The sequence below is a fragment of the Candidatus Poseidonia alphae genome (genome assembly GCF_943787815.1).
GTDB lineage: Archaea > Thermoplasmatota > Poseidoniia > Poseidoniales > Poseidoniaceae > Poseidonia > Poseidonia alphae.
In genome coordinates, this window is sequence record NZ_CALSNW010000003.1 from 1 (window position 1) to 115343 (window position 115343).

Genomic DNA, 115343 nt, shown 5'->3' on the forward strand with positions numbered 1-115343 from the left:
ACGTACCAGGATTCGAACCCGGGTTTCCAGCTTAGAAGGCTAGAGTGATATCCAACTACACTATACGTCCATGTCGGGGGCAGCGACCACGCTACATGAAGATTAACACGGGCCTTACAACGGACGAGCGCACTTCAAACACCGACTTGGCCGGCGCACAGTGGTCCGTTTCCATGTGTATCCGCATCGCTTACACGACCATGATTGGACCTTCAGCCCCTCAAGTACCGAAGTTCGCATTTTCTGCAACAAGGCCGAATCTTTCATTGCGGGCGCCGGAGCGACTTGTTGGGTCAATTTCTCATGGGCATCAGAGTGCAAGGTCAAACCAGCAGCGTGAAACAATTCATGGGCGAAGGTGTGGCGGTAAAGGGCTTCATCTTCCAAGAGCGCAGGATGCAATCCAATGGTGACGTGGCCAGGGTCAATGCGCAGTTTTCGACGCCGAAGCAATTCTGCACTTCCTTCCTCAAAGCGAGTCATGCCCAAGCGGTCATCATCTACGGAAAGCCACTCGAGGGTGTATCGGTCTGCAATCCATGGAACAAAGACGGCGTCTACGTGCCCAGAAAGTGCAGATATTACCGCGTCGACCAGGTCTTCTGGGACGATTGGAGGTGATTTGGGGGCTGGAGTGTCGCTCAACGGCCCACTGTTTTTGCCCCCCATGAGTACCGGCAGTTGTTGGTCCTTCATGAGATTTCATGTGACGGTTGATGATTCTGTCACTCAAAAGCGGTGGATGAAAGTCGGGAATCCTTATGACTGCGAGGCCGGTCGGCGGAATGCGAAAGCACCCTTTTGGGCGTGTAGATCAGTTGGAAGATCGCTACCTTGGCATGGTAGAGGCCCCGAGTTCAAATCTCGGCACGTCCACCATTTGAGATGATTTTATTGAATCCATGTTGGACTTGGGCCATGAAAAGTACGTTTATTTTTGCTTTTTTCATTGGCTCGTCACGTCCACCAGAAATGATTCAAAGCAGTCTTGTTGGCCGTACGCATCAACAAAATCGATTCCGAACACCTTTGATTTGTACTGTGAATCATACGATTGGTGCAGTCATTTCCCATGTCGTGCTTGGCTTGTGCCAGTCACGAGCTTGGTCGGTTTCAAGTCGAATCTGCAAGCCTTCACCTTCGTCGAGTTCAATGTTCATCATCTCGAATGGAATGTTGAGTTCATTTTCCCTGAAGCGTTCATCAAAAATGGTTTCTTGTTCAATCACCGATCCGTCCAGTGTGTGCTCAATAATCACACGCACATGGCATTCTTGTAGCGGATTTCGAAGAGCACATGATTCACTGCTACCGTCGTGTTCAACGGTAACTATGCCGTCATAAGAAACGGTTCCTGCGAGGGGTATGAGGTTGACAATGGTTGCTTTTGCAGTCGGCGCACAGACGCATTCCATGTTGTCAGATTCGACCGTGGCAGTTCGTTCAACGGTAATTTCAACCGTTGCAGTTTGAATGGCATCAACTGAGGTTGAGGTGGCTGTGACCGTGTAAGTCCCAGGTAATTCGAAAGAGTGAACGGTTTCTACCCCGATGCCGGTTGTCCCGTCACCAAAGTCCCAATTGACGACATCTCCGCCGTTGATGGAATCAAATTGGAATTCATGAAGTCGCTCGGTGATGACGTCTTCTTCGTCGTTGTCTCCTTCGTCAACCTCCACGAGTATGTACTCGTTGATTCCGTAGGCGACCGGTGCGTCGATTGAAAACGACTCATCGGCGGAAGTATTGAGGGGGTCAAGAGCAGTAAATACTGCTCCTGTTGCCAGGCTTAGAGCAAGAATGAGTATCAAAGATGCTACGGATAAGGTGACTTTCATGATTGGACACTTACGAAGTTACTTTTGAACTCCTGTTTCAATAATTCAATCACAAGCCTCGCTCATGAGGTCCTAAACAGAGCAAATTGCAAGGCAGCGGTTGAGGGGTGATGCTCTTTGGCCAAGCAAGCAGTGAGGCCGACAATCGTTTAAACTCCGGCTCGGTGGGCGAAGCACAAGCGAGAGTAGTGTAGTGGTTATCACCGGGCGTTGCCAACGCCTGAACCCGGGTTCGAGTCCCGGCTCTCGCATGTTTTCCAAAAATCCTATATTTTTGGCTAAAACGCCTGTTTTCCATCACTCAAGTATTATGTGATGGGTCGGTTCCCAAAGACTTGGGAATACCATGTCAGACGAACGCAGAATTATCTTCATCGGAAAGAAACCATTGCACGCATATGTTCGTGCAGTTGTTATGGCAATGGAAGAAGGCGAGCGTTCCATTCAACTGGTTGCTCGTGGGGCTACAATCTCCCGAGCTGTGGACGTTGCAGAGGTCTGCCGACGCCGGAACGGTCACATTGCACAAGGCCTTCCAGAAACCGTCACCATCGAGAATTTGGAATGCGGTTCAGAAGAGCTGCCTACTGACGAGGGGAAAACACGGACAGTAAGCGTCCTGCGGATCAACATCGCCGGTGTCGGAGATGTGCCTCAGTCCGAAGAAGAGTGAACTTCAATCAACTTAAGACGGCGCTCAATTTCAGCCGCAGTGGCTTCGTACATTTCGTACAATCCTCCATACGGGTCCTCAAGTTCCCAGTCTTCATCGATTTTCATGACTGGGCAATGAACACCACAGCCCATTGAAATCACCATGTCGAAATCTTCAGCCTTGAATCCATCAACACTTTTTGGCACCATGCCTTCGGTGGAGATTCCTCTGCTCTCCAGGAGTGTAACTGCATGGGGGGCAATCTGGGGTCCAGGGTGTGTTCCAGCAGATGAGGCTTCATGGCCCATTGAGCGAGCCAATCCTTCGGCCATTTGAGAGCGGCATGAATTGCCGACGCACACGAAGAGGAGTTTCATGATAGATGCGAACAAGTGAGGGGATATGAACTCTATCTTCTTCCGGACACGTACCATGAATTGACATAGGTTGAGGAGGAGGAACCACTGTGAAACACGCTTCCATTGTCGCTAACATGGGGGTGTTCACCTTCCTTTTTGTTGGGCACATCATTGCGGCTGCAATGGATTTTGAGGTTTTATTCCGCATCATTGCGACATCAATAACGTTCCAAATCGTGTTTTTCGGTTCGGTCTCAATTCTTCTTGGAAAAGCCATGCCAAGAGTACATCGGCGCGAAACCAACCGATTTTCCTTTATCCTTGCCCTGCCGCTCTCCGTTGGACTTGGCTGGGCGTATGGAGGGATGGAATGGCAGTTCCTGCCGCTTGTTGTTGTGGTCGCTCCCACGCTCCTCAGCCATCTGGCCGTTGATGTTCTCTTGCGCCGATGACCGTGAATCGGCACGATGTTTCCTTGCTTAGTCGGTGGGTGGGTTGAAGTAGCCCAATTCATTGGTAAAACCATGGCCGATTCACCCGTGACCCTCAACTCTCCAAGTACCGGCGAGTCCACTCCAGCGCCCGCCCCATCGCCTCAAGAGCAAAAACAGATGGAACAAGCATATGCGCAGATGAAGCGCAAGATGTCGATGGAAGAAATTGGCCGCCAGATCAAACATAAGATCATGGTATTGTCCGGTAAAGGAGGCGTGGGCAAATCCACAGTAAGTACTGGCCTCGCGCTCTCACTCGCACAGCAAGGATTCCGTGTTGGAATTCTTGACATTGACATCACTGGGCCTAACGTTCCAAAAATGATGGGCCTTGATGGCCGCCGACTGCATGTGGAAAACAAGCGAATACATCCAGCTCAGGGCCACCTTGGCGTGAAAGTCATCAGCATGGCCTTCTTGCTAGAAGATGAAGATACCCCAGTCGTTTGGCGAGGGCCAATCAAGTTGGGCGCCATCCAGCAATTTATCGGGGACGTTGAATGGGGAGAACTTGACTATCTCGTCATTGATTTCCCCCCCGGCACCTCTGATGAGCCTCTTACCGTCGCTCAATCGCTACCAAACATCGACGGGATGGTCATCGTCACCACTCCTCAACAAGTCGCGCTGTTGGACAGCCGCAAATCAATCACCTTTTCCGAATCTCTCAAGGTTCCAGTTTTGGGTGTTGTTGAGAACATGAGCGGATATACCGTAGAAGGGACAGCAGAACCCGGAAGTACCTTCTCGGTCGCAGGCCCGGGAGGGAAAACAATTGATGCTACTGCCGATGAGGAAGGTCGCTTCCAATTCACATTGGATATTTTCAAAGAAGGCGGAGGAAAGTCAACCGCAGAAGAATTTGGAGTTCCCTTCCTTGGTGCGCTTCCGTTTGACCCCGGATTTGTTCGCGGTGGCGATGATGGTGTCCATCGAATCGTATCGGATCCTGAAGGAGCATCAGCAATTGCCTTCGCAAAAGTGGTCTCAGCGCTTCAAGACCAACTTGGAAACGGGGCAGATGACGGGCTTGAAATCATTTGAGGTGAATTCATGAGCACTGAACTCCCAACCCTCAAAAAACTTGAGCGGAAAACCACCGAAATGGTACTTTCCTACAACGATGATACAACGTATGTTGTCTCCTACGATGACCTTCGCCACGCTTGTCCCTGTGCCAAGTGTTCTCCAATGCGTAACGTCGACGAAACCAGCAAAACCCTCCGTCGCCAAGTCGAAGCACACCCTCCCGAGAAGCCACAAGTTCGAACCATTGGGAAATACGCTCTTGCTTTCGAGTGGCAGACCGGATGCTCAAGCGGTATTTTCCGCTATGAACGAATTTACGACCTCGCTCAACGAAAAGACCCCGACCGTGGCAAGCCCTATGTGCACGGAGCATGGTAACCGTTCCAAATTGGGTTCAATGAGACGACGCATTATTGAACAGGACTCACCGACCGTTGTTTGGAGTTGATGCTGAGTGCAGAGCGTGTACCTCACTTGGATGATCAGTGCACTTGCACTGGGCGTCATTCTTTTACCGGTATTCAAACCACCCTGGGCCAATGTTTCCCTACCCCCGTTCGTTGATTTCTTTCGCAGGTACTGGGTTCACATATTGATTGTCTTTCTCATCTACAATGCAAAGGACGGCCTTGACCAAATTGACCGTCTCTTAATGGCGAGTACCGGTCTAGACATGACGCCTTATATTTGGGCCATTGAAGGGAATCTTGTTCTCTGGGTCCAACAAACCTTCCAAAATCCCTCACTTACGACCTTCCTGACACACTTCTATGTGGCGGGATTCATGTTCATCTGCTATGTTTCCATCTTTTACTTTGCATATTTTGATGACCGCTGGCTTGCAGACCGAGTGACCCTTTCTATCGCTTGGGTTTACATTCTCGCCGTTCCATTCTACCTGTTTTTCAACGTCAGGGTAACCGGAGATACCATTCCGGGAATGGAAACTTTAGCCTACACTCTGACGCCGGAGATTGCTGATTGGTTCCGCCGTATTGACCCGTTTACAAACGGCATGCCTTCGCTTCACATCGGAATTCCATTTGCTGTTTGGTTGTGTCTGACACGTTTTGATGATGACCGGCGATGGAACCGTTACAGGCACACCGTTTTGCTCTATACTGCCGTTACAGCATTCACCATCATCTATCTTGGAATCCATTGGTTTTTGGACATCATCGGTGGTATGCTGATCGCTGGAGCAGCCGTCTCACTTGCAGACCGAACATCCAACACATGGTGGAAATTCTTTGACGAACGCACCATGAATGCCCGTATCGTAACCGTACTGACCAAACCGAGGGATGCTCTCGGTTTCGTCAAAGGAAGATTGCGATCAACTTTTCGCCGCTATCGCAATCCGACAAGCCGTGAAACAGGAAGGATCGCCTTTGTCATCCTCATCGTTGTTTCTTCAGTAATTACATGGGATTTGACTCACAGTGCACTGCCTGCTGGTGGCGTAGAGGCACCAGAAGGTGCAGCAGCAGTCGACGGATGGCTGTTCACTCTCGATAATCAAAGCGGCGAAGCGGTGATGTTGGTGCATAACCTCTCAGACAGTGGTTCTGAACCGTACGAACTCCTTTCTTTGGATTTGACCATCGACTCCCCTTATGCAGTATCGGGAACGACTTTGGTAGCTGCTAATTCGACACATCTATCGGTGGTTGACGTTGAACAAGACGATGGACTTCTCTTTTCCATCCAAATGGAGCGCCCTGACCGTTTGATGCTGGTGGATTACGGCGCTGAACTCGCTGTTGTTTATGTCCAAGACGGTGCTCTTCTCGCTATGAATTTGGATGGATCCCCGCTGTCCAACCCTCTCGAGCCGTTTGAATCCGTGGTTTACCTTGCAGGCTCAGGCTCAGAAGTAGCCTTTGTCACCTCAGATGATTTGACATCAATTCACGTGATTCAAATGGGGGTCAAGGGCATGACTGAATACCAGGTAAATGCAAGCGCCGCCGTAGAAGAGGATGAGATTCTTGCTGAATGGGGAACCCCGGTTGACATGGAAAATGCGTCCATCGTGGACATTGCTTTCAATCGGGAATATCTTGCTGTGACGGTCAATGTAAGTGCGACCGACCGACTTGTCGTTTACAACCGTTCAACGGCCATGCAATGGCTTGGAAGCAACGCGAAATACCATGTATCTGACCCTTCAATCGGAAACGGAATTCTTGCTTGGGCTGCTCGTGACCATTACAATCCCCTCACGCCTCGAGATGAATACCTCGACCGAGAAATACATTTCACTACCCTTGGTACAAATACGACTCAGGTTCTCACCGTGGATGAAAATGACCAGTGGGGGCCTCAAGTGCTTGAAAATCACTTGGTGTATTTCCAGTTGGAAGATGAAACCGTTTCTGTAGAGATTCATTCATGGGATCCTGAATTGCGTTTGTACTCCAGCATCGTTCTCCAACTTGGTGTTGTTTTAGCCATCATCATCGTGTTCTTCAACACGTGGCAGCGACAGGGAGAACGACGCAACGAGCGCTCCAGCGTCCTTCAACCGTGATAACGCACCCGCTGTCGAATCTCGTCCAGCCGAGTCAATACTTCGGCTGCTGTGGGCACCTTGCCGCCTTGAAGAACAGGGGCCGCTCCAAGTTCAGCATCCACTCCAGCATAACCCTCCAACACCCAGTTGATGGCCCCCTCCCATTGAGGATGGGATGCGCCAAGAATTTCATCCAGAACGTGGAGATCGATTCCGAATCGCTCGACCTCGTATTCAACAGCAGCCAATCCAAAGTCGATCAGGAACACTTCGGTCTCGTTGATGAGGACGTTATTGGTTGACAAATCACCGTGGGTCATCGCCTCCCTGTGCAAGTGACGTACCGCAGAACCTACGGATTTCAAAGCGAATTCAACGGTTTGAGGCTCGGTGTTTTCATCGTTGAGAACCTCAATGAGGGTTCGCCCGGGAAGCCATTCAAGGACCAACTGTCCCCCATCCAAGTCCAAGTCCCAAACAGCAGGAACAGGGAGTCCGCATTTGCGTAAACGAATCAACAAGCGAGCCTCGCTGGTCATGCGTCGAACCCCAAGGCGATGGTCGAGGTCAGCGTGGCGCCATGACCGGGGTCGCCGTTGTTTCCTGACGGCTTGTTTTCCAAACCATGTTCCCCTCCATACCTCCGCCTCCGCACCCAAATGGAGACGTCGGTCTTCGATGAAGGCCATGCCTCGCTCACACGGTCACGGTTTTCAAAGTTCACCCCAAACCACTGTTTCAAAAGGGGTGAGCGTTTACATCGTATGAGAGCCATGTCACTGACCCTCCCGATGTGTTCTGTTGATTTCATGGATGCCTCCTTGTCAACCGAAGAACAAGCCGTGAGTGATCGAATTCAGGAACTGAAGGATCAACTCGGGGACGACCTTCTCATCCTTGGCCACCATTACCAGCGTGACAGCATCGTGATGCATGCCGATTTTCTCGGGGATTCGTTTATGCTCAGTCAGCAGGCTGCTTCTTCAACAGCGAAACACATCGTGTTTTGTGGCGTCCATTTCATGGCTGAATCAGCAGATATTCTGACCACTGATGACCAAACGGTTGTCTTACCAAACATGCGTGCCGGGTGCTCGATGGCAGATATGGCCACCTTGGTTGAGGTCGAAGGTGCTTGGACGGAATTGCTTGCCGCATCTGGTTTGAACGATCCACTCAGCAGAGATGACCCTGAACAACCAGCGCCTCAGGGCAAAAGTTACCTCGTACCCGTGACCTACATGAATTCTAGCGCTGATTTGAAGGATTTTGTCGGCCGTCATGGTGGCGTTGTTTGCACTTCTTCAAATGCTCAAGGTGTTCTCAATTGGGCCTTTGAACGGGCTGGAGATGGTGGTGCAGTGTTGTTCTTTCCCGACCAACATCTCGGGCGAAACACCGGTATCGCCATGGGGATTGATACTGAGAAAATGCCGACCTGGACGCCTGGAATCGGCGCTATGGGTGAAATAAAAGACTCAAGGATTATCCTCTGGCATGGATTTTGTTCCGTACACAAGAGGTTCACACCGGACCAAATTCATACCTTTCGGGCTGAATACCCAGATGGAATTGTAGTGGTCCACCCGGAATGCCCTCGCGAAACCGTAGATTTGGCTGATGCCTACGGCTCCACACAATACATTCGGAACTTTGTTGAAGGCTTGCCAGCAGGCTCGTCGGTTGCTATTGGCACAGAAATCAACATGGTCGCACGTCTGGCTAGAGAACACCCCGACAAGCACATTGAATGTCTTGATGACGAGATTTGCCCATGTTCAACCATGTACATGATTCACCCTGCCTACCTTATGGATGTCCTCGAACGCTTGGTGAAGGGAGAAAAACCCAACCAAATCTCTGTCCCAAAGGACGTTCAAGAAGGGGCGCTTTTAGCCTTGAACAGGATGTTAAACATTCTCAAATAAGGTTAGTTCAACAATGCCTCAGTAGCTTTCCAGCCGAATAAGGCAAGAGCAGGTCCTGCTAAGGCCGTTGCAGAAATATAACCCGCTAATTCAGCCCATCGTTGCTCATTCCATAGATTGGCGCTTTCAATTGAAAAGGTGGAGAGGGTTGTAAATGCTCCAAGCAAACCGGTCCCAAAGAGGAGTGCCTGAGTTTCGCTCAAGGTGTTCACCGCAACAGCAGCGGTTACCACTCCGAGCAAAATTGAACCGACTAAATTTACGGTAAGCGTTCCCCATGGAAACGAATCCGAGGGCATGCTCTCACTGACCCAAAATCGGAGAAGGGCTCCCAAAGCCCCTCCTGCCGCCACTGCGATCCAATCAGAAACCATGTCCGTTGGTCATCCCTCCATGCTATCAATTTACCTTTGAAATAAAAGAGAAAGGAGTCATCGTCATAGGGTGTGACGGATTGGGAGGGTTGATGTCCACCGTGATTTGGTTCTTGACAGGCAACGAAGGAAAACTCGCCGAAGCGACCCATCATCTCTCGCCTTTGGGATTTGAAGTGCGTCAGTTGTTGCTGCCAGAAGGGACGATTGTTGAACCTCAACTTGAATCACTGGAAGATGTAGCCATCGCCAAACTTGAGCAAGCCAAGCAACATCTCCCGGAGGGTGAAACCCACGTGATGGTAGAAGACGCAGGTCTTTTCGTTGATCCCTTGGATGGATTCCCAGGAATTTATTCTTCATATGCATTCAAAACCATCGGTTTTCAAGGCCTGTTGCGACTTCTCAATCACCTGCAAAGTGAAGACCCTGTGCAGGCAGCCAGCCTTCGGAGTGCATCGTTTCAAGCCGTGGCTGCTCTTTGGGACGGGAACAACATTATTCTTGGAAAGGGGGCATGCCCCGGGTCAATCTCGACGACTTCAAAAGGAGAGGAAGGATTTGGGTTTGACCCAATTTTCATTCCTCGGGACCTTGATGATTTGGGCCAACCTCTCCCTTCTGGTAGCTACGGGGTCATGAGCACTCACGGTGCAACCTTCGGATCCATCTCACTGGAAATCAAGCAAAAATTCAGTCACCGAAGGCGTGCCCTCGACCACCTTGTGACTCAACTCTCAGGGGACAGTCAAGATTTGTGAAGGTGTTGGGATTCCATCACCGTCATAAAGAATCAATGTTTGGGGTGAACGAGGGACATGGGATTCGCAAGGACCGTCGTGGCTGTAATGTTCCTCTGTGTGTTGGGGTTCTATCTCTCATCTATTGGTGAATTAACCGACGAAGCCAAATGGGGTTCAGTGGCGCTCATGGGCATCCTTGCCTTTGGGTGGATCAATCTTGGAACAGCACCTCGAAAGCCTGTTGCGGCACCCCAACCCCACTCTGAAACACGTGTAGAGCCTCAAACTGAGGCCGAGGTAGAACTTGAAGAAGACGATGGAATTCCTGAACCTGTTAAGGCTGAATCGCTTGATGGGGCAACACTTCGAGAGCGTAAATTAGCAAAAATCGCTGCTGCGGCCTCCGCACAAGCAGAATCATCGGTTGATGATAACGAGGACAGTAACGAACTTGAAATCACAGTCGAACTGGATGATGTTCATACTGCGGGAGAATACGTTGTTGAGGTGAGTCCAGAGTCTGTAGAGGATGCTGACATTGAACTCACCGTTAGCGATCGCCGAAAGCGACATGAAGAAATTCGCCAACGTATCAAGCAGCGTCGCCGAGGGCAGATGGCCGATATTCGTGCATCTACTGCAAAGATGTGGGAAGACCATGCTGCTGGGGAAGATTTGGTAGCCTTGCTTCAAACACCCGGGCATGGCCACTCGGTTATGGTCCAACCAGAACACCCAGCGCCAGGTCATGTTTACGGGGCAACTTTTGTAAGAATTGATGAAGGCAGAATCCTCAAACTTCGCCTTCCCCTTGATGATGGTTTTGAATCGATCATTAAACCCAAACCGGAGCCACAAACAGAATTGCCTGAACTGATTGGTGCTGATGGTAAAATCCTCCCGCCCCTCATTGGGGCCGATGGTAACCCATTGCCTTTACCGCCTCTACCTGCATCGAGTAGCGCACTATCCGCCCTACGCGAAGAGATGAAAGAATAGACCCATTTCATCATCGTTCCAGTTGTAAAACTGGGCTATTTACAGTATATTTTTTATATACGGTCGTACAATATTATCTATGCACAATGTGCCAAAGGTGTTCCGAGTTGAGAAATTGATACCCCATTGCCCGAACTAAATCTGCCCACACGGCGGAGGCGCTCTTGAAGCCCTCTGCCAAGGTAAATCGGGGTGAAATCTAATGGGAAAAGCCAACAATAAAAAGAACACTGGAAGAAGAATCCACGGTCGAAAACTCAATCGTGAGAAGAACAAGGAGAACCGGGTCCGTCGAAACCGTACGGCCGTCAGTGGGGGTCTAAGCGATCCTCGTGAAGAGCAAGTGCGGAAGGACTACCTGGAACGACGTGACCAAAAGGTACGTCAGCGGAACGAACGAGCACGCGCCAATGGCCCTTGCTGCGCATCGCAGGAAGCGCTTGTCGCTCGTAACGTCCGTATGCACAAGGAACTTGTGAGTGCCGGTAGCCGTGCTTACAACACGACAACCGGAGCGCATGACATTCTCGTCATTGATGCGTGGTTCAGAAGAGCAAACAGTCGCCACATGGCGCATTTCCGTTTGTATCTTCGAGAGAACAACATTCGAACCGTAGGATGATTCTCCTGTGAATGGACGCGTTCGAGCGCAATCTCGGGTTGGAGAGGGGCAATGGCCCCTCTCCTTTTGTGCCGATAGGCTGTCGCTAACACGAGGGCGGGTCGTGACGGAAGGCGATGTTATTCTTTTGGACGGCGACTGCGGGCTTTGTACACGTCTCGCTGTGTTCATGACGCCAAGAATGTCATCGGGCGCTTCCCTTCGCTTCCTGGCCATCGAGAGTGAAGAAGGTCAAGCCATCATTTCGACCTTTCCGCAACACATTCAGGACGTCGACACCGTTTACCTCGTGCGTGATAATAAACCCTACATTCGGTCCTCAGCAGCGCTACGTTTTCTTTTCTACATGCGTTGGTATTACGCCATGTGGTATCCGATTGGTTGGATCATTCCGTTACCGATTCGCAATCTTGTCTACCGCTTTGTGGCTCGGTACCGTCACCGCATCTTTCGCAAGCCAGCATCCTGCGTCTTTCCGATGCCAAAGGCCGATCAGGGATGAGTCTACTTGTGCTTCCATTGCGCCGTTTCTCGGTTGATGAAGGCTTGAACACCAATTTCCTTATCTTCGCTATCGAACAATCCAGCGAATGCAGCAGCTTCAGTAGCAACTCCCTCGGTTAACGACTCATCAAGTGCACTGCGAACAACTTCCTTTCCAACACGCAGTGCGTGTGAAGATTTGGTTCCGATTCGGCGAGCCATGGAATAGACGGTATCCTTCAATTCTTCAGGGGCGACAACATGGTTGACGAGTCCAATGCGATGTGCTTCTTCTGCGGGAACCATGTCACCTGTCATGATCATCTCATGCGCTTTTCCATATCCTACAAGACGTTCCAAGCGTTGAGTGGCCCCGTATCCAGGGATCAATCCAAGGTTGATTTCGGGTGCACCGAACCGAGAACGGTCGGTAGCGATACGAATGTCACATGAACAAGCAACTTCACATCCACCTCCAAGAGCAACCCCATCGACCATTGCGATGGTCGGTTTTGATAAATTCCACAAGGCCTCGACAGCGTTATCTGTGAACTTGACGCGAATCACTTCACTTCCTGCGCCAGCAAATTCAGTGATGTCTGCTCCAGCAACAAAAGCATGTGGTTTGGCCCTTTTTCCTTCAGCAGGTGGATTGGGAGGTGCGCCCGTGACGATGAGCACACGTACATCATCACGTGCCTCTACCCACGCACAAACGGCCTTCAGTCCATCCATGACTTCAGCATTCAATGCGTTGAGTTTGTCGGGACGGTCAATGGTTAAACAAGCGATAAACCCAATGTCATGTTCATCATCAATCGGAAGGAGTTCAACCTTCAATACTTCACTCTCTGGAGCGTTCATGGTTCAACCCAAAGGGTTCCTGTTCATGATTTCATCGCACGGTTCCAAACGAGGTGAGAGGCAAGGTATGAAATCCTCCCCCCGTGTGTCGCAAGCATGGCTGAAGATGCCCGTCCTCTGGTAAGCGCAAAGGATATGGCGAAGAAATACGGGGACTTTATTGCTCTTCATCCCCTTAATGTGGAGGTTCATGCTGGTGAGTTTTTCGGCGTATTTGGTCCAAACGGCGCTGGCAAATCAACGTTCATAAAACTCCTCACCGGGCAACTGCGTCCAAGCAAAGGCCAGATCGAAGTCCTGGGCGTTGATGCGGTCCGAGACCCGCAGAAGGTCAAGGCCAACATCGGTATTGTGCCCGAATCTGAATCACCTCCGTCGTTTCTAACCCCTGCTGAATTTCTTGAGTTTGTAGCTCGTTTGCGCGGCGTTGACGATATGAAAGCGAAGGTTGAACACTGGCTTGATTGGTTTGGAATGCAAGAAAAGCGAGATACCATGTGCAAAGATTTGTCTAAGGGACAACGACAAAAAGTGATGCTGGCAAGTGCGTTCATTCATCGTCCCAAATTACTTTTTTTGGACGAACCTTTTGCAAATTTAGACCCGATTTATCAACGTAAATGCCGTCAGTGGTTGCTTGACCATGTGGCTGAGGGCGGGACCATTTTCCTTTGCTCTCACGTGTTGGAGATGGCGGAGCGAATGTGCAACCGAATGGCCATCATCAACGACGGTAAGGTGCTTGCAGCCGGTACCGTCACTGGATTGAAGAACTCACCAGATGAAACCCTTGAGGACGTCTTTATTCGTCTTGTTGGGCATTCTATTGAAGATGTTGAACGATTCACTGAGGAAGGGATTTCCGACTCGGAGGAATGAACTTGGATACCTCGTTCATTGAATCCCGAACTTGGGACGACGAGATTCCTGAACGCCTTCCTTCCCTCGGAACATCGGCTCACGGTGCGACCTTGACCGAACCGTTGCGTGGATGGAATGCATTTTCAGCGACCTTTAGGGTCATGTTTGTTGAAGAAGGAAGGAAGAGCGTTGAGTTTGCTAAGAAGCGACAAATGGTTCTTTTTCCATTGCTTCTGACGCTTGTGACTGCTATCTCAACCATTGGATTGCAGTTTCTTGTTGGAGATTCGGCAGCCCAAAGTTCCGACCTTGATAACAAGACATTCACCTGGCAGGAACTGCGTTTTGCGCTCCATCTTCCATTGTTCATGTTCTCTCTAGGGATGGGAACCTTTGCGTTCATTGGTCGAGATGCAATCATTCGGCGTACGGGGAGTAAAAATTTCCTTCTTGCGGCTCCAGCACTTCAGCCGCTACCCAACTCAATGGCTCACTTCGCATATTTTGTCAAGGATTTGGCGTTCTATGTTATGCTCATCCTTACTCCAATTATTGCTGGCATGGCCCTCGGGATTCTTCTCGACGGTGTGGCCGGCATTCGCACCCCGCTCCTCTGGACTTCGTTACCTTGGACGTGGCTTGCAATGGCAACTACTCTGGGTCAAGGACTGGCTCTTTCTTTTCTTGCATCCTCGCTCTGGTTGCGAGGGCGACCGTTTACCATCATTGGCCCAGTTGGGATCGTCTTCTTGGGCATCGGGGTTGGCTTAGGGTGGCTTCCAACCGAACTGTTGCTTTGGGGGCTTGTGGCCCAGTCCACACAGAACGGTCTGTTTATCATTGGAGGGTTGGTGTTTTCTGTTGGTTTAGGCTTCTTTGCATCCGTACTGATTCTCGACGACTTTGATGTGAGCGTCGTTGAACGAGGAGACCTTTTGGCTCCAATTTACGGACGACTGAGTTTCCTCGGGAACGGCGAGATTCGTCTTATTGTGGCGAAAGAGTTTGTTGATTTGTTCCGTTCTGGCGCAATAAAAAAGATGACTGTTTCCTATGCGATACCTCTTCTTGTGCTGCTTGGTATGGCATGGTTGGTTGATTTTGCCGATGCACCAATTCCAATTAATCTGCTCTCTTATGCACCGTTTTTAGGCTTCTTCGGGTTCAACTTTTACTCGTGGTTGACCATCCTTGATTCTCCGGACTTCATGAACGGCTTGCCGCTTAAGGTGCCGGATTTAATCCGGGCCAAAGTTGTGGTTTACTTTCTAGCAACCTCATGGATTTCACTGATTTTCATCGTGCTAATGGCGTGGCGATTGGATGAATGGGCGTCCCTCCCAACCAGCATTATCGTCATGTTTGCCAACTCAATTTACATCGTTGCCTTGACGGCCTTTTTGATGGGTCTACGGCCCAATAAGGCCATCTTTGATGCCTCGATTATGATCTGGTTTTGGATCGGGACGGTTCTGCCTTTGCTTGGCCTGTTTCTACTTTCTTTCACCCAAGGAGACGTCTCCCTTTATGGAAATTGGTGGGAGCGAGCTTCCCAAGACGGACTTGCAGCCACCGCTCAAATGTACGATGATTCCATGGTTCAGCAAGGTTACTTGGGGATGATTATCATCTCAATTCTTCTCTTGTTTGCCTCGGCCGTTCTTTGGAAGATGATGGACCGCCGATGGGGTCGGGCTGAGTTCTCAAACTAACCTCAAAAGCATCCTTTCGGGGGTATGTTCTTGAGCATCAGTCACGGGCCCTTCTTCATGGCTCGGGTCTATGCAGTCTGCGGAATGCCTGGCTCGGGCAAAGGTGAATTTGCCGCAGTACTCTCAAACGATGGGATCCCAGTCGTCTCAATGGGGGACATGGTTCGAGCAGAAGTTCGTTCGAGAAACCTCCCTGAAAACCCAAGCATCTTTGGAGAAATAGCCGCTGAGTTGCGTGCAGACTTCGGAGAAGATGTACTCGCAGTGCGTCTTGGCGACAAGGTTGACGAACTCCTTCAGGCCAATCCTATTGTACTCATCGAGGGCCTCAGGGGGATTGCAGAGCGCAGCGTCTTTTCCCAGAGATGGGGTGCCGTTTTTCGAACCGTGGCCATCGATACAAGCGAAGAACTGAGGTTCGAGCGAATTCAACAACGAGGGCGCTCTGAAGATGGTGACTGGGCTGCTTTTGAAACCCGAAACCTCAGGGAAATCGGCTGGGGCTTGGACGTCCTCATCGATGAAGCGGATGCTGTTATTTCCAACGACCTTGATTTGCATGCCTTTGTCGCTGCATGCGAGGAGTGGTTATATTCGGTAAAAACCGCCTAAAAAAAATTCCATTGCGGCTTTCGCTAAAATGTCCGCAGGGAGTCGTTTTGGAGTTCTTTTTCACCCAAGTGTTATAGTCGGGGATAGACTGTCTCCAAATGCGTTCGGCGAAGGTGATGACCATGGCAAGAAAAAAAGGTGGTGGAGAACGACGTCAGCGAGCCAAACAACGTCAACAGTACGACGAGTTGGACAAGTATCCAGTTTTGCCCCCTCATGCTTTTGCACGCATCGTTCGTGACCGCACAACGCTGAACATTATTTACCAAATCATCGAACCTCCGATGACGAAGAAAGAACAGGAGCAGCGGGATGAAATTATGGATATTTTTATCCGTTCCCTTACGGCAAATATTGAGGAAATCGACTCAAATCCCGAGGCTTATGTGCGTGCTGCTATGGATAAAGTCATCAAGGCTTACAGCATGAAAATCAACAAGAAGTCCAAATCAAAGATTTTCTATTACCTCCGCCGTGACCTGATCGGATACGGTCCGATGGACGTTTTGATGAACGACGTCAACGTTGAGGACGTCTCACTGGATGGGACAAACGTCCCGATTTTTGCTTACCATCGTAAGTTTGAATCTGTGGAAACCACCTGTGTTTGGGAAACCGACCACGCTTTGGAATCCTATGTCATCAAACTTGCTCAGCGATGTGGAAAGCACATTTCAGTCGCTTCACCACTGCTTGATGCTACGCTGATGGACGGGTCAAGAATTGTCATGAAATTGGGCCGTGAGGTTTCAACCCGAGGTTCAGCTTTCTGTATTCGCCGGTTTAAGGACGACCCGTTCTCTCCCGCTGACATCGTCGCATTCCGAACCATGTCTTCACTCATGACAGCATACCTCTGGATTGCGTTCCAGAATGAAGTGCCTATGCTCTTCGTCGGTGGTACGGCGTCTGGAAAGACCACCACCCTCAACGCGATGTGCATCTTTATTCCCTGGCAGATGAAGATCGTTTCAATCGAGTCCACGCGTGAAGTTAACATCCCACAACCCAACTGGGTTCCAGGGCTAACTCGACAAGGGTTTGGTGGAGAGTCTACAGACGGTGAGATCGGCGAGTTCGAGTTGCTCAAAGCAGCACTTCGTGAGCGGCCAGAATACATCATTGTCGGTGAGATTCGTGGTGCTGAAGCCTATGTTCTGTTCCAAGCCATGGCCACAGGTCACTGTGCATACTCAACGGTCCACGCCGATTCGGTACCATCCCTTGTTCACCGTTTGGAGAACAAACCAATTGACATCCCACGTGTTTTGCTTCCTGCGCTAGAGGCTTGCGTCATTCAAATCCAGACCCGTATCAATGGAAAGCGTGTTCGAAGAACCAAGCAAATTGTTGAGATTGTTGGTATTGATCCGAACTCTATGGAAGTAATCACCAATGAAGTGTTCCGCTGGGACGTGACGAGTGATGACTTTATCTTCAGTGGAAAATCGTATGTTCTTGAGAAAATCATGGTTAAAATCAATTACAGTCAAGAAGAGATGCGTCGTGAGTTGAGAACACGTAAGCGAATTTTGGAATGGATGGTTCTCAACGATATTCGAAAGGCAGATCAAGTCTCTCAAATCGTTACCGAATATTACGTGCGGCCCAATGAGATCATGGCCCGTGTTGACGGTTTGAAGTGAATAAAACGAGTATGGTGGTGATTGCATGGACCTAACGGCATGGCAGCGAATCTGTAACCGAATCCTCGGTGGCGTTGTTCGTAAGCGAGCCCGTGCCGACAAGGAATTGTCCAAAAACCTCGTCAAAGGGTCCATGCCGATGATGCCTGAGGTCTACCTCGCAACCGTCATTGTCACCACCATTGCTATTGCCTTGATTTCTTGGGGTGTTGTCGGAATTTTCTTCTTCCCCGAAATCGGAGTCATTGCATTTTACGAGGGAATACAAGCCGCCGCATCGGTAGGTCCTTGTTTCGAATGGGAATATTGGAATCCCGACTTGATCAATCCTGCTCTGCCAGGAAACGGATGCCCCGAATACAGCCTACAGGTCTTCCCTGCTTTTCTTAAAATCATCATCGTCCTCATCGGTGGCTTCCTCATCCCCTATGTAGCATACAAGTACAACAAGGGTGGCGCTGCACGAGAAGCAAAGCGACGAGGTGACATGATTGAGAAGTATCTTCCTTATGCTGCCTCATACACCGCTGCTATGTCCGCTGCTAATGCAACCCCGAGCAAAATTTTCCGCTCTCTAGCCATGAACAAGGACATTTACGGCGACGTCGCCGACGATGCTGCGATGGTTTATCGAGATGTTACTTTACTGGGGTACGACCTCATCACTGCGATGAAGATGAGTGTCGATCGCGCTGCTTCAGTTTGGCTGACAGAGTTTTTCCAGGGAATGGTCGGAACCTTGACCGCTGGTGGTCAACTCAAGTTGTACTTCCTCAACAGAGCAGAGCATTACATGCGTGAAAACAGAACTCGCCTGCAAATGTTCCTTGAATCCATTGCTTTACTTGCCGAATCCTACATTGTGGTTGCAGTTGCTATGCCGCTTTTCCTAATTGTTATGCTCGTCATTATGTTCTGGGTCTCGGGTTCAGGTGCGCAGATGAGTGAAGGAATGCTGTACGGAATCGTTCTTGGCTTCATTCCAATGATTCACATCGCTTACGCGATTTTGGTTTACACCAGCAGTAAGGAACAAGACATGTAGAGGGAGGTGAAATCGTGGCAAAGAAAAAAGATAAAATCACTGTTGACTTGGACTTGCCCAAGGACGATTCCACCATCACTCGCCTTTACATCATCCTCTTCTTTTCCATCATTTTTGGGATCGCTTCCGGTCTGTTTTGGATCGCCAACTCTGGATTTGTTCCAACTCAAAACGGTGAGCCAATGTTCACCAATTTGTATTGTGGGGCAACCGCGCAGGATGCCGTAGGAAATCCAACTGGGGAATATTTCCAAACCAATCAAAAACCAAATTACGAAGCGAATGAGACATGTTCAATTCTCCAAGATCGGCCTGACCGCGTTACTTGGGAAGGGGAAGAGTGGAGCCTCGTAACCAAGCGTGGGAAAAATTTCGACGTACCGGGTGTTCCGGATACGGCTACAGGTTCTGTTAATGTACTGCAGCCTTTATGGTTGAATTGTACCGTCGAAGCATCGACCAATGCAGATTACACGGTCGCCATTCGTTCATCGAGCGGTGAGATCGAAGATTGGTACAATGGAACCGCCAATAAGGGCAATTGCGGTATTGAACTCATCACTATCGCGCCAGGTGAACGGTACGAATTGATGTTCTTGGCTGCGGATGAGAACGAGTATCTGGATAAAGTAACGTTTGATATGACCGTCCATTATTTCGATGGAATTCCGGCTAACATGAACAATATGTCTCTTTGGCTTGGACCCGAAGTTGGAGTCGGCCCTGTCAAAATCCATCCAACAATTTTCCTAAATTTCTTTGGCCTGACCTTCTTCCTGTTCATCTTCCCAGCATCTTATTATTGGGAAAAGGTAGAAGCTAAGAAGAACGAAGTCGAAGAAAAATTCCCGGATTTCCTGCGTGACCTCGCTGAATACTGGAAGGGAGGGCTTTCGATGACCGTCGCGGTTCAAACCCTCGCCACATCTGAGTACGGTGCACTGAATGACGAAGTCAAAAAGATGTCAGACCAGCTCAGTTGGGGTGTCAAGTTCAGTGACGTCATTCTCCAATTTGCAGAACGAGTCGGAACCCCGCTTGTTCGCCGTGCTATTGCGCTGATCGCCGAAGCGGATCGCGCAGGCGGTAAGATTTCGGACATTCTGGTCACCGCAGCAAACGATTCGCGGGAATTGAAATTCCTAGAGGGTGAGCGAAAGCGCGCCATCGGTTCGTACATTGCGGTTATTTGGACATCATACTTCGTTTTCCTCGGAGTTATCGTAGTTCTCGCAAAGGTGTTTATTCCTGCTATTGCTGGCTCAAACTCAAGCGGCGATGACGGTGGAGACAGCGGTGGTCAAACCATTGGAAACATGACCATTCGTAACATTGACCCGTTGTTTTTCCTGACAATTTTCTATTACGGGGTGACCATGCAAGCCTTGGGTAACGGATCAATGGCAGGATTGATGGCCACTGGGCGATTTTCGACAGGATTCAAGCATTCTGGAATGATGATCGTCGTCGCACTGGTAATTTTCAACTTCGTCGCCTTCTCTCCAGACCTGATTGGGGTCACCGATATCCCAGGCCTTAACCCGTCACGAGGAACGTTCGTTCCTTCACCGTTGTTTTGGGGATGACGGAATGAAAGGCGATGACGAAGGCCAAATTCACATTCTTGAGATGTTGACACTGTTTTGGCTGTTTTTCATGTCAGCTACGTTTCTGATTCGTGTCCAAGTGCCCGATTCTCAATCTGTTGCCCTTGATGCGTCACTGGAGATGGCTGGTAGCGATGCTATTCGCTACGGTTTGGGGCTTGAGGCTGAAATTAACGGTGAAAATCGATTGGAAGAATTGCTGGCGAACGATGACAGAGAAGGGGCTTGTGACCTTCTGCAATCAGCGATAGCCCCCGGCAAAGAATCCAATTGTTGGCTTGCCAAAGACAGTTCTGTTTCTACTCCTCATGGGAGAGTTGGCACCCCCGCAGGCGGTACTGTTGCTGTTCATCACCTGGTCGTCGTCGGCTCTCATGCTTGGACGGTCACTCTCGACGTGTGGGCGCGAGGAGGTGGAGCTTGATGCTGAAGAATGATTTGAGTCAGCGAGATGGGGCGCAAATGCTCCTTGCAACCGGCGTCGTTTTGCTGATGTCGCTCCTCTCAATGGCAATTTTTGGAGTCAAAGTAGCCGGTTTAACCATCCCGCACGATGCTGCTTCCGACGATGTTATCGTCACCAGTGAAGATGTCATGGAGTCGCTCCAGCCCCTCTCCCAGGCTCGCACGGACATGTGGATCGAGGGTGGATTGGAAGGTGTTGAGGCAGCTGATTTGGCCTTAGGGACCGTCCATGATGACCTCTTGCATCACGGTGAACTGCGGGGTGTGGAAGTGAAATTAACCAACATCATCATTTCCGTAATCGACTCCAGTCAACTCAGTGTTACAGCGCAACTTGGTGTTTCAGACGGTGAAGCAATGCTCAGTGCTGATATTGCATTTGTCCTCAACGTTTAATCTGGACGCGCATGTTCATCGATTGCCCGATTAAGCAAGGTGAAAATCCGTTCGACATCATCCTCTACTCGGGTAGGATCTACCACTGGCCAATGAGCAATTTTTGCCCGTTCAATAAGCCCTTCTTGGATGTGGCGAATACGAGAAAAGCCTGCTAAGTAGCGGTCGGAGCGACGGTAGGATTGGGCGTCTCTTGACCTGAGCATGTCCTTGTGGACCCGCTCTTCATCCACCTTCATGACTACGCCGAGGGCGATTCCACCTGCATCTTCCCACGCTCGTAAGAGCCGAGCGCTAGGATTGATGTGAACCCCTTCAATCAGCAAATCAATTCCTTCGCGTCTTGCTCTGTTCACCGTTGCATGAATTCCTTCTTCAACCGCTAAGCAAGTTTCAGTCCAATCGATGACGGCTTCTCCGCTTGCCCCAATTGAAAATGAAGACCGGTGGAGGGCAGGATGATGGTGATCTGGGTCGCTCAACCGCATAATTTCTCGAATAGCATCGGTCGACATCATGCGCGTAAATCCCGCTCTTGATGCCAAACCTACAGCTGCCGTTGATTTTCCTACGCCGGTTGCTCCGGCAATGACCAGCAATCTTGGAGGACGGCTGACGAGTGCTTTTGCGGTTGCTTGCGCCAAACCAACTCTTCGGGTCATGCAATGTACGTGTCGGGATGAGCACATGAGGCTTCTGCCCTTCTTTGGGGTGTTTTGAACACATTGAACGGGTGATTGAGGTACCGATGTGCCTTTGAAGCGAGTCAACATGGACCGTACATGGGCGAAGAAACGATGTGGATTGGAGGAGAATGGGTGGCGTCAACTGACGGTGCAACAAGCGATGTGCTGAACCCAGCAACAGGTGAACTCATGGCCACGGTTCCACGCGCTACCGTTGAAGATGTCAACCGCAGTGTTTCAGCATCTCGTGCAGCCTTCAACAATTCCGATTGGAAGAACATGGACCCCGCACAACGGGGGAGAATACTCAACAAAATGGCTGCAGTTACCTATGCTAAGGCTAAGGAACTGGCCGTCATTGAATCCTCAAACAATGGAAAGACCTTCCGTGAAGCACTCTCTGAAATCCGTTATGGTGCTTGGACGTTGGAATACTTCGCAGGCCTTTCCGATAAAATCGAGGGAAAGACCATTCCAGTCCCGGGCCCCCGCCTCAATTACACACTCCGTCAACCCTTGGGCGTGACGGTGCATATTGTTCCGTGGAACTTCCCTCTGCAACTCGCCCTTCGTTCAATCGCACCTGCTCTTGCAGCGGGTTGTACGGTGATTGCTAAACCAGCTTCGTGGACGCCTCTGTCCCTTCTCGCATGGGCAAAAGCCGTTGATGAGGCCGAAACAGGTCTTCCTTCGAGCGTGCTTCAGGTTCTAACGGGTTCCGGTGCTCTTGCAGGAGATGCTCTTGCTGGCCACAGCGGTGTTGACGGTGTTGTCCTCACCGGTGGAGTTCCTACCGGAAAAACAGTCATGGCCAAGGCAAGCGAGCAATTGACTCCAGTCACATTGGAACTTGGTGGAAAAGGCGCTAACATTGTCTTTTCAGACGCCAACTTGCGCTATGCAGCCAAAGCCATTTGCTTTGGTATCTTCATGAATGCCGGGCAGATGTGTTGGGCTGGCTCCCGATTGCTTGTCCATGAAGACGTTCACGACGACCTGGTTAAGGCCGTGTGCGATGAGGTCTCCAAATGGCCTGTCGGCCCAGGTATGGAAGAGGGCGTACGCATGGGTTCACTTGTGCACTTGAATCACCGTGCGGAAGTATTGGAAAAACTCGAAAAAGGCCTTGCAGAAGGTGGAGAACTCGTTCTTGGGGGCAAAGCGCTTGACCGAGAGGGAGCCTTCATGGAAGCAACCGTTGTCACAGGCGTTGATCGAAGCCACCTTCTCTTCCAGGATGAGTTGTTTGGACCGGTATTGGCCGTGACTTCCTTCAGTACAGATGAAGAAGCTTTGGACCTCGCCAACGATACACCATTCGGTTTGTTAAACGGCGTTTGGACCAATGACCTCGGGCGCGGACATCGTATGGCTCGTGATTTGGAATGCGGTATGGTTTCCATCAACGAATATCCGATCACCTTCCCTCAAACCGCTTTTACCGGATGGAAGCATTCAGGAATTGGTATTGAGCAAAGTCAAGATGCCTTGCGATTTTACACGAAGGTCAAGAACGTTAACGTCAAATTGTGAAGTGATACCATGGCCATTCAGATTGAGACCAACGACGGTATTCGATTGATACGCATGGGAGGGCAAGCCTCTACCCAGTCGTTCTCTGAGGAATTTCTACCCCTGATTGCTGGAGCCATTGATGAGGCCCTCATTGATTCGGATGTCAAAGGGATCGTCCTCACTGGAGATGGACGCTTTTTCTCCGCAGGGGCAGACATCAACGCCTTTCAGCAATCCATTGATGATGACAGTGCGCCGGAACTGATTCGAAACCTCACTGGAATCCTTCACCCTCTTCTGATCCGGATGCGCACTTCTCCGACCGTTGTTATCGCTGCGTTAAACGGTGTTTCAGCAGGCGGTGGACTCGGTCTTGCCCTCGCATGCGATGCTCGTGTCGGCACCAAAGACGCCCGTATGGCGGCGTCGTATGCTGGAATGGGACTTTCACCCGATGGGGGGACTACCTGGCTTCTTCCACGGTTCGTTGGAGAGCGCGTTGCGCGTCGGTTTTTCTTTGAAAATCAGATTTGGTCTGGAGAAGAAGCCTGTTCCGCCGGTGCTATTGACCTCATCGTGGATCAAGATGCTTTACTCTCAACCGCTCACGAGTGGGCAGCCACTTGGTCATCATGGGGGATGCATACGAAAGAGGCTACGAAGCATTTGCTTCATGTTCAAGCCGATAACGACTTTGAGACTCATCTCAACCATGAGCGAACATTGATTGAAGCGGCAGGGACCACTCCTGCATTCAAAGAAGGCGTCAAAGCGTTTCTTGAGAAGCGTCGACCAACCTTTGATTGAACGGTTCATTGCATTTGATAGGCCACTTGAGGTTGTTTATCCTTACCAAAGCGCATCAACCCGATAACAAGGGCAACGGTTCCAATGCACATTGAACAGCATCCTGCAACGAACCCACCTCCGGCAGCAATTCCAAGGCCAATTGATTCTTCAAGAAGAGGCCCAAAAAGGTCGTCAATATCAAGGAGAAACATGGGTGCTGAGGCGGTGGTGGAGATCGTATAGGTTTCTCCAATGGAGCATTGTTGGTCAACCTCGAGGGTGGCACATACCGTGCCGACCTGTATCTTTCCGTCCAATCCAAAGTAGGTGGCTGAGTTGTTCTCTTCGTCGTAATCACAGGTCTTCGTGAATGCACGTTCAGTGACGTCGGTTCCATTGTTCATGACCGTAAGATCAAATTGTTCACAGGCGTCAACCATTCCATTCGAGTCACTGTCAACGTAATCTCCAGTGATGAAAATACCCCACCCGAGTTCTCCCTGACCGTCTTCATCAGTGTGAACCATTTCAGCACTGGTGCCGATGTCTTTCACGTAGTCTTCACCATCAAGGTTGGTCCAAATTTCGGCAAGCTGACTTCCTGAAAGAGAGGCTACAATAAGCCCAATGACGCCAAGAACTGCAAAAACTCCAGCGGTGATCAAGGGAACTTTGGGTTTCTTTTCAGGCCCTACGGTCACGGCTACTGGAGAAAACGAATTGGCCTCAACTCGCGCTCCAACGGGTTGTGCACCAGTAGGGTTTGCTCCTTCGGGTTCCGTTCCGTAAATACTGGATTCCATGATAATTGCTCAGTTCCCTTGTAATTGAATCTATGGGGATGTTCACTCAATTGAGGTCTCTTCTGGACTGCCGGTTGACCAATCGTAAATCCCCTTCCCACTTTTCTTTCCTAATCGGCCTTCTTCAACCAGTCGTTCAAGAAGTGGATGAGGCGCATATGACTCATCTCCAAATGAAGTTTGCAGATTTTTGAGAATGTCTCTGCGAACATCCAATCCGACCAAATCAGTGAGTGCAAGGGGTCCCATTGGGTGTTTGTAGCCCAATACCATGGCGGTATCAATGTCCTTTGCACTGGCCACACCATCAGCGAGCATTCGAATGGCTTCATTTCCAAGAACAACGCCAAGTCGACTTGTCGCAAAGCCAGGTATGTCTTTGACAAGAATGGTCGTTTTTCCCATAGCATCTCCAGCCGATTGAGCCAGAGCGATGGTAGCATCAGAGGTTGAATCATGACGAACCAGTTCAAGGAGTTTCATAATGGGGACCGGATTGAAGAAATGCATTCCAATCACTTGTTCTGGACGTCTCGTTGCATTGGCTATGTCAGCGATGGATAGCGATGATGTATTGGTGCCTAAGACTGCATGAGCAGGAGCATGCTTGTCAATTTCTTCAAACACTTTTTGCTTAAGGTCGGGCAGTTCAGGAACCGCTTCGATGACCAGGTCCGCATTTCCAACGGCTTGAGCCATGTCGCTAACGGCGTGGAGGTTTGTTTTCCATTCAGCCTTTTGCTCTGGAGAGGTTTTTCCCCGAGCGATTCCTTTGTCCCAAAAAGCATCAATGCGTTCCATTCCTCGTTGAAGCCCATCGGGAAATGCATCGTAGAGGGATGTATTCCATCCGGCTTGGGCACAAATTTGGGCAATGCCGGCACCCATGGTTCCTGCTCCGATGACGGCGACGTTACGAATGCTCATGGAGGTGGGAGAGCGCTCACCTTCATGATGCTTGCTTGTTTTCCACTTCTTGCTTTTGAGCAATGACCACTCCTGCAACAATGAGTGTGAAGGCGAGAATGAGCGTTGCTCCAAGTTGCTCACCAAGCAATAGCCAACCTCCGAGAATGCCAAATGGAGGGACGAGATAGACATAGAACGATGCCTTTCCGGCTCCAATGACAAGAATTCCGTCTGCAAACCACACGTAAGCCAACACCGTTGAGAATACCGCCAGGAAGATGATTCCAATCCATGCATTGAATGACGGCGAAGGCATACCCTCGCGTGCAACTTCAATTCCAGCCCACGGTGTGAGGAAAAGCAAGCCAACAAGTGAAGCCCAAATCGTTACCAGTATTGGGGTCAACGGTTGTTGAGCGTCTTCAGGAGTATCGCTCATGAGTTTCTTCATCAAAATACTGGATACGGCCCAAGCAAAGGCGGCACCAGCGATGAAGGCGTTGCCAAACCAACGGTCGAGTTCTGGTATGTCGGTATTGGGAGATGCGGTGAAAATCACAAGCATTCCTATCAAGGCCATCGCAAGTCCGATCACCAAGTTTCGAGTCAAACGCTCACCGAGAAATATAACGGCGAGAACGGCCGTAAAGAGTGGGTTGAAGGTGATCACTAAGGACGCATCCCCTGCAGCAGTGTACTTCATTCCATACATGAACATTGACTGGTAGAGGAAGGTGGAGAAGAAGGCAATGAATGCGATATTCTTCCACTGGGTTGGTGATGGATACGACCAACCCTCCGTCCGTTGCAAGTAAAACATGAAGAGACCGGCTACGATGACATAGCGAATCCATGCGGCAACAATTGGCGTGACGTCTGCAGCCACAACACGCCCAGCAGGCCAACCGAGTCCCCAAATTGCGGCAACAACGAGGAGTTTAGCATGGATTTGAGCATGTTTCATTCGAATCGCTCCAAACCAAGTTGTAACATGCGAGATCTCGGCAAACCGATTTCTGGCAGTCCCTTGGCTGGGGCGTGGAGCTTGAGGCCTTCAATTCTGCTGACATACAATCCATAACTTGCAATATCGTCAGGCCGGTACGGGGTTTCAAGCCCCATCTGAGTCAGGGTTTCACATGCTTTTTGCGAATATATTGGAAACGTATTGGTAGAAAAGTGCATCCACTCTGAAACGCGCTGAGCATCAACGCCGTCAAGCGTGAGCAAATGTTCCAGAAGAGACACATCCGGATATGCCACGGTCCGCAGCACCATTTCTACCTCGTTTACTACATCTTCTGGCCATGCATATGGGTCTCTCTGAGCCCATTCATCAGCCACTCGTATGTGTTCGACTGAGCGCTTTGAGGTGACGGAGTAGAGGGACTCAATGTACGAGCGGTCTTCGTAGGCATTGGATACCAATTGCGGCATTTCATCATAGAAGCGTTCACACTTGGCGACATCAAGGCCGTATAGGGCGACGGGGATCATTAGAATCACTCGCCGTTCAAGCTTGGGTTCCGATTCCGGAAGCGATTTGCTTAGCAGACATCGGCTTTTCAGCGACCCAATCGAGTTTGAAGAGTTCTTTGAGGTCCTCTTCATCCTGTGCAGTGGGGAGATGCTCGTGAAGATAGGTGCTCCATTCTTCATCGCTTCCTTCGAACTTTGTTCCTTCAACCGTGAATGGTTGGCGCTTGAATGCCCCGATTTCCCGATAGAAGTTTTCGTGAGGGACGTAGAGTTTCGCTGCACCTTCAGGCAAGTATCCGTTGAGTTTTTCAACCTCGAGAGCTATTTCATCGTGATAATGTCCTCGTGCCTCTTCGTTGAGCGTCTCTTTGATGACCGCATCTCCATTTTCGAGTTTCTTGCGCTCATCCCAGCGTCCTTTGATGCCCCATACATAGGACCAATGTGCGGATGAGGAGGCGTCGACGCCAAACAGGTCGTGTGCGGTGGAGACCCACTTGTTGATGTAGCGTTGTAACATATCACCTGGAATCACTCCAGCCTTGATGATGCGTCGCAGACCGTTCGAGCCGGTTCCGAGGTGGAACGATTCTTCCTTGAGCATTGGCCCCATGCTTGCCGCCAGTGGCTTGAATGCAGAGGTTGACAGCATTCCGAGTTGGAATTTACCGTCGCGGTCAACGAACATGGTGTAGCAAAAGAAATCGAGCCAATGAGGCATGGGTCGGTTGAATGCCCCTAGCAGTCGGTCGCCGTCTTGTGCATTGCGCTCGAGCAATTTTTGTGCCTCTCTTCGTCCTTGTTGTCCAAAGTAGGTCATTAAGAGGTAGGCCATTTGCCATCCGTGGCGTTGTTCTTCCGCCATGATGCGGGCGGCTGCATAACGGTCGTAATCGGTAGGTGCTGTGGCAAGCAGATGTCGTTGTTGCTCAACCGATGCAAACTCTGTGTCTCCCTGAACGGTGATCATGCTTACGAGAGCGTCTCGCATGCTTTGGTGAGGCACCTGGAGCGAACGTTCCCATTTGGCCCGTCCTTCGTAGTCTCCGAATTCGATAACGTCGCCTGCTCGTTCCCAATCGAATTGGATTGAGAGGTCGAAATCACCCATCCATTCTCGCTTGAATCCTACGTTGTCTTGCCACGTAGCAAAGTTGCTGATCCAGTCGTCCCATGTCTTCGGTAGGTTGTCCATGGTGGAGAGTATGGACGGGTCCGGTATATATCCTCTACGAACATATTCGCACGAACATGTTAGGGGCTTTGCCTGCGAATTTCATCAGTGAACGCATGAAACACTGCTGATTCAATGCGTTGAAGTTGGGTTGAGAGCGTGGATTTTGCTACGCCGAGAACCTTGGCCAATTCTGAGAGGTTGATCCGTCGAGGAACGTCCCAGAACCCCTCGCGAGTAGCGACTTCAAACACCTCTCGTTGCCGAGTGGTAAGGAGTCGTGAACGAGAATTCCGCGTAGAAAGCAGGCGGTGGGGCAGTTGGTCGGTTCGAAAGCGATGAATGAGTTCCCTCACCTCGTCGCGACGACCTTCAATGGTCCACTCCACCCATCCGTCTCTCACTTCGAACGGTGTTCTTGGAACGATTCCTATGTCGACAAGGGGGCGAACGAATCCGCCTCCCCCTGCAGAGATATTGACGCTGAAATGCCCGTCCTCTATGCCATTATAGTCATCAATTCCTTCGTGGGACACGAGATTGTTCTCGAGGGATTCGTCGCACCAACAGCGAGCAGTTCCTCTTCCTCTGCTCAACGGCATATGCTGTTCAATGCGAAGCGTTGCGGACGGATGCGCTCGCGTGACATCTCCTGCCCAATGTCCTTCAGGGAGACGGACATCAATTCGGATTTGTTGAAGCATTGCTGTTTACCCCTTCATGCAACGGTTCTTGGGCGGACGGTTTCATCTCTCGTGACCTTTGAGGTGCTAACGTCGATCAGTTCGCTAAAGGTCGTTGTCGTCGTTGCTTCAATGCGAACGCCAGGCAAGTAACCGTCACAGACGCCGGATGCTGCAAAGATAGCGTCTTCGCTCTTACAGAGGTCGTGCGCTTTCCAAAGACGGGTCAAATCGTCGCCAACCATCGTCTCTGCTCGGGCTTCTTCTTCATCGGAGCGGAAGACAAGGCGCCCTTCAAAAACGCCACCAAGTCCTCGGATTGCCGTTGCTGAAATAACGCCCTCGGGCGCAGCACCGATTCCCAAAAGTAAATCGTAAGGGCCATCAGGTTTAGCGGCCCAAATGGCTCCAGAAACATCACCGTCACCCATGAGGTCCAATTGCGCTCCAGTTGCATGAATTTCAGAAAACAACTGCTTGTGTCGTTCTCGGTCAAGGGCAACGATGCGAACGTCTTCCATTGCCTTGTCCAATACATGAGCTGCTTGTTCAATGTTGTATGCAACACTGCCTTCCAGAGAAACATGCCCGTTGAGGAGCGGTCCAGCGGCAATTTTATCCATGTAGCAATCGGGGGCATGGAGGAGTGTTCCTCGTGGCGCCGCAGCGAGAACCGCAATCGAATTGGGTGTATTGTCAGCGCAATTATTGGTGCATTCTAACGGGTCAACAGCGATGTCAATTTGAGGAGCGCCATCAACGCCGACCATGTTGCCCAGAGGCTCGCCTATGTAGAGCATAGGTGCCTCATCTCGTTCACCTTCACCAATGGCCACGCGGCCATCGAAGGGAACGTGGTCAAACGTGCGACGCATGGCCTCTACTGCTGCATCATCTGCGGCATTTTTATCGCCTTTTCCGCGCCATGCACCGCTTGCAATTGCTGCTTGGTCTACGGCTTCTAGAAAGTGAGGTGTGAGGTCCGACGTCATTCCCATGCCCCTAAGGGGGGCGCGGGTGAACCATCAATGAAGCGGTTCAGTTTCCTTTGAACTTCTCGACAACGGTAAGGTCGGAAATCGATGTTGAGGGGTATTGGCCTTCGTCGTTTTTCTCGAGAGATTTCACCATGTCAAAGGCGCACAGCAGGCCTGCGGCAACACCGGTTAACGCTTCCATTTCAATACCGGTTTTGTAGTGTGCAGACACATGCACTTCACACCACAAATCATTGCCCTCCCACGACCATGTGACTTTGGTCCCTTCCAGAGGAATCGGGTGGCAGTGAGGGATGATTCGAGGAGTTTCCTTGACCGCTTGGATGGCGGCAATGGTTGATGCTTCCAAGACATTGCCCTTTGAAATCGCTCCCCCGAGGATGGCTGCTTTGGTTTCTGATTTCAGGTTCAATCTGCCCCGAGCCGTTGCGTTGCGAGCAACAACGGGCTTTTGCCCAATCTCAACAATTCCTTGAATTTCTGTTGGTTCTTGACTCATCCCAAACCCTCCTTCCAGGTCTCCCCAGATGAGGTGACTTCTTTCTTCCATATGGGTGCTTGCTTCTTGAGTTCGTCGATGAGCCATGAGCAGGCCTCAAAGGCTTCCTTTCGATGTGGACTTGCGACATGAATCGCGACAATGGGTTCCTGTGGGCCAACTGCACCTGTGCGGTGAGATAGCGCCACGAACCGGACTCCAAACTTGACAATGGCTTCGTCTCCCAGACGGCTCAATACCGGCGTCAAACGGTCCTTCCACGCGTCAAATTCCAACCGAAGCACCGTTTCTGTCCCTTCAGTTTCCCTCGTGATGCCAACGAAGCTAACGACAGCGCCGCACCCATCTGTAGGCAATCGCCTCAAGAGTTCATCAGGTTGGAGTACATCTGGGGCTTCTTCAACCAGAACTCGGCCGGACATAGCCTCACGAATGAAACACATCATTCAAACCTCACCCCTCCATGGACAAACATGGCCGCCACAGCCGAGAATCACAAACCTGTCCACATTATGGGCGCAGGATTGTCAGGTTTGGCAGCGGCTACCGTCCTCGCAAAAGCGGGCAGAGAAGTCCATGTCCACGATATCCGAGACGACTCAGGTGCTCGTTTTGACGGAGATTTCCAAGCTTTGGAAAACTGGAGTATGAGTGTGGACTTTTTTGATCAACTGAAAGAGTGGGGCTTTGACCTTTCTACATTCAAGGCTACAGAGTTTAGCAGCGTAGATATCATCCATCCAGACGATGTCATATCCCAGGCGCAAACACCAAGCGTGGCATACAGAATCGTAGAGCGAGGCACATCAAGTCACACCATCGATCAGGGATTCAAACAGCAAGCTATGGATGCTGGGGCCCATATTCATTACAAATCCCGGGTCAAGGAAGAAGATTGTACCATCATCGCCTGTGGGCCAAAAGGAACATCAGCGGTAGCCTATGGAGAAATTTTCAAAACAGACCATCCGAACCATATCGGTTTTCAACTCAATGATAAGTTGGCACCTGGTTCCTATTCCTACCTCATTATCATCGATGGAGTGGGGCTCATTTGCACCTGTCTATGGAGGAAGCAAAAGAAAAGTGATCGTTTTCTCAACGAAACCATCGCCTGGTACGATGCCCATTATCCCGGCCTCAATCGTCAACCCATCAAGAGAGTAGGGGGGAAAGGAGATTTCACCATCAACCGTCATTACAAACAAAATGGTCGTTACTACGTTGGTGAATCCGGAGGTTTGCAGGATTTTATGTGGGGCTTTGGGATGAGGATGGCGGTCTGGTCAGGAGTATTGGCCGCTCGTGATATTCTCGGAGAAGGGGATTATGAGGCAGATGTTCGCCGTCATCTCATGCCGTACGTGCGCACCAGCGTCGCCAATCGGTGGTTGATGAACCGTGTTGGTGACCGGACGTTCAAACGAATGTGCAACGCTTGGATGAGGGACCAAAAGAAACGGGGAGACGGGCTTGTTTGGATTGGGAAGCTTTTCCGCCCGAGCCTCCTCAAATCCTTGTTGTACAGATGTGTGAGTCCGTTTATGTTGGTAAAAGACCCCAAGGCGATGGGGCGTGGAGTTCGGCGGATGCCGTTTAGGGCTGCATTGAAGCGAGATGCGTGGGAACCTTCGGAACAAGCCAATCAAATAAAGGCGCAGTGGGACGAAACTCGCCGTGGGGGTGGACACGTTTCCTTTTCTGAGGTCAGGGATTCTGAACCCTAAATGCAAGATTTGCATGCGATTTATTCATAATGCCCCCCCTTGTGGCTCTTGACATGAGCGACCTTTACGGATTGAAACTCGAGCCTATGCCCAACCGCCTTGTTAACTACGGCGTGACCGAAAACGGAATCGCAGTGATTGAACTTACATCCGATTCTGCTGGAGCTCCGCTCGAAGGCACGAACGACCGTTCGCCGAACACCTACACCCACGGCATGATGCGAGACATTGACGAAGCCGTTGTCCGTGCTCGATTTGATGACGACGTCACCTGTATCGTCTTGACTGGAAACGGGGCCTCCTTTTTCTCTGCAGGCGCATCCATTCAGATGTTGAACAGCGTCACACCCGGCTTTAAGTACAATTTTTGCCTTCACGCCAACGAAACACTTTCTCGCTTTGAGCAAACTTCCAAACTTGTTGTTTGCGCCATTAACGGCCACGCCGTTGGCGGTGGTCTTGAGATCGCTATGGCTGCAGATATCCGTATCGCACGAAAGAACTCTGGAAAGGTCGGCCTTCCTGAGATCAACCTTGGTGTTCTTGCAGGAACCGGTGGTACCGCCCGCCTGACTCGTCTAATCGGGAAAGCCAAGGCTCTCGAGATGATGGTTACCGGTGAATTGATGTCATTCGAGGATGCCCATTCCTGCAACCTCATCAACCACATTTGGGAAGGAGATGCAGATGATTTCCGCCGAGACGTTCTCGATTGGTGCAGCCAATTCACACTTCCAAACAAGGCTGTCAAGGCTGTTGGAAACATCAAGCGTTCATGCCAGACAGGGCCTGAAATTCCCTTTGAGTACCATCTCGCTCTTGAGCGAGAACTCCAAGCATCATTGTTCAACAGTACCGATGCTAAGGAAGGAATTGCAGCCTACGTCGAGAAGCGTGTTGCCAACTTCACCGGCCAGTGAACCCAACAATAGGAGTGTTACTTCATGACTGAATTTCATGTCCCAGCAGATGTTCCAAACGAATTGATGGAGACCTACATCGATAATTTGATGGCGGCTACAGCCGGTACCGGTATGATGAATTTGTTTGCATGCGACCAGAAAATTGAGCACCTCAACGACGACTTCTATGACGGAGGTGTCAAGGTCCCGCTCAGTTCAAATGACCCAGGTCACCTGTTTGAAATCGGGGCTCAAACACATTCGGAACAAACTCTTGGTGTTCTTGCAGGCCAACTCGGCCTCATTTCGCACTATGCAAGAGATTATCCGGACCTTCCTTATTTGGTCAAACTCAACTCCAAATCCCACATGGTGAAAACCTCTCAGCGAGACCCTATCTCACAAGCACTATGGGATATGGACGACGTCATGTCATTGGTCCACAACGGTGTAAACGTTGTAGGGATCGGATACACGGTTTACATTGGAAGTGAATACGAGCATGAGATGCTTACAGAAGCAGCACAGTTCATTCGTCAAGCCCATGAGCAAGGTATGATCTCGGTGGTTTGGATGTACCCTCGTGGAAAAGCTGTTGCAGATGAAAAAGACCCACAACTTATCGCAGGGGCAGCCGGAGTAGCAGGCTGTCTTGGTGCTGATTTCGCTAAGGTGAACTATCCCAAGGCTTGGGACGGGATGACACAAGCAGAATCGTTCAAAGTCGCGGTGGAGGCTGCAGGACGTACATCGATTATTTGTTCAGGTGGGGGTTCACTACCACCTCGAGATTTCTTGCAGCGTCTTCACGACCAAATCAACGTCTCCGGATGCCGTGGAGCTGCAACAGGGCGTAACATTCATCAGAAATCCACCGAAGAAGCAGTACGCATGACCGCTGCATGCCACGCGATCATCTGCGAAGGGGCTTCTGTTGACGTTGCTATGAAGATCTTTGAGGGTCAATAGGCCTCATTTGACTTCGTCTCGACAGATTGTCGAGTGATTTCGAATTCCTGTCAACGATGACTGAGTTCTGTAGCAAACGAACCTTGGCTTGTAACCGATTCAACAAGGTTGTTTTTTGTGAGTTATTTTGGCGGGTTTCACCGCCATGGGTTTTAACAAACGCGAGAATGAATTGAATTGTCGAGTCGTAAAACGTCTCAATTGATGACCGTTATGGGCAACTTGAGGGAGGGCGGTTTCACGCTTGAGAATACGGTCCAGTCCGAAGTTCACAACTTCTGGTTGCTGTTTGTGGTGAAGTTTCCTTCACTGTCGATGATGATTGGTGTTCCTTCAATCCACTCGGGGCAATTGTCGGAGACCCAGGTGCGTGTGGCCCACTCGCAAATGTCATATCCACCGGATAGAATTCCTGATCGCTTGATGTATCCAACCTTGACGATGTCTTTGTCCTTGGAGAGGACGTTACCGAGTTGTTGACTGGTCGTACCGTGTCGCATGGAGCCGTTGATGTATTCCAAAATTTCAGCTGTGTTTCGTGGGCGGTCACCTAGGAATTTCTTGATTTTTTCACGGATGCGGGTTGTTTTCATATTCATTTCCTCCTGGTCAATATAGGGCGGTCTTTCTTAGGTATCGCCACTGTTTCTTAGGAGCGAGGCCGCTGATATAATGCTTCCTCTCTGGAATGACGATTATGTTACACTTGGTGACCTATTGGTGGTGTTTTTTTTACATCTGGGCTCGGCCAAGTAAGTAAACGCACACCTTTCCAGTGGAAATAGATAACTAAATGTAACTAATTATAAGTTCTAAGGGTGAAGTTAATGAATGGCTGGCAACTACGGATGTTTGAGGTGAAGAAGGTTGTCCATCAGAAGGATTCGTTCAGTCGCCCACCGCAGAATTCTCCTATGGTTGAGTCAAGGTCCAAGTACGGTATCTGAAATTGCCCAACAATTTAGCATGCGAATGCCGCACGCCTCGCTTGCATGCCGTCAATTGCGGGCTAAGGGTGATGTTTATCGCGACGACGCAGGCGGGATCCGCAACGCCCTCCTCTACCTCACGCAAGCAGGGATTGAACGAATCGAAGAAGATGGATTGGCTAAGGTAAAACACCACATTGATACAATTCCTGTCGGAAAGGATGGAATCGTCTTGCAATCGGATGATCAACATGTCTTGGTTGGTTACCTGCAACCACCAAAATCTCCTTTGAATTTCATTCCAGATGCCGCAAATTCTCTTTCTGAATCTTCCAATGGAAATGAAGGGGGGGCGTGGGTTCTTTTCCAAATTCAGAACCTTCGGTGGTATGATTTAGCAACGCTCGTTCCTACCGAAGCGCCACAGTATGCTGCGAGTGGAACCCTTGATGATTTCAGCGCAGGTCCAACAAAAATTGGAATTGTTAGAGGGGCAGTAGTGGAACGTAAGGATGCATCAAGTGTGCTTGAAGGGCAATGGTTCTCTTCGCTCCAGTCAACATCACCACCTTCATCGCTGCTTCAAGGTAAGACAATACTTGGAACAGTGGAAGGTACAGACTACGGATACGCTCCTCCTCATGGAGCGCATGCTGATTTGCCTTCTTCCTTAGACCGAACATTGGTATTCAACGTGATGGGTCAAGGGTGCTTAATATTGAATGAGCAGAACAGTGATGCCCAGAGGGAATTGCCCCACGAAGTCCTTCGCTCGTGGTTACGTCTGCGCCATCCGAGAATGTCAACCATTAAGCTCAACGGTCGTTATGAGGAGATGAGGTCACAATTGGATTCTGGAATGAACCGTATGCCTTTGCCGTTGAGACGCGATCTGATTGCAGATTTCGGCACCGTACACTGGAGGGAGTTACATTTCGACGATGAAGCAGTGGATTTGTACGGCGTTTCTCCTCTTGGCCTTCAAGCCCTGTGTGAGCATGTTTTGAGCCATGTGCGTATACCTTTTGTAATGGAGTGGCCATTTCCCAACCCGGACCAGTCCCTGCTCGAACGAGTCCTAACTCACCCCATGTGCAAAATGCTGGTCACTCGGCACTTGGATGGCTTGATGCTTCCAAGCGCAACGGTTCACATCAAAGATTCACCCGTACTTGCACAACTGAGGGTGCATCTCAACAGGTCAACTGTTCTGCCGTTGGACCTCGAATCGAAAGCGGCAACTTCACAGCAACATCGGTTCCTTGAATTCTATCCTCTCCATGCAGAAGAATTGCTTGCAGCATGTGCAACAATTGAACTTGACCCGCTCCACTTCACGAGAGTTGTTTCTGATCCAAGGGAGGCCACAGCAATGATGAAAGCGCTCGATGTGTATCCCACAGGCAACGAAACGATGGCCAATGAATTGGAAACGAAGTGGCCCATTGCAGCCTGGATCGCTTCACCCCCTGGCGGGAGGGAAAGCCGTTGGATTCGACTTCAAGATCGGCTCCCTAGAGGTTGGGTAAACCTTCTCCCTCCACATCATGTTGATCTCCTGACCCTCGCACATTCCCTTCACAAAGGAATTGGTACATGGCGGGAGAAGGCATTTCGGCGGTTGACCTTAGAATTACGGTCATCTCCTGAAATTCTTCTCAGCCTTTCTACTTCTATGGACCATGAGGAAAAGGGCTCGTGGCTCGCTGCCGTTGTCCTTGGAGCATCATCGTCACTGGGCGGGGAATACAATGAATTGATGAAAAAGGGGAGTTTAGAATGGTTGAACCACCCTCATCTGCCGCATCTGGTTCTTCCGATGGTTTTCCCTTCAACCAGGGTCATTGATGCCGAGCGGCACCTGCTCTTGAACCAATGGCTAAAGGCTGCTCAGGTGCATCCCGAAACATCATTCATCAGTTTGTGGGCTAAGGCGATTCAAACAACACAACGCAACGAACCGTGGGTTTCTGAAGACACACGCTCGCTTATGCAGCACCTTCCTCAACTTTGGTGGGCACCGTATGCAAGTCAATGGCTCATTTCTCAACTCAACACTTCATCGGGTCGAAGTTGGTTGAAAGAACAATCGATTTCTTGGCCCGCTCTCCTCGCCCATCCCAAGGGACAACGGGGGGGATTCCCCGGCACCCATCACCAGCATCCCGGATACAATCTTTCTACGGAAGACCTCATGGGCATCAAATTACTTCAATCCGGACCAGGCACGCCTTCGTTAAATGACCTCTTTGAAATGACATATGCACTTGAACAAGGGTTGCCGGTTCCGACATTGCAAACGCACCCGGAGGCAGCTTGGCTGGTCCAGCCGATTGAGTCTTGGCCAAACTTCACTCCAGAAACCATTGAGGATGGAGATTCCTCAATCGGTCTCTTGCTCTATTCAAGGTCGTTTGCAGCCCGCCAACAAATGACGATGGATTGAAAAGGCAACGGTCTCAGCATCGTTTACCGTACCTGCAACATCGGGCTGAGCTACTGTGAAATTGCTATGACGTCTGACACCATGAGTACGGCCGCAATCGAAGACTGGGAGGACCCTTCGGGGAGTGAGTTCCGGTGCAAATGCGGTAAACCATCGGTAGGTTATGGGTCCTTGAATGACGACAGGATGACCTCAAGACAACCACCCTACTGGACAGCAAGCCCCGATACCGAGGGTCAGGCCTTTGAGTAACCGATGAAAAAGGCCGTTAGGTGTCGGGGCACAGCTGCTTGCTCAAATTCGCTTTATTCAGCCGAGAGGAGGCGATGACCTCAAAGGCTGTTTTCACTGTCACCTAGATATGGAACCACAACAACCCTTCTCATGTTGTTTGGTTGGTGGAACTTTTGATCGCTTCCATGCTGGGCATCGTTTGCTCCTTGATGCAGCTCAAAAATCTGCAAAAAGAATTGAAATTCACGTTACTTCGGACCCGATGGCTGATTCAAAATCATCATTCATTCAAGCCTTTGAAACGCGTAGAGAAATTCTCCTTCAATGGGCTGAATCACATGCCCCTGGACGAGTGACGATTCATATGCTCAATGATGCAATGGGACCTGCTCCTGTTCATCAGGATGCGGATTGTATCGTTGCAACCCCCGAAACCCGTGGACAATGCGAATCCATCAATGCTGTTCGGGCATCCAATGGATTGGCTCCCCTCAACATCATTGAAGTTGCTCACATGCAGGACATCGAAGGGGGCATCATCAGTTCTTCACGAATTCGCAACGGTCATATTGACCTGCAAGGCCATTCATGGATTGAGTCCCACTATCGTGAACAAACTCTTCTGATGCACCCTCGCCTTGATGAAGAACTCAAAACTCCAATGGGGGTCTTGTTTGAAGGCCCAGAGGATGCTCCTGAAGTTGCGATGTTTGCGGCTTTAGATGGGTTGGACCTCAGCACACGGGCTCTCGTTGCAGTTGGTGATGTTACGGTTGCCACCCTGCTCAATATGGACTATGTTCCTGACATTGCACTGATTGATGGTCAAACAAAACGCACGCCTTTGGCCAAAGAAGAGCAAGTGGACGGTTCTCGATTTCCATCCCATTTACGGGCCGTTAACCCTGCAGGACAACTTACGCCAAGTTTGCTTGCAGCCATTGAGCTGGCATGCAGGATGGAGATTCCTGCGCTTATTGACGTAGAGGGAGAGGAGGATCTCGCTCCACTCTACATCCATTTGGTTGCGCCAATCGGAACTCAGATCATCTATGGGCAACCGGGTAAAGGCGTTGTTCTTCAACAAACAACGCTCAAAACCAAAGAACGTTGCAGGCACCTGCTTGGATTTTTTGAGGTGGTTTGATGGAACCCTTCCTCGTCTCAATTACAGTTTGCGTGAGGGACGGATATGATTGGATTTCAGGCTGCTTAGAAGCACTGCAGTCACAGACCTACCCCTCGATTGAAATTCTCATCGTTAACGATGGGTCAAGTGACGATGCCGAATCCATCTTGGAACAATGGAATGACCCCCAAGGCCTCAACGGACACCCTATTCGCGTTCATCATCAAAGTCAGCTTGGTTTAGCCGCTGGCCGTCAATGGGCGCTCAATCATGCAATGGGTGAATGGGTGGCCATTACCGATATTGACGTTCGACCTGAACCGGATTGGATTTCCAACCTTGTCGCAGAAATACAACCGGTATCCGATGATGAGCGCGTTGTAGCAGTCACTGGCCGAACCGTTTTCGAGCGGGCTGAAGACCTCGTCAGCCGTTTTCGTTCGGTAGAAATCGCATCCAAATATCGCTCACGCCCTCGCAGAACCAGTCTTGCTAACGGTCCCTGTTCGATGTTCCATCGTCAATCGCTTCTCGATGTTGGCGGATTTGATCCCGAGTGGTACCATGCAGAGGACATGGAAGTGAGTTTGAGGTTGATTGAAGCAGGGGGAACCATTGTCTACGCTCCCGAAGCATTGGTACGTCACGTGCCTGAAACAGGAATTACTCGGTTCTTGAACAAGCGGAAAAGAGATGCGAGGGCTCACCTGCGTATCGTCCGCCATTATCCAAAGGGAAAGCGAACAGGACCAGGTTTTGATTTCTTAGGAAGTTCTGCGATGGTACTCATTCTGTTCCCGCTTTGGTTAGCAATTTTCATCTCGGGATTGCCGTTCCTCTACGAAATTAACCGCTTAGGAACTTTGGACTGGGAGCAAATCAGTGTTTTCTGGGAAACAAAAGTTCTCCTTGGTTCTTTCATTTTGCTGATCCTCCATGAAATCATTCTCTGGAGAGGGCCATTGGGTGTTGTCAACAGGACTGTACTTCGCTCTACAAAAGGCAGCAAAATCAAAGCGATGTTTGGTGTTCGCAGACTAACCATACTTTGGAGCCTTGCTCTCTGGCAGGGATTGATTCTTGGTTGCTTGGACGCAGTCTCGGGAAAGCACGGGCACAAACCCTTGATAAGGACCAAGAAGAATTGATTCAGTCCAAGTTTTCGTCGCCGGGTGGGACGCGACTGGCATGATTGAGAGCAAAGCCAGCTGCGACAAAAGCGATGGTGACGGAATAAACGCCAACATCCATCCATCCGCTGTGGTTGATTCCGAACCACAAGTAAAACACAAGTCCCAAAAGAAGACACCAAGCAGACATTGTTCGTTGTCCACCGCCAACCGATGGGTCAGCAAGGGCAGTCCAGGTATCGTTGACAATCAAGGAAGTAGCCCACTGGGAAACTCCCCTGGTCTCGTTAATGGTTTTCATTCCGAATCCAACCATTGCGAGGCAAGCTGCAATGAATATAGTGTCGCCAAGAACTTCATAGTGGAATCCATCTCTTGCGGTTCCAAATGCAGGGTTTGCGGCTTCAAAGGTCAACAAACCTCCCCAAGAAACGTGCTGGGCTGGGGTTGCTGCTGAGAACATGTTCAAAACAGCCAATAACAAGCCCCACAATCCGAGTGTTACTAAGAAATTTGCCCATACCGGAGAAGGTCCAGAGGCTGAAGTTTGTGCGGCCGCATCGGATGATTCGCCGTTGGTCATACCTACGCCGACCGGCGAGGCGGATATAAGAACACCGAAAAACAATCTACCTTGGTTTTTGATTCATACAGTCAATCTGATGAATGCTCAAAGAGCTGATTGATGACGATAGGATGCAGTAAATACCGCTCCCATTTCGGCTTCAGACTCGGTCATGATATGCGGTGCATCGATGTTCTTAGGAACGCAAGAAGTGATTTCCTTCGAACGGCCATAGCGTCCTTTACTAACGGTACGTGCTGTAATCAATCCGAGCATGTCGAGATTTGAAATCAGGCCGGAAATTCTTCGTTGCGTAAGAGCGTGCTGATTGATGTGCAAGCATGCTTGCCTGTAGATGTCGTAAACCTGTCCGGTCTGGACGTTTCGCAGACCGTTCTTTTCATTGATCAGTACGGCAGCCAAGACCAGTTTCTGTTGACTCGGCAGGGATGAGATGACCGGTGTGATTTGGTCGGCTTCAATCTGACTTTGAGCAGTTCTTACATGGCCTTGGGTAACGATTGATTCCCCGTCTTGCTCAGCCTTTTCAGTGGAGATTCTTAGCAGGTCAAGAGCACATCGAGCATCCCCGTGTTCCTGTGCTGCGAGTGCAGCGCAAAGCTCGATAACACCCGATTGAAGAACGCTCTCTTGAAGTCCTTCCTTGGAGCGTTGTCGGAGAATGTCCTGAAGCTGTTCTGCGTCGTAAGGCCGGAACAATACATCCAATTGCCCTAAGCGAGAGCGGACACGAGGGTCAAGGAAGTCTGTGAATTTCAAATCGTTTGAGATTCCAATAACACACGCTCGTGCCTTCTTGAGCGATGAATTCAAACTGGTAAGGTTGTACAACAAATCGTCCCCTACCTTTCGAACCAAGTGGTCGATTTCATCAAGGACGATGATAAATACGCCGCCACGAGCATCCATTCTGCGGACGAGTTCACTGAATACACGGTCTGTGGGCCAGCCTGTAAATGGAATTTCGTCTTGCTCATAATCCTCAAGAAGAGAATTACCAATGTGGCTCAAGACTCGGTATTGCGTGTCAATTTGTCGGCAGTTTACGATGACAGGGTGGACTTTTCTTCCAATGGTTTCTCCCTTTGCCTTGAGGTGATGGCAGACATAACTTGTAACAGCTGTTTTGCCAGCACCAGTCACGCCGTAAAGCGTCATGTTTGATGGAATGTGTCCCTTGAGGGCTTCCCAGAGGTTGTATGAAATCTTTTCAATTTCCTCGGTGCGGTGAGGCAGAAGACTGGGGCGGAAATCATGCCGAAGAATCTCTTTGTTTCGGAACAATGTTTTCCGGGACATGAACTTGTCGAAGATGTTCTTCTCCATTCAATTTCTCCCCCTATTTATAGCAACATGCAAGGAGTCCGTAAATGACTCCGTGCCGTATTCGCCATGAGTCCGAGTCCCCCTTATATGCCTGTCCACTCCAACCATTGGGGGACGCTAATTTTAGAACAAGACAACGGCGAAGTTTAGCATATAAAGATTCAATGTTTTCGTAAAAAAGAACAATTTTCTCCCAGAGAGAATTATGCATCGGCCAAACTGGAAATAACCCATTCGCCGTTCTCCCAACTTAGACGTGTTCCATCTGAAACGTGACTCACATGAGGAGGGTGTTTTGGAATGGAGTCACTGAGAATTTTCGGATGGTTCGTTGCATCATCAACAAAAGTGTGTGTAATGATGAGAGGGGTTGAGCATCGTTGCGCCAATGCTTCGATATCTTTGGGCTTGTGATGGTGTGTCGAAGGAACCCAATCCGGAAAACCCATCTCAAGGATGGCGATGCTTGACCGCTCGATGGCTTCGTAGAGGGTATCACACGGGCCAGAGTCACCGCTGTGTACAAAGTTCACACCTTCGGGGTTCTCAAAGCGATATCCATACGGGTCGACTGCGTCATCGTGGTGGACCTCAAATCGCTCCCAAGACCAGCCATCATCGGTTGTACCAACGGCGTCCTCAATCCATTCGACCGATTCAAGAATGCTGTCAAGCGATCCGGGGAATGCAAGGTGGCAGAGTTCGGTTAACCGTACTCGGGCCGTCGGTGAACCAATCACGCGCAGGGGTTGCGTTCCTTCACGGTCGGAAATATACTTCCTCTCAAGGAGTAGGAACGGAAAGCCGAAAACATGGTCTCCATGAATATGAGTAATGAACACGGATTCAATGTCAGAAACTGGAATCCCTGCTCGTCGCAGGCTGGCCAGCGCAGTTGGGGGAGCGTCGATGATGTGCTTTCCATCAAACACTGAAAACGAGTGATGTCGCCCGTTGGGGAGGAAGGCATTACCCGTCCCAAGAACATCAATACGGGGGGTCATATTCAACGCCATGCACTTTTCCTTCTTTTCCCCATCGGTTGGTTTCAGTGGATTTGAATCTGTGATGTGAGGTCACACGAATGATGATATAGCCCACATCAGTGGGAAATTCATCGGCCTCTTTAGGCTGAGGTGAGCGCATGGGTGAGAACTGGTCAGCGAAAAATCCGTACATGACAAAAATTACTGAGAATTACATTCTCAACGGGGAAGGCTCCCGGAAAGAAACCCGTCACGTTGTCTTCGAATTGGGCGACTCAGGTTTGGACTACAAAGTCGGGGACGCCTTGGGCGTTCTGGCTGAAAACCCGCCACATATCGTAAGCGAAATCATAGAAGCCCAAGGATGGGACCGAGACCATGCGGTGACCACACACAATGGAGAGCGCTCCCTCTACGACGCACTCAAGAAAGACTTTGAAGTCCATCTCGCCAATAAAAAGTTCGTACAGTCTTTGGCTGCAAAGGTGGTGTCAAGCGGTATGAACATTTCCATGAGCATCGTATCGCGAACCAGAAACCAATCCACTTGGACTTCGTCATCCGATGAACACCTCCCTCCTTCCCTGCAAGCCTCGGTTCCATCGGACGACCCCAGCGACCAAATCGCAGCAATTACCGTCGACCCAAAGGCCATCGAAGATTACCTGTGGACTCGAGATTATGTGGACATCATGAGAGAGTTTGATGTCAAGTACGCTCCAGAGGAGTTCTTGGACCTTGCTGATCGGCTGAAGCCACGCCTCTATTCCATCGCATCATCCCATGATGCTCATCCGGGTTATGTTGAGCTGACCGTCGGTATTGTTCGTTTTGAGTACAATAACCGCCCTCGTGGTGGATTGTGTACTCAATTCATGGCCGATGAAATCGATACCTCTGGGGCTCCTATCGGTGTATTCATGTCTCCAACAAAATCGTTCATTCTGCCCGATGACAAGGATGTAGACATCATTATGGTTGGGCCCGGAACTGGAATCGCCCCATTCCGTGCATTCATGGAGCAACGGGTCTTTGACGGTGGCAAGGGTAAGAACTGGCTGTTCTTTGGGGACCAATCTTCAAAGACAGAATTTTACTACAAGGACACGATTGAAACATGGATGGATGAAGGAGACCTCTACCGATTCACAACCGCCTGGTCCCGAGACCAAGAGGAAAAAATCTACGTCCAACATCGCCTAAAGGAATACGGTGCAGAAGTTTGGGAATGGTTTGAGCGTGGAGCATATTTCTACATCTGTGGCGATAAAAAATACATGGCAAAAGATGTCCATAAGGCTCTTATTGAGATTGCCATCGAACATGGCGGCATGTCGGAAGCGGATGCCACTCACTTTATCGAGAAAACCATGATGAAAGAACAGAAGCGATACCTTCGTGACGTCTACTGATTTCACTGCATCGGCAACGGGACACTTACGACAGGTACACCCGCGCCGTTCGCTATCGCTTCCATGTGCTTGGTCCAAACTGAATCAGGCCCAGGGAAGGCTAACATGTGCGTTGAGTGTTTAATCATTCGATGACCAAGGTCAGCAACCGCCTCTGGCCGGCCTGTGTCTTCAGCTTGCGAAGGGCGAGGGGCGTCCCATGCTTCGGTAAAAATTGCCAGAGGAATGTTGTTGTTATCAGCCCAGCGCTCGGCGAGATAGTCGACTCCGCTTGCGCCCCCTAGTATGACGACATCAGGATACCCATTGTAGCGCACCCAAGTGTCCAATTCATCTTCGAGAAATCCATAGTCATAGAATTTAGAATTCCCGCAGATCACCAAATTGATGACCTTTCCATCATTGTTCAAATCTTTCCCAGCGAGTTGTTGAATCACTTCGCTGCCGGTCATCGTTGTTCGGCTCATATCTACAAATGTGTGTAAGAGAATATGAATGTTCGCACGAAGAATTCTATTTTTACCGAATTTCGGGCAAAAACTTCCGGAAAACCATCACAAGGACGGCCTTATTCACCAAAACCGAATGAGACATCACCGGCTACACCTGGCATATTGTATCCCAAAAGATTTGCAACCATGTATAACGTTCCAATAAGTAGCGTCAGTCGAATGCTGTTTGTCATTTCAACTCCCTTTGATTGGAACGTCAAACAGACCAATCCTGCAACGATGAAACCGGGTGCTATATTCATCCAAAAAGTAGCCTTACCCTCATACGCTAGCATGAGAAAGTTGTGGTCCTCTACAGCGTCTTGATAATTTTGAAACCTCTCATTGTATCGGTCAATGGCGGCTTGATATGCCTCTTCTTCCGTAGTATTAAGTCCATTATTATCCGCATCAAAGTCAGATGATGATATTGTATCCGGGGCTTCAGGAGCTGCTGTATGGTTTGATGAGTAAGTGTATTGCTCGGACATGATCATCATCAGGAAGCCTAGTCCCATAATGAATGCAATTCCTGCACTGTATACTCTCTTGTTCAGATTCTTTTCACTCATATTTTTCACATCATTAACGCTGTTTTTCAAGTCCATCATCGGGGGTATGAATCGGGGGCCTGCGGCTGCATTCATCCCTTGCAAGCCGGGTTCATTCGGCATCCACTCCTCTTGGGTTTCGTCGTAAAACCACTTCCCGTCTTCGCTAAGCATTACGGATTTCCATAATCTGTCACCTACATATTCCTTCCGTCTAAGATAAGGAAACTGTTTCTGGCCTAAACCGAAAACCTTTGGAACATGCTAAATTACAATATTATCGTAAAAGACCAGTTGTTTTGACCGCTTTGCTCATAGGATACTTCGGTCGCCGTGTGTACATGGGATTCAAACGGGTCTTGATTGCAAATCGTGGGGAAATAGCCCTCCGCATCTTGAGAACCCTGCGCGACATGGGCATCGAAGCAGCCATTATTCATGGTAGAGAGGACCGTTTATCACTCCCCGTACGTATGGCGGACATTGCTTATCCAAACTACAGAACCAACCCTTTGGATTCGTATCTGGACATCGAATCTGTTATTCAAGCCGCAAAAGAATTGGAATGCGATGCAATCCATCCTGGATACGGCTTCCTTGCCGAGAACGCAAATTTTGTTGCTCGCCTCGAAGAGGAAGGGATCACTTTCATCGGTCCTTCTTCCGATGTCATCACCCTTCTGGGAGATAAAATTCAAGCAAGAGCGGCCATGGAAGAAGCAGGCCTTCCAACCGCAAAAGGCTCTTCGGAACCGATTGCGAGTGCTGATGTTGCGCGAGAACTCGCCAATGACATTGGATACCCTGTGATCATCAAAGCAGCAGCAGGAGGCGGTGGAATTGGAATGCAAATTGTCGAGCAAGCAGATGAGTTTGAAGGAGCCTTGAAGTTGTGCCAGTCACGGGCGCGTTCCGCTTTTGGAGACGACCGAGTCTTTGTGGAAAAATACATTCTTGGGGCCCAGCATGTTGAATTTCAAGTTTTGGCTGATGGGAAAAAAGCCATTCATTTCGGAGAGCGATTTTGTTCCATTCAACGCCGCCACCAAAAACTGGTCGAAGAAGGACCATGGCTTGATGATGCAAAGCGTTCTGAAATCGGAGAATTGGTTTGCCGGGGCGCAGAAGCAGTTGGCTACAAGGGACTCGCTACCTTTGAGTTCCTTCGTGATGCGAATGGAGACTTCTATTTCCTTGAGGTTAATCCTCGTGTCCAAGTTGAGCACACGGTGACTGAATTGCTTACAGGTTACAATTTGGTTGAACTGGGCATTCGCGTCGCTCAAGGAGAAGCATTACCGCTCTCTCAAGAAGACATTGCATGGAGAGGGCATGCTATCCAGTGCCGCTTAAATGCCGAAGATCCGCGTGAATTTATTCCAAGTCCCGGGCGATTGTGGGAATGCCATTTCCCGAGTGGGTTCGGTATACGATGCGATACTCATGCTCACGCTGGTTACGAAATGCCGGGTTGTTTTGACTCATTGCTCGCCAAACTCTTGGTATGGGGGCACGACCGAGACGATGCCGTTCGTCGGATGAGGACAGCACTTGACGAAACCGTCATCACAGGAGTTGAACATCTGATACCACTGCACCGTAGAATCATGGATGAACCGGACTTCATCAGCGGTAATATCACCATTCAATACATCGATATGCATCAAGAGCTGTTGGGTTGAACGGTCATCGGTAAAACCATCAATCACCTTCTCTTGGGCCGTCCATGAGCGTCCTCATCGTCGGTAGTCTAGCATACGATTCAGTCGAATCTCCGGAAGGGTCCGTTCGTGAAGCTCTTGGCGGTTCTGCGACGTATGCAGGTCTTGCTTGCCAGTTTCACTTGGACCGCATGCAACGTTCTTCTGCAGCCCTTGTTGGTGTTGTTGGTGAGGACTTTGACGAACAAGATCGCACCGTTCTAAGCGACGCAGGGCTGAATCTTACGGGAATTCAAGTTGCTCCGGGAAAGACGTTCAGATGGGAAGGAAGTTATCATGGCTCGATGGCTGAGGCGGTGACTAAAGCCACGTATCTCAATGTCTTTGAACATTTCAAGCCTGAGATCGCACCCCCACTCTCGTCACCGTCAATCGTCTTTTGTGCAAACTTGCATCCGGGGATTCAGGCCTCAGTCATGGATCAAACATCCCCACAAAGGTTGACCATGCTGGATTCGATGAATCTATGGATTGAGATTGCTCAACCGGATTTACTGAAAGTTATGCGCCGAGCTGATGTGGTTATCATCAACGATGGTGAGGTGAGAATGTTGGCGGGAGATGACAACATTGTACGAGCCATGAACACCTTGGCGAAGGAAACTTCAACGTCCACTTTGGTGGTCAAACGAGGCGAGCATGGTGTCATTGCTCTCCATAACGGTCAATGGATTGCGCTCCCTGCATATCCGACTGCTGATATTGCTGACCCTACCGGTTGCGGTGATAGTTTTGCAGGTTCGCTCGCAGCGCATTTCTCACTCAGTGAAGGCCCCGTTACCTTGCATGAACTCAAACAAGGACTTGCTGTTGCAACCGTTACAGCAAGTTTCACCCTGACGAGTTTTGGGACAGAGGCACTTTGCAAGTTGACGACCGAGCAATTTGAACAACGGCTGGCGGATTATGCCAGCATGATTGAATTCTCGTAACACTCAATCGTCCAACTGTCGAACTCGTCTATCGTCCTCAGGAACCGATGCTTTGAGGTCTGCGAAGGACACATCATCCAGATCGGGGGGTCGGCGCTCTGAATCCATTTCCCCAACTGTAGCCAGCATGGTTTCTACCTTCTCCTGAAGTCGCTCCATCTCATCTTGCCCAAACACACCACCGTTCTCACTTGAGAGATTACGCAGCACCTCTCCAGTTTGCTCATCATGCGCTTGTTGGGCCTGCTCACGTAGTGCTGAAGATGTGGTGCTTGTACCGTATGGAGAAGGTCTTGATGGGGCTTTTGTTCCTGAAAGAATCTCTGTGGCTACCTTGCGCAACTGGCTGAGGAATCCCCTGGGGCTGGCAGCCGTTCGAGGACGCGATTGCGGGCGGTGACGGGGCCGGAAGGAGGACCGGTCAGGGTCCCGTGGCTTGCGAGGTTGTAAGAGGGGTCTTTCACGTTCAAGGGTAATGTTTTGACGAGGCAGGGGGAGGGTCTCAACCTCGTCTCCGGCTGGAATTGTGTCGATGAAGGGAATCAGTTCAGCATCGAGGAGTATGGGTTCCTCCTCCTCTTCCAGTATCTCTTCAGTTCGTTGGGGGATGTGTACTTCATCTTGCCCAAAAAAAGACGGCAAGAAGGGTTGAGGTGCTCGGTATTCATGGGGCGGTCGGTCGGACTCTTGATGCATCAGCGGCCGTCGTTGTGGTTCCAACACCGGAAGATGAACGGGTACTGGATGATGGTCAGCAGGATAGGTCGCCCGTTCCGCTGCGGCCTGCTCAGAGTGCCAGGTGGAAAGGAAACTGGGGAGAATCGTAGGCTGGGAGGGTTCAGGCGAATGCGTAGGCATCCACTCGGGCTCCTGTTCTTGCACGAAGGGCACCGCTTCGTCCAACTCCCCTTCACCAAGTGATGAAAGAAACATATCGATCGGTAACGGTGTATTGATGACAACAGGCAGTTCGGGGGCAGGCATCAACCCCTCCTGCTCTTGATGCGTACGGTCAACGCTATTCCAGGCCAGTCGGGCGTAAGCCAAACTCTTGCCTTTCAACAATTTGTTAACCATGAAGGTGAGGTGTCTGAGAACATGTTCGTTGCCAAACAACACATGGGTGTCGTTTGATGCAGTTTGAATCGTTACCGTAGGTTGTCTGGTAAATATTCGTGCGAAAATTGCAGCTCCCCCAAGCAACATGAACGACCACTGGTACACGGGCGGGACCATATATCGCCATCCAACCCATATGGAGACAAAACCCATCATTAGCAACCAATTTGGGACCAGATTGGATGAATGATGTTGGACGCTATCGATTGCCCCCACACGCACGTTAATCGCAGAACTTCGTTTACCTTGGATGGTCAGCATGCGCTCATCCAAGCTGATAGTGGCCCGTTCCGACGGTTCCGCCAACCGCAGCGAAGTGAACATCTCTGTATCACTTTCACTCGTTGGTACAGATTCCTGCCCAATTTCGTGCATCCCATTCCGAGGAGCATCGGGGCGCGGTTATCAATCCACCGCAGAACGCAAGGAAAGTAGAGGCGAATCGTTCACCGCAATGCTTCCGCCGACAAGACGTTTAATCTTGTTTTTCAAGCTTGGCTGAACCCATGATTCTGGGTTTCGAATCCAGTTGAGCGATCAGCACTTGCGGCGGGTTTGTTTTACGAATGAAAAGCGGGCTTTCCCAGGTCACATTCAGTCTCGAACCATCACTGGAGGTAACTCGGCCCACAACAAATTGCAAGTCAACACTGGCGTGAATCACATCGCCAACCGCCAAAGAGCGCTTTTGGAACGGCGAAACCGACAATTCAACAGACGAATCGACATGTTGTTCAACCGCTAGCGGCACTGAGGTGTTGGTTCGCTTATCTTCAACCGCTGGATGAACGATGATTGTGCCTCCAGTAAGATGGTCTTCCTTTGCATTTCTAAGCGCAAGGCCGACTCGGTCTCCAGCAGACGCGCTGGGAACATCATCGTCCATTACTTGGAGCGATTTTGCGCTTCCTCCTCCGTTAGCAGGTAAGAGAATCAGTTCATCGTGAACGCTGACGGTCCCTGATTGCACATAGCCAATAGCAACCAAACCGATTCCCTTCACGTTGAAGTGTTGATCAACAGGGATGACAAGCGGTGCTTCTGCATTTGCAAGCAAATCAGGAATGCGTTGGTCCATCAGGGTGTACAGGCACTCCCGCAGGTGTGGTCCATCGTTCTTTTCAAAGGTCCAGTGAGCCAAACCAGCCTGTTTAAAGAGCATAGCGACTTGGTCTTGGTCAATCCAAGAACCGTCTGCAGGATTGAGGACAGCGACTCCGTTGGTGATGCCTGAACTGGCGAAAGCGACAAGAACTTCTCCGAGGGTAGCATTGACTTCTGTGACCTCAATGATTCCAACTTGAGCGGTTGAAAGGGCGTTGAGGAAGGGTGGCAGCCGTTCGGGGTATTTGGCTGGGCGAATCAGAGAGAGAATGCGTGCCCCGCCCCCGTCCATCTCCTTGTGGACATAGGTGTGCACGTCACGCTGGTCTGCGGCTTTTGCAATGCTTTTAGCCAGTTCATCCGATCCGATCATGGCGATGTTAAGTACGACCATATGACGCCCACCGGAGACTTCCTCATGAAGGTGGGGGTGGTTTCAAGACGACCGTTTGGCCTTTTGGGCCAGCATGTTCTCACGGATGGCTTTCGCTTTTGCCCATTCTTCTTTTTCATCGTCTGTCTCAGGAGTGTATTGTGGGATCGGAATCGGGCGCATCATCGAATCGATGGCCACAAAGAAAAAGTAGCCTTCGCAAATAATGTTCTTTTCCCATGTGGCCTTACTCATCGTATAGGCTGTGACTTTGGTACATGCTGTATGGCTGCTGGTGAAGACGACTTCTCCAGTGACTTCCAAAAGATCGCCCTGGCGTGCAGGTGCGATAAACGTCAAGGTGTCAATTGAAATCGTGACAAATTCACGGTGGGCGAATTTGGCACAAGCGATGCCTCCTGCTTTGTCCATCAGGGAAAGAAGTCGTCCTCCAAAGAGGGTATTGTATGCATTGGTATCCTGAGGAAAAACCTCCTCAATGAGGGTGACGGGTTCGGTTGAGTAAGGGTCCATGTTTCTCCCAAGGTGTTCTCCCTCATAACTCATGTTAACAACAACTTGTGAATTCATTGGTTTTTAAAAGACGTTGACAGGAGAGCGACGAGGTTTTATGTGGATGAATCCTCCGGGGAGTGTAGGTGACACCATGCCGAATGAAACACCCCGTAGAAGTACACCATTTTTCCTCGTATTTTTGATGCTCCTTGCCCCGTTCGCTGGCGCAAGTGTCACAACCTTCGCAGACGGTTCCTCAGAAGTTGATGTGGAGATACGAAACGGTGCAGCACTGACCAACATTGTCGACGGTGCCATCGACCTTCCCGTTGGAGAAACCGTGACCGGAGCTTCAATGACCATCTCCACAGAAATGGTGGAACATGCTGCTCATTCAAGGATTGACTTGGAAACCAGTGACCGAGTTTGGAATCCCGCCCATAACAATCAATTGACTGAGTTTTCAGATGAGACCATGTTCCAATACGAAGACAGTTCAGGAGATGCTACGCCGTTGTCGCTCAAGGCTGAAGGGTTCTTGACTGATTTTGAAGGAACGTTTGCTGGATTTATGGATTTCTCAAGTCCACCCCCTTCAAGTCAAGGTTGGGTCCATGGTGCTTTGTCTTCGACCGATGCGCCTGCAAATTGTGCCTCGGGTAACGATTGCTGGGGGACAAACCTTGGCGATAACAATTACACCGACGATAACGGAGAACTCCCGTACGAACTGTATATGAATTCTCCAGAGTTGTACGTTGACCCTACACTCAAGAGCAAGACGGCGACCTTTTCCTCCTGGCACAGTCTCGAAGCATATGCAGGCAGTGCACAAAATTCAATTCGTTACGCGGATTGTGCTTACATGCAAATCCGCTCCTCGCCTAATCCAGGCTTCCCCCCCGACTCAACAGGATTCCAGTTTCTCCCGATTGACATTGGAAACAGCACGGGAATCAGTTTCAACCAAGGTTATGCTCAACGGGCAAATGGATGGCAGTTGGACAACAAAGTGAACACCGGGTGCAGTGGACTAGACACCGCCTCGGGCCCGAAAAATCACGGACTTGCGGGATCCTCAACGTACGCTCAGAACCCCACTGGGTGGGCGACCCTTGCAGTTGACCTGAATGATTTCATCGGCGATTATGTTCAGATTCGTTTTATTTTGGAACACAACGGTGTCCAAGAAGTCGATATCCCTCTTGATAACAACATGTCCGGATGGCATATCGACAACTTCCGTCTCGGTGATGTACTTCCCCAAAATGCCAGCATGACCGTTCGGGGTATTTCTCCCTCGGTGTTCGGGGGTGAAAATCATCCGAACGGCTACGGTTTGTTGAGTATTGAAGCATCAACATCACTCAGCGCGCAACTTTCGGTCGATGTATTGGATGCGAACAACCGAGTCATCAACGATACCTCTGGTGTGCCGATGATCGGACTTTCTGGAGACATCATCGAACTTTGGGATATTGACACATCAAAGTATTTCTCAGTTAACCTTCGTTTCAATTTTGATTCAGGCCCAGACCGCCTCTCAACTGCAGTCATGCATGGATTTAGCATGGGTACGAGAGTCGGTACAGGATTCAACTCCACATCTTCTTCTATGGGTTCTGTTTCGAATGGAATTTGGTCAACGCCGGGGGCGGGAATGCCGATGATTTACACTCCAGAAGTGATTCAAGAATCGTTCTCAACGAGCTTTGAGCGAAGTAAATTCAGTTATCCAATCACTTCGGTAACGCCCTACATACAAGATGATTGCAGCGAATCTCCCGATGTGAGCATCATACCTCTCGGCCAATCCTCGAACGTCAATTTAACGGTGGACGTAAAGACCGATTTCGAGGCACCAATCTTTGGCTTCACTTCAATGACTTCCTACATGGGTTCATGTGAAGTGAGCGGTATTTGGTTTGATTTGGAATTTGGACACCACGCTGAAAACCTGCGAATTGACATTGCTGATGATGGCGACGTCGACTATGGGTTCACTGAACCTGCGTTTGGAATGTTTGGACGCCAGACGAACTTTATCCTCAACAAGGTGGACAACATCAACTACGCAGCAGACGATGCGAGCATGACGTTGAATGTTAACGGCGAGGCCGAAGGAGCCTTTTTCATGCTTCCTGCCGGAGCTGAAGTTTCATCGGCTGATGTTTCGTTTGATGACGTTACCATTCGCTCAAATTCAAATCCGTCCGAAGGGTTTGAGCTCTCCCTTATGGCGGGGTCACAAGCCGTGTCTTTGGGCGATATGCCGAACAGAAGCATCATTATTACCGATGCGCTTCAATCCCCACTGCTGCTGAAAGAGGCCATCAACAGCCTCCTGACCAATCCATCGGTCGCAGGAAACCATGAAGACGAATTCGGACGGTATTGGGTCACCTTCCGGTTCGCAGTCAATTCACCAAATGCCTCATCAGGGACCTCTCTGAATGTGGTTGGTCTTGATGTTGTTTACAACTATTCCACCACCATTAACGCTCTTGACGGGTTTGATATTGAACTCAACCAAGGAATTGCACTTTGGACTGGAGGGGGCGCCAATGCTCGTGTTCCGGTCGCCGTACATTCTGATTCCGGAGGCGGTGTGCAGTTGAGCGCATTGTCTGTGTCCTCAAGCACAGGATACGCCAACACGCTCTCGGTGACGAACAATCCAGCTGGACTCTATCCAAACGGAGAAATCTATGAAGTCATCACGACGCACGCTGTTGACCCATTGACGGGAACAGCACTGTCTGAAGCTTGGGTGACGTTAGAGACTCCAGCAGATTACATCAAACTCACATGGTCGGACTTCATGCAATTCTCTGAAGCCAGTGACGAACATGACCTCATCACGCTCGAATCCACGTCCTCAGTTTCGGAATTCACCAATGGAAAGCAAGTGACTTGGCATTTCCGTGTCAATTCAAACTGGGATGACACTGAAGCTGTCCGCATGTATGCAGGGCTTACAACAGCAAGCAACGTTAACGGCCTACCTGACGCTCTCTTGTTTGACCCAAGCGTTGGTAATGCCGTTGAAAACGATGCAGGGATTACAACCTTTGAGTTGCAAAACAGCATTGGAGTCGCACAATCTCTAACGAATGCAGAATCCGGTCAAGACATCAATCTCGTGGGTGAAGTCCGACTTGAAGACCTCCCATACTCTCCAGACCCTGCAGCCTACTTCCTTGTTCTAGAACTCAAGCATGTCAACAACACCGACGGAAACATCACCATTGAATGGGAAGAGGTCGCTAACCGCTCGGGGATCATTGGTGGCGACTTTAACTGGAATGTTGACCTTGGTTCAGCAGCAGGAGTTGAGACGTATCGATTCGCCTTACGCGGTTACGAAGGTGGCGATATTCTTTGCCCGCCTACCATGTACAATCCCGATGAGTCATGTGCCATTCCATTTGACATCACGATCGATACATATGAGCCAAATTTGCTGGATATTGAAGTATTGAGTCCTGGGACAGACGACGATTGGCGTCTCTTGCTTGACGATACATGGGTTGTTCCTCAAGAAACTCAAGAGATTCGAATGAGCAGTCAAGATCTGCCCAATCCACCAGCAACACTTGACTTGCATTACTGGGTGGAACACGATCACGACGCCAACAGCGATGGAATACCAGATGCTTCAGAGTACGCAACCATCACCCTCCAAGGGGACGGTGAGGCTCCAACCGCAAACTACTCCGGAGAATTCAACGACTATGCCAACGTCGGACAAGACCCCGCAGGAAAGGTATCGCTTTGGATTGAAGGCTACGATCTAGCAGGTAACCCAATTGATGGTGGCGCTCCTGGATTTGAGAACGACAAGGTAACCTACGTGTCCATGTCGTCCGAAAGTCCGGTAATACGCAACTTCTTCGTTGAAGATTCCCAGGAAAACAGTTTCCTCAACTCTGCTTCAATGCAATGGGAAGGAAAGTGGAACCAAACCATGTACGCTGGGAACACGTACCACCTTCTCGCAGAAGCAAACGACGATAACGGATGGCGGGATGTTGATTACTTCAAGATCGTTCTCGACAAAACTCGTGATGACATGACCGTTTGGTACTTCCCGCGCAATGATACTGCGTGGACCGACAGCCCTTACATTGAAATCGTTCAAGAAGACGATGATAACGAGGGGCCGACCCTTCGTGCAATGGATGGAACCGCTCTTATCGATCCGTTCGAATCTGACTTCATTCTAGACATTCCAGTTCGAATTGACTGGGGCGTTGTTGGTTTGACGGCAGAAAGTACGCCAGAGTTGTTTATGCAAGACTTGGACAACGCACTCTACCGAATGCTTCCATCTCCTGGCCGTTACATCCAGAAGTGGTACTACAGCGATGGAATTCGACTCGACGTTCGCACTGACCCTGTGAATGACTTGATGATCACGCCGTACTTTGAAGACATGAGCGCACCCTACACACAAGACATCCGTCAAGGATTCATTTACTCCGGGGACACCATCCAATTCTCGGGCCAATACGCTTACCAAGATGGCATCTTCAACAGTGTATATGTCACCCCTGAAGCTGAACTCACCATGGAAATTACACGTTTAGAAACACTTGACACCCAAGAGAGCAGGGACAAAGGATACGTATTCCAGTCCAGCGAAACCACCTATCACAACTTCTCTGGCGGAGTGTTTGAAATCAACATCACAGCACCGGTGTTCACGAACGAATACACCTATGAATTTAAGCTGGTCAATCTTCCAGCCGGTGCAGAGGATTTCACCGCTGGTTTCTGCGATGATTCAACCGTTTATGGATGCAGTACCTTCAACATAAAGGTTGACCGGACCGCACCAACAGTTCTCGCAAATTCATGGCTGGCTCAAAAAGGTGCAACGGGTGATATCATCAGCGATGTATTGTCCACTGCTACCTTCCACTGCGTCGACATTTCAGTGACCGTTGCGGAACAAGAAGCCATGTTCTACGGAGATTTAATGGTCAATTGGAAATTCTATGACGACCCTCAAAATGACTTGCCATGGGGCGAATACGTTACTGCTTTCGGAACTGCAGAGCCAAAGAGTGCGGCTCTTGAACTTGGGACTACGCCTGGTGGATATGTTGGCTCGGCGACGTGTCTTGACTTGTGGCCGTTGAGTGATGGACAATTTGACCCTCCTCAAAGCCAAATGGGTGGCGTTGAGATCGTCATGTGGGTGTCTGGTGTTGACTCTGCTGGGTCCGGCGTACGCCTCGGTGGCGGACCTCAGGACGACGGTTCAATTTCACCGATTGTGTCCAGTATTGCCCAACATAAATCGATGTACTCCTTCATTCACGAAGAGGCTACCTTTGAGATTTTGAATGTCCGCCTTGATGAAAGCCCTCGTGTTGGTGACACCATGACCCTTGAGGTTGAAGTTCGCAATACGGGCACAATGGCGGGGGGAACTCAACTCACGGTGAAGTCCGTCATGAACGGCCTGACTCCGGCCTCAGAAGGAACCATCGAAGTGACCGAACTTGGAATCGGAGAGAAAGCATGGTTCAAGATTGTACTCGAACCCTTCGGTGAACAAACCACTGGTATGTACTATGTTGTCTCCGTGAACGGCACAGGCGATGTATTGTACGACGGTAACGACGCCAACGATGCTTTCAACGTCAAGGTTGCGGAAGAAGATGACTCATCCAATTTCCTCCTCATTGTCGGTCTCTTGGTCGTCGTGATTGGTGTTCTTGGTACATTGGTCGTCGTTCTCGCTCGAAAGGGCAGCGCTGACTCCATGCTCGATGACGAATACGAAGACGATGATGAGTATGTCGGAGGATCAAGCGATAAGGTTCTTGCTGAAATTCCAGCAGACGTGGACCCAACGATGGCTCAAGCGATGAAGGAATTCCCTCAGTGGACGCAATCTGAAATACAAGGTTACTTTGACCAAGGATGGGACATTGAAGCCCTGCACGATTGGGTCAACAATCAGTGAGGCATCACATGTCCTCCCAGCATACCTGGGCCGATGAGGTCTGGACCGACCCTGAAGGGGGCAAGGTTGTGATTCATGGAACACTTCCGACTGTGGTTTACCCGAATGTCATGCGCCCTCGAGGCACATGGCATGGTTTGGCGATTCTCGATTCCCCTGATGTTGTCGATATGTGGGTGCAAGAGGAAAAAGACGAAGCAGAATCGTATGGGGTTAACATGACCTATGGCCTCATATCCGGAGGTGCTTTCTCAAAGTATCTTGAAGGAATAGACTCTCTTGAAGATGTCCAAGGAGGACGGTTCCCTGATCCTGAACCGAGAAGGTTACAACGCAATGCAGATCGTCATGAGCGGGATGTATTTTTCATTGAACCTCTTGCTGACGATGAAGATTGGAACGACTACCTGACTCAGCAAGCAAAAGCAGTTTCTCATTGGCGGAAATTACTGGGCATGGTCAGAAGCGGAAAACGATGGAAACGTTCGGTCAAAGAGAACCTTTTTTTGGCTCAACCCCCTCCAAAAGGGCAATCAAACGACCTCTCCTCAGTCAGTGTACTTGCATCTGCATGGTGGGATTTGAATGAATGGTTGAGCACTTCGGAACTGAACAAACGAAGGGACGTCCGTTTCGCCAGTCGAATCCGTGGCGCACTGGCTTCACTACGTGCAACCCATGGGGATGAGGCTGTGCTTCTTGTCGTTGCTCATATGCCTCAACGACCGCTGATTCTTGAGGCATTGAAGGACCTTCCTGAAAAAGAGGAGATTTCATCAACAGTGACTCACAGCGAAGGGTCGGAGGAGGAGTGAAATGGCATCAGGTTCAGTCGATGTTCGAGTGGAAAATCAGCTCGTACGTTTCGTATGTCCAATCCCCATCGACCAAGAAAAAGTCGTTCAGATGGTTGGGGGGCAACGCAATAGCGGCGTGGTCATCAAAGTCTTGGACCGACCTCGAGCAACTCTTGTTATTGACGAAGAAGGACGAATTGTCGTTCACGGAACTCATCGGGTTGAGGCTGCGAGGGCTGCAGCAAAGGAACTCTTGCTTCGCCTTGGCATGGACGATGCTGGTCTTGTTGCCGAGTTGGGCCCCGTTGTTACTTCATTCAAGTACGAGCAACCCATCAACCTCCAAGCCATTGCTGGCTCGTTTACATCCGGGACAACCGAATACGATGCACGCCTTGGATGTACCATTCTTACCGACACACGGCACAAACTCACGGTGCAAATCTGGCCGAATGGAAAATGCATTGTGACGGATGCTCGGCATCCAAATATGGTCGCCATGGCTGCTGTTTATTGGAAGAATCAGTTCACTGAACGTGGCTATTTTGTTGACCAAATTTGAGGGAAGGCCATGACGTATGACGGTCCAATCTTGGACAATCATTTCCATCTCAATCGTAACGGTCTATTCTTGGATGCTGCGAGGGACTTTCAGCGTGCTGGAGGCACCGATCTTGTCCTTGTCCACTGCCCTGATTTCTCCAACCCTCCCGAAACACATGCAGGCCATCGTGCTGCTTATCAGGACACCATTGGCATGGCTGCTAAGGTTCGTAGTGAAGTAGGATTGGGAGTTCGGGTTGTTCTTGGACCGCACCCCGCTGCTTTTGCTCACCAGTTTGAGCGATGGGTTACGGAGGATGAAGTCTCTGGGGAAGAAAAGGCCATCAACAATTACCGGCACTCCATAGATGCGGCGTTGGAGTTTATCGAAGAAGGTGATGCTCATGCGGTGGGAGAGGTTGGAAGGCCCCATTGGCCCGTTGAGGAGCGGATTTTGGACCTGTCGAATCAACTCTTGGACGAAACCATGCATCTCGCAGCACAGCAAGGATTGCCTCTGCAGTTGCACGTTGAAGGGGAAAGCGAGGCAACCTATCCCGACCTCGCAAAACGTGCGCAAAAGCAAGGGATGGACCTCGTAAAACTTGTACGGCATTATGCTCCAGCGAATGTTGACGCATCTTCAACTCACGGTTTAACGCCGAGTGTCCTCATCGGGAAAGGGGCGTTGGAGGAGTTGATGAGTACCTATGAGGCGGCCAGCCACGGCTTTTTCCTTGAAACGGATTACATGGATGATTTACGAAGGCCAGGAGCGGTATTGGGTCCAAAAACAGTCCCAAAACGTACACAACAACTCATTGCGGCAGGGCTTCCTGAAGACATTCTTTGGAACACACACCAGGAACTAGCAGAGCGAGTCTACGGTGCAGAGTCCCCCTGAAAGTAATCCTTGGGAAAACAACAATCTTCTGGACCGTTTATCCATCACATTCATGAAAGGGAGAGCCTACCCTTGTCCGGTGTGCACCATGCATTCGACACGAAAGTTAACACTTTTTGCCGTTCTCATGTTGGCCATGTGCTTGCCCCTGACCGCTTCCTCGCAAATTCCAACGGCACCCGGAGTGGAGATGGACTGCGACAATAAAAATCCAAAAATTGATGTCCGCCCTCCTTCCAGCAGCCCTCAGGTGCAAATCATCTGTACCTTGACGAACCCATCATCGTTTGAGGAGCAAATCTCCGTTGACAAAGAATGGGACGGCGTGGAGGTTGAAATGACTCTTGAAGAAGACTCGTTTACACTGGCGGCGGGGGACGCAGAAGAGTTCACCGTTACCTTTTCAGGAAACAGCAGGGCATCGGCTTCCTTGGTGTATGATTTCACACTGATTGCCGTTGTAACAAACGTCCAAAGTTTGGATTGGCCGGATCAACTTTCCTCCAATGCAACCGTTGAGGGTGAGTTGGGGATTGAAGCCTTTGGAATGGTTGACCTAAGCGTTGCAGACAAGAGCACCAGGAGCATGAATTCTGGTGAAGAAACCCCCATTGCATTCCAAGCCCAAAACAATGGAAACAGTGATGACGATATTCGTATCATCATCCAGAATCAGGATGAACTTGAGGAGGCAGGATTCACGTTCCCAGGAGGTGCAACTTTGACCTTGCCTGTAGAAAAGGGCGCCCTTTCCGAAACACGAGAATTCACCATCCGCTCGCCGAATGAGATCCCTGAAGACGCTCGCTACCAACTCATACTCCAAGCTTCGAGCGTCAACGACGATGACGCAACCCTTAGCGAGACCACTCTTAGCATTCAACTTGAAGCAAACACTGGGGCTGGAAGCCTCGGCGGAGGTTTGGAAGAATTCAGCAAGGATGACGCCGTTCTCTACGGTGGGATCGCCGCTGCCGGACTGTTCGGTATTGTTCTGGTCGTCGCTCTGAGTAAGGCTCTTCGAAAGCGAGCCGACTCGCAACCAATGTACGTTCCACCCGTTGACGTTGCAGATGAAGAAGAACCTAAAGACGAATTTGACTTTGAGGATTTGGACGACGATCTTGACAGCTTGTTGGATGATGTCGATGATTTAGACGATGTCTTTGCAGACCTGTAATTGCACCCGGGCTTTCGGCTCATTCGGAAAGGTGACCAACTGGCGCTCTAAGCGCCGTTTTCAAAGGCAACACTCAAAGGCTTGGTGTAGCGGACTACACCTGTTCGTCACGGAGTGTTTTCATGCTGAGTTTAGAAGGGAAAACAGCGTTTGTCTTCGGTGTCGCTAGCGAAGACTCCATCGCTTGGGCTATTTGTCAACAACTTGCTGCGGCTGGAGTGACGCTCTACCTGGGGTACCAGAAGCGATTCATGAGCCGTATTTTCCAATTAAAGGACCAACTTCCATCAATCGGAGGGTTCTATCCACTGGACGTCGAAGCAGACGCAACAACTCAGGAATTTTTTGATGCATTTGCTAAAGACCACCCCGGCAAGAAGGCAGATATCCTCATTCACGCCATTGGATTTGCACCGAGGGCTTGCTTTGACCGACCGATTCTCTTTGTTGAGGGAGAAGACATCAACACGGCAATGACCATTTCTGCTAATTCATTGCAGCGCTGCTTGAAGCACGCCCTCCCCTATCTGAATCCAGGGTCATCAACGGTGACCTTGACGTATGCGGCCGCAAACAGGTATGTGCCCAATTATGGCATCATGTCCATGGCAAAGGCTGCATTGGAATGCTGGACGCGTGAACTGGCGTGCCACCTCGGCCCGGAAGGTCACCGAGTGAATGCCATATCTTCCGGACCCATACGAACGATTGCGGCAGGGGGTATTCCTGGCTTTGACCGAATCTTAGACCACGTCGAAGCCAATGCTCCTCTTCGAAGGAACGTAAGTCAACAGGATGTTGCAGGAGCAACATTGTGGCTCTCAAGTCCGCTTTCTTCTGGAGTTACGGGGCAGTGCATTTACGTTGATGCTGGTTACTCAATTACGATGGTGCCGGAGAGCATCATGAATTAAGGTGAACAACATGACCATTACCACTCAAGACGGCAAACCATGCGAAGGGCTCGAACAGGGCCCATTCGAACCGATTGCCGTCGTAGGTGTGGGAGCCTTGATGCCCGATGCTCCGAGCATCGATGCCTTCTGGCAGAACATCATTGAGAAAAAAATCAGCATCGCACCTCTTCCTGAAGGGAGATGGCCAGGTCCTATGGACCATTTTTGGAAAGAAGGGGGCCCTGGGCAACACACTGAGGGATTCACCTACTCGAAAATAGGCGCTCTCGTCAAAGGCGATGCGTTTGATTGGCGCCGATGGCGTCAGCCGCCAGGCACGCTCCCCCAAATTGACCCGTGTCAGTTGTGGGCGGTTTCCGTTGCGGCCGATGCGATTGAGCACGCCGGATACGACGGTGAAGTGAAGGACATTGACCGAACCAAAACCGGAGTCGTATTTGCCAATGCGTTGGGTGGCGAGAACCGAAACCTTTCCAACATTCGTGTTTGGTCAAATCACACCAAAGAAACTGCAATTTCTCATGGAATGCCTGCGGGAAATGCTGAATCCTTTGTCGCTAACATCAACGAAGGAACACCGCGTGTTGACGAAGACACCATGCCCGGAGAACTCGCGAACGTCGTTTCAGGAAGGGTCGCCAATCTCCTTGACCTGCAAGGGCCGAATCATGCAATGGACGCTGCCTGCGCATCATCCATGGCTGCTGTTTTGGATGCATGCAGGTTGCTTCAAACCCGTCAAGTTGACGTGATGCTTGCCGGTGCAACGGACCGAACAATGGACCCAGCAACGTTTGCTAAATTTTCCGCTATTGGGGCCCTGTCCCCCACCCATTCTTCTCCTTTCGACGCCCGTGCTAATGGATTTGTCATGGGAGAGGGTGCCGGGGTGTTGGTTCTCAAGCGATTGAGCGACGCCATCGAATCGGGTGATGAGATTTACAGTGTGATCAGGGGCATAGGCGGCTCTTCGGATGGGCGCGGAAAAGGAATCACTGCTCCAAGTCAACGCGGTCAAATACAAGCCATCGCACGAGCCTACAATCAAGCAGGTTATCCTGCTTCTTCTGTTGAATTGGTTGAGGCCCACGGGACCTCTACGAAGGTGGGCGATGCTACAGAATTGTCTACACTGTCCCGTTTGTGGACGGGTCTTGGTGGAACTGGCAAGGTTGCAGTCGGTTCGATCAAATCGCAAATCGGCCACCTCAAAGCAGCGGCAGGAATTGCAGGCATCATGAAAACGGTCATGGCTCTCCACCATCGCACCATTCCGCCGAGTGCGAATTTCGAAACTCCAAATCCAACCGTGGATTGGTCCAATATCCCCTTCTTCGTTCCTACCGAGGCGCTTGAATGGCCCCGCCCAACCGACAACCCCCGCCGTGCAGGGGTGTCAGCCTTCGGGTTTGGTGGGACCAACTTCCATATCGCTCTAGAAGGGTACGAGCCAGATGTACACCGTCCACTCGCCTCAGAATGGGAGGCTCGATGGAGCGCATATTCCCAAACTTCACCAAAGAGCATGGCCCCTTCAATCCTTGATGCAACCGCAACGCCATCAATGAACCACAATGAATTGAAAGCCATTGAGGGAGGGCTTCTTCTTCTTTCATCAAACCACATTGATGGATTGAAAGGTGCTCTCGGGGCATTGGAATTCACAGGAGCACGTTTTGACGAAGACCCGCGTGGCCGAAGACTTTCTGAAGCTCTTCAGGCGGCAAGTCAATCCTACGACCCACAGGGCGGCGTTCGAATGGCGGTCATCGCCACATCATGGGCAGAATTTGACAAGCGCCTAGGGTTGGCTCTCAAAGCCATGGACGATCCTGAAAAGTGGGGCTTTCTCCAATCCCAAGGTGTCCTCATCAGTTCAGAACCATCGCTACCTGCTGAAGCTAAGGTTGCTCACATGTACCCAGGACAGGGCAGTCAATACGTTGGTATGACCAATGACCTCGTCAAACGTTTTTCTCCTGCTGCATTGGTTTGGGAACAAGCCGATATCACGATGGTGGACGTCTTGGATGGAGAGACGCTTTCCAGCTTTGTCCTAAGGGATGCACTGACTGGTGAAGAACGGATTGAAGCAGAACATAAACTCAAGCAAACAGAATACACTCAGCCGGCAATGCTTACCGCAGACCTGGCCATCGAACGTACTCTGAACGCCTTTGGACACCACCCCGACATGGTAGCAGGCCATTCGCTGGGCGAATATGCTGCCTTGATGTCTTCAGGAATTCTCGATATGGACGGTGCTCTGAGGGCTGCTGCAGCCCGTGGTACTGAAATGGGCTCGGTTGAAATTGATGACAAAGGCCTCATGGCCAGCGTAACAGCGCCCTATGAAGAGGTTGCAACAATCCTTGAAGCGGCGGACGGTTACGTCATTGCTGCGAACAAGAATTCACCAAAAATGACCGTGATTGCGGGAGAAACGGAACCCGTTCGGGCCGCTATGGCTGCTTTCGAGGCCAAGGGGTTCAACAGCGTCGAACTCGCAACATCCCACGCCTTCCATTCGCGAATTGTCGCTCCTGCAAACGAACCCCTACGCCGTTTCTTAGAGGGGTTGGAAATACGGTGGCCGAGCATTCCGATTACGGCCAATGTAGACGGGGCCTTCTACCCAATGGACGGAGATGATTCCAAGGCGGGGATCTTGAATCAACTCGCTCCTCAAATGGCTTCCTCAGTTGAATGGACCAAGCAAATTGAAACCATGTATGATGCGGGAGGACGTGTCTTTTTGGAAGTTGGACCAAAGCGCGCCCTGACCATGTTTGCCATGCAAATTCTCGAGGGTCGCCCGCACGTTCCCATCATGTCCAACCATCCCAAACAAGGTGGCATCGCTACATTCCTTACAGCTTTGGGCGCACTTGCACTGGCTGGACGCCCACCTCAGTGGCCGGATTCAAATTCAGAAATGTTGAGTGAAGCCTTCAGAGCAGGGCCGATTGAAGCACATCAAGAAGGGGCCATCGGAAGCGGTCCATCTTCAGCCGACCTTGAATCGCTTCGTTTGAGAGCACGACCGCTACCAAACGGTGGCGCTTCTACAAGCGCACCCGCTCCTTCCATGGTTCAACAACCAGCCATGGACAGTGATTTTGCTCTTGAGCGAGCCATTCGTGCTTATGTGGGCGACCGAATCGGCACCTTCAGCAATTATCCTGCTTCTTTTTGTCACGGGCACGTCATGCTTCGTGAGGGCTTGGGCTTGAGTGAAACCTCCATCCAACAAGTGATTTCAACCTTGGCTGCGGAAGCAGAAACCGACGGCGAATACAACGCAAGTCTGGCCCAAACTGCCGGCGACCTTGCCCGCTGGGTGCGTAAGCCGCCTTCATCATGGACGCCAATGTCGTCCGTAACTGCTCCTGCTCAATTGCAACAACAAAACATCCAAACTGTTTCTGCGCTGCAGACACGTTCCGGCTCTTCTAGAGACGTAGATCCGTTCGTCATTACTGGAGTCTCGCTTGGGTTGCCCGGCATGGACCGTGTCTTTTCAGAAGATACGTTTGAGAAACTCGTTCGTGGAGAAACATGCATCAGTGAAGTATCCGATGAATACAAACAGCGTCTGTTGGATAAGAACATTGTCCGTTTGATCAAAGGTCGTGACGGTTCGGTGAATATGGACCAAGCCACAGTGTTTGGAGACATTCCGCAACTCGCAGGGCTCAAGGGTGCATTCGACCTTTCCGAAGAATTTGGAATCGATCCGAAAGCGGTCCTGGCTTGGGACATCAGCACTCAATTGTCGGTTGCTGCTGGATTGTTAGCCCTTCGTGATGCTGGAATCCCATTGACTCCGGTCGAACAAGTCGGAAAGGGTGGGCTTCGACTCATCCGAAACTGGCAGGTCCCTCAGATACAGCGTGAACGAACAGGTATCGTCTTTTCATCGTGTTTCCCAGGATTGCAAATGGCTTCAAAGCATGCAAAAACCAACGGAGATGACGGTGAAGGACGCTTTGACCGACGCTACCTCTTCCAAGCCCTGAACATGGGGCACTCACAATTCGCTCAATATACAGGGATTCGCGGGCCCAATACCACCATCAATCTCGCTTGTGCATCAGCCACAGCCGCTTTCGGTGTTGCAGAAGATTGGCTGGAAAACGACCGTGTTGACCGTGTCGTCATCATCAGTGCAGACGATGTAACCGGCGACGACCTCTGGGAATGGATTGCTGGAGGGTTCGCTGCTTCCGGTGCGGCTGCAACCAACAATGTTGTCGAAGAAACAGCCTTACCGTTTGACCGACGGCGTAACGGACTCATTCTCGGAATGGGAGCCGCAGCCTTTGTCGTTGAACGCCATTCTGAAGCCAAGCAGCGTGGGGTGCAGCCAATCGCTGAATTCCTTGGTTCAACAACGGCCAATTCAGCGTATCACGGAACACGTCTTGATGTGGAACATGTTGGTCAAATTGTCAACGGTTTCATCACTTCCATGGAACAACGGTGGAACATTGACCGGCATGAAATCGCTCCAAAAACGGTCTTCTTCTCTCACGAAACCTACACTCCAGCACGAGGCGGTTCAGCACAATCCGAAGTCAAGGCCCTTCGAGAAACATTTGGAGATTCTACAAATAAGTTGGTGATTGCCAATACCAAAGGATTCACAGGACACCCAATGGCGGTCGGTATAGAAGATGCAAGCATGTTCTATGGAATGCTCACTGGACGTATCCCTCCAATCGCCAACCACAAAGAAAGAGACCCTGAATTGGGTCAATTGAACCTTTCAACCGGTGGAGATTATCCCGAACTTAGATACGGTCTTCGGTTTGCCGCAGGGTTTGGCTCACAAATCGCACTTTCCCTGGTTCGCCGATGGCCGATTGAGGGTGAGCGTATCAATGGAGCGGTGTTGCTGGCTTGGGCAAGGGACCTGGCTGGAACAGATGACGTCGTGTTGCGAATCCTTCAGAACAAGCTCGTGGCTTACGTCAACGGAGATGACAACCTCCACGGCGGCGTTCAGGGTGAACCCTGGCAGCCTACAGTGGACTGGGAAGGAAAACCGTCCCCTCAACCCGATGTTGCTCCACCGGTTCCGGTACACGTGCCCGCTCCTCCGGTTGTTGTGCCCGTGGCCCAATCAGCCCCTGTCGCCGTTGTAAGCGATGGATCGACCGTTCAAACGGTGATTGATGTGGTCGTGACGCATACGGGTTATCCGTCTGATTTCATAGAACTGGACCAAGATTTAGAAGGTGAACTTGGAATTGATACGGTGAAACAAGCAGAGATCATGGCAGATATCCGAGAAAAGTTTTCACTTCCGGTGGATGAAGATTTCATTCTCTCCGACTATCCAACCCTGAACCATATGATTTCCTACATCCAGCAGATGACCGGGGGGGCCGTCACCGTGGCTTCGCCACAAACGGTCGCATCCCCTTCACCCGTGGCTGTCAAAGAGGTCCTTCCCGACATCAAACCGGCAACTTCAGTCGTACCCGTGGTGGACGATGCATCCATGCGAGATATTGTCGTTGAAGTTGTTGTTGAACATACAAAGTACCCAGCTGATTTTATTGAGTTGGACCAAGATTTGGAGGGGGAGCTTGGAATTGATACGGTCAAACAAGCCGAAATCATGGCCGATATCCGTGAACGGTTTTCTCTTCCAATCGATGAGGACTTTGTTCTCTCCGACTATCCGACTTTGAATCATATGATGGGATACATCCAGAAAATGCAGGGCGGGACGGTTTCAACTCCTGAACCGACGCCTGCTCCGGTTTCCCCAGTGATGCCTGCGGCGGCTTCTGTAGAGGCTGTAAAGCCAGTACGAACGCCAGCCGCAGCAGGAACCAACCCTGACATTGAAGCGGTTCTTGTTGAAGTGGTCGTCGAACATACCGGTTACCCAGCGGACTTTATTGAAATGGACCAAGATTTGGAGGGCGAACTTGGAATTGATACTGTCAAACAAGCCGAAATCATGGGAGACATCCGTGAACGGTTCACACTTCCAGTCGACGAGGACTTTGTCCTCTCCGACCATCCGACCTTGAATCACTTCACAGCCTACATCATCAAGATGACAGGCGGTGTATCTTCTGATATCGAACTCCCTCAGGAGGCAACAGTAGAGGCGGTAATTGGTCATGATGACCACCATGTGGTATCCATGGGCACCCGTCGTTGGCAGGTTGAAGTTGAAGACTGCAACGGCACCCCAAGCCCACTTTCAATTGATGGAACCGTCGTCGTCACCGATGACGGCTGGGGTATTGCAGAAGCCTTCTGTCAGCGTATGGATGCCCGAGGTTTGCACGCGGTTCGTGTTGGTTTCGAAAGTCGAATCCGAGACCCCTCCGTTCTTGACGAAGGGGGACGAACTGTTTACCGAGCTGACCCTGAGCAACCCGAACACCTGGCATGGGTTTGCGAACAACTCAAGGCGACTTCCATTGGCGCCTTGATTCACATGGCTCCTATGAAAATCGCCTCGGCACAATGGGAGGAAGATACGACCCCTTCTTCACAGATCGCTCTTGCAGGCCACGGATGGTTTGCTTTACTCAAAGAGTTAAACAACCATCTTTCTGATCAAAAGCCTGCTGTGGTCGCCTCCGTGACCGCAATGGACGGGCGCCATGGAAACATTGGTGAACGTTTCAATTCAGTTCAGTGTGCTGCCTCTGGCGTAACCAAATCCTACGCCTTTGAGCGACCGGACTTGCGCTGCAGAGCCATTGACCTTCACCCTGATCTTCTCTTTGAAGAAGTTGCGGCTGCTAAGCAGATTGAACATGACCTGTTCGAACTCGATGGAGATGTCGAGGTCGGTCTGGACCGTGATGGACGTCGTTGGGCCCTCGTAGCGTTTGCAGAAGACCTTGTAGACGAAACTCAACCCTTGACCAAGGACGATACATGGCTTGTATCGGGCGGTGGTTCAGGGGTTACTGCCGCGTCCGTGATTGGAGTTGCACAAGCCAGTCCAAATTCAGGAGCGCACTTTGTTCTCCTCGGGCGCTCGTCGTTGATTGAATCAACACATGCGTGGGTTGGTTGGGATGATGCACAACTTGCAGAGGAAAAGAATGCACTCCGTGAACGGCTCATAGAGGCTTCAGAGAATGGCAAAGTCACCATGGTTGAATGGAACAATGCATGGCAGAAATTCACTCGGAGTATGGACGTTTACATCACGATTGACACCATTCGCCAATCTGGGAATACTGCGGAGTATCGGTCTGTGAATGTCATGGATCACGAGGCTCTGACGTCTCTGGGAGAAGGACTTGGAAAGCCGATTACTGGAATCGTTCACGGGGCAGGTCTGGAGGATTCCAAACGTGTCACGGACAAATCTCACGAAATCTTTGACCGAGTCGTGCGTGTGAAAATCGATGGATGGCGAGCACTTCTGGGAGCAGTACGTGCTTCTGGACGGGATTATCCCGAGTTTGCCGCTTGCTTCACCAGCGTTGCTGGCCGTTTCGGCAATGGAGGACAAACTGACTATGCCGCAGCCAATTCAGTACTGGATGCAGAGATGTCACGGCTTACGGCGAGTTCCTCTTGCCGTGCGGTGGCTATTGGATGGACCGGTTGGCGAGACGTCGGCATGGCAACACGCGGTTCAATTGAAGCCGTGTTCGAAGCGGCAGGAATTGAAACGCTCTCCGTTGAAGACGGTGTCAACATCTTCGTTGACGAAGCCCTTCGTGGTGGGAAAAGAAGAGTGCTCGGTTGTGGTTCTCTCGGTCTGATGGACCGTTTTGACTCCTTCCGAGAAGCCCCGCTGAAATTACCTCCCGGCATGGCTGCAACCATTGCCGACCCTGCCCGTTTCCCGTTCATTGACAAAGTGTTGAATCTCGAAGAAGGGTCTGGTATGACGACCCAATGCACGCTCTCTGTTGAAGACCACCCTTTCCTCACCGATCACGCCATTGATGGTGTGCCGTATCACCCTGGTGTCATGGCTCTTGAGATGTTTGCACAAAGTTCACTTCTCTTACGCCCCTCAACCTGCCTAGCAGGCTTTGAAGACGTCTCGTTTGGCTTGCCTGTTAAACTGATGAAGGGTCCAATGACGGTTCGTGTGGTGGCTCAATTGGACCGCCAAGATGACGACATGACGTGGATCAAGTGTTCTTTGGTGTCTGACCTGACCAATTCTAAAGGAGAAGTGTTCGGAGAACGGGAACACCATGTTGCGACCGTACGCCTGGTAGAGAAATGCGAGGACTTGTGCCCATTCCTTCAGCGTGAGGTCGATGAACTTCCGGGAATTGGAATACCTCCAGCAGGAGAACTCATACAGAATCCAGCTTTCATTTACATGCGCTATTTCCACGGAGCGAGGTTCCAATCTCACGGAGGTGTGTTGCAAGGTGTTGGTGATGAAGAAACACCTGGAATTGACGGACTTGCCCTGATGCGCCATCAACTCCCTCTAACGGACCAGTTTTCAATTGAAGCCGATGGAGAATCCGTTCTATTGGAATCCCTGCCGATGCTCATTGAAGCCGGTTTCCAAAACGCAGGTTTGGTTGCGATGGAATCCAAGGGCTTCAGCAGTCTGCCGGTCGGCATTGGTTGGTCGACCATGCTCCGTGTCCCTGAGAACGACGAAACCCTTCGTCTAAGGAGCATACAAACTTCCTCGGATGATGACGGAGTCACTGTTCATGACGTCGTCATTGTCGGTGACGATGACGCACCGGTATTGGCGATGAAAGGTTTGAGATTGAAAGCGATGGCTCCAGTTGCAGACGAACAGAAATTTGAATTTAATCGTTAAGCGGTGGTTCCATGGAGTCCGATGTCGTTTCCCTCGATGTCCCTCAATCTTTTGCGAACCATGTTCGTGTGTATTCAATGCCAATACGGCATTTGGAATTCGTCGATGTCCCGCTTGCAAATGCAGATGAGGTGGCGACCTTTGCTACTTCAAAACGAAGCGACGAGCACCTGAGTGGTCGTTGGTTATTGGGCCATTGTCTCGGGCTTTGGGGTATCGTTGACCTCAACGTACTTGAAATCGTGCGGGACGAGCACCGGGCGCCACGGATTGCGTTTCTACAAGGGATCTGGATGAACACTCCCCTTCCCTCGTTTTCGATATCACACAGCGATGGTCATGTATTCCTTGCTTTATCCGATTCGGAGTTGAATGTTGGTATCGATGCCGAACCGGCTCAACGTGCGCTTGCCCCGAACGCCTTTGATCTCATCTCAAAAGGTGATGAATTGGAACATCTACGCAAGAATCCTGAGTCGGCAATGATGTTGTGGACTTCGAAAGAAGCCATACAAAAAGCAATGCGGAAAGGCATGCATTTGAATCCGCGTAAAATTAAACTTTCAATTGGGGAATCGGAACATATTATTTCAATTGAAAATTCAAAAATTCAATTGGTAAATTGGGTGCATAACGGTTACCAGTTAGCCCTTGCAATTCGAACCAAACCGACCGCTCACCTGACTGCAGAAGACCGCCTTTTGGAAGAGACGCGAATTGCCATGCAGGGCCGGCCAGACTGGGGTGTTGGGTGCAACACGAATCGGAACAACATCTGAGCGTTAATTCCAAAGGCGACTTGATTCCCATGGGAGGTCCATGGCGATTCCAAGTTCGGTTAAGATCACAAAGTTGAACACAACATAAAGCAGAACCGTGAACGTTCCAACAATGAGGCTTGTGTTGATGACTCTTTGTCGTTGTCGTTTTACTTCGTCAAGGCTACAGATGCCCTCTTTTCGGAAGTAAACCACCAACCCGACAACAACCATCAATGCTGAGGCGACCAAGAGAAGCGGTCTGAACCAACCCATGCCGTTGTATCCCCAGTAGAGGTCATCGGAAAGGGCTGCGGCTGTTGAGACGCTCGCAAGGCCAAAGAAGACCAATACTATGCTCGGGAAGCAGCACAGTGAGGCCATAAATGCAGACCCTCCGATGAGCCTCCATAAAGAACGCACATCGCTTGTGACGGCCTCCCCATTCATGCACACCAATCATTGGGTTCGCTTTTGAAGCGTTGTTTCAGGTGCAGGCAGAAAAGCGTCCCTGTGTATTGATCCCATCAGAGTATACTGTGAGTGGTAAAACCGGTGTTCCATCAGACCACTTCCCCATATTGGTCAGCGTTTCTTCTTCCGTCATGTACTGGAATGCCCAATCCGCCGTGAAGGTGTCGTTTCGACCGTGAGCCACCAAAAAGTCGGCCTGCGCATCAATTCGCCGGTAGAATCCCCAGTCTGCCAATCGGTCGTATGCGGGATTCGTCTGGACGTAATGGCTCGCCACGAGACGGGGGAACCCATAGAGGTCAGAGTGAACTTCAATGAGTTGATTTCGCTCATCGGGGAGCGCATTGAACATCTGTTGATGAAATGCGCCGGGGCAAACACCCACACTCATGTCATCCTCTGTCACTGCGATCTGCACCATCGTATCAACGGGTAGATTGGTTAAATCGGGTTGCATTGACTCGCCCATTGGTCTACTTGCTGGCGATTCCAACGCCACCACAAGCGCCCGAGAACCCCAGCCTTTGGTCAAGACCTCATCGAGTGTGATGAACGTGTACGCTCCTCCCAAACTGTGTCCCCCCACCCAAAGAGAGGTCGGGTCAATCGTGATGTTACCAAGAGTTTCTTCGGCAATGGCTGATCGGTTTTCACCAAGGACCATGACCTCAAGGTGGTCGATAGCTGCTCGTATGGCTGTGTTACGGTATTCGTGCTGGAGAAAATCCGACGTCCCTTCAACATCTCTCGCTTCAAACGATTCGAAACCTTCTGGTCTGAGGTCCGAAGGGTATTGCAACAAGGCAACGGCCATTCCTTTTGCGGCGAGGTGGTCAATCCAGTATGTGTATGCATTGAGGTCAGGGTATCCAAAACCGTGCAAAAGGATACCAAGAGGTAAGGTCTCAACAGGGGTATCATCCGGAAGGATTGGTAGTGTTACATGGACGCTGAAGAGGACATCATCTTCCCGATCTCCCTGGATTGCTGCAACATCACCGGGCATCGAGTAGGGTTCGGAAAACCTCATTGTCTCGTAAGGTCCAGGACTTGACCCATAACCGATGGTAGGTGCGTCTGGTGGAGACGGAGCAAATCCGACCAATGCAGGAACTCCGGGCATCAACATCCATGCCGCTAGAAACACGCCCACGAGATGGATGACTCTTCCGGGGGCGATTCCCTCGGATGCAGTGCTTCTCAATCGGGGCATGCCTCCTCGCAAAAGCAGTAGCCAAAGGAACATCCAGGCGTAGAACATCGGGAGCATGAGGAACGCACCCTTGAGGTAAAATACATCCATTACGAAATGAATTGCAATCAAGCCGCTGATCAAACCTAGGAGTACCATCAGAACTTCATCGATGCCCCGTTCATTCTCGTTTTCGAACTTCCAGAGGTTGAAAAAGTATCCCAGCACTGGAACGGCCATAAACAGAACCAACGTTTGCTCCGTTGATGAACGAAGGAGCACCGTCCACTCCAATGAACGAACAGCATGCGGCCAAATCGCATCGACCGCACCGGTTCCCTGTACGAGGCGAACAATGACTTCACTTAGGGCGAGAAAGAAACCTAATGAGAAGAGGACAGGCTGCCAGAACAACGATGTACGCCAGTGTGAACTGGTGACAACAATGTCTTCTTCCATGACCGTCGAATTGGTTTATTCTTCATCAAGATTCGTATAGAGCCTTAGACGCCAACGTTTCGTATTTCAGGAGTCTGGTCAGCTATGAGGAACTCAAGCATAGCCGCCCACATCACAAATTCGATGCTCTTTTCGAGTTCTTCTTGCCCGCCGACCTCTGTAACCATGTTGTCAAGCGTGTCAGTCGGGGAGTGGTAGGCGGAGTAGTCATCGTCGTATGCACCGAGGTGGAAGATGGTTTGAGCTCCTAGGTCACGGAATGTGACGTGGTCGGAACGTCCGAATGTATCCTCGTGGACGTCCATAACCAGATTGTAATGGTCGTCCCAATGCTGGTCACAGCCAGATCCGTAGGACCCTTCAATTCTCAAGTCCATGGGGGCTTTCAAGATGTTTCTGTGTACGTGGTCGAGCACACTGGTAATGGCGACGTCTTGTTCGTTGGGGTCGATGTCTGGGCCGGACCATGCGTGGTATGGGAACGGGTCACCGTTTGATTTGTGAGCGGGCCAAGAGATTCCCATCATGTCCATGTTGATGTAGAATTTCAGTTCCTTATCCTTGGGCAGGCAGTAGTCACAATCGTTTGTTGCGAAGGCGTTGGAACCTCGCAACCCCTCTTCTTCACTTGACCAAAGAGCCAAAAATGTATCACATTCAAAGGTTAAATCAACAAAGGCTCGGGCGTAGAGCAACATTGAGACGGTACCTGCTGTGTTGTCATAGGCTCCTTCATAGGTGCCTGCAAGACTTCCAGGTGGTGCTACATCCATGTGCGCCCCCATGCCTTGAACACAGGAATCGTTACGCCCTTCCTTCCAAGCAATGACGTTCAAGCTCTCAGGCTGGGTTGGGTTCCCGTGGTCGATGACACGCATCATGTGAGTTTCATATCCAAGCCCTTCAAAGTGGCCTTTGAAATAGACTGCAGCACGCTCAAATTGGGGGTTGCCTGAGCCCATCCATCGGTTGATGTATCCGCCACATTGAGTTGAGTCTGAGCACACGCTTGTGATGAAATCCATCTTCTCAAACCATTCTTCCCCGTTCACAATCGGTATCCCTTCGAGCATTGGAATTTCCAAGAGGGTGGACAATCCATCTGGGTGAAGGAGGGTTAAATTGGCCTCAGTGGTGTAAGGGGTGGTCAGAATTTGACCTCCAATTTGACCTTCATCACCAACCCTAATCTCTCCAGATTGAACCAACGTTCCGTTGACGATTAGGAAAACGTCCACCGGTACGACGAGTCGCTGACCTTCGCCAATGAGTATGAACTCATGATATTCTCCAGCATTTAAACTGACTTCAGAAGGGTTTTTTGCATCGATGAGAAAAATGTCCGAGACTTTGATTTCTTCAACTTCATCCTCCCCAAAGCAACCAGCAAGTGGGGCGGCGAGCATCAAAAGAACGAGGCCAAAAGCCCGTAGTGAGGCTTGATTGTTCCCTATCATGTTCTGCCGTCCCCCTCGTGCTTCATAGGTATTGGCCTTTGATGTGGTGAAGTTCCAATCAATATGGAACGTCTTTCCAACCGATTTTGTAGCCGATGAGGTTGAAACTTCGATGCAAGATCGGAGTGATGAGGATGAGGACAATCATCGGAAGGCGCAACTCCGATGCCGCAAGAACCGACGAACCCAAGAACAGTTGCCCGAAAAGGAACACCATGATAGCAAAGGGAAGGGTGTCGAGCAAGGGTGCTTTGGACGAGACATCTCCTTCACGCTTTAGACCACGACGACGCTTTACAAACGAGCCCGTGCTGTCTCCAAGGAGGCAAGCAAAACCAAGGAATGAGCCGAGAATAAATGCTGTAAGGCCTGTCCCACCCACCTCGAACCATGCTCCTGATGAACCAGCGAGTGGAGATGCAAATACAGTTGAGCCGTCGTTAAAGACGGTCCCCATGCCGCCATTGTCCACTGCAGCCACCATGACCATGCAGAGGAGTCCAGAGGTCATTGAGCCACCGATAAGCCCGTTCCAAGTCTTACCGTCTCCAAGGATGCGATTTCCGTCGCTCCAAACCTTGCCCCCGTCGATAGGCCAGGGACCATATCCGGTTTTAGGCAACCACTTGCCCCACATCATAGCAAACGTGTTCGCCAAGAAACCAGGCAGGTAGAGCCACAAGGTAAGCAAGCAAAGGAAAAACAGATTCATGATGACAACCGACACGACCGCTTAGGATACATTCAGTCGTGGTACTGGTTAGCATTTGATTGTTGCGAGGTATGTCAATTGTATGGAGTTAAATCCCAACGCATAGGCTGGAATGGGGCCATAAGGTGCGGATAGCGGGAGTTGAACCCACGACAAAAGGTTGGAAACCTCCTATGATACCACTTCACCATATCCGCAGTGTAGCGTCCCTCCGAGCAACCTCTCCTCTTTGAGGGAATCGGTTCAGTTTTCAGCCGTTCACTTACGCCTGTAATCCTCAAACATCGAGCCACCGCGTTCTTTCCTCACAGGTGGTTGTGGGGTTCGAACCCGGCGTTCTGAGGTCGGTCGTGAGGAGGGCAAAGAATCAATGCCGCGAGCGAGCATCATCTCTTCCGCAGCCTCTCTTCGCCGTACATCAGACCGTGCGTTCTTTCCACGGCCTCTGAGGATCAATGCTCCCATGAGGACAAACAACACCAAGATTCCACTGGCTGCTTGAATCATCGGTTGCTCCATAAGTTGTGCAAGTGAAGAGGTTCCATCGTCTGAATATACGGTGTCTGGGGCATTGGAATCGGTTGTTTTGAGGGTTACCGTGACGGTCTCCATCGGATTTTCGACTCCTGGTTCACGTAACATCAAAACAATTTGATGGATTCCAGTGGATTGCACGTCTCCGGAGAACATCACCGTTTGCGTGTTGCCTGATGATGGGGTGAACGTTAGGTATTGAGTCGTAGAGTCACCGATTACATCGTTCGTTCCCTGCCATTCCACACGGGCTGCGAAGGAGGTTGTCATGGTGGTGCTTGCTGTACAACTAAACGTAAACCGTGAACTTTCGGCAAGGTCGATTGAGATGCTGGTTGGTGTGCATGTCATGGTTCCTTCTGCGGAATTGCGTTGGGCATCGTTCGGCCAGTGGTCCGGTTTGTATGCTCCAAGCGACGCATTGTCCCCCCAACCATCGCCATCGCTATCGAAATGCTGACTTGATTGGAGTGGATACCAATCATCGGCATCGGCCCATCCGTCTCCGTCTGTGTCGAGGCAACCCCTCTTTCCGCCTTCTGTTGACGTTCCGTTTTCCATTGGACATGTGTCGCCGTTGGTTCCATCCGGTTGGTTTCCATATCCGTCGCCATCGGTGTCAAACCATTGTGTCGGGTCAGCAGGCCATACATCGTTTTCATCGCTCACTCCATCTGAATCAGTGTCCGGACATCCATAGCGGTCAAGGGTTGATGTTCCAGCAGTGCCGGTACAATTATCTGCAGTCGTTCCCATTTCATTGTCGCCAAATCCATCTCCATCGGCATCGTACCATTGGGTTGCATCAGCGAGGAACAGGTCGTTTTCGTCAGAAGCACCGTCGCCGTCTCCATCGACACAGCCGTATCGGTCGATGGTTGAAGTTCCAGCCGTTGTTGGGCATGCATCAGGGTTCAATCCTGAAGCATTCTCTCCGTAACCATCGCCATCCGTATCGACACTTTGAGTGACTTCAAACGGCAATGCATCAGCGCCATCGCTAACGTTCCATGCGGAGGTGTTTCCTATGGCTTCGGTTGGATCTGATACACCATCTGTATCGCTGTCGAGACATCCGATTCGGTCGATGGTTGAGGTACCTGAAACATTGGGGCAAACGTCAGCCTGCACTCCTGTTGAATTGTCTCCAAAGCCATCGCCGTCGATATCGGACCATTGCGACGCTTCGTTAGGGAAAGCATCGGTTAGATTGGATACTCCATCCCCGTCGTCATCATCGCATCCAAAACGGTCAACGGTTGATGTTCCACTTTCGCCAGGACAAGCATCAGGCTGTATACCGCTTGCGTTATCCCCGTATCCGTCCCCGTCCTGGTCGAGCCATTGGGTAGCGAGGTCGGGAAGGGCGTCCAGTGTGTTGTCCCATCCATCTCCATCGTTGTCGATGCATCCATATCGATTTCCGAGTGTTGAATTGCCGGCTGAGTTTACACACGCATCAGCAAATACACCACCGGGATTGTCTCCATAGCCATCACCATCAACATCGGACCATTGCGATATTTCGTCTGGATGACTGTCTTGAGAATCAGCCCAACCGTCTTCGTCTCCGTCAAGGCACCCATAAGTTGAGTTCTGCCAGGAAGTCCCGTACAGAGACGGGCAAGCATCAGGAAGGTTTCCTAGAGCTTCATCACCAAAGCCATCGGCATCGGTATCGTTCCATTGGGTGGAATCACTCATGAAAGCGTCAGCGCCACTGGAGACAGTCCATGCTGAGTCTGGGTCTGAGTATCCGTCGCCGTCTTGGTCGGGACATCCTTTTCGGTCATGGAGTGATGTTCCAGGGAAACTCGGGCAATCGTCGTCAATTCCATCATCGTATCCATCACCGTCAGAGTCGGCCCATCGTGTAGCGTCGCTTGGATAGGCATCAGCGCCTTCGTTTTCTGTCCATCCCGAATCTGGGTTGGAATATCCGTCACCATCGGTATCCGGGCATCCAAATCGGTCCTGATTTGATGTACCAGCCACACTCGGGCAGCTGTCGCCATTGGTTCCGCTTGGGTTGTCTCCGAAGGTATCGCCATCAGCGTCTGCCCATTGGGTAGAATCGTTCGGGTCAAGGTCAGCCCCGTTCATCATCGTCCATCCGGAGTCAGCATCGGATGAGCCATCGCCGTCGGTGTCCAAGCATCCAAACCGGTCTCGGGATGACGCTCCAGCAGAAGAAGGGCAATCATCTCCCTCGAATCCACTTGCCTCATCTCCGTATCCGTCAGCATCAGAATCGTTCCACTGAGTAACTTCGGTAGGGAATGCATCATCAAGGTCAGCATAACCATCACCATCCGTGTCTGTGCAGCCCAAGCGGCCAGCTTCAGTTGAAGTTCCAGCTTGCACTGGGCACGCATCGGGATTGGTTCCTGTAGAGTTGTCGCCGTACCCGTCCCCGTCGCCATCCGCCCATTGTGAGGCATCGGATGGGAATACGTCTGCACCGTTTCCAGTTGTCCATCCAGAATCAGGGTCAGAATAGCCGTCCCCGTCGCTATCGGTGCAGCCAAATCGATCGTTGGTTGACGTTCCGCTCACGCTTGGGCATCGGTCGCCGTCGGTTGCCGGTGGTGGATTGTCACCGTACCCGTCACCATCACCATCCGCCCATTGTGTGGCATCGGATGAGAATGCGTCCGCACCGTTTCCGACCGTCCACCCTGAATCGGGGTCGGAATAGCCATCTGAATCTGTATCAGCACATCCATTCCTGTCTTGAGACGATGCTCCAGAAACGGATGCACATGAATCCGCTCCGTTGGAAGTGGTCCATCCTGAGTCTGGGTTTGAGTATCCGTCGCCATCAGCATCGGTACACCCGTAACGGTCTGCGGTTGAATTGCCAGCAAGTGATGGACATCCATCTGCCTCAGTTCCAGCGGAGTTGTCTCCGTATCCGTCGTAATCTGCATCTGCCCACTGGGTGGAATCAGAAGAGAACGCATCCGCGCCATTGTTCACCGTCCATCCGGAATCAGGATTTGAGTATCCATCACCGTCAGTATCTGGACAACCAATACGATCTTCTGTTGATGTTCCAGCAACGTTTTCACAGTCGTCGTCTGCGTCGATGGTTCCGTCAAAGTCAGCATCTTGGGTGAGGTTTGTCAAAGAGTAATTTCCGGTCATGGCCACGGCGAAGAATTGGGGGCCAGTGGGGACGCTCGTGCCGAGAATATGGACTTCCCACGTACCTTGGGCGGGTGAACTGAAACTCTCGGCAAGGAGATTGTCCACGTTGTTGCTGACGTTGGTCCATGTGCCGCTTGGGTCTTTGACTGCCAGGTCAAGATTGTTGACCAGATTGGTTGAGGCAGTGGGTGTTGATGCGGGGTCGGTCCATGAAAGAGAGATGGTGAAATCATCAGCGCTTGAGGGGACAATAAACGACCAGCCGCTGTCGGCATTTGTGGTCACGGATTCCTCTTGAATCCAAGAGGTATTGAGGGCTGCGCTCATGTTGACTCGGCCCCAACCTTCGTGGTTGTTTGGAGCAGCCTCTCCGGCCCCATTCGTGGACGAGCTGTACTGGCCCGTCATGTCATGAGCGCTTGCAGTGTAAATTGCTTTTACGAGAGCCGATGTTGGATTGGATTCACCGACGTTTTCGATCAAGTGTTCAAGGAGCAGGGCAGTTGCTCCAGCGGTGAGTGGAGTTGCCATGCTCGTCCCGCCCATGTAGGTGTAAGATGCGTTGTATGCGAGCCACCCTGTATCGGATGTGCTGCGAGATTTAGTGGACAGGATAAAGGTGCCAGGGGCGGATATGTCCGGTTTGAGTCGGTTGTCATCGGTAGGGCCCCTGGATGAAAACGCAGCCATTCCATCTGGATTATCTGCAAGTTTGTCGGTAGAAATTGGCGAACCGTAGTCTGTGCTCCCCCACAGATAATTGAGGTTCCCACGGTTGTTTTCAGATGCTCCGACGGTGATGACGTTCTTTGCTGAAGCCGGTGAACCAAGAGAATCAAGGTCAATTTCACCGTCGCTGTTTACGTCAACGCCTTCATTTGATGCGGCGAAAAGAATGACCAACTCATCGTAGGTTCTTGCACTGCTGTCCGCTTGCATGGATGAGGTCGTATATGCGCCATTTTCTGCCGAGCCCCAGGAGTTCGTGTGAATTCGACTGCCATTGTCCCAAGCAAGGCTGAACAGGTCGTCCAAATCGTTGGGGATTCCGAGAAGTTTTTCCTCTCCTCCTTGGGTGGTAGCTATCGCATGGAACAGCAACTGTGATTCGCTGGCAGCCCCTACGATTCCACCGTTGCTGTGTGTTCCGTCCCCAAGCACAGATCCAGCGACGTGTGTACCGTGGCCGTGGAAGTCTTCAGCGCTGTCTCCACACGGACTAAGGCCGTAGTAGGTACAGGTTGATGGGGGAGGTGGGAAGGAGAGAATGCCTTTGATGTGGTCCTTAAAGTCGGGATGCATAGCAGAATTGTTGATTCCGTTATCCAATCCTGTATCGGCAACGGTGACGATGATTCCGCTTCCATCAAGGCCGCTCCAACTGCTGTCAATGTTGCTCATGGTGGTTCCATCCCAAAGGTCATCCACGTGCATCACTTCAATGCCTTCGGTATTGAGGATTTCAAAGACGGGCTTGGCTTCAATCCATTCAATTTCATGGTGTTGAGCCAACCAAGCGAGTCCTGTTGTATCGATGGCCATGGTGGAGAATCGACCGTTGTGAGTGTCCACGCTGATACCATCTTGCTGTCCGATGTTTTCGGGAAGGCTCGTACCCGACAACACCACGTTGACGATCCCCCCGGCCTGGTTTATGAAGGGGTTCTCATAGGTGGTTTCGAGGCCGAGAAGGCCTAACACAAGGTTGGTTTGGACCTTGTCTGTGGCGTCCATGACAGCGATCCCTTGAACATCCAAGGCCCCAAGTTGTTGTGGGGTTTTACCGTTGACGTCGCAATGGAATGCTGCAGGCGGTAGGAATGAATGGCAGGAAATGCCTGCAGCGTCCAGCGCTCCGAACCATGAAGAGGGGACCGGATAGGAATGGCTCAGTATGTGGAAACCGTTGAGGGTCTGGCCACCGGTTGCATCGGTCCAATCATCTGGAGCGATCATGGTTACATCTCTGTGGAGGAGATGAGTCGACGAAACCCCGTTTTGCGAGGCCAGCCAACCGTGCTCTGCGTCTGCTGCGGGAGAAATGCCCAGTTGCTGGAGCGATTCGACTTCGGCATCTGTTGCCGTATTAAATGAAGACGTGGACCCGGCCGATGCCAATGCGATTGGGGCTAAAACCTGCAAAAACATGAGAGCCATGAGGAGAGTCGAGAGCCTTTGAGTTCGGGTCAGCATAGTTGGACCACGCAGGGGTACCTCATCAAAGATTGCATTCCAAGGCAATCATGGTATCGAGGTATCGCACCGAAGACCGAGGGTTCAAGAACAGCAAGCGAGGCCGGAGGAATGTGACGCGAGGGAAGTTAATGAAAAAACAAACGAGCGGCAATGGCGATGTGATGGACCCCGAAGGCATCAACGAGGACACACAGGTTCTCGGGAAACAAGTTTGGAGAGTTGTCCCCTATGCAAAGAAGTACCCAAAGCGTGTCATGACCGGTATTTTTGCAAATGCAGCAGCCCGTTTCTTTGATTTGATGCCCTTCGTCGCCATCGGGTTTGCAGTTGATTACTTCACCACTGATGCCTTGGCGGGCCCTCAAGTTGTTCAAGATGCAGTCACACTGTTCCCTGGAAGTGCTGCTGTGGGCTACGGATTTCTCGTCTTCTTCGGTTTCTTGTGTCTTGCTGTGTTTCAAGGGATTTCCGAATACGCTTGGCAGACACTTGGCTACAACATCCAACACGACCTGCGGATGGACGCTACACGCTCCCTCATCAACATGGAAGCGTCGTACTACGACCTTCGACAAACCGGACAAATCATGTCGGTTCTTTCCAGCGATGTAAACCAACTTGAAGACGTTGTTTCCGACTCATCCACCTCAATTATCCGTATTACAGTGACCTTCATGACGGCGTTCATCATTCTGGTGCTCATGTCGTGGAAACTCGCTGCGGTACTGTTTGCCCCGTTGTTTCTCATTGTCCCAGGAGTGTATTGGTTTTCAACTCGAGTCCAGCGCAAATACCGCAAGCAACGGGAGTCGACTGGAGACATCAACGCCGTGCTTGAAAATCTCGTTTCAGGCATCTCTGTCGTACAAGCCTACAACGCCCAAGAATGGGAGGCCGACCGTGTTTCTCGTGACTCGGGAACCTATCGCGACCAAGCCATGGGTGCGAGCAAGGACAGAAACCGCTTCGTTCCAATGATTTACGCTGTTGCAGGGGTTGCATTTGGCCTTCTTGTCACAGCAGGCGGTTACCTTGCTGGGCAGAATGAAATCACCACAGGACAACTTGTGACCTTCCTTCTCATCAGTACACGAATGACCATGCCCATGTTCATTTTTGGTATCTTGGTGAATCAACTGCAACGCGGCGAAGCGGCTGCACGACGTGTTTTCGCAGCGATTGACCTTGAACCGAAAATTATCGACGTGGAAGGCGCAGAAGAACTTGGTGAACCGATTCGTACCATTGAATTCAAAGACGTGTTCTTTACCTACCCAAACACCAGCATCAAAGTATTGAATGGAATCTCATTCAAGGTTTCTGGTGGTGAATTTTTGGGCGTTATGGGGCACACTGGTGCAGGTAAAACGACCATCCTCAAACTTCTCATGCGATACTACACTCCTGACAACGGGCAAGTGTTGGTGAACGGGCGTCCGATCACCGACTTTACCCTTGATTCCGTCCGTGAAGCAATGGGCTTCGTAAGCCAAGACCCGTTCCTCTTCTACGGGACGGTAAGTGACAACGTCATCTACAATCAAAAGGCGAGTGATGAAGAATTGAAGAAGGCGCTCTCCTTGGCGGGTGCTTGGGAGTTTGTTCAAGACCTCGAGGACGGACTTGACACTATGGTTGGCGACCGTGGGGCTAAACTCAGCGGTGGCCAGCGGGCCCGTATTTCTCTTGCAAGGGCCCTTCTCAAGAATCCTAGCCTCTTGATTTTGGACGAGGCAAGCAGCGCCCTTGATGCAGAGACCGAACGCCGCATTCAGGAAAATTTGTTGTCTTCGGGAACCGAGCGTGCAACCATTGCTGTAGCGCATCGCCTCAGTACCATCCGCAATGCAAACGAGATTCTGTCAATGGTCGATGGAGCAGTTGTTGAGCGCGGTCAACACGACAACCTTGTTGAATCCGGTGGGGTTTACGCCAGCCAATGGACGATCCAAACCGGTGATATGGCCGGCCTTTGAACCTCTCAACCGTTTTGAACGGATAAGCGACATCACGGTTCAGTTGAACACCCATGCTTGCGAATGCGAGGTCACGTTGTGTCATCATCAAGCTTTTTGCCATGCAGTTCGGAGATTCGCTAATGCAATGACAAGGACCATTGCTGACATCCATAGCGGCATGAGAGGGACCGTTTCGTACGGTAGATGAAAGATGTCGAGAAGTGATTCTCCTCTCGAATACGTTCCGCCAATTGATGCTGTGAGGAGAATAAGTCCTGATGATGCCATGCCGCCGAGAGCTTGTATGTCTCGAGTGTAAGCCTGTTCCCATATCTTCATTCCGATGCTGCGACGGGTCACAAGTACCCCGATGGCGAGCCCTAGCGAAGCGGTGGAAAGGAGCATTTTGTTCACCAAAAGGGGGTGGTTGATATCACTCTGTGGTCCGGATTGAATCCCGCTGAAGATGGCGAATGGCATGGCGACAAGGCCGAACAAAAGAACGGCATGAGCCACCGTGTCAAGGGCTGAGAGCTTTGACCTGAGCCCGAAAACATCCCGGCATGCTAATCCTGCAAGCATGAAACAGAGGCCGGCCATTGCAAATGAGCCAACGGTAAGTTCAGTGGTCACCACGTGGAAGGTGTTTGAGGATACCATCATGATTCACCTCCAGAAGAGATGATGAGTTCAGGACGCTCCTTCTCTGCCGTTGTCCGACTCAAGGTGGTTTGCAAAGCCATGAATCCTGCCATGAGAGCAACGAGTATTGCAATCGATTGCCCGTATACCAAGGTGTTGTCAACTGCCCAGGACGGTTCATCACTACGAAGTTGGAACCACGGACTGGTCTGGTTTGGCCCTTCTCCTGCTAAAATCACCCGCCATTCGATCATGCTTGGTTGAATTGATGTCGGCAATTCAAACCTCCAAGTATTGTCCTCCATTTCGGTAGCGTTCAGGACGGTCGTCTCTCCACCGTTCATCCGCCATTCAACCTCCAGGTCAGTAACAAATTCTGTTGGTGCCGTTATTGTCGTTAGTTCGCCGATGTCACGTTGGGTTGGAGGGCTGAATGAATCGGCAAGGCGCGGCAAGTTTTCAGGAACTTCAAGAACGCTGATGGATAACGGTGTTTGGCTGACACCGAAATACGGCGCTTCATCTCCATTGTCATTTCCATGGTGTATGGCCCCGAAGAGCGTGTACGTTCCCACAGGGGGTGCTTTCAATGTCCATGTGATGTCGACTGAAGTGGTTCCTGCTGGAACCGTTGTCTCAAGATAATTGAACGTCTCTCCTTCGCTGTTGGATACGATGTCCCATCCCGCATCAGCAGGGGTGTCTTGGGCCCCGGTAAGGTCACTGAGCAAAAAGACGCCAAGAAGGCCGGTTTGAGTGGTTTGAATGGATTCTATGTGAACGGTGACACTGGTGAGCAATCCTTCGTAAACAGCATCAGGTGCGGAAATGGAAATGACTGCATTTGAACTTCGATTCATATCGGCGTCGCCGTGGCAGGCACCGCCACACTGAGCATCAAATTCCCCGCCTCCAACACCGCTGGGGTTAGCCGAGCCAATGCTTGGTGCAAGCAAGAGTACTGCGAGCAAGAGCGTCAATGCGGTCCGGTTCATGGATCCTCACCTCTTTTCAGATGATGCGGGACAAAAACAGCAATGCTGGCGAAAAGCACGAGGATGCCCAGCGCAGTCCCTGCTGATTGAGAGGCCTGAGGCGCTTCTATGGTTGGAAGTTCGACCTCAACCGAACGTATTGAAGAGCCTGCGATGAACGTACGCTCCTCATTGAAGGGCTCAATGTGATAGATGTTGGTCCCGGTCAGTGGTGGTGAATCTGTAAATTGCGTTGCGTTTACAGTGCCGATGCGTTCTCCGTTCCTCCAAACGTCGTATTGGACCGTGCCTCCGTTCCAGTTCCATGACAGAGCGACCTTGCCCTCATTGACGATTGTCTCGAAGCCACTGACTTGAGGTCCGGCCTGAGGAATAATGTCGATCTCCGTGGTGTTTTCTCCTCCGTGTTCATCGTATACGGTAAGTGTAACTTGGGTGTTCTGTTCAAGAACGAACGAAAGCGTTTCTCCATTCGCCGTGCTCTCTGCCCACGACCATAGGAATTCAGTGATTTGACTGTCGATGTCAAAGGATTCGCCCGCACTGAGGTGCACGGTCTCTCCCGTCCATGTGTCGGTTGATACAAATCTTATGTCGGCGCGTGGCGTTGTATTTTTGATCGTGATTGAACGCTCAACCGGGGTGCTGTTGGTCGTTCCATCGTTAGCAGTGACAACAAGTTTCCATTCTTGACCGGGTTCCATACGCTGTTGAGACAGCACCGACATCCCGTCCATGCCGCTGTCTCGAAAACCGTTCTTGAACCATGAATACGTGAGACTCGTCTCATCCTGGTCCCCGTCAATTGCGATGACGATGGGGGTTAACGGGACCAGTGAATTCACTTCGTCCGGCCACGTAATGCTCACCATCGGCGCAGCGTTGAGGACCTCAACTGCCGGAGTTTGAAATGCTGTCTCGTTCACTGAATCCGAAACAAAGAGTTCTGCTGAAAGGAGATCGCCTCGGGTGAAGAGAGACGGGTCAAGGGTCAATTGGTCTTCTCCTTCAAGAGGAACTCCATTGCGCATCCAAATGACCTCTTGGACCTCAACCGTGTCGCCGTCATCGTCAATTGCCTCGTAGCCCAGTTCAAGCGAATCGTCAACTGAAAATGAGGGCGAGGTGAGGGCAGCGCTCGTAATCACCGGAGGGGCATTGACAATGGTTATCGATGGTGAAGCCGACCAAGACGACCAGGCCGTCCCGTCAAACAAGCGTACTTCTCCAATCCATGATTCTTCTTTTAGCGTCATGTTGCTTGGAAGGGTCAACAGTTCATCTGCAGGGGCATGAGTCAGACCGTCGCGTGACCAACGAACCGAGCGTTGAGTGATGGTGTCACCGTTCTCATCGAATTCGTCCCAAGAGAGGGAAAGGGCATCCGTTGTGAAATAAGGACCAACGCCAGTGATGTGCACGTTGCTTGAGACGGGGGGTGTATTCGTTCCAGTTCCAACGACGATGTCCTCTGAAGTGGCCCATGAGGACACTCCTTCTCCATCATCTGCACGAACACGAACCTGCCAAACATCACCGTCACGAGTAGCGAGTGCTGGAAGTGTTGTCGCATTGTTCAGTTCAGGGACTGCTGCACCGTTGAGAATCCATTGATTTTCTGCCGTCAACAGGTCACCATCATCGTCGCTGATTTCGGAGGTGTAGGTGATGTCCATGTTTTCAGTGGGCGATGAAGTTGAGGCGAGTGGGGTTGACACGGATGGGAGCGAATTGAGGACGGTTGTTGCCGTTGAGGTGACGCTTTGCCCTGCGTCGGAGCCATCGGAGGGGGTCACTTCAACGGTCCAGGATTGGTGTTTAGTGGTCAATGAAGTCGAAACTTCAGACCCCGTGATCGAGGGCATGATGGTTCCGTTAAGTCTCCAAGAAAAGGTTGAGCCGCTTTCAGCATCCCCCTCTGCATCACTGAAGTTGTACGATGCAACCAATGGGTCGGATGTCAGGGGGCTTGCGGGAGAAATGGTGAGATTGCTAAGGCTCGGAGGGGTGTTGGTTGAGGGCGTTTCGGGGATTGAGAAACTTGCAGTTCCAGCAGCATCCCCTGCTTTGTTTTCTTGCCCGTTGGCCCCCAATACGGCAAGCGAGAGGGTGGCGGTTCCAGTGCCTGCAGCGGGAGCAGTCCAATCAACGCCCCACGAGGTGTCGGTCCATGTTGTATGCGTGGCTGATGAACCGTCGGTGATGACTTGAGTGTTTGAGGCTGGATTGGAGAAGGTCCCGTCTGACGCCTCAAGCGAAAATCCGCCTCCTGCATGGATTGTAGAAATCCCTATCGAAAGGGTGTAGGTGGTCCCCGGAATGTATTCTGCTGGCTGGCCTGAGAGGGTTGGTGTAAGCGTGTTTGAGGAGGTGTGGCAGCTGCATCCTGAGGATGAATTGTATTTCCCAGTCTTGTATCCGTCCACTGGGGCAAAGACAGCGCTTGTTAGCAAAAACACGAGGAGAAGTGCAAACCCGTGCTTTCGCATGGTAACGAACATCAGTTGTGCTTATTTCACTGTTCGTCTCTTGGGACTAAATTTACGCCGTGTTTTCCTCTTCCTCTGAATTGTAGCGGTCTCCAAACAGAAGGCCGAGTGACATCAAGACAAACAGAGGTATGCCTGCGATCATGGCCCAAATCCCTACGGTGAATCCCTTGATGTATACGTCATCAAACATTTCTCCGACGAGGATGATGAGGAGGATCAAAACGATTCGGGCGAGGATTAAAATCGGGCGTAACGAGCGCCAAATTGCTTCTACATCTTCAATCTCTTCAGGTGTGTCCAGGGCGGAGATGCGTTCAGCAAGTGATGCTCTGCCCATGGTCCCGAATTCATCTGCTCAACAAATAGAGGTTCTGCCTTGAACCAAGACGGTTGGCGGAGTTTCTGAAGTTGCTGCACTTGGCCGAGATGTTCAGGCCGTGCGTACACGGTCATCGATTTGAGCGCCTTCGCCCGCCCGTCCGCCTGTGCGACGGATTTCACGCCATGCTTTGATGACGCCTTGTCCGTATGCCCACTGGGCGAGGAAAACAAAGAGCGGAGCGAGGAAGACCGTTCCAACTGAGCGGTGAGGTGAAGTGCCGATAGCAGCGCCGAGCCATGAGATTCCGATGTAGAAGCACATCAAGCCCAGCGGGATGTGGAAGGCGATGCGGGAGATGTCCCACGCACCATCCAATGAAAACCACAGGTCTGCTTCTGCTCCACCGGTTGCAGCCCCGTAAATCATTGCGAGAACGGCTGCAACGACAATTGCTGGGAAGAATCCGATGGCGGTGTGCGACCATGCAGAGATTTCTGGCCAGCGTTTGTTGGCGACCATGCGGGTGTATCCGTAATTACGCATCTGCTTCATGTACGGCTTAAACGGGCGTCGGCGGCGATGTGGCATCACGTTTGAGGGGTCGATGAACAGTTTGTGGCCTGCTCGTTGAATCTTCGCGTCCAGGACGACGTCTTCTGCTCCAATGCAGCCTTCTTCAAAGAAACCGACTTCTCTCAGGTTCGCCATTCGGTGGGCGCAATTGACACCTGGATTGTGCGTGATGGGGACGAGTTCACCTTTGGGTTGGGCGCCGTAGCGTGTGCCAGCCGTCATGAATTTCGTACAGAAGGCGACGTCAGCACACTTTGCTCCAAAGGGGTCGTCATCAGGGGCGAAGTTGGGGCCTCCGACTGCACCGACTTCTGGATTGTCAAACCAGCGAATCAATTTCTCAACCCAATCGAGGGGTGGGACGGTATCGTCGTCGGTGAAGAGAACCAAATCATGGTCCATTTGGTTGAGTGCGAAGTTGCATGCATCAGCACGGTTACGTGATGGGTCTTCAATCCATGTTGCACCGTGTTTTTCGCAGACGTCCTTGGTGTGGTCTTTTGATTTAGAATCAGAGATGATGATTTCGAAATGCGGATAGGTCTGTTTGCCCTAAGCGACCAAGAACGATATCAAGTTCGTCAGCATTGTTGATGGTTGGGATCAGAACCGCTGTTTTGAACGGCGTACCGTCTTCTTTGTTCAGCACCGGAACAAGCTCGTTTGCATCGCCCATGCTATCCCCAGTCGCCCGCCATTAAAGAAATCAAGGGCAGAACGAGCCTCCAACTTCACGCTTGGTCTGCTTCTGCTTGTAATGTTATTGATAGCGGCAATGACAGTTCCTTCACGGGTGTCCGTGATGGTCACGTCAATGGTGCATGTAGCAGTGCAAAGGTCTTGTCCGCTTTCTTGGATGGTAACACCGTCACCAACAGACCAGAATTGGCCGCCATCACCTTCGAAAGGCACCAACACGCAAACAGCGCCAGAGTCCTGTCCTGGGTTGTCACAGGTAACAGGTGCAGCGTTGTCCACTTCAATTTGGACCCTTAGGTTGGCCCAGTTGATGTTGCTTCCTTGCATCATCCTCACTCGGATAAGGTTGTCAGTGGTTCCATCAGATGGTGCGCCACTGGCGTCTTCTCCGGCAAAGGAGAAAGGCCGCCATCTGTTTTCTTCTTCAAATTGGCTCCAATCAATGGCTATAAATTCATGGAACGAAGATGCACCAAGGCCGTGTTCGTCAACGGCAATGAAGGCGATCATAGCGTGGTAATAATCATCGTAATCAAAAGTGTTCAATTCATTCCAATGTGCAATTGGAATGTTCATGGTTGTGATGCCTGACGTATCTGTGACTGGCACATCAATGGTTCCGTCAAGGTTAGTGTCCCATCCCAAGGTCATTGAATCACCGTCAACATCGATGGCAGCATAATATGCTTTGACGGTAAAACTCTCTAAAGCATCGGTTGAAGAATTGTAGTTGGCATTGGAATCCTCATCCAATGTGTCTGACAAGACTTCATTCAGAATTTCAGATTGGGCGATCATTGGAGGGTTGTTGATGGTTGCTGTTGCCGTCCCAGTTGCTGTTTCTTCGCCCTCTGCAGGAGGGGTGATTCCATCATCCACCATGCCGAAGCATCCTGTGAGAATCAATAGTGCGGTCAGGGTCAATACGTTCAATGTGCGTGTTATTTGCATGAACACACCAGTTCTTGCCGCCCGATAAACCTAGTCCCGGGTGGCGGAGGGGGCCCTGTGCGTGCGCGGAGACATTTGCATCATGCTAAAACCGCGCATGATGGGTTGTTTTCATGCTTGCTTTTGTGCTAAGTTCATAAGCCGTCGCGGGAGGCTCGTGATTGGAGAGGGATGAACTCATGTTGAACGTCACGGCCCGTCAGGACTTGATGAACAAAATTATTGAAACTTTGAGCGTGGTTGTTGAAGACGCCCGCTTCGAGTTCAAAGAAAACGGTCTGCACGCCCGTGTGGTTGACGCATCACACGTGGCTATGATCAATATGGAGGTGGATTCTGCCGCCTTTGACACTTGGGAAATTGAAGAAACCGACCTTGGTTTGGAACTCCGCAAAGTGAAGGAACTCATCAGTCTCGGTGCAGCCGACGATATGATTGAGATGGCGTACACGCCGACATCGGGTGTCATGACCTTGAACCTCGGCAAGATTGACCGAAACATTCGACCCTTGGACAACACGACCATCTCGTCGCCAAACGTTCCTAAAATCGACATCCCTTCGAAAGTTGTCATGAGCGGGGCGGCTCTTGCTCAGGCGCTTCGTGCTGCAAAACAAGTGGGTGATTTGGTCAATTTGAGCATCGATTCCGAGACCTTTACCGTTCACGTACAAGGCCAAACGGATTCAGTCACCGTCTCTTTTGCAAAAGATGAATTGGATTCTCTTGAATGCACAAAGCCAGCCCGTAGCCAATACTCGTTGACCTACCTGGTTCCCATGGCAAAGGTCTTTGCTGGATTGGGCGAAATCACTCTTGGATTTGGCGAAAGTTTCCCGCTACAACTGAGCTTCTCGTTCAATGATGGCGCAGGCGAGGTTGTTTACTACCTGGCTCCACGTGTTGAAAGCGAGTACTGAAGTTCAGTACCGTAGATGTAGATTCACTGCTCAGTGCAGTGCATGCGATGACGAGTTCTGGATCATGTCAACGACTCAAGGCTTTGCTTTGACGAAGGGTCTGCTTGAGGGCTGGCTCCTCCATCGGAACTTCAACCGGAACGGGGTTCAGTACTCGCGCCATCCGTGACTGCATTCCTTGCAGGTCAACATTCTCGTCTCTGGTTCGTCAGAGGAACGGGTTTGCTGAAGGTATGCGAATACTTCGACACAGTCACATTTTGGACACATGTAGGTATCCTTGGTCAACACGCCGTGTGCCTGGTCCGAGTCTTTGATGACTTCATATTCACGAGATTTGACTTGGGTGCTTGAGGTGGCTTTGGACAAATCAACTTCCTTTCCGCCAATTTTAGTTTTCAACTTAGCAGGACCGTTGTAACCGCATTTGTAGTTGGTACAAGAGATGTCTCCCGAAGGAGTAGGGAATGAGAGGGTACCGCATTGTGGGCAAAACATAAGACATTCCCGTATCACACAGTATTTAGGTTCTTTCCATTTAAAGTCTCATTTGGTTTCATAGGGCCTCATTCCAAGGTTTTCTAAGCCTTTCAGGTTGGGGGAAGGGTCAAAATCACCAGCGCATACGGCAAGCCATGTGGCTGTGGTATGATTGGCGTGCAGCAGCAATTTGTGACGGTGCTGGAAACATCGTTGACAGTCAAGTATGGAACGGCCATATGACCGAACACGGCGTTATGGAGCGCCTACGGACGGTTGAACTTGGGCAGAGCATTCCTGAAGTGGGCCAACTGCTGGAACGGTTTCCAGATGCGATCGTCTGCCTTCATGGAGATGAACGACTCCCGGAAGCAGATTGGCCGTACCCGAATTCAATTGAACAGTCTCTTGCTGACAAAGCCGCACTGCGGTTGGCCATTGAAGGAGTGCAGCGGGCTGCCAGCGATCCGGACCGACGTTTGGAGCATCTTGTTCGGGGCAGCGACGAACTCCGAGCAGCTCACCTCACCATGGAGGCACGATTGATCGAATGGACGGGACTGTTTTTCCCACTCGCAGTGGTGACCGACCGAAATGGATTTGTTAGGGATGTTGCATCAAGTTCGAGTCCTGCGGAATTTGCATCCACCGCAGGTTTGGAACTCCCCGTCGAACAGCCTTCAGATAGCGAATGGAGGTCCATTCACGAGTGGGCTCAAGACACGGCCGGCTCCAATGGGCGCTTGGACCGAATGGAGCATGCTTTGCGAGAACTTTCTACCGCCCATCTTCCTTCTGTTTCTGCATTGGTTGGCCCCCTGCTCGCCGCTCGACTCTGCGTTGAGGCCCATGGAAGAATGCGATTGGCTCGTCTTCCCTCAGGAACGGTCCAAATTTTAGGTGCTGAGAAGGCCTTTTTTAATCACCTCAAAACCGGTGCCCCTTCACCAAAACACGGTCATATCTTCATGCACCCCTGGATCAGCCGCTCACCACGATGGGTTCGGGGCAAAATTGCGCGTATGCTTGCTGGAAAAATCAGTATAGCCGCTAAAATTGACGCCTTTGAAGGTAGTCCGTGGACTGAAGACGATGTTCTTCCGGTTGAACAGCGAGTTGAAGAACTTCTTGACCAACACAAAAAACCGCCCAGTCGGCGCTGAATGGAGGAGTTTCATTGGGCGGAGGTTCGAAGCGAAATCGTGGTCCACGCCACTTGTCGTCTGCAGTAAGGTTGGACCGAAAATCGCTGTGGACCTTGAATGCTGTTCCAAAGCGAGCGGTCTATGGAGAGTCACTTCGAAGATTTTCAGGCCAAGAGTACAGACGCTGGGAACCTCATCGCTCAAAACTTGGAGCAGCTATGCTGAGAACTGAAAACGACCCAGCCCTGCTCTTGCCTCAACAAGGGGAAACGGTGCTTTACTTGGGCGCAGGACACGGTACCTCTGTCAGCCATTTGCACGACCATTTGTGCGGGGAAGACAACCGGTTTAATGGACGACTCGTGAGTGTGGACTTAGCGCCTCGCTGCCTTCGGGACTTGACCTTTCTCGCCCAAAAACGGCCGGGACTTGTTCCTGTTTTGGGTGATGCTCGTCGTCATGAAGCATGGGGTGTGTTGCTACCAAGAAAAGTCAACTGGTTGTTTCAAGATGTGGCTCAGGCAGGTCAAGTCGACATTTTCACGGCGGCTTGTCGCCGTTTCTTAGCACCTGGAGGAATGGGACTTCTATCGCTTAAAGCAGCGAGTGAACGTTGGACCGGTGAAGGCGAAGCAGCGTTGTTTGAAGAAGTGGAACAGCTCTTGAACGATGCAGGGTTCAATGTGGATGAATCCATTGAACTTGCAGGTTACGAAGACCATCATCGGTTGTTCGTGATTCATTCGCCGGAGGCTTGAATCTGCCCGAACTTCCTGAGGTTGAAACCGTTCGTCAAGGTCTCATTCAGGGCCTGCAAGGAAAAACCATTCGAGACGTTCTCATTCGCAGAGAAGGTCTTCGTTTTCCGTTCCCAGACGACCTCCCAACGTTGGCTGGTACAACCGTTGTGGATATTCGGCGTCGGGCAAAATACCTCCTCATTGACTTGGACGACGGCCGAGTCTTGCTCTCTCACCTCGGCATGTCAGGCCGCTACACTCTTTTTTCATCAGAAGAAGCAGACGCTTTGGCGGTGCCACTTTTGCAAACCGTTAACGGTGGCGTTCCGGTTTCAGCCTTTGGAAACGAAACTGGTTACGGTGGGAAGCACGACCATCTTGAATTTGTTTTCACGGACGGAACTCGAGCGGTCTACACGGACCCCCGGCGATTCGGCGTCATTGATTTGTTTCATCGCCTTGAGGAGCCGGTTCATGCTTTGTTGGAACGATTGGGTCCTGAGCCGTTTGAGCAGTGGACTGCAAAGGATTTGGCCCGAGCGTTACATCAACGAAAATCCGCAATTAAAGTGGCGTTGCTGAATCAACACATCGTCGTAGGGGTTGGAAATATCTACGCTTGTGAAGCGCTCCACCGGAGCGGTATTTCTCCTGAAAAGGAATCAAGAACATTGGTCCGAAAGAACGGTACGCCCACCCTCCGCTTGGAGCGCTTGGTCACCGAAATCAAATCTGTTCTCAATGAAGCGATCTCATCGGGTGGCTCTACACTCAACGATTTCGCTTCTGTTGACGGCACATTGGGATATTTTGCCCACCAATTTACAGTGTATGGGCGGGAAGACGAACCCTGCTTGAAGGAAGGTTGCGGCGGTATTATTGAACGGATTACACAGAGCAATCGCTCCACGTTCCTTTGTCCTCGATGTCAACGTTAATTCACTCGAAATACGATGGTGAGGGCAAATCCCCAGAGTACCAAGGCTGTTATTCTGTGGATGATGACTCCGTTTTTCTTCAATGTGTCCAGCAGTGGCGTCCCGGTCAGTGCAACGGCTACGGTCAGGTACCACAGCGTGTCAATGGCCATACCGAGCATGCCTACGGCAACTTTGCTCTCAAATTCCATTCCAGGGCGCAGGACCTGGGCTAATACTGCTACGAGGAACAGTGCGATTTTAGGATTGAAGAATGCGATCGCAAATCCTTCTGTAAAGCCTTGGCGATTGGATGCTTGGTGAGCGTTATCCTCAAAGTCCCCATCCATATTCCACATAGAATACCCGTACCAAATGAGGAGGCAGCATCCGATGAGCTGGAGCGTGAGAAATACATTTGGTGCCTCTTCAAGAAGAACAATCAAACCGAATACGGCGAGTGCAGCATAGACTCCAAATCCAACACCATGGCCAATAGCACATACCATGCCCTGCTTCCTTCCACCGAGCATGGTGTTGCGAAGGACGACCATCAAACTGGGTCCTGGAGAAACTGCTCCCAGAAAGAAGACGGTCCCTGCCGCAATGAGAATGTCCCATTCAACCACCGACATGGCTGAACCTATCGGGGGTCAGTCATCAACATAGTGGGTATCGTATCTGGCTCATAGGAGATAGAGAGTGAATCCCATGCCTGCATCCTTCGACTTGAGTAAATCCGAATAGTTCAGGCTCCACCTGATGAGGGATTCGTTCATTCGTTTCTTACGGATCACTTGGTCGTAGGCTTTGCTCAATGCTCGAGATGCATCGGTGGCTCCATTTGTTTGTTCCATGCTAACCCATCAGCATCTTCCTACTTTAATGTTCTTTTACGTGCATCATTGGTCAAATCGTGCCGGAATGCGGAAATTAAATATCTTTTTATCCAATTTATTGGGATTTTTCAGTAGATTGAGGTTTTCCCTGCAAGACACAAGGGCCTGGCTGTAACCTCTTGTGTACGGATTTCAGATTCACAACGGTACTCAGTCCGTCCTGTTCGTCCCTAGCGTCTAAAATGACCCACGCAAAACCCATTGCAAAATCTACAATATATCGTTTCATTCAACTTCAACGGTGATGTTATCCAATACTTCATTGGTGTCGGAGTTTACCAACGTAATGGAAATTTCGCAAGGGTCATGACCTTCATTGCATAGATCAGTACCATCCTCGGATACAACGATTGAAGCCCCAACGGAAAACGTTTCACCTGTAGTTGAAAGTTCATAGCTGCAATCCCCCATTCCCGTAGATGCATAACAGTTCACGGGTTGATTTCCATTTACAGAAAGCGTAATTTTCAAAAATTCTGAACCTAAACTGCTTCCTTGTTGATAGGTTATGCTAAAGAGAACATCATCAGATGCTGAACTCACTGCAACGCCGGAGTCCTGTGCTGTGAAATCATAAACGCTAAGTTGGGGTCCTGAGTTAGAGTCCGCCTCGCAATTCGAGTCTGTAGCAGTTCCATCAAGCCAATCAAGATCGTCTTGGGAAACATAATTTTCAAAGAGCATTTCAACCCAATCAACATCTTCAGCAGAATACATGTTGCTGAATATATTATTTGAGGATATGGCACCGGTTTGGACGGTGTACGACGCTGAGATGCCTGAAGCATCTGTTGAAATCACATCGATCATTCTTGTAAACGCCAAGTAACAACTGTTGGGGAACTCCAGCCTCTCGCTGACAATACTTCCGTTCCATGGCACCGTCAGCATTCCGCCTGCAACATCAACTATTGAGCCCTCTGCTCTTGGAAGCATGATGTCGGCAGTACCGTCTCGGTCATGGTCCACTCCGACCGTAACGGCTTCCCCTTCGGGGTCAACTGCAGACCAAGTCAACTGTCCAACATACATCCATTCTGCAGACAAATCCTCCGAGAAGCTATGTCCGTCATCATCTGCCATGATGGTTGCTGAAATTCTTGGTGCTTGATTCAGGGGAGTTGAAAAGTCAATAACGTTCCAACCAGATGAACTGCAAGCTTGAAAACTCGTTTCTGCTTCAACATAATACAACCTTCCGAGTGTGGTCGCGTCACAGGCTGGTAGATCTCCGGAAGTTGGAACAAGGTAGGTTGGCCAATCATCGGTATCTTCCAAGATGAGTTCTTCTCCATCGCTGGTTTCAACTTCTCCTCCAATGCATCCGGAAAGGGATACGGCCATCATCATTAAAAAAATTATCAGTGGTATTTTCTGCATAGATTAATTTTAGTGAGTTAATCAATTAGTTGTTTCTATTAATTTCAATGTATCAAATAATTCGAATCGGATAATTCGTAAGGGTTCATCCGAATACCCATGCGAATGCGAATGCTGTTTGAATGGGCTTTGCGTGGGTCATTTTAGACGCTACGCATCAATATGGCCCACTGATAACCGATGAAGATAGAAAAAGGATAGCGAAGGGTATTATGCTCGAACCCATGTGTATGCTTGGAATTGAAGGCCCAATAACTTAGGAAAACTATTTCATGGAGGTTAGCAGGGTGAAGTATGAAACTGAACCCGTATTCTTGCGTCCAACTTTTTGATTTGGCGTTTGTCCCGTGGATTCACTACTACTCACAGTTTTTTGATGTTAAATGCAGATTTAGATTTACTGAGAGAGGCCTATTTCGTCATGGAATCCATGAAAAAGTATTCCCAGAAGCAATTAGATTTCATCTCACTCATGCTTATTGTAAAACCTATTCATGAACATTTAATCAAAGAAGGTGGGCTGAACTCTGAATTTGATAAAAATGACAAAAAGCGATACACTGAGGTCATGGTTGACTCAGAGTCAGACGACCCAATATTGTCTTGTGCATGTGTTCAATACTCCGAAAATGGACTCCGAACTGGTGGGGGTAAAATGGCAGAGAAAATCTCTCCTGATCATCAAAAAATAATGTCCTCTCTGTCTAATGGTGAACATTTGATACGCTACATGAACAAGCCATATTTGGAGAAATATGGTCAGGCATCATGGGTGCCAGTCTTCCTCAAAGACAACAAACTCATCGATCCTGCCACAGGCTCCGGGTCGTGAAATTTGAAACGATTTGGGATTTATTTAATCCATCATGAAAGTGTATTTTCTTGCCATGTAGATTTAGATATGGTTCGTATCGAACTTTATCTGAAACAACTATCTTGAATTCTTCATTGATATGCATCAAGCCCTCATCGAATAGCACGTGTATATCTGAGCGAAATAGAATTCCATTCTCTGGAGAATTATCATGCGATTCTGAGTATGGAACAATGTGGGCTGCTTCGAGGACATTTGTTTCCTCACATTCTGTAGCCATACATTTGCCATAAAGAGAAAGCAATTTTTTTACGAAATTTTTTCTGTCCTCGCCTCATTGCAATTGTACGTTTGGCATAATTTGGCTTCTCAATTATTTGTGAAACTTCTTCTGCAATCTCTTGTTGTTCTCCGAGTATTTTTTTTGAGCTCGCTCCAAAGTTCCTCGTCGGACGAATCCTTCCACTCATCGTAAATTTGGGTATGTTGATGATTCCAACGTTCGTAGAGTGGTGTGTTAATTTCTTCAGGCATGGGAATTTTCAGCGATTGCTCCGTTGAGATATTCTTCTTTGGTTTTTGTTCCTCCCCAATACTCTTGTACGGTTTTCATAATTGAACTGTAAAACTTTTCAGAGCCCATTTTTCACCATATAGTTCTCCGTAACGTTCGTTTTCGGAAGAAACGCAGCTGTAGAAATGTTTGTAGAATTCTTTCAGAGTTTTTTGTCCTAAATGTTGCTTGACAAATACAGGGACTGTCCTTGCTTTAGGCCGTAATCTTGCATCAAAATATGCAACAAACATATACGCCTTAGAATCGGGGCACTCCCATAAGTTTCCCTCATATCTGAATCGTATAAACCATCCTGAATACGTAGAGGATTCTCCTAAGCCAAAACGCATCCATTCACGAGGGCCCCCCCTTGTGTTCGTATAGGAACACATGGGTACCGTTATGGTTGCCAGCATCTACAAGGGGGACCCTTGTGAGTGGATGACTTCATCAAGTCCACTGATTGGGCAAAAGCGAGGCGGTAGTCATGTGCATTCTTCCTCTTTTTTTGTATGGTTTGGTGATTATGGATTCTCATCTTTCGGTTTTTTAATTCGATTCAATACGAGTGATATCACCAACAATACGATGAAAATTGGCCCACCCAGCATACAAAGAAACGGCATGAGGTATATCGGAGATATATTGTATTCCAATCCCTCTTGAATCACGCCCCAACCCCAAATGACGAGGCAGAACATTCCAATGCTCAAAATAACGCTGCCGGGGTTCATTGGTTTTTTGGGTTGATCGTTCGTGGTTTGCTGAACATGTGTTGCCGAGTTCGGGAAGAGAAAAACCAGCCCCGCCAACCCTCCGAGGAAAAAGTCAAAGCCCAGCATCTCCATGTATTCAATAAAAATCCAGGATACTACAGAAAACAGGATTACCAATCCAAAATAGACAGCATGGATGATTCCAGCTACCCTTGTCGATCGATGATTATATAATGAAACCGCAGAAAAAATACTGGTGCCCAAGAACACATGAGGAGTTAATATTCTCAAATAATCGGAAAACAAAACAACAGCCCAAGCCAAATCAGTCGTTATTACCTGAATTATTTCGCCGATGGGGAAAGAGAATAGGCCACCCCAGAAGATTATATCAAGCCCGGAAGCTCCATAGTCAAAAGGGATCACCAAGCTCAAGAACACAACACCAACTCCGATGTGCCTGTGATCAAATGATCGCCTATTTTTCACTTCATTCTCCATGAGGTTTGCCCTTCGGTAAAGCGTTATATGCATATCCCCTGCCCGAGTCAATCCGTTGTCCCATTTGACTCAACGTCAATTTCGTGCCCATGTGAACATCATAGATTAAAGGGCACTCTCAGTATATTCCAATCCCAAGATATTGAAAGCAATTAACCACATGTCTGGAATGAATAACTGGTTTGCTTATGTTCACGAGGGTTATGCTAAACACCCTTGTAAACTATCAGCATGTTTCCAAGGGCCTTACGTGGACCGTGTTCGTCCCTAGCCATAATGGAGAAACTCACGGAAGGGTGTTGGAAAGGGCGTCACGTAAACAATTAGTTTTGGCTCATATGGAGGGCCACCTCTGGATGAATTCGCAGAACCTGCTAAGAAACCTCATTATGTCGCTAAGTTTCAAAACATCACTTTAAGTGTAAAGATTGAACCATTGGAAATTAAGGCGAAAAAAATGAGTGGAAATATATCAAGAATTGGATTTATAGCAAGTATGTTGTCAGTTGTAGGGTCTCTCTACATTTACTTCGGTAATAGCAACGAACACCTGGGAATATTTGTGGGTCTTTGGGCTCCAACACTGATCCTAGCATCAAAAGAAATTGAACAAATGCTGGAAAAGTAATCCTAAGTCGTTAGGAAGCCTCGAACGAGGCTCACCGGTGGTATGGACAACAGCATTCGTATTGCTGTCTGCATTGTTTGCCTTCGGCATGGTATGGAAATTGGCGCAGACCCCTGTGGATACCGATTGATGAACTGCTTCAGCTTTGGAAAAGGCGGTCTATTGCATCGTTTTCAAACGAAGGCTCTCGAGTCTTCTGGACGGTCTTATCGCTTCTGCCTCGACGCGATGCGTGCGGCTCCAAGCGCAGCAATGATGCTGGTTGCCACTCCAAATCCAGGCACATCTTCTTCTGTTGGGACCTTCGTATCCTCTTGCGGTTCAACGATCGCTTCAGCGTATACTCCATCGATGCAGGTTCCCTTTCCAACCGTGAAATCAGATGTTGCATAGGCCCACAATGATGCATTTTTACCATAAGAATTGAGGTCATCGCTTTCGTACAGGGAAGCATTGACCGAATAACATCCTGGCTGCAATGAAAACACGTGTTCGTGTTGTTCACCGTCCATTTCAATACCGTTCCACAACCAGAGGCTCTCCTCACCTCCATCGCTTAATTTCTCAAGGACGAAAAAGGCAGTATAGGTTGAACCATCATAGAGCTCACCCACTTCGGCCTGGAGTTTGTAATTCCATGTGGAGTCATTGTTTGCAAGAGTGTTCATCGGGCTGATGTAGTTCAACGTGATGTTTTCGTTCCGTTCAACGGGTTGAGTTTTCTCTCCCCAAAGCCATACCATGTTGCTTTCATGCTTGTTGGTGTCTTCACCGATGAGAACTCGACCGTCGTCAAGAACGACAAGATTGTCCGGCCCCGCAAGGTTGTTGATATCGCATTGGTTTTGCGCTGAAGACATGTACGGGCCTCCGGATATCGCGGGATCAATTCGGTTAACGTCCCATCCATCGCCCAACGTCATTCGGTAGACGATACCACAGGAATTTTGTGTGACATCAATATCGTCCCGTCCATCGCTCATTGCAGATTCAATTCTTGACATCGCCAGATAGAGGCTATCAGGGGACTTTGCATTGAATGCAACCCCTTCCATCTTGTTCCATTCATCACTGGCTCCAAGGGCAGCCGCCGCCTTTCGTGATTCAAGGAATGCGACTCGGTCATCAGCGGCTGAGCCTACCGTTCCATCACCGTTCAAATCTTCATTCAAACGCCCTTCTGCCCAATCGTTGATTTCAGCATCTGTAATGTAGGAGTTTTGTCCTGACACGAAATCATCGGTTGTGATGCCATCGTATTCATCAATCCAAGTTTGAATTTCAGCGTTTGAAGACGAGGCCATTTCCTTCCACTCAACATCAAACCCAGTAATGGCGGAGTCCCTGCTGTTGTCTTGAGCGACTTTGGCCCCGTAGAGCGTCCCTGAACTGAGGTCACCAGCAGCATCGGCGACGAACTTGAAGAGGACCGTATCATACCCATCGTCGGTAAGGTAAACCGTTCGTTCATCCGGCATGACCGCTGCATTTTCATGTGAGAATCGGCCCATAGCAAGATGCCTGGCGAAATCCGGTTCAACGCTCGCTGCGTTTTCGATTTCAACAATGTATCCGTAATCGTAGGGATTTGGATAGTATCCGAGGTATTGTTCCAGTTTGGTTTGATCTGAATGGTACCTGAAACTGTCATCGTTCCAATATTGTGTGTTATCGAAATACAGTTCTTCGGAAAAGAGCGGTGAGCCCCAAGGACTCATACTACCGAAACAAAACACCCAGCCTCCGTTGATGCTGCTGAGATTGAGCATCCTGCTGGACAACACGGACCATTCAGAAGAAGTGCTGTCCCATTCGAGTTCCAATTGGCTGATGCCTGCTGGTCGGTCTTCCCAAGCAGTGTAGAGGAAACCGTGAGTGCCGTTGGTGTTGATTGGGACAAAGGCGTTGTAGTCGGGTTTCTTGCTGAGGAGAATTTGCTCCCCATCATCGGCAGCGTAAATCCCTCCCGCAACACCTCCTTCTGAGAGTTCATCGCCGTTTTGTAGAATGACTTGATAGTCGCCATAGGACGTTCGAATACCATGCCAGATGTCATTTTCACTGCTGGATGAGTCAAGTTCAGGAACGATTTCGGGAAGGTCGTTCCAATCGATTCCATTGATGACTCCAATGGTTGCCTTGTAGTGGTCTTCGTCGGGATGCATGGCGTTAACGAAGAAGTTCCCGTTGGCATCGATGTGCATTCCAGTCACTTCTGCTTCTGGAGGTAGCATCATGATCCGAGTCATCGACTCTGGAGTCGTTTTTTCAGCGTCCTCAGCCGTTACGAGAGGGAATGCGCTCAATGTAAGCAGCAAGCCAATTGAGAGCAATATCAATGCGGGCTTGGTTCCCATGTTTTTTTCAGTGAAGCGTGAATCAAAAACATTCCTCAAGAATCAAACGAACTTCAGGAACCAACTCACATCTGATCATACGATGGGAGTTGAACTGTGCTCAAGTGAAAAAGTATCCACACGTCTGTACAAACGTACACGAGGACTTCTTGCTCAACCCAAATCGCAGGCGATTTTGGTGCAAGCAGGTTCGTTTGGAATCTCATTCAGAAGCTTCTTCAGAGGCTTCCTCGGAAGCGTCTTCAGATTCTACATCAGCCATAGCGGCGTCATGGTCCTTTGCTTCTTCCATTGCTTCAGTTTCATCTTCAGGAGCGTTAGCTGCGGAGATCATCCCGATAGCAATAAGAGCGATTCCACCAATCCAGAAGAGAAGCGTGAGGTAGTCGATTGGATGGTCAAAGTTGGTCCAATAAGCCATTCCGTCTTGGTTGGTGACAATTGCACTTTCCATGTCTTCTGCATCGTCGCTACCGATCATCGAAGCCGACTTAATTTGGAACACAGGCACCAAATCAGACATGCTTGGTTCGCTTGCTTGGTTGGTGTGGGCACGAGTGTCCAAGTAGAAGGTTGAGGTTGATTCTCCAGCGATGATAAGACCAGAGAGTTGTTCTGCTTCCATCGTGATGTTGCTGCCGAAGTAAACTGGAAGCGCACCGGGCGTTGCATCAAGCAAGGAGTACGTTTCCAAGAGGTTGGCCTGGATGGAACGCTTTGTTGCATCAACAGTCGCAGTGCAGACGTCAACTGGGATGTTCTTCACCGTTCCAGTACCATCGCAGGTGATCTCAGCAATGGCGTATCCGCTCACGTCGACGAGGTCTCCAGTTCCGGTCACAAATCCACCGGTGGTGTTGACAAGGGATTCAGGCGTGATGAGGCCGTAGGTTGCAGCGAACATAGCATCGTTACGCCATGAAAGCTGTGTTGAACCGTCTTCGAGCAAAGTTTCGCCCTTGTCACAGGTATCAACTTCTCCAGTACACATGGTGTAGTTGGTTCCGTCGCCGTTTGCAATTCCTGCTGAACCGTAGTAGGTGGCGTTGGTTTCAAGCGAGGCCCATCCAGCGCTCATGTCCATAGGATTGCCTGTGGCCAAGAATGCACTGACTGGGTCATGCCATCCGAGCAACCAGCTGTTGAAGGATTGAGTGAGGTAAGGCGTTGCTCCAAAGGAGGACATGAGGAATCCTGGGACAAAGGATTCACTGGTTGTTCCATAAATTGGCCCCATCATGAGTGCACGCATAGCGTTAGCAGCGTTGGTATCAACACCGTATAGGGCGGCGATGGTGTTTTCATCCCAAGCCATTGGAGCACCTGGTGTTGGTGGGTTTGTAGAGAAGTTAAGTGGGGGTGTGAATCCTGAAAGTTCTCCGTAAAGGAAGATTGCTGAACCGGTGCTTGTGGTGAGTCCAAGAGGCCCGTAGAGTGCGTTACCAGAGAGTGCAGGGTCAAGGTCAACTGCGTTTCCACCCGATGCGCCGAGTGCAGCCCATCCTCCTCCGAGGTTGAGGCTGTTGGCGAGGTATCCACCGTTGAGTGGGTCTTCTGCACCAAATGTTGTGTTCACGAACAATGATGCAGTCATGTCACCCGAGCCGCCGAGTAGAATCATTGGTAGCGAGGTCACGTCTCCAAACCACGAAGCGGCCCAGTTGTATACCGAAACATAGGTTGCTTGGTCCATTCCATAGGCGGTCATTGCTGCCGCACTATCCATGCCGAGGAAGTTGGCCACACCGAATTCGGTGCCGGCATCGTTCACTTCGAGAAGACCGGTGATGACATCATCCCCGTCTCCGAAGAGCATGCCCATGGCGCTCATTTCGTCCATGGTGATTCCAAGGTAGCCGAGACGTGTTGAGACGTTGACGGCCATGCCTGTTGTGTCTCCAACTCCTAGAGTAGCATCGCCACCGCCAAAGGTAGTTCCAAAGTTACCTCCGATTCCATAGCACATGGCCCAATCGTTAGCAATGGTGGTTGCATTGTCAGCCCCCACGTAATTCCAAATTGAAGCACGTATTGTTGCATTTTCCAGGGTTGTTGGAAATGCTTGACAATGTCCAGAGAAAACCATCGTACCTACGTCACTGAGCAATGAAACGTCTTCAAGAGAGCCCGGCATGACGGCGTCGTTGAAGGCGTAGGTCAAATTTGTGAACGAAGCAGAACCGCCTGTGGCACTCGTGTAGTTCACCATCATGGATCCGTTGTTAGAACCGCTCAGGTTCATTGCAGCAAAAAAGGCATTGAAACCGGTCGTGGTGTTGTGGAAGAATGAGTTGCCAATACCAGCACTGGCCATGGCTTCTGTACCTCCAGCAGCTGTGACATCAGCTACGGTACCTGCATAAAGTCCCGACATTGCTTGAGATGCAGCAACACCTGCACCAAGGGATTCAAGATCCTTTCCAAGCATGCCCGCAGTGTATGCGGCTTTTGTGGTATCCATGATCCCATTGATGGCCATTCCTGTCGCTCCGATCACCTGAGTCTGGAAGGCAATGTTGAGTTGAGTGACGTCAGTGTCGCAAGAGACCTCACTGTCTTCAGCACATGCAAAGGTCTTCACGGAGTTGTAGGTGAGGGTGCCTGCTTCCTTGTCGTAGGAGTTGATGGTTTTTGTTGTGGTAATGTCGTAGGTGACTGGGCCGACCTCCGTGTAAGTTGGTGCGGAACCGTTGGCCATGACATCATCAAGGTTGTTGACGGACCAACCGTAGAAGTCACGCTGGGATGTTGAGGAAGCCCAATCGTCTTCAGCTTCTTCACAGTCGTCATCGTAGCATGCACTGTCCTTTGGGAAGGTTTCGAAGTTGTCATCAACAGCGCCTTCAACTGCTCCAGTGGAGAGCGGGCTCAATGCTGCGACATTCAAGAGAATCAGGATGATTCCGGCGATTAACATGTTTTTGGGCGACGTGGGGGTTACCATAGGCCATGCGACGACATGTGGAGGTTATAAGATTGCAACCTGCAAAACGCCATTAAAGCCGAAATGAGCCGTTCATTGGAGTTGACGGTACCCGATTCTGTACACTTTTTTCAAATAAGATGCAATCATGAATTATCCATAGTATAACAACTAAGCGGTGCATTTATATAGCAAAGGTGATACTTGGTAAATTACCTGCGAGGGATTATGATGAGGGGCGACACTTTCCAACAGCGAAATGTGGCACAACAGCCCCTCCGTAAACGCCGATGATCAATTGGCCCTCGCATACTGTAAGACCGCGTTTACCCCCTATAGGGCATCCGCTGTCTTGCATCAAACCGCATGGAGGTATGGTGTAGCGGATAGCATCAAGGATTTCGAATCCTTGGACCCCGGTTCAAATCCGGGTACCTCTGTCGGTTTGTGCTCAATGGGGCATGGTGTAATGGATAGCATGTTCGGCTGCGTACCGTCCGATCCGGGTTCGACTCCCGGTGTCCCAACTGCTCAAACGCACGGAGGTGCTTAACCTCAATAATGGAAGTGAATGATATGGAACATAATGAAAGAACAAACAACATGAATGGAAATAAAAATGCAGCTTGGTTCGTTGATAACGGATACAAAGACCCTGAAGAACTGATTGACCATAACGGTGCATTGGATGAAACAGGAGCCTTTGTCCAAATCTTTGCTGCCTATAACCAGCATAACGTTGCAGAAGGTGCGAAGTGGGATACATGGCCAGATTGGGAATTGTGCCTCACCTCAATGGACAGCGACCTTCATTTTGTAGACTTGGATAGAGACCCTCCCGAAAGGATTGCTCAAAGAGAACATTGGCTTGCAGCCATGCAAATAATCCATGACCATGAAGCGGTTTCCTGTGAGGGTTATACGATAACCATTCAAGGGAAACACGGCCATACCTTTGCCTTTGATTTCGCTCTTGACCTCGAGGTGTGGGGTACTCCTGGGACGTATGCGGAACACAGAGCAAATCTTGAGGCCAACGCAAAGAAGCCAAAAGCGTGGATGTGGAGGAAGGAGTCTTACCTCTTTGAGGGCCACATTGGCCATTCACTCGGTCCGTGGTGGAGTTGTCCTGATTACATTCCCGTTTACGGGGGAAGGAGAACCATTCACACGCCTGAAAGCAGTTTCTGCGTTTCTGGCAAGGGAGACACGTTTCCTGCAACACTTCTTTCGGTCATTCATCTTTGCATTGATGACTTTCATATCTGGCAAATCCAATACAAAGAGGCGGAATCTACGGCTGAATACATGCAAAAGATCGAACAAGAATATCCTTCAGGAAGACCTGAAGATTACTATTACCTATGAGGTGAAAAAATGAAACATAACGAAAATAAAAACATAAACTGGATAACGATGATGACGATGTTCATGGAATTCATGACATTACAGAACGAATACAATGCCCACAGAATCAAGGAATACAAGGAATGGGAAGACAAGGATTGCAGTTGCGACCTGTGCAACCAAGCCATCATTCAAGCCTCTGCGGAAAAGGAACCGCACTTTGATGAGGGGTTCAAGGGGGAGTGGGAATGATATCGGGGTGGAAGCCAAATCCAACCGCACCCCTATGGTATTCCGGAGGGGCAAACGAACCTCAGGGGCCCTTCTTCTCCCATCTCAACGTTGAGCATGTGAAACAGCAGGGTCCATCTTGCGTTGCGACGACCTTGTCGATGGTGGTGAATTCAACTGGAGCGAATACGACTCCTGAGGATTTCAAAGAAGTCACAAACTCTCAAGCTCCCCATACGTGGTCTGAAGCTCTGAAACCGTACGGTTTGCAACTCGCCTATTGCAACAGTGACTTGAGGAGACTCGGATACTTCATTGATGAGTTGGTCGAATACGATGACCTGTTCTTGTTGAGCTTCTTTTCCAAGGACCCACCGAGCGACCCACTGCCGAGCGGAAAACTTTGCACTGCACACATCATTACCCTTCACAAGGATACCATTTACGATACTGCAAAGGATAAACACGCGGGCGGAGTTTGTATTGCAGATGATTATTCAAGGCTTGAAAGGCAAACAAAGAGAATCTTCAGGGTTGTTCCTCTCTATCATCCGAGGTGTTTGTGATGAGCATGGCTGCACATAATCCAAGTAGAACTGGATTTGGAAATTGCCTTTTCTACGGCCCACCACTGGAGATTGGCTTGCCCATAAAGGTCAATCCAAACAGACCACTGGTCATGGCGCATCCTGCTGCTGCGAAGCATTATCACGCCAGTTTTGGTTTGCTTGAGGACGCTCAACATCCCTTCATTCAATTCATGGTTGATTTGGGGGATTATGCTCCCACTTCTTGGTCCGTCAACGCCAATGAATCTGGAACGGCTCCGTTCCAGAGGTTACCCGATACCGTGAATGGACATGAGGTCTACAGAAAAGCCAACATGAACACACCTCACTGGCAAGTCCATGCGGGCTGTAGAGAAGCCTATGACACCCTCACAAACATGCCACCAATCGACATTCTCTATGTGGATTGGTTGTCGTGGCTCCCCATTGAGGACAATCACGGTGAGGGCGATTTCAGACAAAGAATGTCTTCGATTGTTCACAAGATAAGAGACGGCGGCTTGGTTTTACTCGACCATAAGCACAAGTCAATGGACGAGGGAGACCATCCGTGGTTTAGATATCCTGAAGATGGCGTTTTTCCCATCACAGACCATTCTTCATTGGAGAATATGGGTCTTGTCGAATGGCTTGCTCCGAATTTGTACGGGGATCATGAATCGCACATTGCTTCAGCCTTTTTGGTTCACCACAATCCAGAAGGAACTCTCGGAACCACCGATTGGGACGCGGCAATGAAACCGTGGTTTTGGGGCACTGTTTCAGAGATGTCACTTCAGCCCAGCCAAATTCAAGAACTGGTCGATGCAACTGCAGAAGCCCCCATTCATCTTGATGCAACAACGCTTGATGATTGGATGGATACATGGTTCAGGGTGATGGACCAGCACGGTTCTCAAAACACCTACATGACGCCAGAACCTCCTGAGCATGCATGGCCCAAAGGCTCCTATCATGAGTTCCTAGCCGGGTTATTGGAGCATCCTCACCTCCTGATGTCCGTTCCAGAAAAAAGGACTTACAGACTTAGGGGTGAGAATTTCACGCTCAATATTGTGTATGGCAATATTTTGGACCTTGCTCCTGCTCTTTACGCTAAGAATGCGGTCTTGGCATTGAGGTCAAAACTGGCTAAACAAGTTGTGTCAAGATGTCCGTGGTGGGATGGTCAGGCCTTGGTTCTCCAAACCGAACCAACGTGGATGAGCAACGTCATTCAAGGGCTCACTTGGTCAGGAGAAGCGGCTACACCGTTGCTGGCAAAGAAGATGCTCGATATGGCGAAGCAGCAACCCTACTCATCGTTGTTTCCAGAAGTCAAAAGATGTACGGTTGGCCACGTGGTCACGGTTGCTCATGGAGGAGGGACACTGAATGAAGTCATGAATGCAGTCAAGGCTTACTACGCCTCCATTCCAGAGTATATGGCTCTGGCTCCGATGGAACTGACCATCGTTTGTCTTGATCATGAAGATTACACGGATACGAAAGCCGTGCCTTTAGACTTCCAATTCCTCTCATCTGACGGTTCGTGCACCGATTAATCGGTGTTCGCACACGAACGAGCGAAAGCAGGTGTCAATCGAGAAGGAATGGTGGAGGAGCAATTACTGCCCACATGGCTTGAGTCCCTTGGTGTACGGTGCACGCTGCGTAAGCAGAAGAGTCGGTTCGATTCCGGCGAGGGATTAGGGGTTGTACTTCCTGTTGTAATCAAACTCAGTGCTGTATGTGTACGGTGTTGAGGGGGGCCTGAATGAGGCGTTAAAATCTGTCTCAAAAAGACTCTTAGCAAGTTTTCTGTCAAATTTCGAGTCGATGCTCTCCTCACGCTTCCACTTCAGAATTCCATCAATTTCTAATGAATCATCGAGGGCCTCAACCAATTTCGCTTGAGCTTTGAGGCATTCCCATTCTTGGACTTTCACATCCCTCATGGCGTTGAGCATGGCTAAATTTTCGTCTCTAATGGTCGCTGTAAGTGGAAGTGTTGCTCCAGACATGTTCGTTGCAGAGGGGCTGATAAGGCCCATTTCAGATGCGTCATAGGCCAGCTTGACGGTAGGGTCGAGGGTTGCAAGGTCTTGACCTTTGTTCAGCATATTCAAACTCCGGCTCCAAGATGTCGTTGGCGAGTAGCATTGCAAAAATTGGGCATCCGTTAGAATTCCTTTAAACACGGTTTGGTTAAATGTTGGATTTTTGGTCTTCTGTTGTATGTGCATAATGGTATCAATGGCTTTGTTGTTCCCAAGTAAATTTTTCAGGTTGTTCTTGTGGGTGTCAAGGATGGCTTTTGCCACGGTCAGTTTTTCGTAAGCGGCGGTGAAATCTACCCCCCATCTTGCTTCAGTGCGAGTAGCAGTGCGAACCGTTCCGTTGCTGGGGGTATTATTGAGTTCCTTCCACCTTCGGAAAGAACCAGCGACCGCAGCCATTTCGGTCTCAAGATTGTCAATAACAGGACGCACATCTGAAGCTAAGAAGGAATCATCGAAATCAAACCATTCACCGCAGAGTCGGCCTGCTGCGAAATAATGATGCAGGTACGTCTCACCATAATCCATGAGTTCAATGTAATTCGAAGGGGTTGCCTCGAACTCGCGCCTTGGGTTGCCGGTCTGATGTTCTGCAATCCTGATTGCAACGGTACGAGCGGTCAAACCGATCTTGACGTAACGACCGACAGATCGGTCGAGATAATCTTCTTCTCTGATAAAATAAATCCAGCCCGGATTGAGTGCGGTTGGTAAACTGATTTTTGGGGATTTGAAGGCCATGGTAGCCCTACAACTCCCTAGTTTTTTAAATCATCCCATTCGGACACCACGACGGCTGTCGGTGGTACGCCACATGGAATCTTGGTCACGGAAACTTTCACCCATGTCGTGGAAGACGAATGGAGTCAAATTCATGGGGTCGTTATTGGGTGAACCTGCACTTGCATTGGCGCAGAAAGCTGGAAGAGGGAAGTTCCCGGTTTGACCGGGCTGGATCTCGATCCATACGTCTTCCTTAACGACCAGATTTTGCTTACCTGTCCATGTTTGTTGCTCGACCATGGTCCCTTGAGGAACGACCACACGAACGGGTTGTTGTCCGGGATTGTGAACTTGCATTTGTATGGCATTGGCACTGTTGTAACCGTTACCGACGATGGAGCGGATCTCCACTTGGCCTTGGTTAGCAGCGTGGTAGAGGCTGTCGGTTCGGGATTCAAAGGTCATGTTGAGAGCAGCGGGTGAGTAAATGGCAGTGGTATTGTCTCGCTGACTTCGCAGATGGGAAAACTGAGCCAACAATTGAGCTCCTCCGATGTTTCGGTTGTCATCGACGACCAAGTTTGGATACACTCGTCGAGTTTGTGCCATGAATAAGGCAGTTCGGTCACCTGAAACATCACGAATCGCAGTTCGCTCACGGCGAGATGTGTATGGGTCGATTGGAGTTCCGTCGTTGTTTTCAACGGTAACGGTCAAATCTTGGATGCAGCCTTCAACAACGGGCATGCCTTCTTGATCGTACAAAATTTCACGTACGCTCATGGGTGGTACCTGGACGGTGATGGCTTCTGCACTTCGCAGGCGTCCACCGTCAAGTGGCATGCCTTGGGGCAACGTTATGGTTTGGGCTACGGGGGTTGGGTTTTTTGCTACATATTTTACATTCATAGGATCACTTCCTGTGGGGTTTCAGCTCCTCGGTGGATGAAGAGGCGAAGGTCAGAGCGCTCGTTGTTCTTGACAAAGGCGCAGGCATCGATGAACCGCTGGAGGCAGTGCTCCCAAGGTTCAGATTCTGGATTGATGTGAGGTTCAGGAAGGTGGCCACGGTCACGGAAATTGCTTTGTGGCATGTCGTTATCTTGGAAGAAGGAAGACCGTGGATTGTAGGGCAAATAAACACGAATGATGCCATGTCGTCCTCGGCGGAATGTTGCGAGGTTGCTTGCAGCATCAAGATTCTGACACACGAATTCAGGACCCTCGAGAAGGGCGGGCTCACCCCACACACGCCCATCGTTGCGCATGTCGGGTTCACGGTCGTTGTCGCGGCTCACGCTTGGTCTGCACCGGTGGCCGTTGGGTGGAAGGAAGGCATGGATCCACAATTCATTGTAGACATTGGAGGTTGGACTGCCTGGAAGGACATTGACTGCTGATTCACGAACAGCATCGTTGTCCCGATTGAGTAAAGCTGCACCGTTTGAAGGCACGCGCATGCTGTTGATGAGGTCGTGGAGGTTGCGCACGAGTTCGTCGTGTTCGTAAACGGTAAGATGCTGACGCAGCATCCAATAGGAAATGGTCTGCATGAGTTTGGCGGCTTGTTCACTGTCAAGACCGGCGACAACGGATGGTGTCATCAATTGCTTGAGGTGTGCGACCAGCACGCCTTCGGGTGTTTCCCGGCGAACTTCGATTTCGTCCAAGCCAAGACCGAGTTGTTGCCCGAGTTCTTGGGCGTCTCGCTTGAGCGTGCGTGCATCTTCTTGAAGGGTGGAAGCGCGTTGAGGTTCTGGGGTTTGAACTGCTGGGACATAAACGGAAAGTGCGCCTTCTTCACTGCGAGTATAGGCTTCGCGTCGCTCGATCATTTGTCGTGCACGATGGCTGTATTTTCCTCGTCCTGCATAAATTTCTGTTCCTTTCTTATCGTATAATGTGGCCATTTTTGTTCACCGGGAGAGTATATGACGCCCCACAGTATATAAAGAACCGAAATAATTGAATACAAATCAAAAACAAACGTGGAAAAATCGTGGTTGTTTAATTTCCAACAAACCCGACCTAAGTGGAAAGCCCTTTTTCCAAAGATATTGAATTAACCGCAGTTAGACCTAGATCATAACCTCGAGGAACATCAATTGAATCAGGCATGTTCTTTGAGAACTGAGCTGGTTCAGAAGTTTCCTCAACAACGTAGAATTTGAGTTCCCCAACCTTCCATTTTGAAACAAACGAACCTTCGTATTTGAAAACGCAATATTCGTCATCTATCTTCTTACGAAGAGATTCAATGTCACTTTTTGCAATACCTTTGGCTTCAATATCTGTCATGAGTTTCTCTACCAATTGTGGTAAGCTTTTGCCTTTCTTATTTTTTGAAACATCCAACACACTGAGCAAGAGTGGTTTACCTTGATGCATGAGCTGTTTTTTACTCGAAATACGAACAGAATCGGCTCCTTTTGCTTTTGATTTTGATTCCAAGCTCCATTCAGCATGTTCAAAATCAACCGCTGCCCGGGATGTGTGGTCCCAACTTGAGATGGCTTCTTCTGATTTAATGGAAACGAGCTCATTCATGGCGTAAAGTTCCCCCAGAAGTCCTTTTTGAACAATCTCGGTCAGGGGTTCACCTTCTCCTCTCCACCACTTTGTAATGATTTTCAACTTGCTGTGAATTGAGTTCGTAAAAGGTTGACTTGTATCGCTCGTATGATCCTCATATGATTTCCGAAGGAGATATGCAATTTCTGTTGTTCTATCGTGTGGAGCGGTGATAATGGTGTCGGCCCCAGAAGTTATTTTCAGCCAATCTGGGGTTTCAATGTCTTTCAACTCTCCATAATTCTTGATGGTGATGATATGCAGTTTATCTGTCGTTTGAATCAAAAAATCGGGGGTCTTGAACAACACAACTTGAATTGGTATGTCTCCTTGCTTTAATTTCTGAATCTGTCCGTTCACGGATTCACCTATTTTGTCAATTAGATCTTTGGTCAGTTTTTTACTCATTCTTCTTCATCTCCTCGTTGTATGGTTGAGGCGCTTGGTCGGCAGAACTCAACAAATGAGGGGCTCAACCCCTCTTCGGGTAGGTAAAATGACATCATGACGGTAGGATACCCATTGTCCAAGTAGATTGGGATCCCATGTATTTCTTGTGCTGAATTTTCTAAGTATATCACGAGCAAGGGCTTTTCCCTCGTGGTGAGGCCAGGTTCAAAGTCCACTTTATCGGCGTTGATCGGATGGTTGAGAAGGATTTCTTTCGGAGTTTTCATTCCGAGTTCCGACATTACGAAGTCTTCGTAGGTGTTCCCAGATTTGGGGCTAAACAGAGCTACACTCCACGTTGACGAAATTTCAGTGTTTGATTCAAATTCAATGAGCAGGTTTCGCAGATATTTTCTGGTGGAGTTGGCGTAGGTATAGCCGTTTTTATAATTCACAATAAATTCTCTGAGTTCTGAATAATCTGCCTCCCATATAAAGAAATCAGGATTGACAGAAGATCGAACCGTTTCGTCTTCATGTTGAATGTACATGTTTTCGAAGGCTTCAAAGATATTGAATTGAATATTTTTCTCTTCAATAGAGTCTCCGGTTGAATGAAGGTGGGCGATATGATTCTCTGGATCAATAAAACTCGCGTCTGATGGGTTCGAGTTTTCGTATGCATTCGGTGAAGCCCTTGCACTGATCCGCATCCCTTTGTATTCTCGTATCCATTGGACCTCTTCAAGTGGGTTCGTTGTTTTGTCAAACAACAGCAAATCCCTACGTAAACGACGTTCCACTTTGGCGATCAGGGAAAAATGCAAAATTGACTCCTCGCTCATGAACAGTTTCATCAGTTCCAAAAATGAACCGCGATAGCCACACCATCGAGCCATTTGCAGGAGCGTGTCGTAATTTGGAGTTGCAGGTGTGCGATCAAACCATACAAGAACCAGATCCTCGATGGTCAGCCCTCGAGCAAGTTTCTGCCCCCCAACCACGATATGTGAACATACCTTTCCATCTGAATAATTCAGTTCTTGGGGGTACTCATACTCGTCCTCGGGATCGTCAGATTCTGCATTGAGTTTAACCACGGTGATTTCGGTAAAATACCGTTTCAGGTCAATGAATTTTGAAGCAGTAATACTTTCGATTTTCTTTTCTGCTTTTTCAAACAGATCGCTGTAATGCCGCTTACATATGTTCTCAAGAGAAGCAACAAGTTGAACTTCATGTTTTGCAATCTCTTCTTCTAGAATCGTAGAAACAAGGTTTGCCATCCTGTAATGGGCTTGTGTCTCAACCTCTGTGTGGATCATTGTCGAGTGTTTCCAAATTCTGTTATTTTCCGCCGTTGACTTCCCTTTTTCCTTATTTTTTGCCTCAAGGTGGCTTTCTCTGAGGAGTTTTGTCAGAACGTGCATGTGGATAAGGTCCCTGAGATGTTTCCGCTCTGCAGCACCATCTTCTTCAGGAGTTTGGAATTTGACAATTTGTGGTTGATGCTTTTCCTTTCCGAAAAAGAAGTCATTGTCGTAATGCCCATCTGGTTTGGGTAAGCAGTGGATGACGTCTCGTGGAAAGAGGCTCAGACCCAATGCGTTTTTCGCACTGTCGTAAGGATCTGGGTCCATGAGGAGATTGGAATAAGGTGTCGCTGTATACCCGACATACCACAACACTGGGTTCGTGTAGGAAAGCACCTGGATAAGTTTCCGAACCGCTTGGTTGGTGGCGGTAATGTTTGTGTTGCTAACCGAGTTATCTACTTCCGAATGAGTTGAGTCAACGCTTGCATGATCACATTCATCATCGATGATGAGCACCTTTCTGTCTTCAGCATAGGTTCGTATTTCATCGTCCTCAAAATATTCAATAAGAGCCTCAAGTACTTTGTGATTCTTTTTGATGACCAACATGGTGGGCAACTCGTCTTCTAGACTTTCCAACAATTCAGATTTAGCAGATTCATTGGATGACGAGAAATCGCTCCCGTCCGGCAGGAATTTGACGCCTCTAACTTTGGTATTGATGAGGCGTTGGTGTGTTTGCTTTCTCAAATCCTCCAGAAGGCCTGAAAGGACGATGACCGTATCGTAAGCCTTCCCTTGATGAGCAAGGGTTGTATCGAGGGCACGAAATGAAAGACCAAGCATGTGAGCTGTTTTTCCACTCTGAATCCTTCCTACAACAAGGCCATAACCTGGCCGTTCTTGTGAGAGTATGACGTCGTTTTTGTATGCCAAACGTCCATATGTTTCTTCCACGTTCTCTTGAATGCTTTTTATTGTGGAATCAGCCCATCCTAGATCTCTCAAATGGGCGAGATAATCTTCGAACAGACCGGTCTTTTGCGTTGAAGAGACAGTGTCTTGGCCCGAATCACTCATCGTTTCGCTGTTTTTTCCCGATGCTCCAGGAAAGGCGTTTCTTTGGGTTTCGATTTCTTCATC

Annotated in this window: 97 protein-coding genes and 5 tRNA genes (1 of these 102 running past the window's edge); 51 read left to right on the forward strand and 51 right to left on the reverse strand. The window is 50.1% G+C overall.

Features of this window, described 5'->3' with window-relative positions:
* Positions 1–114: 114 nt before the first annotated feature.
* Entirely contained in the window at positions 115–669 is a 555-nt protein-coding gene (locus AAA857_RS04885) for a hypothetical protein (RefSeq protein WP_338173709.1), read from the reverse strand.
* 134 nt (positions 670–803) lie between these two features.
* Here AAA857_RS04885 and AAA857_RS04890 point away from each other — a divergent pair.
* Positions 804–879, forward strand: a tRNA-Ala gene (locus AAA857_RS04890).
* A gap of 167 nt (positions 880–1046) precedes the next feature.
* Here the strand turns inward: AAA857_RS04890 and AAA857_RS04895 are convergent.
* Positions 1047–1838, reverse strand: coding sequence for a PKD domain-containing protein (locus tag AAA857_RS04895; protein WP_338173711.1), 792 nt, complete (start codon positions 1836–1838; stop codon positions 1047–1049).
* 179 nt (positions 1839–2017) lie between these two features.
* Between AAA857_RS04895 and AAA857_RS04900 the strand changes: the two genes are divergently transcribed.
* Both AAA857_RS04900 and AAA857_RS04905 read left to right on the forward strand, forming a co-directional pair.
* Positions 2018–2089: transfer RNA gene (locus AAA857_RS04900), tRNA-Gly, on the forward strand.
* A 95-nt stretch (positions 2090–2184) separates the two neighbouring features.
* Entirely contained in the window at positions 2185–2511 is a 327-nt protein-coding gene (locus AAA857_RS04905; protein ID WP_338173713.1) for a hypothetical protein, read from the forward strand.
* Here the strand turns inward: AAA857_RS04905 and AAA857_RS04910 are convergent.
* Positions 2493–2927 carry a low molecular weight phosphatase family protein gene (locus tag AAA857_RS04910; protein WP_338173715.1) on the reverse strand — a complete coding sequence of 145 codons (435 nt, stop codon included), beginning with the start codon at positions 2925–2927 and terminating at the stop codon, positions 2493–2495. The two genes, AAA857_RS04905 and AAA857_RS04910, sit on opposite strands and share 19 nt — an antisense overlap.
* Positions 2928–2959: 32 nt before the next feature.
* On the opposite strand from AAA857_RS04910, the gene AAA857_RS04915 reads away from it, so the two are divergent.
* From AAA857_RS04915 to AAA857_RS04930, 4 genes are all read left to right on the forward strand, one after another.
* Entirely contained in the window at positions 2960–3304 is a 345-nt protein-coding gene (locus AAA857_RS04915; RefSeq protein WP_338173717.1) for a hypothetical protein, read from the forward strand.
* 72 nt (positions 3305–3376) lie between these two features.
* Positions 3377–4390 (forward strand): Mrp/NBP35 family ATP-binding protein, encoded by a 1014-nt coding sequence (locus AAA857_RS04920; protein WP_338173719.1) that lies wholly within the window; start codon positions 3377–3379, stop codon positions 4388–4390.
* A gap of 9 nt (positions 4391–4399) precedes the next feature.
* Positions 4400–4753 carry a gamma-butyrobetaine hydroxylase-like domain-containing protein gene (locus AAA857_RS04925; protein WP_338173721.1) on the forward strand — a complete coding sequence of 118 codons (354 nt, stop codon included), beginning with the start codon at positions 4400–4402 and terminating at the stop codon, positions 4751–4753.
* A gap of 76 nt (positions 4754–4829) precedes the next feature.
* Positions 4830–6908: a phosphatase PAP2 family protein gene (locus AAA857_RS04930; RefSeq protein ID WP_338173723.1), complete on the forward strand. Its 2079-nt coding sequence runs from the start codon at positions 4830–4832 to the stop codon at positions 6906–6908.
* On the opposite strand, the gene AAA857_RS04935 is transcribed toward AAA857_RS04930, so the two are convergent.
* A complete protein-coding gene (locus AAA857_RS04935; protein WP_338173725.1) occupies positions 6899–7579 on the reverse strand; it encodes a KEOPS complex kinase/ATPase Bud32 in 681 nt (226 codons plus the stop codon). The genes AAA857_RS04930 and AAA857_RS04935 overlap by 10 nt on opposite strands.
* An 84-nt stretch (positions 7580–7663) precedes the next feature.
* On the opposite strand from AAA857_RS04935, the gene nadA reads away from it, so the two are divergent.
* Entirely contained in the window at positions 7664–8818 is a 1155-nt protein-coding gene (nadA, locus tag AAA857_RS04940) for a quinolinate synthase NadA (RefSeq protein ID WP_338173727.1), read from the forward strand.
* A gap of 2 nt (positions 8819–8820) precedes the next feature.
* Here the strand turns inward: nadA and crcB are convergent, their stop codons facing one another.
* Positions 8821–9192 (reverse strand): fluoride efflux transporter CrcB, encoded by a 372-nt coding sequence (gene crcB / locus AAA857_RS04945; RefSeq protein WP_338173729.1) that lies wholly within the window; start codon positions 9190–9192, stop codon positions 8821–8823.
* A 92-nt stretch (positions 9193–9284) separates the two neighbouring features.
* On the opposite strand from crcB, the gene AAA857_RS04950 reads away from it, so the two are divergent.
* The 4 genes from AAA857_RS04950 (at position 9285) to AAA857_RS04965 (ending at position 12058) form a co-directional block, all read left to right on the forward strand.
* The gene (locus AAA857_RS04950) at positions 9285–9953 is read left to right on the forward strand and encodes a non-canonical purine NTP pyrophosphatase (RefSeq protein ID WP_338173731.1); all 669 of its coding nucleotides are present in this window, start codon (positions 9285–9287) and stop codon (positions 9951–9953) included.
* A gap of 57 nt (positions 9954–10010) precedes the next feature.
* Positions 10011–10934 carry a hypothetical protein gene (locus tag AAA857_RS04955; protein WP_338173733.1) on the forward strand — a complete coding sequence of 308 codons (924 nt, stop codon included), beginning with the start codon at positions 10011–10013 and terminating at the stop codon, positions 10932–10934.
* 202 nt (positions 10935–11136) lie between these two features.
* Positions 11137–11556, forward strand: coding sequence for a hypothetical protein (locus AAA857_RS04960; RefSeq protein WP_338173735.1), 420 nt, complete (start codon positions 11137–11139; stop codon positions 11554–11556).
* 103 nt (positions 11557–11659) lie between these two features.
* Positions 11660–12058: a DCC1-like thiol-disulfide oxidoreductase family protein gene (locus tag AAA857_RS04965; protein ID WP_338173737.1), complete on the forward strand. Its 399-nt coding sequence runs from the start codon at positions 11660–11662 to the stop codon at positions 12056–12058.
* Positions 12059–12060: 2 nt separating this feature from the next.
* Here the strand turns inward: AAA857_RS04965 and AAA857_RS04970 are convergent, their stop codons facing one another.
* Positions 12061–12903 carry an enoyl-CoA hydratase/isomerase family protein gene (locus AAA857_RS04970; protein ID WP_338173738.1) on the reverse strand — a complete coding sequence of 281 codons (843 nt, stop codon included), beginning with the start codon at positions 12901–12903 and terminating at the stop codon, positions 12061–12063.
* Between the two features lie 96 nt (positions 12904–12999).
* Between AAA857_RS04970 and AAA857_RS04975 the strand changes: the two genes are divergently transcribed.
* The 8 genes from AAA857_RS04975 (at position 13000) to AAA857_RS05010 (ending at position 21247) form a co-directional block, all read left to right on the forward strand.
* The gene (locus tag AAA857_RS04975) at positions 13000–13782 is read left to right on the forward strand and encodes an ABC transporter ATP-binding protein (RefSeq protein ID WP_338173740.1); all 783 of its coding nucleotides are present in this window, start codon (positions 13000–13002) and stop codon (positions 13780–13782) included.
* Complete coding sequence (locus AAA857_RS04980; protein WP_338173742.1) at positions 13779–15476, forward strand: hypothetical protein; 1698 nt, start codon at positions 13779–13781, stop codon at positions 15474–15476. The genes AAA857_RS04975 and AAA857_RS04980 overlap by 4 nt, the downstream gene beginning before the upstream one ends.
* A gap of 57 nt (positions 15477–15533) precedes the next feature.
* Positions 15534–16088, forward strand: coding sequence for an AAA family ATPase (locus AAA857_RS04985; protein WP_338173744.1), 555 nt, complete (start codon positions 15534–15536; stop codon positions 16086–16088).
* A gap of 122 nt (positions 16089–16210) precedes the next feature.
* Positions 16211–17734: a type II/IV secretion system ATPase subunit gene (locus tag AAA857_RS04990; RefSeq protein ID WP_338173746.1), complete on the forward strand. Its 1524-nt coding sequence runs from the start codon at positions 16211–16213 to the stop codon at positions 17732–17734.
* Between the two features lie 25 nt (positions 17735–17759).
* Positions 17760–18779 (forward strand): type II secretion system F family protein, encoded by a 1020-nt coding sequence (locus AAA857_RS04995; protein WP_338173748.1) that lies wholly within the window; start codon positions 17760–17762, stop codon positions 18777–18779.
* Between the two features lie 14 nt (positions 18780–18793).
* Positions 18794–20365: a type II secretion system F family protein gene (locus AAA857_RS05000; protein WP_338173750.1), complete on the forward strand. Its 1572-nt coding sequence runs from the start codon at positions 18794–18796 to the stop codon at positions 20363–20365.
* A 4-nt stretch (positions 20366–20369) separates the two neighbouring features.
* Complete coding sequence (locus AAA857_RS05005; protein WP_338173753.1) at positions 20370–20810, forward strand: hypothetical protein; 441 nt, start codon at positions 20370–20372, stop codon at positions 20808–20810.
* On the forward strand, positions 20810–21247 hold the full coding sequence (locus AAA857_RS05010) for a hypothetical protein (protein WP_338173755.1): 438 nt from the start codon (positions 20810–20812) through the stop codon (positions 21245–21247). The genes AAA857_RS05005 and AAA857_RS05010 overlap by 1 nt, the downstream gene beginning before the upstream one ends.
* Here AAA857_RS05010 and AAA857_RS05015 read toward each other — a convergent pair.
* Positions 21244–21909: a hypothetical protein gene (locus tag AAA857_RS05015; protein ID WP_338173757.1), complete on the reverse strand. Its 666-nt coding sequence runs from the start codon at positions 21907–21909 to the stop codon at positions 21244–21246. The genes AAA857_RS05010 and AAA857_RS05015 overlap by 4 nt on opposite strands.
* 120 nt (positions 21910–22029) lie before the next feature.
* On the opposite strand from AAA857_RS05015, the gene AAA857_RS05020 reads away from it, so the two are divergent.
* Together AAA857_RS05020 and AAA857_RS05025 are read left to right on the forward strand one after the other, a co-directional pair.
* Positions 22030–23466: an aldehyde dehydrogenase family protein gene (locus tag AAA857_RS05020; protein ID WP_338173759.1), complete on the forward strand. Its 1437-nt coding sequence runs from the start codon at positions 22030–22032 to the stop codon at positions 23464–23466.
* A gap of 9 nt (positions 23467–23475) precedes the next feature.
* Positions 23476–24255 (forward strand): enoyl-CoA hydratase/isomerase family protein, encoded by a 780-nt coding sequence (locus AAA857_RS05025; RefSeq protein WP_338173761.1) that lies wholly within the window; start codon positions 23476–23478, stop codon positions 24253–24255.
* 5 nt (positions 24256–24260) lie between these two features.
* Here AAA857_RS05025 and AAA857_RS05030 read toward each other — a convergent pair whose 3' ends face one another.
* The 9 genes from AAA857_RS05030 to AAA857_RS05070 are packed head-to-tail and all read right to left on the reverse strand — an operon-like array spanning position 24261 to position 31204.
* Positions 24261–25040, reverse strand: coding sequence for a hypothetical protein (locus tag AAA857_RS05030; protein ID WP_338173763.1), 780 nt, complete (start codon positions 25038–25040; stop codon positions 24261–24263).
* 42 nt (positions 25041–25082) lie between these two features.
* Positions 25083–25967, reverse strand: a complete 885-nt coding sequence (locus tag AAA857_RS05035; protein WP_338173765.1) for a 3-hydroxyacyl-CoA dehydrogenase family protein — start codon at positions 25965–25967, stop codon at positions 25083–25085.
* Between the two features lie 22 nt (positions 25968–25989).
* Complete coding sequence (locus AAA857_RS05040) at positions 25990–26913, reverse strand: DMT family transporter (protein ID WP_338173767.1); 924 nt, start codon at positions 26911–26913, stop codon at positions 25990–25992.
* Positions 26910–27446: a hypothetical protein gene (locus AAA857_RS05045; protein ID WP_338173769.1), complete on the reverse strand. Its 537-nt coding sequence runs from the start codon at positions 27444–27446 to the stop codon at positions 26910–26912. Before AAA857_RS05045 ends, AAA857_RS05040 begins: the two co-directional genes overlap by 4 nt.
* Positions 27447–27462: 16 nt before the next feature.
* Positions 27463–28623 carry a Phenylacetic acid catabolic protein gene (locus AAA857_RS05050; RefSeq protein WP_338173771.1) on the reverse strand — a complete coding sequence of 387 codons (1161 nt, stop codon included), beginning with the start codon at positions 28621–28623 and terminating at the stop codon, positions 27463–27465.
* Positions 28624–28682: 59 nt separating this feature from the next.
* Entirely contained in the window at positions 28683–29306 is a 624-nt protein-coding gene (locus AAA857_RS05055) for a helix-turn-helix domain-containing protein (RefSeq protein WP_338173773.1), read from the reverse strand.
* A 14-nt stretch (positions 29307–29320) separates the two neighbouring features.
* Positions 29321–30283 carry a class II fructose-bisphosphatase gene (gene glpX, locus AAA857_RS05060; RefSeq protein WP_338173775.1) on the reverse strand — a complete coding sequence of 321 codons (963 nt, stop codon included), beginning with the start codon at positions 30281–30283 and terminating at the stop codon, positions 29321–29323.
* 40 nt (positions 30284–30323) lie between these two features.
* Entirely contained in the window at positions 30324–30782 is a 459-nt protein-coding gene (gene moaC, locus AAA857_RS05065) for a cyclic pyranopterin monophosphate synthase MoaC (RefSeq protein WP_338173776.1), read from the reverse strand.
* Positions 30779–31204, reverse strand: a complete 426-nt coding sequence (locus AAA857_RS05070; protein WP_338173778.1) for a molybdenum cofactor biosynthesis protein MoaE — start codon at positions 31202–31204, stop codon at positions 30779–30781. The genes moaC and AAA857_RS05070 overlap by 4 nt, the downstream gene beginning before the upstream one ends.
* A gap of 51 nt (positions 31205–31255) precedes the next feature.
* Between AAA857_RS05070 and AAA857_RS05075 the strand changes: the two genes are divergently transcribed.
* Genes AAA857_RS05075 through AAA857_RS05085 form a run of 3 tightly spaced genes read left to right on the forward strand, consistent with a single transcriptional unit; the run spans position 31256 to position 34380 of the window.
* The gene (locus AAA857_RS05075; RefSeq protein WP_338173780.1) at positions 31256–32509 is read left to right on the forward strand and encodes an NAD(P)-binding protein; all 1254 of its coding nucleotides are present in this window, start codon (positions 31256–31258) and stop codon (positions 32507–32509) included.
* Positions 32510–32562: 53 nt separating this feature from the next.
* The gene (locus tag AAA857_RS05080; protein WP_338171531.1) at positions 32563–33429 is read left to right on the forward strand and encodes an enoyl-CoA hydratase/isomerase family protein; all 867 of its coding nucleotides are present in this window, start codon (positions 32563–32565) and stop codon (positions 33427–33429) included.
* 24 nt (positions 33430–33453) lie between these two features.
* Positions 33454–34380: a hypothetical protein gene (locus tag AAA857_RS05085; RefSeq protein ID WP_338173782.1), complete on the forward strand. Its 927-nt coding sequence runs from the start codon at positions 33454–33456 to the stop codon at positions 34378–34380.
* Between the two features lie 269 nt (positions 34381–34649).
* On the opposite strand, the gene AAA857_RS05090 is transcribed toward AAA857_RS05085, so the two are convergent.
* Positions 34650–34973, reverse strand: a complete 324-nt coding sequence (locus AAA857_RS05090) for a DUF3860 domain-containing protein (protein ID WP_338171535.1) — start codon at positions 34971–34973, stop codon at positions 34650–34652.
* Between the two features lie 274 nt (positions 34974–35247).
* Between AAA857_RS05090 and AAA857_RS05095 the strand changes: the two genes are divergently transcribed.
* The 3 genes from AAA857_RS05095 (at position 35248) to AAA857_RS05105 (ending at position 40266) form a co-directional block, all read left to right on the forward strand.
* Positions 35248–37755: a MarR family winged helix-turn-helix transcriptional regulator gene (locus AAA857_RS05095; protein WP_338173785.1), complete on the forward strand. Its 2508-nt coding sequence runs from the start codon at positions 35248–35250 to the stop codon at positions 37753–37755.
* Between the two features lie 361 nt (positions 37756–38116).
* A complete protein-coding gene (locus AAA857_RS05100; RefSeq protein WP_338173787.1) occupies positions 38117–39136 on the forward strand; it encodes a pantetheine-phosphate adenylyltransferase in 1020 nt (339 codons plus the stop codon).
* The gene (locus tag AAA857_RS05105) at positions 39136–40266 is read left to right on the forward strand and encodes a glycosyltransferase family 2 protein (RefSeq protein ID WP_338173789.1); all 1131 of its coding nucleotides are present in this window, start codon (positions 39136–39138) and stop codon (positions 40264–40266) included. The genes AAA857_RS05100 and AAA857_RS05105 overlap by 1 nt, the downstream gene beginning before the upstream one ends.
* A 1-nt stretch (position 40267) precedes the next feature.
* Here AAA857_RS05105 and AAA857_RS05110 read toward each other — a convergent pair whose 3' ends face one another.
* The 3 genes from AAA857_RS05110 to AAA857_RS05120 form a co-directional block, all read right to left on the reverse strand.
* Positions 40268–40831, reverse strand: a complete 564-nt coding sequence (locus AAA857_RS05110; protein WP_338173791.1) for a hypothetical protein — start codon at positions 40829–40831, stop codon at positions 40268–40270.
* Between the two features lie 87 nt (positions 40832–40918).
* Complete coding sequence (locus AAA857_RS05115; RefSeq protein ID WP_338173793.1) at positions 40919–42160, reverse strand: orc1/cdc6 family replication initiation protein; 1242 nt, start codon at positions 42158–42160, stop codon at positions 40919–40921.
* 203 nt (positions 42161–42363) lie between these two features.
* Complete coding sequence (locus AAA857_RS05120) at positions 42364–43176, reverse strand: MBL fold metallo-hydrolase (RefSeq protein WP_338173795.1); 813 nt, start codon at positions 43174–43176, stop codon at positions 42364–42366.
* A 128-nt stretch (positions 43177–43304) separates the two neighbouring features.
* Here AAA857_RS05120 and AAA857_RS05125 point away from each other — a divergent pair, with 128 nt between their 5' ends.
* The gene (locus AAA857_RS05125) at positions 43305–44558 is read left to right on the forward strand and encodes a hypothetical protein (protein ID WP_338173797.1); all 1254 of its coding nucleotides are present in this window, start codon (positions 43305–43307) and stop codon (positions 44556–44558) included.
* A gap of 2 nt (positions 44559–44560) precedes the next feature.
* Here the strand turns inward: AAA857_RS05125 and AAA857_RS05130 are convergent, their stop codons facing one another.
* Both AAA857_RS05130 and AAA857_RS05135 read right to left on the reverse strand, forming a co-directional pair.
* Positions 44561–45025 (reverse strand): DUF2493 domain-containing protein, encoded by a 465-nt coding sequence (locus AAA857_RS05130; protein ID WP_338173800.1) that lies wholly within the window; start codon positions 45023–45025, stop codon positions 44561–44563.
* Between the two features lie 101 nt (positions 45026–45126).
* A complete protein-coding gene (locus AAA857_RS05135) occupies positions 45127–45621 on the reverse strand; it encodes a hypothetical protein (protein ID WP_338173801.1) in 495 nt (164 codons plus the stop codon).
* Positions 45622–45941: 320 nt separating this feature from the next.
* Here AAA857_RS05135 and AAA857_RS05140 point away from each other — a divergent pair, with 320 nt between their 5' ends.
* Both AAA857_RS05140 and AAA857_RS05145 read left to right on the forward strand, forming a co-directional pair.
* A complete protein-coding gene (locus AAA857_RS05140) occupies positions 45942–47282 on the forward strand; it encodes a biotin carboxylase N-terminal domain-containing protein (RefSeq protein WP_338173803.1) in 1341 nt (446 codons plus the stop codon).
* Between the two features lie 44 nt (positions 47283–47326).
* Positions 47327–48253, forward strand: coding sequence for a PfkB family carbohydrate kinase (locus tag AAA857_RS05145; RefSeq protein ID WP_338173806.1), 927 nt, complete (start codon positions 47327–47329; stop codon positions 48251–48253).
* Between the two features lie 3 nt (positions 48254–48256).
* On the opposite strand, the gene AAA857_RS05150 is transcribed toward AAA857_RS05145, so the two are convergent.
* The 3 genes from AAA857_RS05150 to AAA857_RS05160 form a co-directional block, all read right to left on the reverse strand.
* Positions 48257–49747 (reverse strand): hypothetical protein, encoded by a 1491-nt coding sequence (locus AAA857_RS05150; protein ID WP_338173808.1) that lies wholly within the window; start codon positions 49745–49747, stop codon positions 48257–48259.
* A 100-nt stretch (positions 49748–49847) separates the two neighbouring features.
* Positions 49848–50870 carry an EF-Tu/IF-2/RF-3 family GTPase gene (locus AAA857_RS05155; protein WP_338173810.1) on the reverse strand — a complete coding sequence of 341 codons (1023 nt, stop codon included), beginning with the start codon at positions 50868–50870 and terminating at the stop codon, positions 49848–49850.
* 42 nt (positions 50871–50912) lie between these two features.
* Entirely contained in the window at positions 50913–51383 is a 471-nt protein-coding gene (locus AAA857_RS05160) for an acyl-CoA thioesterase (protein ID WP_338173812.1), read from the reverse strand.
* A gap of 133 nt (positions 51384–51516) precedes the next feature.
* Here AAA857_RS05160 and AAA857_RS05165 point away from each other — a divergent pair, with 133 nt between their 5' ends.
* The 8 genes from AAA857_RS05165 (at position 51517) to AAA857_RS05200 (ending at position 71253) form a co-directional block, all read left to right on the forward strand.
* Positions 51517–57342, forward strand: coding sequence for a hypothetical protein (locus AAA857_RS05165; protein WP_338173813.1), 5826 nt, complete (start codon positions 51517–51519; stop codon positions 57340–57342).
* Between the two features lie 8 nt (positions 57343–57350).
* Entirely contained in the window at positions 57351–58157 is an 807-nt protein-coding gene (locus AAA857_RS05170) for a hypothetical protein (protein WP_338173815.1), read from the forward strand.
* Between the two features lies 1 nt (position 58158).
* Positions 58159–58701: a hypothetical protein gene (locus tag AAA857_RS05175; RefSeq protein ID WP_338173817.1), complete on the forward strand. Its 543-nt coding sequence runs from the start codon at positions 58159–58161 to the stop codon at positions 58699–58701.
* Positions 58702–58710: 9 nt separating this feature from the next.
* Positions 58711–59586, forward strand: a complete 876-nt coding sequence (locus AAA857_RS05180; RefSeq protein ID WP_338173820.1) for a TatD family hydrolase — start codon at positions 58711–58713, stop codon at positions 59584–59586.
* A gap of 88 nt (positions 59587–59674) precedes the next feature.
* The gene (gene coaT, locus AAA857_RS05185; protein ID WP_338173822.1) at positions 59675–60766 is read left to right on the forward strand and encodes a choice-of-anchor T family protein; all 1092 of its coding nucleotides are present in this window, start codon (positions 59675–59677) and stop codon (positions 60764–60766) included.
* Positions 60767–60888: 122 nt separating this feature from the next.
* Complete coding sequence (locus tag AAA857_RS05190; RefSeq protein WP_338173824.1) at positions 60889–61680, forward strand: enoyl-ACP reductase; 792 nt, start codon at positions 60889–60891, stop codon at positions 61678–61680.
* A 10-nt stretch (positions 61681–61690) separates the two neighbouring features.
* Positions 61691–70474, forward strand: coding sequence for a beta-ketoacyl synthase N-terminal-like domain-containing protein (locus AAA857_RS05195; RefSeq protein ID WP_338173825.1), 8784 nt, complete (start codon positions 61691–61693; stop codon positions 70472–70474).
* A gap of 11 nt (positions 70475–70485) precedes the next feature.
* A complete protein-coding gene (locus tag AAA857_RS05200) occupies positions 70486–71253 on the forward strand; it encodes a 4'-phosphopantetheinyl transferase superfamily protein (RefSeq protein WP_338173827.1) in 768 nt (255 codons plus the stop codon).
* 3 nt (positions 71254–71256) lie between these two features.
* Here AAA857_RS05200 and AAA857_RS05205 read toward each other — a convergent pair whose 3' ends face one another.
* The 6 genes from AAA857_RS05205 to AAA857_RS05230 form a co-directional block, all read right to left on the reverse strand.
* Positions 71257–71682 (reverse strand): hypothetical protein, encoded by a 426-nt coding sequence (locus AAA857_RS05205; protein WP_338173829.1) that lies wholly within the window; start codon positions 71680–71682, stop codon positions 71257–71259.
* Positions 71683–71719: 37 nt separating this feature from the next.
* Positions 71720–73357, reverse strand: a complete 1638-nt coding sequence (locus tag AAA857_RS05210; protein WP_338173831.1) for a hypothetical protein — start codon at positions 73355–73357, stop codon at positions 71720–71722.
* Positions 73358–73401: 44 nt separating this feature from the next.
* Positions 73402–74814 (reverse strand): M28 family peptidase, encoded by a 1413-nt coding sequence (locus AAA857_RS05215; protein WP_338173832.1) that lies wholly within the window; start codon positions 74812–74814, stop codon positions 73402–73404.
* 58 nt (positions 74815–74872) lie between these two features.
* Complete coding sequence (locus tag AAA857_RS05220) at positions 74873–75541, reverse strand: CDP-archaeol synthase (RefSeq protein WP_338173835.1); 669 nt, start codon at positions 75539–75541, stop codon at positions 74873–74875.
* A gap of 111 nt (positions 75542–75652) precedes the next feature.
* A tRNA-Gly gene (locus AAA857_RS05225) sits at positions 75653–75723 on the reverse strand.
* A gap of 61 nt (positions 75724–75784) precedes the next feature.
* Positions 75785–81403, reverse strand: coding sequence for a S8 family serine peptidase (locus tag AAA857_RS05230; RefSeq protein ID WP_338173837.1), 5619 nt, complete (start codon positions 81401–81403; stop codon positions 75785–75787).
* A gap of 131 nt (positions 81404–81534) precedes the next feature.
* Here AAA857_RS05230 and AAA857_RS05235 point away from each other — a divergent pair, with 131 nt between their 5' ends.
* Positions 81535–83382 carry an ABC transporter ATP-binding protein gene (locus AAA857_RS05235; protein WP_338173839.1) on the forward strand — a complete coding sequence of 616 codons (1848 nt, stop codon included), beginning with the start codon at positions 81535–81537 and terminating at the stop codon, positions 83380–83382.
* Positions 83383–83469: 87 nt separating this feature from the next.
* On the opposite strand, the gene AAA857_RS05240 is transcribed toward AAA857_RS05235, so the two are convergent.
* The 7 genes from AAA857_RS05240 to AAA857_RS05270 form a co-directional block, all read right to left on the reverse strand.
* Positions 83470–84024 carry a hypothetical protein gene (locus AAA857_RS05240; protein WP_338173841.1) on the reverse strand — a complete coding sequence of 185 codons (555 nt, stop codon included), beginning with the start codon at positions 84022–84024 and terminating at the stop codon, positions 83470–83472.
* The gene (locus AAA857_RS05245; protein WP_338173843.1) at positions 84024–85001 is read right to left on the reverse strand and encodes a hypothetical protein; all 978 of its coding nucleotides are present in this window, start codon (positions 84999–85001) and stop codon (positions 84024–84026) included. The genes AAA857_RS05240 and AAA857_RS05245 overlap by 1 nt, the downstream gene beginning before the upstream one ends.
* Positions 84998–87490: a choice-of-anchor V domain-containing protein gene (locus AAA857_RS05250; protein WP_338173845.1), complete on the reverse strand. Its 2493-nt coding sequence runs from the start codon at positions 87488–87490 to the stop codon at positions 84998–85000. The genes AAA857_RS05245 and AAA857_RS05250 overlap by 4 nt, the downstream gene beginning before the upstream one ends.
* Positions 87491–87542: 52 nt before the next feature.
* On the reverse strand, positions 87543–87830 hold the full coding sequence (locus AAA857_RS05255) for a hypothetical protein (protein WP_338173847.1): 288 nt from the start codon (positions 87828–87830) through the stop codon (positions 87543–87545).
* Positions 87831–87923: 93 nt separating this feature from the next.
* Complete coding sequence (locus AAA857_RS05260) at positions 87924–88913, reverse strand: glycosyltransferase (RefSeq protein ID WP_338174407.1); 990 nt, start codon at positions 88911–88913, stop codon at positions 87924–87926.
* Positions 88900–89064 carry a hypothetical protein gene (locus tag AAA857_RS05265; RefSeq protein ID WP_338173850.1) on the reverse strand — a complete coding sequence of 55 codons (165 nt, stop codon included), beginning with the start codon at positions 89062–89064 and terminating at the stop codon, positions 88900–88902. Before AAA857_RS05265 ends, AAA857_RS05260 begins: the two co-directional genes overlap by 14 nt.
* Positions 89031–90038: a hypothetical protein gene (locus AAA857_RS05270; RefSeq protein WP_338173852.1), complete on the reverse strand. Its 1008-nt coding sequence runs from the start codon at positions 90036–90038 to the stop codon at positions 89031–89033. The genes AAA857_RS05265 and AAA857_RS05270 overlap by 34 nt, the downstream gene beginning before the upstream one ends.
* A gap of 179 nt (positions 90039–90217) precedes the next feature.
* Here AAA857_RS05270 and AAA857_RS05275 point away from each other — a divergent pair, with 179 nt between their 5' ends.
* The gene (locus AAA857_RS05275) at positions 90218–90958 is read left to right on the forward strand and encodes a DNA polymerase sliding clamp (protein WP_338172946.1); all 741 of its coding nucleotides are present in this window, start codon (positions 90218–90220) and stop codon (positions 90956–90958) included.
* Positions 90959–91105: 147 nt separating this feature from the next.
* Here AAA857_RS05275 and AAA857_RS05280 read toward each other — a convergent pair whose 3' ends face one another.
* The gene (locus tag AAA857_RS05280; RefSeq protein WP_338173854.1) at positions 91106–91456 is read right to left on the reverse strand and encodes a hypothetical protein; all 351 of its coding nucleotides are present in this window, start codon (positions 91454–91456) and stop codon (positions 91106–91108) included.
* A 137-nt stretch (positions 91457–91593) separates the two neighbouring features.
* Here AAA857_RS05280 and AAA857_RS05285 point away from each other — a divergent pair, with 137 nt between their 5' ends.
* Genes AAA857_RS05285 through mutM form a run of 3 tightly spaced genes read left to right on the forward strand, consistent with a single transcriptional unit; the run spans position 91594 to position 94261 of the window.
* Positions 91594–92601 carry a hypothetical protein gene (locus AAA857_RS05285; protein ID WP_338173857.1) on the forward strand — a complete coding sequence of 336 codons (1008 nt, stop codon included), beginning with the start codon at positions 91594–91596 and terminating at the stop codon, positions 92599–92601.
* A 14-nt stretch (positions 92602–92615) separates the two neighbouring features.
* The gene (locus AAA857_RS05290; RefSeq protein WP_338173858.1) at positions 92616–93341 is read left to right on the forward strand and encodes a fibrillarin-like rRNA/tRNA 2'-O-methyltransferase; all 726 of its coding nucleotides are present in this window, start codon (positions 92616–92618) and stop codon (positions 93339–93341) included.
* Positions 93338–94261, forward strand: coding sequence for a bifunctional DNA-formamidopyrimidine glycosylase/DNA-(apurinic or apyrimidinic site) lyase (mutM, locus tag AAA857_RS05295; RefSeq protein ID WP_338173860.1), 924 nt, complete (start codon positions 93338–93340; stop codon positions 94259–94261). Before AAA857_RS05290 ends, mutM begins: the two co-directional genes overlap by 4 nt.
* Here mutM and AAA857_RS05300 read toward each other — a convergent pair.
* From AAA857_RS05300 to AAA857_RS05310, 3 genes are all read right to left on the reverse strand, one after another.
* Positions 94258–94875 carry a LysE family translocator gene (locus AAA857_RS05300; protein ID WP_338173862.1) on the reverse strand — a complete coding sequence of 206 codons (618 nt, stop codon included), beginning with the start codon at positions 94873–94875 and terminating at the stop codon, positions 94258–94260. The two genes, mutM and AAA857_RS05300, sit on opposite strands and share 4 nt — an antisense overlap.
* A 51-nt stretch (positions 94876–94926) precedes the next feature.
* Positions 94927–95097 (reverse strand): hypothetical protein, encoded by a 171-nt coding sequence (locus tag AAA857_RS05305; protein ID WP_338173864.1) that lies wholly within the window; start codon positions 95095–95097, stop codon positions 94927–94929.
* Positions 95098–95364: 267 nt separating this feature from the next.
* Complete coding sequence (locus AAA857_RS05310; RefSeq protein WP_338173866.1) at positions 95365–96483, reverse strand: hypothetical protein; 1119 nt, start codon at positions 96481–96483, stop codon at positions 95365–95367.
* 457 nt (positions 96484–96940) lie between these two features.
* On the opposite strand from AAA857_RS05310, the gene AAA857_RS05315 reads away from it, so the two are divergent.
* Positions 96941–97351 (forward strand): hypothetical protein, encoded by a 411-nt coding sequence (locus tag AAA857_RS05315; protein WP_338173868.1) that lies wholly within the window; start codon positions 96941–96943, stop codon positions 97349–97351.
* Between the two features lie 1062 nt (positions 97352–98413).
* Here the strand turns inward: AAA857_RS05315 and AAA857_RS05320 are convergent.
* The 4 genes from AAA857_RS05320 to AAA857_RS05335 all read right to left on the reverse strand — a co-directional run bounded on the left by AAA857_RS05320 (position 98414) and on the right by AAA857_RS05335 (position 105035).
* Positions 98414–99106, reverse strand: a complete 693-nt coding sequence (locus AAA857_RS05320; RefSeq protein ID WP_338173870.1) for a hypothetical protein — start codon at positions 99104–99106, stop codon at positions 98414–98416.
* Between the two features lie 595 nt (positions 99107–99701).
* A complete protein-coding gene (locus AAA857_RS05325) occupies positions 99702–99824 on the reverse strand; it encodes a hypothetical protein (RefSeq protein ID WP_338173873.1) in 123 nt (40 codons plus the stop codon).
* A 116-nt stretch (positions 99825–99940) separates the two neighbouring features.
* Entirely contained in the window at positions 99941–102091 is a 2151-nt protein-coding gene (locus tag AAA857_RS05330; protein ID WP_338173875.1) for an alkaline phosphatase PhoX, read from the reverse strand.
* Between the two features lie 202 nt (positions 102092–102293).
* Positions 102294–105035, reverse strand: coding sequence for a hypothetical protein (locus tag AAA857_RS05335; RefSeq protein ID WP_338173877.1), 2742 nt, complete (start codon positions 105033–105035; stop codon positions 102294–102296).
* A gap of 347 nt (positions 105036–105382) precedes the next feature.
* Between AAA857_RS05335 and AAA857_RS05340 the strand changes: the two genes are divergently transcribed.
* The 6 genes from AAA857_RS05340 (at position 105383) to AAA857_RS05365 (ending at position 108705) form a co-directional block, all read left to right on the forward strand.
* Positions 105383–105454, forward strand: a tRNA-Arg gene (locus tag AAA857_RS05340).
* Between the two features lie 15 nt (positions 105455–105469).
* Positions 105470–105541, forward strand: a tRNA-Arg gene (locus AAA857_RS05345).
* A 49-nt stretch (positions 105542–105590) separates the two neighbouring features.
* Positions 105591–106382 (forward strand): hypothetical protein, encoded by a 792-nt coding sequence (locus AAA857_RS05350; protein WP_338173878.1) that lies wholly within the window; start codon positions 105591–105593, stop codon positions 106380–106382.
* A gap of 9 nt (positions 106383–106391) precedes the next feature.
* Positions 106392–106613 (forward strand): hypothetical protein, encoded by a 222-nt coding sequence (locus AAA857_RS05355; protein WP_338173879.1) that lies wholly within the window; start codon positions 106392–106394, stop codon positions 106611–106613.
* Complete coding sequence (locus AAA857_RS05360; RefSeq protein WP_338173881.1) at positions 106610–107158, forward strand: hypothetical protein; 549 nt, start codon at positions 106610–106612, stop codon at positions 107156–107158. Before AAA857_RS05355 ends, AAA857_RS05360 begins: the two co-directional genes overlap by 4 nt.
* The gene (locus AAA857_RS05365; protein ID WP_338173883.1) at positions 107158–108705 is read left to right on the forward strand and encodes a hypothetical protein; all 1548 of its coding nucleotides are present in this window, start codon (positions 107158–107160) and stop codon (positions 108703–108705) included. Before AAA857_RS05360 ends, AAA857_RS05365 begins: the two co-directional genes overlap by 1 nt.
* A gap of 144 nt (positions 108706–108849) precedes the next feature.
* Here AAA857_RS05365 and AAA857_RS05370 read toward each other — a convergent pair whose 3' ends face one another.
* From AAA857_RS05370 to AAA857_RS05390, 5 genes are all read right to left on the reverse strand, one after another.
* Positions 108850–109941, reverse strand: a complete 1092-nt coding sequence (locus AAA857_RS05370) for a GIY-YIG nuclease family protein (protein WP_338173885.1) — start codon at positions 109939–109941, stop codon at positions 108850–108852.
* A gap of 30 nt (positions 109942–109971) precedes the next feature.
* Positions 109972–110832, reverse strand: a complete 861-nt coding sequence (locus tag AAA857_RS05375; protein WP_338173887.1) for a hypothetical protein — start codon at positions 110830–110832, stop codon at positions 109972–109974.
* Positions 110829–111833, reverse strand: a complete 1005-nt coding sequence (locus AAA857_RS05380; RefSeq protein ID WP_338173889.1) for a hypothetical protein — start codon at positions 111831–111833, stop codon at positions 110829–110831. Before AAA857_RS05380 ends, AAA857_RS05375 begins: the two co-directional genes overlap by 4 nt.
* 118 nt (positions 111834–111951) lie before the next feature.
* Positions 111952–112902 carry a PD-(D/E)XK motif protein gene (locus tag AAA857_RS05385; protein ID WP_338173891.1) on the reverse strand — a complete coding sequence of 317 codons (951 nt, stop codon included), beginning with the start codon at positions 112900–112902 and terminating at the stop codon, positions 111952–111954.
* Positions 112899–115343, reverse strand: the 3' portion of a protein-coding gene (locus AAA857_RS05390) for a Z1 domain-containing protein (RefSeq protein WP_338173893.1). The gene runs 108 nt beyond the window's last position; 2445 of the gene's 2553 nt are visible here — the last part of the coding sequence; its start codon lies beyond the right edge, outside the window — the gene reads right to left on this strand; it ends in the stop codon at positions 112899–112901. The genes AAA857_RS05385 and AAA857_RS05390 overlap by 4 nt, the downstream gene beginning before the upstream one ends.

Excerpts from the sequence above, each read along its gene's own strand:
- AAA857_RS04885 (WP_338173709.1), bottom strand. The coding sequence starts at position 669 with ATGGGGGGCAAAAACAGTGGGCCGTTGAGCGACACTCCAGCCCCCAAA.
- AAA857_RS04895 (WP_338173711.1), bottom strand. The coding sequence starts at position 1,838 with ATGAAAGTCACCTTATCCGTAGCATCTTTGATACTCATTCTTGCTCTA.
- AAA857_RS04905 (WP_338173713.1), top strand. The coding sequence starts at position 2,185 with ATGTCAGACGAACGCAGAATTATCTTCATCGGAAAGAAACCATTGCAC.
- AAA857_RS04910 (WP_338173715.1), bottom strand. The coding sequence starts at position 2,927 with ATGGTACGTGTCCGGAAGAAGATAGAGTTCATATCCCCTCACTTGTTC.
- AAA857_RS04920 (WP_338173719.1), top strand. The coding sequence starts at position 3,377 with ATGGCCGATTCACCCGTGACCCTCAACTCTCCAAGTACCGGCGAGTCC.
- AAA857_RS04925 (WP_338173721.1), top strand. The coding sequence starts at position 4,400 with ATGAGCACTGAACTCCCAACCCTCAAAAAACTTGAGCGGAAAACCACC.
- AAA857_RS04935 (WP_338173725.1), bottom strand. The coding sequence starts at position 7,579 with ATGGCCTTCATCGAAGACCGACGTCTCCATTTGGGTGCGGAGGCGGAG.
- nadA (WP_338173727.1), top strand. The coding sequence starts at position 7,664 with ATGTCACTGACCCTCCCGATGTGTTCTGTTGATTTCATGGATGCCTCC.
- crcB (WP_338173729.1), bottom strand. The coding sequence starts at position 9,192 with ATGGTTTCTGATTGGATCGCAGTGGCGGCAGGAGGGGCTTTGGGAGCC.
- AAA857_RS04950 (WP_338173731.1), top strand. The coding sequence starts at position 9,285 with ATGTCCACCGTGATTTGGTTCTTGACAGGCAACGAAGGAAAACTCGCC.
- AAA857_RS04955 (WP_338173733.1), top strand. The coding sequence starts at position 10,011 with ATGGGATTCGCAAGGACCGTCGTGGCTGTAATGTTCCTCTGTGTGTTG.
- AAA857_RS04960 (WP_338173735.1), top strand. The coding sequence starts at position 11,137 with ATGGGAAAAGCCAACAATAAAAAGAACACTGGAAGAAGAATCCACGGT.
- AAA857_RS04970 (WP_338173738.1), bottom strand. The coding sequence starts at position 12,903 with ATGAACGCTCCAGAGAGTGAAGTATTGAAGGTTGAACTCCTTCCGATT.
- AAA857_RS04975 (WP_338173740.1), top strand. The coding sequence starts at position 13,000 with ATGGCTGAAGATGCCCGTCCTCTGGTAAGCGCAAAGGATATGGCGAAG.
- AAA857_RS04980 (WP_338173742.1), top strand. The coding sequence starts at position 13,779 with ATGAACTTGGATACCTCGTTCATTGAATCCCGAACTTGGGACGACGAG.
- AAA857_RS04985 (WP_338173744.1), top strand. The coding sequence starts at position 15,534 with ATGGCTCGGGTCTATGCAGTCTGCGGAATGCCTGGCTCGGGCAAAGGT.
- AAA857_RS04990 (WP_338173746.1), top strand. The coding sequence starts at position 16,211 with ATGGCAAGAAAAAAAGGTGGTGGAGAACGACGTCAGCGAGCCAAACAA.
- AAA857_RS04995 (WP_338173748.1), top strand. The coding sequence starts at position 17,760 with ATGGACCTAACGGCATGGCAGCGAATCTGTAACCGAATCCTCGGTGGC.
- AAA857_RS05005 (WP_338173753.1), top strand. The coding sequence starts at position 20,370 with ATGAAAGGCGATGACGAAGGCCAAATTCACATTCTTGAGATGTTGACA.
- AAA857_RS05010 (WP_338173755.1), top strand. The coding sequence starts at position 20,810 with ATGCTGAAGAATGATTTGAGTCAGCGAGATGGGGCGCAAATGCTCCTT.
- AAA857_RS05015 (WP_338173757.1), bottom strand. The coding sequence starts at position 21,909 with ATGACCCGAAGAGTTGGTTTGGCGCAAGCAACCGCAAAAGCACTCGTC.
- AAA857_RS05020 (WP_338173759.1), top strand. The coding sequence starts at position 22,030 with ATGGGCGAAGAAACGATGTGGATTGGAGGAGAATGGGTGGCGTCAACT.
- AAA857_RS05025 (WP_338173761.1), top strand. The coding sequence starts at position 23,476 with ATGGCCATTCAGATTGAGACCAACGACGGTATTCGATTGATACGCATG.
- AAA857_RS05030 (WP_338173763.1), bottom strand. The coding sequence starts at position 25,040 with ATGGAATCCAGTATTTACGGAACGGAACCCGAAGGAGCAAACCCTACT.
- AAA857_RS05035 (WP_338173765.1), bottom strand. The coding sequence starts at position 25,967 with ATGAGCATTCGTAACGTCGCCGTCATCGGAGCAGGAACCATGGGTGCC.
- AAA857_RS05040 (WP_338173767.1), bottom strand. The coding sequence starts at position 26,913 with ATGAAACATGCTCAAATCCATGCTAAACTCCTCGTTGTTGCCGCAATT.
- AAA857_RS05045 (WP_338173769.1), bottom strand. The coding sequence starts at position 27,446 with ATGATCCCCGTCGCCCTATACGGCCTTGATGTCGCCAAGTGTGAACGC.
- AAA857_RS05050 (WP_338173771.1), bottom strand. The coding sequence starts at position 28,623 with ATGGACAACCTACCGAAGACATGGGACGACTGGATCAGCAACTTTGCT.
- AAA857_RS05055 (WP_338173773.1), bottom strand. The coding sequence starts at position 29,306 with ATGCTTCAACAAATCCGAATTGATGTCCGTCTCCCTGAAGGACATTGG.
- glpX (WP_338173775.1), bottom strand. The coding sequence starts at position 30,283 with ATGGGAATGACGTCGGACCTCACACCTCACTTTCTAGAAGCCGTAGAC.
- moaC (WP_338173776.1), bottom strand. The coding sequence starts at position 30,782 with ATGAGTCAAGAACCAACAGAAATTCAAGGAATTGTTGAGATTGGGCAA.
- AAA857_RS05070 (WP_338173778.1), bottom strand. The coding sequence starts at position 31,204 with ATGTCCGGCCGAGTTCTGGTTGAAGAAGCCCCAGATGTACTCCAACCT.
- AAA857_RS05075 (WP_338173780.1), top strand. The coding sequence starts at position 31,256 with ATGGCCGCCACAGCCGAGAATCACAAACCTGTCCACATTATGGGCGCA.
- AAA857_RS05080 (WP_338171531.1), top strand. The coding sequence starts at position 32,563 with ATGAGCGACCTTTACGGATTGAAACTCGAGCCTATGCCCAACCGCCTT.
- AAA857_RS05085 (WP_338173782.1), top strand. The coding sequence starts at position 33,454 with ATGACTGAATTTCATGTCCCAGCAGATGTTCCAAACGAATTGATGGAG.
- AAA857_RS05090 (WP_338171535.1), bottom strand. The coding sequence starts at position 34,973 with ATGAAAACAACCCGCATCCGTGAAAAAATCAAGAAATTCCTAGGTGAC.
- AAA857_RS05100 (WP_338173787.1), top strand. The coding sequence starts at position 38,117 with ATGGAACCACAACAACCCTTCTCATGTTGTTTGGTTGGTGGAACTTTT.
- AAA857_RS05105 (WP_338173789.1), top strand. The coding sequence starts at position 39,136 with ATGGAACCCTTCCTCGTCTCAATTACAGTTTGCGTGAGGGACGGATAT.
- AAA857_RS05110 (WP_338173791.1), bottom strand. The coding sequence starts at position 40,831 with ATGACCAACGGCGAATCATCCGATGCGGCCGCACAAACTTCAGCCTCT.
- AAA857_RS05115 (WP_338173793.1), bottom strand. The coding sequence starts at position 42,160 with ATGGAGAAGAACATCTTCGACAAGTTCATGTCCCGGAAAACATTGTTC.
- AAA857_RS05120 (WP_338173795.1), bottom strand. The coding sequence starts at position 43,176 with ATGGCGTTGAATATGACCCCCCGTATTGATGTTCTTGGGACGGGTAAT.
- AAA857_RS05125 (WP_338173797.1), top strand. The coding sequence starts at position 43,305 with ATGGGTGAGAACTGGTCAGCGAAAAATCCGTACATGACAAAAATTACT.
- AAA857_RS05130 (WP_338173800.1), bottom strand. The coding sequence starts at position 45,025 with ATGAGCCGAACAACGATGACCGGCAGCGAAGTGATTCAACAACTCGCT.
- AAA857_RS05135 (WP_338173801.1), bottom strand. The coding sequence starts at position 45,621 with ATGAGTGAAAAGAATCTGAACAAGAGAGTATACAGTGCAGGAATTGCA.
- AAA857_RS05140 (WP_338173803.1), top strand. The coding sequence starts at position 45,942 with ATGGGATTCAAACGGGTCTTGATTGCAAATCGTGGGGAAATAGCCCTC.
- AAA857_RS05145 (WP_338173806.1), top strand. The coding sequence starts at position 47,327 with ATGAGCGTCCTCATCGTCGGTAGTCTAGCATACGATTCAGTCGAATCT.
- AAA857_RS05150 (WP_338173808.1), bottom strand. The coding sequence starts at position 49,747 with ATGCACGAAATTGGGCAGGAATCTGTACCAACGAGTGAAAGTGATACA.
- AAA857_RS05155 (WP_338173810.1), bottom strand. The coding sequence starts at position 50,870 with ATGGTCGTACTTAACATCGCCATGATCGGATCGGATGAACTGGCTAAA.
- AAA857_RS05160 (WP_338173812.1), bottom strand. The coding sequence starts at position 51,383 with ATGGACCCTTACTCAACCGAACCCGTCACCCTCATTGAGGAGGTTTTT.
- AAA857_RS05165 (WP_338173813.1), top strand. The coding sequence starts at position 51,517 with ATGCCGAATGAAACACCCCGTAGAAGTACACCATTTTTCCTCGTATTT.
- AAA857_RS05170 (WP_338173815.1), top strand. The coding sequence starts at position 57,351 with ATGTCCTCCCAGCATACCTGGGCCGATGAGGTCTGGACCGACCCTGAA.
- AAA857_RS05175 (WP_338173817.1), top strand. The coding sequence starts at position 58,159 with ATGGCATCAGGTTCAGTCGATGTTCGAGTGGAAAATCAGCTCGTACGT.
- AAA857_RS05180 (WP_338173820.1), top strand. The coding sequence starts at position 58,711 with ATGACGTATGACGGTCCAATCTTGGACAATCATTTCCATCTCAATCGT.
- coaT (WP_338173822.1), top strand. The coding sequence starts at position 59,675 with ATGCATTCGACACGAAAGTTAACACTTTTTGCCGTTCTCATGTTGGCC.
- AAA857_RS05190 (WP_338173824.1), top strand. The coding sequence starts at position 60,889 with ATGCTGAGTTTAGAAGGGAAAACAGCGTTTGTCTTCGGTGTCGCTAGC.
- AAA857_RS05195 (WP_338173825.1), top strand. The coding sequence starts at position 61,691 with ATGACCATTACCACTCAAGACGGCAAACCATGCGAAGGGCTCGAACAG.
- AAA857_RS05200 (WP_338173827.1), top strand. The coding sequence starts at position 70,486 with ATGGAGTCCGATGTCGTTTCCCTCGATGTCCCTCAATCTTTTGCGAAC.
- AAA857_RS05205 (WP_338173829.1), bottom strand. The coding sequence starts at position 71,682 with ATGAATGGGGAGGCCGTCACAAGCGATGTGCGTTCTTTATGGAGGCTC.
- AAA857_RS05210 (WP_338173831.1), bottom strand. The coding sequence starts at position 73,357 with ATGGAAGAAGACATTGTTGTCACCAGTTCACACTGGCGTACATCGTTG.
- AAA857_RS05215 (WP_338173832.1), bottom strand. The coding sequence starts at position 74,814 with ATGATAGGGAACAATCAAGCCTCACTACGGGCTTTTGGCCTCGTTCTT.
- AAA857_RS05230 (WP_338173837.1), bottom strand. The coding sequence starts at position 81,403 with ATGCTGACCCGAACTCAAAGGCTCTCGACTCTCCTCATGGCTCTCATG.
- AAA857_RS05235 (WP_338173839.1), top strand. The coding sequence starts at position 81,535 with ATGAAAAAACAAACGAGCGGCAATGGCGATGTGATGGACCCCGAAGGC.
- AAA857_RS05240 (WP_338173841.1), bottom strand. The coding sequence starts at position 84,024 with ATGGTATCCTCAAACACCTTCCACGTGGTGACCACTGAACTTACCGTT.
- AAA857_RS05245 (WP_338173843.1), bottom strand. The coding sequence starts at position 85,001 with ATGAACCGGACCGCATTGACGCTCTTGCTCGCAGTACTCTTGCTTGCA.
- AAA857_RS05250 (WP_338173845.1), bottom strand. The coding sequence starts at position 87,490 with ATGCGAAAGCACGGGTTTGCACTTCTCCTCGTGTTTTTGCTAACAAGC.
- AAA857_RS05255 (WP_338173847.1), bottom strand. The coding sequence starts at position 87,830 with ATGGGCAGAGCATCACTTGCTGAACGCATCTCCGCCCTGGACACACCT.
- AAA857_RS05265 (WP_338173850.1), bottom strand. The coding sequence starts at position 89,064 with ATGGGCGATGCAAACGAGCTTGTTCCGGTGCTGAACAAAGAAGACGGT.
- AAA857_RS05270 (WP_338173852.1), bottom strand. The coding sequence starts at position 90,038 with ATGCAAATAACACGCACATTGAACGTATTGACCCTGACCGCACTATTG.
- AAA857_RS05275 (WP_338172946.1), top strand. The coding sequence starts at position 90,218 with ATGTTGAACGTCACGGCCCGTCAGGACTTGATGAACAAAATTATTGAA.
- AAA857_RS05280 (WP_338173854.1), bottom strand. The coding sequence starts at position 91,456 with ATGTTTTGCCCACAATGCGGTACCCTCTCATTCCCTACTCCTTCGGGA.
- AAA857_RS05285 (WP_338173857.1), top strand. The coding sequence starts at position 91,594 with ATGTGGCTGTGGTATGATTGGCGTGCAGCAGCAATTTGTGACGGTGCT.
- AAA857_RS05300 (WP_338173862.1), bottom strand. The coding sequence starts at position 94,875 with ATGTCGGTGGTTGAATGGGACATTCTCATTGCGGCAGGGACCGTCTTC.
- AAA857_RS05305 (WP_338173864.1), bottom strand. The coding sequence starts at position 95,097 with ATGGAACAAACAAATGGAGCCACCGATGCATCTCGAGCATTGAGCAAA.
- AAA857_RS05310 (WP_338173866.1), bottom strand. The coding sequence starts at position 96,483 with ATGGCCGTATCCCTTTCCGGATGCATTGGAGGAGAAGTTGAAACCAGC.
- AAA857_RS05315 (WP_338173868.1), top strand. The coding sequence starts at position 96,941 with ATGGAATCCATGAAAAAGTATTCCCAGAAGCAATTAGATTTCATCTCA.
- AAA857_RS05320 (WP_338173870.1), bottom strand. The coding sequence starts at position 99,106 with ATGGAGAATGAAGTGAAAAATAGGCGATCATTTGATCACAGGCACATC.
- AAA857_RS05325 (WP_338173873.1), bottom strand. The coding sequence starts at position 99,824 with ATGCCGAAGGCAAACAATGCAGACAGCAATACGAATGCTGTTGTCCAT.
- AAA857_RS05330 (WP_338173875.1), bottom strand. The coding sequence starts at position 102,091 with ATGGGAACCAAGCCCGCATTGATATTGCTCTCAATTGGCTTGCTGCTT.
- AAA857_RS05335 (WP_338173877.1), bottom strand. The coding sequence starts at position 105,035 with ATGGTAACCCCCACGTCGCCCAAAAACATGTTAATCGCCGGAATCATC.
- AAA857_RS05350 (WP_338173878.1), top strand. The coding sequence starts at position 105,591 with ATGGAACATAATGAAAGAACAAACAACATGAATGGAAATAAAAATGCA.
- AAA857_RS05355 (WP_338173879.1), top strand. The coding sequence starts at position 106,392 with ATGAAACATAACGAAAATAAAAACATAAACTGGATAACGATGATGACG.
- AAA857_RS05360 (WP_338173881.1), top strand. The coding sequence starts at position 106,610 with ATGATATCGGGGTGGAAGCCAAATCCAACCGCACCCCTATGGTATTCC.
- AAA857_RS05365 (WP_338173883.1), top strand. The coding sequence starts at position 107,158 with ATGAGCATGGCTGCACATAATCCAAGTAGAACTGGATTTGGAAATTGC.
- AAA857_RS05370 (WP_338173885.1), bottom strand. The coding sequence starts at position 109,941 with ATGGCCTTCAAATCCCCAAAAATCAGTTTACCAACCGCACTCAATCCG.
- AAA857_RS05375 (WP_338173887.1), bottom strand. The coding sequence starts at position 110,832 with ATGAATGTAAAATATGTAGCAAAAAACCCAACCCCCGTAGCCCAAACC.
- AAA857_RS05380 (WP_338173889.1), bottom strand. The coding sequence starts at position 111,833 with ATGGCCACATTATACGATAAGAAAGGAACAGAAATTTATGCAGGACGA.
- AAA857_RS05385 (WP_338173891.1), bottom strand. The coding sequence starts at position 112,902 with ATGAGTAAAAAACTGACCAAAGATCTAATTGACAAAATAGGTGAATCC.